The organism is Ferrimonas sp., assembly GCF_048263965.1.
Classification (GTDB): domain Bacteria; phylum Pseudomonadota; class Gammaproteobacteria; order Enterobacterales; family Shewanellaceae; genus Ferrimonas.
Window position 1 is genome coordinate 173,015 of record NZ_JBLXDO010000002.1, and the last position, 107,956, is coordinate 280,970.

Genomic DNA, 107,956 nt, shown 5'->3' on the forward strand with positions numbered 1-107,956 from the left:
CTGACTGCCGAGCAACTGGTTCAGTTTGGCTCCATGACCCAGGCAATGTCCGACGTACTCAATGCGGTGGTCATGGGCAAACTCAATGTGCTGGTCTCAGGAGGTACTGGTAGTGGTAAAACCACCCTGCTCAACATCCTTTCCGGTTACATCCCCTCAGATGAGCGCATCATCACCATCGAGGACTCGGCGGAACTGCAGTTGCAGCAGCCCCACATCGTCCGCCTGGAAACACGCCCCTCCAACCTGGAAGGACGAGGCGAAGTAACCCAGAGAGACCTGGTGAAAAACTCACTAAGGATGCGCCCGGATCGTATCGTCGTGGGTGAGGTGCGAGGCGCCGAAGCCATGGACATGCTCACCGCCATGAACACAGGTCACGAAGGCTCACTGACCACCCTGCACGCCAACTCGGCGCGGGACGCCCTCAGCCGTCTGGAGAACATGGTGTGCATGGCCGGCTTCGACGTACCGGTCAAGAACATCCGCACCCAGATCGCCTCCGCCATCGACCTGGTGGTCCAGCTTGAGCGGCAGGAGGACGGCAAGCGCCGGGTGGTCTCCATCACCGAAATCAACGGTATGGAAGGCGAAGTGATCACCATGTCGGAGATCTTCGGCTTCCAGCGCCAGGGCAGAAACGAAGAAGGACAGATCCTCGGCCAGTACCGAGCCAGCGGCGTGATACCCAATTTCCACGACCAACTGGCAAAGAAAGGGATTGTCCTGCCTTTCGAACTCTTTGGCGTCGACAACAACATGGACATTCTCTAGGAGACGGCCATGAGCATTGAACTAATCTTCCTCGGCTGCGTGTTTGCCGCCGTATTGCTGCTCTCCCAGGCTCTGTTTCTACCTGTGTATCGCCCCCAGCGGGGTGACACCCGGGTGATCAAGGAGCGATTGAAGCAGCTTGCCAAAGAGAAAGGGGACGATGAGGAAAATCTGTCTCTGCTCAGGCGCAACCGATTGCAGAAAACCTCTGCCCTGGGTAGACAACTGGAGAGCTTCTCCTTTATCCAGAACCTCTCCTTCAAGCTGGAACAATCCGGCTCCTCCTACCTCGGGCACCAGTACCTGATCATGGCCCTGTTCACCGCCATGGTGCTCAGTTCCATCTGCTGGATGTTCACCAACGACTGGCTGTTTTGCATCATCACCGCGGTACTGACCATCACCCTGTTCCACATGAAGCTCAACCGAGATTTCGACAAGCGAATGGAGGCCATCGAGACCCAGTTCCCAGAGGCCCTGGACATCCTTCGACGGGGCCTTCAGGCCGGTTACGCCTTCTCCGACTCCATCAAGCTTGTGTACGAAGAGATGGAGGGGCCGCTGGCCTTCGAATTCAGGCTGATGTTTGCAGACATCAACTACGGTAAGGACACCAAACGGGCTCTGCTGCGCTTCATCGAGCGGGTCCCGTCGGTCTCCGCCATGGCCTTCTCCTCGGCGGTACAGGTACAGAAGGAGACCGGTGGCAACCTGGCTGAGAACATGAAGAACCTTTCCCGCATCATCCGTCAGCGATTCACCTTCAAGCGCAAGGTCAAATCCATGTCGGCAGAGGGTCGCATGTCCGCCTGGGTGCTGGTGCTGATGCCCTTGGGGCTGTTTGCCTTCCTGTTCCTGACCTCACCCAGTTACGCCCGGGAGCTGACCGACAGCCCCGATGGCCACAGACTGATGATATATGGTGCCCTCGGCATGCTCCTTGGTACCTACTGGATTGGCCGGTTGATTCGCATCGAGGTGTAACCATGGACTATCTGTTAAGCCTGATTACCGAACTACTCAACGATCCCGCCCAGGCGTTGTACGTAGTCTACGCAATCGCCGCCGTAGCGGGAGTCACCCTGGCATTAGGCATAGGGCAAATTCTCAGCGGACTCTACTCACCCACGCGCAAGCGCCTGGCTCAACTGAAGATGCAAGAGGGGCCCCAGGTCAATGTGGGCCCGGATTTCGATGAGTCCCTGGAGCATGGTCTGTCCAGCAAGAAACGACAAGAGCTGATCGGCCGGTTCGCCTTCGGCAATGAGGAGACCCGTAAGCGCCTTATCCACTCTGGCTTCCACTCCAACAGTGCACTGGCCATCTTCAACGGCTGTCGCATCCTGCTGTTTGTGGGCGCGGCCATTGGCTCTCTCTATCTGCTCAAGGCATTTCCCGACACCTCCAATACCATCCTGTTTTACGGCATAGCCGTGATGATGGGGATAGCTTTTTTGCTGCCGTCCATGGCCCTGGACCATTTGGCCAATCGACGGATGCGCAAGCTCAAACAGGGATTTCCTGATGCATTGGATCTGCTGGTGGTATGTTGTGAGGCAGGACTGGGACTGCTGGCCGCCCTCAACCGGGTCGCCACCGAGATTCGACTGAGTCATTTCCAGCTATCCGAAGAGCTGCACCTGGTGTGCCAGAAATGTCGCGCCGGACTGCCCATGAACGTTGCCCTGCAGGAGTTTGCCGAGCGCACCGGCCTGGAAGACATTCAGGGGCTCAACGGCTCCATAACCCAGAGTATGCGCCTGGGTACAGGTATTGCTGAAACATTAAGGGTTTACTCAGAGGAGTATCGCGAGAAACGGATTCAGGCTGCGGAAGAGATGGCCGGAAAACTTGGGGTCAAGATGATGTTCCCCATGATCTTCTGTATCTGGCCCTCCTTCTTCATCGTGGCCATCGGTCCGGCGATGCTCAAGTTGGCTGAGGTTTGGGATGTGGCTTTCTAGACAAGGACGCACTATGAAAAGAAGAACACTGATACCCGTAATCACTCTGGTGCTCACCCTGAGCGGGTGTGCCACCGCGCCCAAGCAGACGGCGCCGCCTCAGGCCAATCCGGCAGAGCTGGTGGCCAAGGCCGAGAAAGCCGTCAGTCGAGGCCAGCTGGACAATGCCCTCTCCCACTACCTTCAGGCGCTGGAACAGAAACCCGGTGACCCCGACATCCTGATGGAGATTGGCGAAATCCAGACTCAGTTGGGTCACACCGAGTATGCCCTGAAAGCCTTCACCGACGTATTGGAGCAGCAACCGGACAACGTTGAGGCCCTGACCTCCCTGGGACTGCATAAGCTGAATATGGGAGAGAACATGCAGGCGCAGATCTATCTCAACAAGGCCGCAGACCTGGATCAACTCAGAATACTGACTCTGAGCGCACAGGTGGTGGTGGGTGAAAATTCCCCTTTGCAACCGCTGGATGCAAGCTCACCACTTCGCTGCTACAACGCCCTGGGCATCTTGAAGGATCTCGGCGGCGAGTATGCCGATGCGCGGGAGTATTATCGGCTGGTGCTCTCCCGGGCGCCCTCTGCCGCCAATGTCCTGACCAACATCGGCTACTCCTACTACCTGGACGGCAACCTTCGCCAGGCGGAGATCTACCTGAGACAGGCGGTCCAGAAACAGCCTGATTTCAAGCGCGCCTGGAACAACCTGGGACTGGTGTACGCCCGCATGAAGCACTACAAACGCGCCCTGGTGGCACTGAAGCAGGTGATGCCCGAAGCCGATGCCCTCAACGATCTCGGCTACTTCGCCATGCTGGAAGGACGCTATGGTGATGCCCAGGAGCTGTTCTGGAAGGCGATTGACGCCTCCCCCACCTACTTTGCCAAGGCGCAGGACAACCTGGAGAAGCTTCAGGAACTTCAGGGGAAAGCCACCGCCGGTGCCAACCATTACCGGCCGGTCAACCTGCTGCTGGAAGCCGAATACAAGGCGAAGATCAGCGCCGAACCTATCTCTTCCACCTCGAAAAAATAGCCCTATGCCCCCGGCAAACTGTCCGGGGGCTGACCCACATTCACTTTTCTTCAACAGGGTGGGATCTACCCCTTTACTCAGCCATAAGTAGCACTGATAATCAGGATGATTTTCACAATAAGGAAGGATATGGCTATGTGGTACATGATCTACTCCGAGGACGTTGAGAACAGCCTCCCACTGCGCAGAGAGGCTCGTCCAGCGCACCTGGCCCGACTGCAGCAACTGAAAGAGGAAGGCCGCCTGTTTGCTGCCGGTCCCCTGCCAGCCGTTGACGCGGAAGATCCAGGCGAAGCAGGTTTCACCGGTTCCCTGGTAATCGCCGACTTTGACTCCCTGGAAGCTGCTCAGGCCTGGGCCGACGCCGATCCCTACATCGATGCCGGTGTCTACGCCAAGTCCACCATCAAGCCTTACAAACTGGTACTGCCCTAAACAATCAACAAACGGAATCACCAATGAAGTTCGTGTCATTTAATATCAATGGCATTCGGGCTCGGCTACATCAACTGCAGGCGCTGATCGACACCCATCAACCTGATGTGATCGGTCTGCAGGAGATTAAGGTGGACGACCCCCAATTCCCCCTGGAACAGGTTCAGGAGATGGGGTATCACGTCGTCCACCACGGTCAGAAGGGTCACTATGGAGTGGCCCTTCTTACTCGCACCCCTCCCAGAGAGGTGCAGAAAGGCTGGACCACGGATGACGACGCCGCACAGAAACGGATGATCATGGCCACCGTTGATGGCCCCGACGGAGAATCGATACGGGTGCTCAACGGTTACTTCCCTCAGGGGGAAAATCGCAGCCATGAAACCAAGTTTCCAGCCAAGCAAAAGTTCTACTCCGACCTGATGGATCACCTTGGCCAACACCACACGCCAGATGATAACCTTGTGATTATGGGGGACATTAACATCAGTCCCACGGATCTGGATATCGGCATCGGCGAGGCCAATGCCAAGCGGTGGCTAAAGACCGGAAAGTGTTCCTTTCTTCCAGAAGAAAGAGAATGGTTAAGCAAATTAGTGGGTTGGGGATTAACGGACAGCTTCAGATATCTACATCCTGAAATTGACGACCGTTTCAGTTGGTTTGACTACCGTTCAAGGGGCTTCGATGATAACAGAGGGTTACGCATTGATGTGATCCTTACCAGCGAATCTTTGACGAAAAGGTTAACCCAATCGGACGTGGATTATGATCTGCGAGGCATTGAAAAGCCCTCCGACCACGCGCCCATCTGGACCACCATTAAGTGACAAACCGGCCTCCGGGTGAGATTTTCAAGGAAATATGCGGAATTTAGATTACATAATAACCGCACCTTATGACTCCGTAAGGCCGACAAGTTGACAGTAAAGGCGCGTATACGCGCCTTTACTTAGTTAGTAACTTGTTAAATTTCGTATTGAATCAAGTTTTAATAATGCTTGAACTTCAGCGAAGATGTATGTCAGATCAAATTTTCATTTTTTAAAACTGGCTATCGAACATATCTGCTGATATCAATACGCATGAAACACCCAATTAAACGCGTATTTATTATAAGAACAACGAAGGTTGTCAAAAGAGCATTGAGCAGAGGAAACACATAACAATGGCACAAGCTCAACTTACGAAACTGATGGACGCTGTAGAGATCTTCAGAGATGTGTACTCCGAGATTCCACCCCAGACCTGCTTGATGTTCATGCAGGTGTGTCAGGAAGAAGGGTGCTCTATCAAAGATCTGCAAGAACGTTTCGAAATGTCCCAGGCCAGCGCCAGTCGCAATGCGCGACTGCTGTCCGAGCGGGTACATTCCGGACGCCAGGGATTGGGACTAGTTGAACTCCGTATCGATGAGCAAGACTACCGCATCAAGCGAGCCTTCCTCACCGAGAAAGGAAGGGAGGTGAGAGATCGCTTGTCGGCGGTCGTCTAACTTCACCTCTTTTATAGCGATCAACTTGCCGGGCAACCTTTGTCACCTGGCCCTTCAATGCCACCCTGCGGGGTGGCATTTTAGTTTCGGTCACCTCAGGCGCCACTGGCAGCTTTCTAACGCACTCCTGAGTCAAACCCACCCTTTGCCCTCAAGTCACGCTTAATAGGCCAATACGCACGCTCTTAGCTGGAAAATGCTAAAGTAATAATCAGGTAGGGAAAACCCAACCTGCGCCGGGCCACACTAAGGGCTCTGCTCCAAGGTTTGTCCTGGCGACTCATGCCTCAAGAGACAAGGAGCGACGGATGAAAACCAGAACCATAGCGACCGTAACCGGTGCCGACCGCAGCGGACTGCTCAATTTACTGGCCAAGCTTACTCGCCAATTGGACGGCGTCTGGACTGCCAGCAAGGTGATCCACATGGGCGGCCAAACCGCCATCATGCTGGACATCACACTGCCCGACTCCAACATCAAGGAGCTGAAGGAACGTTTTGAAGCGGTCCACCGACTCCACTGCGTCTTCAACGATCCTCCGCAAGAAACTCCCCATGAGTACCTGCTGGCCCTGCATGTGGATGCCGACGACAGGGTGGGCCTGATCCGGGACATCACCGCCGCTGTGCACGAAATGGACATCGACATCACCAGCTTCAACAGCGTTCGCCTGGCCGCCGGAGGCCTGGGGCGCACCGTGTTTACCGCCTCCCTGGAACTGGCTGCCCCCAGCCAGATAGACGCCAAGGTTCTGGTCGACAAGATTGAAAGCCTGGAAGGCAACATCCGCGCCGAGGCAGAAGCCGCCTAACACAGTCAAATCCGCGACAAGCAGGCATAAAAAAACGCAGCCAATGGGCTGCGTTTTTTCGTGTGTCGTGCTGTTACAGCAGGGCAGGTACGCCAGGCAGCATACCAACAGCCAGCATAGCGGCAACACAGATGATGAAGGCGCCGGCAGGAATTACCATGCGGTCCATGAAGGACAGCTTCTTAGCGCGCTCTTTGTCACCGATCAGGCCGTTGTTGTCCAGCAGCATGGTCAGGGCCCAGGCGAATACAGGGTTAACCACGATGGAGGCAAAGATACAGATACCGGCGGACTGAGAGTCCTTGGTGTCTTTAACCATCTGCATGCCAGCTTCCAGCAGAGGCAGGAATACACCTACCAGCAGGGCGATGGACATAACAGGACGCCATACGGTGATGTCCATTGGGTAGCCGATGATGGCAACCACAATACACAGGACACCCAGCAGAATCGCACCAGCGGGGATAGGACGCTTGGCGATGGCCGCAGGGATCATGTAAGTACCCCAGGAGGAGGTGATGTTACCGCCACCGAAGCCAGTACCAACCATCTGACGGATGGAGCAGCAGGTCATGGTGTCATCAACGTCCATCAGTACCTTGTCGGTGCCCTTAGGATAGTTCAGCTCCTGGAAGATACGGTGACCCAGGAAGTCAGGAGACCACATGGCTACCGCCAGGATGGCGAAAGGCAGGGAGGCGATGAAGTGCTGCATGTTAGGCAGACCCAGTTGCCAGCCGGTCTCGGTGGAGCCCCACCAGTACCATGGGTTCAGGTTAGGCAGGCCAGGAGAAGTGACGAACTCCAGATCCAGGCCGGCGCCGAACAGGAAGGCAATCAGTACCGCGGCGATGGAGCACAGAGGAATCGCCAGCCAGCGCTTGCCCAGGCGGGCCAGCACGGAGTAAACAACGATGTTTACCGCCAGGATCATCAGAGCAACGTGGCTCAGGCTGTAGTCCAGGGCGTGCTTGGCCTGCAGACCCTCAGCCCAGGTGAACAGAGAACCGATCTGGCCCATGGAGCCCATGGCCCCCAGGTACACCAGCAGACCGCCGGCAACCCCTTCTCCGGTGAGGTTAACGAGTTTCGACCCCCCCTTGAAGTAACTAAGCAGCAGACCGAAAACACCCAGCAAGATAGCCAGTGCCAGAGGGTGAGCACCCGCCAGAGCAATGGCACCAATCAGAGGGATCATGGGGCCGTGGTTACCGGCCAGGTTCGCTCTGGGGTTCAGGAAACCGGAACCCAGAATACAGAACAGCAGTGCGGGGATCAGCATCTCCACGCGGACCACTTCAATGGCCCACTCGGCGCCCAGGTTTACGTGGTCCCACTTTTCAGTCAGGCCCGAACCCCAGGCGGCCATTACCGCAGAGTACATCACGGTAATACCGATGGTACCGGCGATGGCTGGTACCAGATCTTCCCACTCAAAACGGAAGTCACGACCCGGAAGGTTCAGACCCCAGCGACGTGGCTTCATGATTTGCAGCTCGTGGTCCAGATAGTCTGAACGGCTGTCAAATTCACTGCTAGGCTTGTGCAACTCGCTATAAGTCGAGTTTTCTACGTCCCGCATGCTTATCAACCTCGATTAAAAATCACCTTGGAGCTGTGGTGTAGGCCCGTCGGCCGCCCCCACATTGTTTTCGCCTTACCCCGATGCCAAGGAGCAAATTGGTAAGACCATTTTACTAAAAAGAAATCGGCTGAATTAAACTTCAGCCCCGAATCGATGTCAAACTACGAAACGTTAGCCCGATCACAAGAATAGTGACGCTGCTTCAGTTCGTTTTTTAACAAATCAGATAAGTGCTGGTTATAAAAGATAAAATTGGCTTATTGGCGCATTTTAGCTGCCGTGCTCAATTAATTGATCTTGAACAATATTGAGCGAGATTTCCCAATTCGGTGATATTGGAATAATCCTTAACAATCTGTTGACCAGTAATAACCATAGACCATGGTCCGGTAACATCATGAACCAGCTGATCCCAGATGTGAACTGAGCCCAAAAAAGCCGGCACTGATGCCGGCTTTCATTATTTAACAGAGCGTTGACCCTGGCGTCATTGCACCTATCGGGGCTCTAACCTTTGCTGGACAGCTTCAATCGCCCCACCACTCCCTGGGCCAGGACAAAGGCCAGCAGAGAGATCACCAATGCCGGCACTATGGCGTGCAGGGTCAGCAGCTTGATCTTCAAAAAGGTCAGCGGCAGATAGGTCGCCAGTCCCGCCACCATGGCCGCCAGCGCCGCCTCGCCCTTGGCCTGCTTCCAGAACAGCCCCAGCACCAGGGGCCAGAGGAACACCACCTGCAAGGCGCCAAAGGCCGCCATATTCAGCCAGATGATCATCTGCGGCGGGTCCAGGGCCATCAGGGTACAGGCCAGGGCCACCCCAAATGTGGTCAGCCTGGTCAGCCACTTCATCTGTGTCTGGGTCAGGCTGCGCCCCTGCATCGCCAGATCGCGAACCAGGGTAGAGGTGGTCTGCAGCAACATGGAGTCCACCGAGGACATCACCGCCGCCACCGGCGCCGCCAGCATCAGTCCTGCCATCCAGGCGGGGAACAGTTGCACCATCAGAGTGGGGATGATCTCGTCCGGGCTGCTTAGCTCAGGCACCAGGGGGCGCCCCAGGGCCCCGGCCAGGTGAGGCATCAGGGTCACCAGGGCGGTCACCAGGGTGCCCAGCACCATAGCCCGGGCGATCGCCTGTCCATCCCGGGCGGCCATCACCCGAATCACCGTGTGGGGCAGACCTATGGTGCCAAAGCACACCAGCACCCAGAAGGAGAACAGGAAGGGCCAGGAGATAAAACCATCGGGGCCATGGGGGGCGATCAACCCGGGATCAATCTGGGCCATCTGCTCGGTCAGGTTGGTCATGCCGCCCCCCTGCCCCAGCACACCGATGAGTAACGCGAACATCCCCACCAGCATCACCAGCCCCTGAATGGCGTCGGTGTAGCTGACCGCCCGAAACCCGCCCCACAGGGTGTAGATCACCACGGTAGAGACAAAGAGTAATAAGGAGGTGGTATAGGGGATCTCTGCCACCACACTGAGCAGACGCGCCCCGCTGGTGAACTGCACCACGATCATTCCCAGGAAGCCCGCCACCAGGCTGGCACCGGACAACCAGAGTAACCAGCGGTTCTGATACCGGTTTCTAAGTATATCCAGAATGGTTACCGCGCCCGTTTCACGGGCCAGGTGCCACAATCTGGGACCCAGGACACCTAAGGTCAATAAAGCCACTGGGACCTGGATCACGGCCAGGAGCACCCACCCTAGGCCAAACTTGTAGGCGGCACCAGGCCCTCCTATATAGGAACTGGCACTGGTATAGGTGGCCACCAGGGAGAGAGCGAGGATCCCGCCCCCCATGAACTGTCCCCCGAGGAAGTGGCTGCGGGAGAACTCCTGGCCCGTGTTGGCACGGCGCGCTGCCAGGCGCGAAACCAGCAGGGTCGCGGCCAGATAGGCCAAAATGGCAATCAATATGGGGTTCACGTCAGCGGCGCCTCAACAACATCATATAGGCCGCCAGCACCAGCCCGAAGGGGGCCATCAGGCAGGAGAACCAGAACCACAGCGGCAGGCCCCAGAACCGGCCTGCCCCTTCAAGAAGCAGGGGCCCGCTCAGCCAGAGCAGCACATAGGCCAGGGTCAATCCCAGGGCCTTGGCGGTCAGATGATCAGGTAATTGTTTATTTTTCAATGATCTGTCCTTGGGAGACCTATCCCTATACGCAGTTATACAGGGGATAATGCCTCATCAACAGGGGGGATTTCCATTTGCGGTGAAACTCGGGAAAACCTCGAAAAAGAAGGGGGTCACTCTACCCCTTTATGCCGCAATAATACAAAACTCCAAAGTGTTAACCAACCACAAACAGAACCGCCAAAACTGCGATTATTTGTCGAACATCACGAGATCCAGATCACAAAAAACCAGCGAAAAATCCCGATCAGGTTCGCGCGCGCTTTCCAGATTATGAGCACCTTCACAAAGCTGTTCACGATTAGCCCGAAAAGTTGGCAAGGGAGCTACGCTTTGGAACAATGGTAAAACCAATTGGCTGAATCGCTTTCAAGCGTCTGGGAAACAGGCGGTTTGAACTTCGTTACCAGGAGTGTGACGGACAGAGCAATCTGGCGATGGAGTGGCAGCGGCACAGTCTGCAACTACCTATACTTAGGGACAAGCTATATTGGGTACCACCCATACCTTTGTGCCCAAAGAGGGTGGTCAGTAAGCCAGAAGAGATTTGCATTTTTGCAACCGGTCCTGCCCCTGGATGACCAAGAGCAGAACCGTAAAATCGCTTCGTCATAGAAGGGACATCCCGACGTGCCGTCGATGACGAAACGTATCATCTTTACTATGTTAAAGGTTAAACACTATGACAGAGAAAACGACTCAGTTTGCAAAGGCTTGGGAAGGCTTTGCGGCAGGTGACTGGAAATCCGAAGTTAACGTTCGTGACTTCATCCAGAAGAACTACACCCCCTATGAAGGCGACGAGTCCTTTCTAGCCGGTGCTACCAAGGCCACCGACGACCTGTGGGCCAAGGTAATGGAAGGCATCCGCATCGAGAACTCCACTCACGCGCCTGTTGACTTCGACACCTCCAAGATCTCCACCATCACCTCTCACGACGCCGGTTACATCAACAAGGATCTGGAAAAGATCGTTGGTCTGCAAACCGAAGCTCCTCTGAAGCGTGCCATCATCCCTAACGGCGGTATCCGCATGGTTGAGGGTTCCTGCAAGGCCTACGGCCGTGAGCTGGATCCTATGACCAAGGAGATCTACACCGACTACCGTAAGACCCACAACGCTGGCGTTTTCGATGTTTACACCCCAGACATCCTGCGTTGCCGTAAGTCCGGTGTGATCACCGGTCTGCCAGATGCCTACGGCCGTGGCCGTATCATCGGTGACTACCGTCGTGTTGCCCTGTACGGTATCGACTTCCTGATGCAGGACAAGCTGAACCAGTTCCACAGCCTGCAGGACGACCTGGAGAACGGTAACGGTCTGGAAGACGTACTGCGTCTGCGCGAAGAGATCGCCGAACAGCACCGCTCCCTGGGCCAGATGAAAGAGATGGCTGCTAAGTACGGCTTCGACATCTCCAAGCCTGCTGAAACTGCTCAAGAAGCTATCCAGTGGACCTACTTCGCCTACCTGGCTGCCATTAAGTCTCAGAACGGCGCTGCCATGTCTCTGGGCCGTACCTCCACCTTCCTCGACATCTACGTTGAGCGTGACCTGAAGAACGGTGTTATCACCGAAGAGCAGGCCCAGGAGATGCTGGACCACTTCGTAATGAAGCTGCGTATGGTTCGCTTCCTGCGTACCCCTGAGTACGATCAGCTGTTCTCCGGCGACCCAATCTGGGCCACCGAGTCCATGGCTGGTATGAGCCAAGACGGCCGCACTCTGGTAACCAAGAGCTGCTTCCGCTTCCTGAACACCCTGTACACCATGGGTCCAAGCCCAGAGCCGAACATCACCGTTCTGTGGTCTGACAGCCTGCCAGAAGGCTTCAAGAAGTACTGTGCGAAAGTATCCATCGATACTTCCTCCATCCAGTACGAGAACGATGACCTGATGCGTAAGGACTTCGACTCCGACGATTACGCCATCGCTTGCTGTGTATCCCCACAGGTTCTGGGTAAGCACATGCAGTTCTTCGGCGCTCGTGCCAACCTGGCCAAGACCATGCTGTACGCCATCAACGGTGGTATGGATGAGCTGTCCAAGACTCAGATGGGTCCAAAGATGGAGCCTATCACTGACGAAGTTCTGGACTACGACACTGTTTACGCCAAGCTGGACACCTTCATGGACTGGCTGGCCAAGCAGTACGTCACCGCTCTGAACTGCATCCACTACATGCACGACAAGTACTCCTACGAGGCTTCTCTGCTGGCTCTGATGGATCGCGACGTTGAGCGCACCATGGCTTGCGGTATCGCTGGTCTGTCCATCACCGCTGACTCCCTGTCTGCTATTAAGTACGCCAAGGTGAAAGCAGTACGTGACGAAGACGGTATTGCTACCGACTTCGAGATCGAGGGTGACTATCCTAAGTTCGGTAACAACGACCCACGCGTAGACGAAATCGCCTGCGAGCTGGTTGAGAGCTTCATGCAGAAGATCCGCGCTCTGACCACTTACCGTAACTCCACTCCTACTCAGTCCATCCTGACCATTACCTCTAACGTGGTATACGGTAAGAAGACTGGTAACACCCCTGACGGTCGTCGTACTGGTCAGCCTTTCGCGCCTGGTGCTAACCCAATGCACGGCCGTGATGAGTCTGGTGCTGTTGCGTCCCTGACCTCCGTTGCCAAACTGCCCTTCGCCCACGCGAAAGATGGTATCTCCTATACCTTCTCCATCGTACCTGGCGCCCTGGGTAAGGACGAAGACGGTCGTCGTGCTAACCTGGCTGCCCTGATGGACGGCTACTTCAAGAACACTCAAGTTCGCGAAGGCGGTCAGCACCTGAACGTTAACGTGATGAACCGCGAGATGCTGCTGGATGCCGTTGAGAATCCAGAGAAGTATCCTCAGCTGACCATCCGCGTTTCCGGTTACGCCGTACGCTTCAACGCTCTGACCAAAGAGCAGCAGCAGGACGTAATCACCCGTACCTTCACCGAAACCATGTAAGGTGAACTAACCACGGGTTAAGATAGAGGCTCTGTCACTGACAGGGCCTCTTTTACTTTTTTTCAGCCAAAACCTGGCTGCACTTCGGAGAGACAATGAGCGTAGAAGGTCGTATTCATTCCTGGGAATCCTGTGGCACCGTAGACGGTCCAGGGATTCGCTTTATCGTGTTTATGCAGGGATGCCTGATGCGCTGCAAGTATTGCCACAACCGGGACACATGGGATCTGAATGACGGTAAGGTTGTTACCGTTGACGAGGTCATGGACCAGGTTGACTCCTACCGCTACTTCTTTGAAGCCAGCGGAGGCGGCGTAACCGCCAGTGGCGGTGAAGCCATATTGCAGCCCGAGTTCGTCGCCGAACTCTTCCGTCGCTGCAAAGAGCACGAAATCGACACCTGTCTGGACACCAACGGCATGGTGCGTCACTACACGCCCGCCATCGATGCCCTGCTGGACAACACGGATCTGGTGATGCTGGATCTGAAACAGATTAAGGATGATGTGCACCGCAACCTGGTGGGCGTCTCCAACAAGCGCCCCCTGCAGTTTGCCGAGTACCTCGCCAAGCGCAATCAGCGCACCTGGATCCGCTACGTAGTGGTTCCCGGCTACACCGACGACAACGAATCCGCCCAGGAGCTGGCGGAGTTCGTAGCGGCCAAGCTGCCCAACGTCGAACTGGTGGAACTGCTGCCCTACCACGAACTGGGCAAGCACAAATGGACCGCCCTCGGTGAAGAGTATGAGCTGGACGGCGTCAAGCCCCCCAGCGGCGAGACCATGGAGCGTATCAAGGGGATCTTCGAATCTCAGGGCCTCAAAGTTAAGTACTGAGCCCAACACGCAAAAAAGGGAGCCAAACGGCTCCCTTCTCTTTTTCCGGCTCCCAGATTACGACTAGGATTTTGTCGCCTGCTTGGCCGCCCACACCTTGCTGCCTACCATCAGCACCGCACAGCAGGCGATGGAGGCGATCAGCCACTGGAAGCTGTTGACGCTGGCCACCGAGGCCACCTGCCCCTTGAGCGCGCCACTGAGCAGTGCCGAGGTGATCTGCCCGCTGGCGCCCAGCCCCTGAGACAGGCTGTGAGAGTAGTGGTGGAAGGTGTCACTGGCCGGGTTGAAGTAACTGCCCAGCACCGAGGTGGCATTGGCCGCCTCCAGGGTCTTCAGCCTGGAGAACTCGGCGATGGAGAGCATCGACCCCAGGGTGCGGAACAGATAGAACCAGGCCACCCCCTGCAGCAGGTGCGCCCTCGGCAGGCTGCGCAGGATGTGAATCACCACGGTGACATTAAGAATGCCCACCGCCAGCCCCTTCAGCAGCATGGCGGGCCACAGGTCACTCAGGCCACTGTCGCCGCTGCTTGAGGTCATCAGCACACAGGCGATCACCATCATCAGCACTCCCAGGGGCACCACCTTGTCCGGCTGACCGCCGGGGAAGTAGGTCACCCTGACCGCCACCAGCGCCCCCAACAGCATGCCGCCGAAGCTTACCAGTTCCAGCTGTCCCAACTGGGCATGACTGTAGCCCAAAGTGCCGGTAACAAAGCCGGAGGTGAGCATGGTGGCGCCCATCACCGCAAAGCCGGCCACCGCCGCATTGACCATCCCCACCCGGGCCGAGGGCAATGCCAGCACCTGGGGCTCCAGCAAAGTTCCCCTGCCCCAGCCTCGCCGTATGGCCACCACAGCCAACGCCCCAAGAGGCAGCGTCAGCGCCGCCAGGTCGGTAATCTGCGGATCATCAAACCAGTTGTACCTCTCGCCTTTCAGCAGCAGCAACGTCACTGCGGTCAGGACTGCGCCAAGCAGCCCAGCCTGAACCCAGTTGAACCTGTGGCGCTCAGCCTGCTCCGGCCAGGGCCAGGGGCCAAACCGAACCCAGTAAAGCAGCGCCAGATAGGGGATAAGCTGCAGGGCAAAGGCCCAGTGCCACAGGCCCGCTTCCGCCAACTGCCCCATCAGCAAGGGGTAGAGCCCCAGGGGAGCCAGCACCACCACCAGAGACATCACCGCCTGTACCACGGAGATGGCGCTGAAATTCAGGCTGCCCAGCACCACCCGATGAGCCAGCAGCAGCATGGCACTGGCGCAGACCCCATGGAGAAACCAGGCGGGCCAGTGCCACTGGGTTGGCGCCAGCAGGGTCGCCAGGGTGGCCATCGCGCCCACCAGGGCTGCGCCGCGCAGCAGTTGACGACTGCCCCACTGGCGGGCCAGCCAGGCGCTCAGAGGCAGAGACAGGATCTGCCCCAGCATATAGAGCAGGTTCAGCCAACTGGCCTCATCCGCCGACAAGCCCAGGGCCGCGGCAATCTCGCCACTGCCGGCGGAATAGATGCCTGAGCTCAGCCCCTGAGGCAGCAGCAGCAGTATCGCCAGCAGCAGGGTGGGCAGCGGACGCACCGTCATCAGCCCTGCCCCCGGGTATCCACCTCAACCACCGCCGACAGGCCAGGTACCACCCGGCCCTTCAGCGCCTGGGGCAGCTCCAGCACGATCTTCACCGGCACCCGCTGCACCACCTTGACGAAGTTGCCGGTGGCATTGTCCGGCGGCAGCAGGCTGAACTGGGCGCCGGTGGCCGGCGACACGCTCTCGACCCGGCCATTGAGGGGCTGCTCAGGGAAGCTGTCCAGAACCACGGTCACCGGCTGGTCCGGCAGCATCTGGGTCAGCTGTCCCTCCTTGAAGTTGGCGTCGACCCAGAGGTTGTCCGTGGGCACGATAGAGAGCAATGGCGTACCAGGAGCCACCAGCTGACCGACCCGCACCCCACGGTTGCCCACCACACCGGAAACCGCGGCGCGAATCTGGGTGTCCTCCAGCGCCAGCTCCGCCAGGGTCAGGGCCGCCCTGGCCTGCTCCGCCTTGGCTTCCAGCTGCTTCAGGCCGCTGCGGGCCGAGGCCAGCCCCTGACGGGCCCCCTCCAACTTGAGTTCGGCGCTCTGCTCACTGAGCCGGGCCAGTTCCATTCGGGTCTTCTGGGCATCGTGCACCGACGCCGAGGTCAGGTTACGCCCCAGCAGCTCTGACTGACGCTGCCACTCCAGTTTCTGCAGCTCGGCGTCGGTGTGGGCCGACTCGATGCCGGTGGCCGCCTGGTCCACCGCATTTTGCTGGATCTGCACCTGCTGGCGGGCACTCTCTACCGCCGCCAGGGCTTCGGCCAGTGCGCCCTTGGCCTGATCACGACGCGCCAGGTAATCCCGGTTGTCCAGCTCGGCCAGCAAGGCGCCCTGCTCCACCCACTGGTTATCGTCCACATTCAGCCGGGTGACCACACCGCCCACCTCGGCGCTGATCTGGGTGATCTCGCCCTGCACATAGGCGTTGTCCGTCTTCTCCACGCCAGATTGAGGTGCCAGATAGAGATAGAACCCGGACAGTGCTGCCACCATGACTCCCGCCAAAATCGCTGGTTTTAACTTGCCGCTCATAGAAACACCCTTGCTCATTGCCGGTTCAGGAGATCAACGCTCACCCGCGCGAAGCCCTTTCGAGCCCTGTGGTGGCGTGATCTTCCTCAACACAAAAGATACTGTACTGTACAGTATCATAATGAGTCAGTATGATGTTTGGCAAGAGATCACCGCATAAAACTGTACTAAGGAGTACACATGCGCCCCTCAAGTCTTAAGAAACGTCAGAAGTATCTGGAGGTTGCTACCGAGCTGTTTTTGGAGCACGGCTTCGAGGGAACCGGTCTGGATCAGCTGATTGCCCAATGTGGCGGCTCCAAGCTCACCCTGTACAACTACTTTGGTGATAAGCGCGGCTTGTTGAAAGAGGTGGTCACCGGCGTTACCGAGACTCTGCATCAACATCTGGTGTTCGATGCCGACGACACCGCCTCCACCGAGATGCAGCTGCGAGAGTTTGCCAAGCGCTACGCCAACTTCATCTATCATCCCCGATTCATGAACCTGTTCCGCCTGGTGATGGAGCGCAGCGATCAGGACCCGGAACTGGCGGCCCACTTCCTGGAGCGGGGCCCCAAATACGCTCTGCAGGTACTGGAGCAGTTCCTGGCAGCCCGGGTCGACCGGGGGGAGCTGAAGCTGGACGATCCCCACATGGCCAGTGAACACCTGCTGGGTGCCCTGCGCAGCTCCCGCTACTTCGAAGCCCTGCTGACCCGCACGCCCCTGGCAGAGGAGGAGCTCAACCAGTACGCCGATCGTGCCGTCACCACCTTCCTTAAGGGAGCAGGCTAAACGGACCACGGAGGAAAGCGTTAGCTCAATGGGTTACCCTTAATTAAGGAATAAGGAGACGCGCCATTGATGACTGAACTGCCCACCCCCACCGAAGGACTGGCCTGGATAATCTGGATCTGGCTGATGATCCACTGCATTCGCCAGGGTGGACTGTGGCAGTCGATGCGCCAACACAGCTACCTGCTGCACCTGACCCTGGGCACCATAGTGGGACTGGCCGCCCTATGGCGATTGCGCGCCGGGATCTACGAAGGACTGGAGCTTCACTTCGTCGCCCTGACCGTCACCACCCTCATCTTTGGCTGGCGCAACGCCCTGCTGGTGGGCAGCGCCGCCATGCTGATACTGATGCTGTTTGGGGTCGAGCAATGGCAACAGGCCGGTGTCATCGCCCTGCTCGGCATCACCGCCCCGGTGCTGCTGAGTTTCGCCATCCTTACCCTGAGCCACAACACCCTGCCCCGCAACCTGTGGATCTACATCTTCGTCGACGGCTTCCTCAATGGCATCCTCTGCTTCATGGCCCGCACCCTGTTGCTGGCCCTGTGGTACAGCGGTGAGTATGACTGGACCGTCATCCGGGACAACTACCTGATCCTGATGCCGCTGTTCTTCTTCCCCGAGGCGATGCTCAACGGCTTCAGTACCACCCTGCTGGTGGTGCACAAGCCCCACTGGCTGGCCACCTGGCGCGAGGAGCAGTACCTGAAATAGCGGTCTCTGAGACCAGCCCCATCTGACGGACACAAAAAAGCCGCCCATCACAAGCGGCTTCCTAATGCAGCACCGGAGCTAGGCGGCAATCAACTCGGCCACCCTCAGGGTCTGCCCGGTCATGGTGCCGTTCAGCGCTGCCAGGTACACCTCGGCGGTCTGGTCGGCGCTAAAGGCGTCCTCATTACTCATCCCCATCATCGCCAGGGTCTCCTCCACGAAGCTGGGGCAGACCACATTCACCCGCAACTGAGGCAGCTCCAGGGCCACCGCCCGGGCGAAGCTTTCCAGGGCGCCATTGGCCATGGCCACACAGGCACTGCCGGGCACCGGGTTCTGGGAAACAAACCCCGACGTCAGGGTGATGGAACCACCGGGTCTCAGGTAGCGGCGGCCAAGACGCACCAGGTTCACCTGGCCCATCAGCTTGTTGTCCAGGGTCTGCTGGTAATCCGCCTGGGTCAGGTGCTCGAAGGGACCGAAGCTGGAGAGGCCGGCGGCACAGATGATCGCATCCAGATCGCCGGTATGTTCAAACAGGCTGTGCAGCGAGTCGAGGTCGCTGAGATCGCACTGAAGGTCGCCATGACTGAAGCCGGCGGTAATCAGGGTATGGCTGTGCTTCAGGCGGTCTGCCACGGCACTGCCGATGGTGCCGCTTGCTCCCACAATGAGAATTTTCATCGGAAATCCTGCTGTTTTTGCTGTTATTTTTGGTCGCCACTCGTCCTATAAACGCCCTGTGGCTTAGCAAAAGCATCCGTGATGGGAAGCATTCTCGCCCAAACCTTTCCCTAACACAATAGGGCCACACTTGTCATACCCCTAGGGATAATGTCGTTACTTACTGATAAATAAATCAAAAAAAACGGCCATGAGGCCGCCATTTTCGCTGAACATGATTTACAGGTAATCGGGCACATCCAGGGTCTCGCCGGACATCTTTCCCTCCAGGGCGGCGATGTAAGCCTTGGCGGTATCCTGGGCAGACACCCCTTGGCTGCTGTCCATGCCCATCATCTCCATGGTCTCCTTAACGAATGCCGGTGCCACGGCATTAACGCGAATCTTGGGCAGCTCCATCGCCGCCGCCTTGACGAAGCTCTCCAGGGCGCCATTGACCATGGAGATGGACGCAGTGCCGGGGAAGGGCTGGCGAGACAATACGCCGGAAGTCAGGCTGATGGAGCCACCGTCGTTCAGGTACTCGGCGCCGTAGCGCACCAGGTTCACCTGGCCCATCAGCTTGTTCTCCAGAGCCAGGGCGTAATCCGCATCGCTCTGCTCAGCCAGGGGACCAAATGCGGCCACACCGGCGGCGCTGATGATGGCGTCCACCTTGCCGACCTGGGCCAGCATCGCCTGGATGGACTCCAGACTCCCCAGGTCCACCTGCACATCGCCTCCCTTGTGGTTTGCGCTGATGACCTCATGCTTACCTTCCAGGTGAGCCGCAATGCCTTTACCAATGGTGCCGCTGGCACCGATCAACAAGATTTTCATAACTCTGCTCCTTCACTGTATCTCTGTGTTGGATTCAGCATAGGCCCTCGCTTAAAATAGAAAAATAACCTCAAAATGAAATCAATTTTCTCATGGAAAGAAAAATAGATCTGATCAAAGCGATGCGCACCTTCCTGGTGGTGGTGGACCAGATGAGCTTCTCCGGCGCCGCCCGTCAGCTCAACATCGTGGTCTCGGCGGTCAGCCGCCAGGTCTCCGACCTTGAGAAACACTTCGACTGCACCCTGCTCTACCGCACCACCCGCGCCATGCAGCTGACCCCTGAGGGCCGCTTCTACCAGGAGGAGTTCAAAGGGGTACTGGACCGGCTCGATGCCCTGGAGTCCACCACCCAGGCCCGCCGCCAGGTGATTGGCGGCCACCTGCGCATCACCAGCGCCTACAACATCGATCAGTTGGGGATTCAGAACCACATCGCCGACTTCCTCAAACAACACCCGAACGTGCGCCTCTCCTGGGTGATGGTCAACCGCTACGTCAACCTGATTGAGGAGGGGTTCGACCTGGCCCTGCGGGTGGGCCAGCTGCCGGACTCCAGCTTCATCGCCCGCGACTACCACACCATCGGGGTGCGTTTCGTCGCCAGCCCAGGCTATCTGGCCGAACACGGCACCCCCAGCCACCCCAAGGAGCTGGTGAATCACAAGATGCTCATCGACGGCTCCAACCGCCAACCGGGACGGGTGCGCTACTTAGACAATGGCAAAGAGCAGCAGCTGAGCGTTCAGGGACAGATAGAGGTCAATCAGGGACCGGTGCTGGGACAACTGGCCGCCGCTGGCCTGGGCATCGCCCAACTGCCGGACTTCATGGTGGAGGACGCCCTCCAGCGGGGCGAGCTGGTGTCCATCATGGAAAACTATTGCCTGCCCAGAATTCAGGTTTCTCTGGTGTACCCGGCCAGTAAGCTCACCGACCCCACCCTGCGCGCCTTCATTGACCACCTTCTGGCCGCGCAAGGGCACCCCTAGCTCTGGGAGAACTTAAGCCCGACAAGGGCACCGACGCTTCCCGGCGTATCGGTTTAATCAGCCTTATATTTCGGGAATAGTCCGGCAATTGGACGATTCCCAAGCCAACGCTGCTCTGACCAGGTAATGTTCGGGCTTTGCCAGCTTATATCCGTGTCAGGCAGGGACGTGCCGTAATCCGTTTTAAGCCCCATCTTAAGCTGCCGTTGACTTGGCTAAAATCCCGGCGCAACATACTGGAAAGCTATCAAAATTAATAATGCTTATTGCGCCAATCAATTGAATATAAAAACAAAATCAACAGACATTAGGCTCGTCATGCCAGGCTTGGACACAGCCGCGTCACAGGGCTCCTCATTGCGACTGCCGATGAAAACATGGTTCACTTCGCTCACATTTTCCAGGGTAGAACCATGTCTAAAATCAGTCATCAATCCAAGTGGTGGTTCAGCCACTGGAGCATCAAGACAAAAATATCATTACTTTTTGTTTTAATTGGTGTTTTGCCAACTGTACTCAACACCTCCATTTTCAATCTGCGCGCCAGCAGCGACGTCGAAGACAAGATATTTCGACAACTTGAATCCATAAACGAAATAAAACACGCACAAATAGATAACTTCTTCACCGAGCGCCGCGGTGACATCGAAGTTCTGGCGAACATTATCCCCTTTTTGGATGAGGCGGATTACGACGTATTCTTCCCCAAATACATTGAGCAGTATGGCTACTACGACCTGTTCCTGATCGACCGGGACGGTTTTGTTCATTACACCGTTGCCAAAGAGGCGGACTATCAAACCAACATCCTCAACGGCAGGTACGCCGGCTCCAACCTGGGCTCTCTGGTCTCACGAGTAATGGACAGTGGGCAGTACGGCATCGTGGATTATCGCCCCTATGCACCCAGCAACGACGAACCCGCCGCCTTTATCGCCCTGCCCGTGCAAAACGGCGACATGGTGGTTGCCCTGCAGATCTCCCAACAAGGTATCCAGCGCATCATGTCGGTACGCGATGGCATGGGCGAAACCGGTGAGAGCTACCTCGTCGGCAGTGACAAGCGCATGCGCTCCGATTCCTACCTGGATCCGGCCGGACGCTCCATCAAAGCAAGCTTTGCCGGTACCGTGGCCAAAAACGGCGTCGACACCAGCGCCGTGCAGCGCGCGTTGAATGGCGAAAGTGGCGTTGACCTTATCGTGGATTACAACGGGAATGAGGTGCTGTCCGCCTATGCGCCGGTCAGGATCGGCGACTTTACCTGGGTCATCCTCAGCGAAATAGACGCCAAAGAGGCCTTCGCCTCCATCGAGCAGACCACCTACATCTCGGTCATCCTCATTACCGTGTCGTCGCTGGTGATTGCGCTGATCGGGTTACTGATCTCCAGCAAACTGGCCGCGCCAATCATCGCCGCTTCCACGCTGGCCGAGAAGGTGGCCGAGGGCAAGCTAACCGACAACATCGAGGTTACTGCCCACGATGAGGTTGGCCAGTTGCAGCGAGCCCTGGTCAAGATGGTGGAGAACCTGCGTACCATGGTCAGCCAACTGACCGACATATCCATCCAGCAGGGCACCACCGCCGACGAGTTGGCGGCCGTCACCGAGCAAACCAGTGCAGCGGTAACCGAACAGCAGGCCCAGACCACCCAGGCGGTGACCGCCACCAACCAGATGAGCGCCACCATCCGCGAGATAGCCTCCACCACCTCAAACGCCTCCACCGTCTGTGAAGAGGTGCTGGCACAAGCCAAGGAGGGGGCAACCCACATCGAAACCACCTACGATGCCCTGGTGGACCTGGGACAAACCACCCAATCGACCGCAGACCAGATCAACAAGTTGCGCCAGGATTCGGACCAGGTGGTGAAAGTACTGGGGGTCATCAAGCAGATTGCCGAACAGACTAACCTGCTGGCCCTGAACGCCGCCATCGAAGCCGCCCGGGCAGGAGAACATGGACGGGGCTTTGCGGTGGTCGCCGACGAGGTGCGCCACCTGGCCCAGTCGACCCAGGCGTCCACCACCGAAATTGAGCAGATCATCGATGCCATCGTCCAGGGCACCAACGGCGCCGTATCGACCATGGAGACCAATGTGGAACAAACCGCCAGGGTCCAGGAGATCGCCAACCAGGCAAACCAGATCAACCAACTGGTGTCCCAGGAGGTCAGCGGCATCAACGACATGGTGATGCAGATTGCCGCAGCCACCGAGGAACAGACCTCCGCCATCGATGAGATCAGCCAGAGCATTGAGTTCATTAATACCGGGGTCACCGAAACGGAGAAGGCCACCCGCAACGTGGCAGATTCGAGTCACGAGCTGTCGCTGATGGCCCACTCGCTGACCACGGAAACCAAGAAGTTCACCTTGTAACTTTCATGTCTGGCCGCAGGCAAGCGCCCGCGGCCGGAACAACGCGTTCCCAACCAAGCGGAGACCAACGGAAGGACTCCGCTTTTTTTAACGTTTCACCGCCCAAAACAGACAGGTAGCCGAGCCCGACGCTACCACCAGTCCCCCGATGCCGCCCGCTTTACCGGCAAAAAATGGTCTCTCAACAGCCAGGCTACGGCGACACCTTCAGGGGATGACCAAAAAATCCTCAAACAAATCAAAAGGGTTTTCAACCGCCGCTAAACCCGGCTAGAATGCAGAGCGTACTCCCTATAGCTCAACAGGATAGAGCAGCCGCCTCCTAAGCGGCCGATCGAGGTTCGAGTCCTCGTGGGGAGGCCACCCCTACAAGCAATTGAAAAGTAAGACCTTATCCACTAAGGACACTTAGTCAAACTACCTCCTAAAAATCACAAAACCTGCCTCGGGTCTCGCTCTGGGTCTCGCTTTGCGGATTTGAGTTTGACCTAGTCTCTCGCATGGGCCACGTAGTTCAAATCACAGCGCCCGATCAATGTAGCGCGTCGGCCAAAATGAGAACTCGCGCCACCTAGATTGAGAAATCTAGAAGGCATCGTTGCCAGTCCTCGATCTTCCAAAAGAGTTCGCATTGCAAACCCCATCCAAGAGAATCGCGCCCCCTAAATAGTGAAACGCCCGCCCACCAAGGGCTCCAGCCTCACTCGACCAATATCCAGTAAGATCCATGAGACCAAATTTCTAAGAATCGTGTGCTCAAAAGGCCACTTCTTCTGCAAAACACTTACTTTGGTATCAGGTGCGTTATCTCACACGTGAAACAGCGCCAACAACAGCTTTTAGATTGCCGTAAAGACAAACCCTGACTGACTCATTTTTATCCACTTAACCATCGGTTTTGTCAGTCATTTTAAGGTCAATCGTATAACTGGAAGATGGCACTTTTCTCTCGATACCACCCTATAGGAGATAAGGCCGCATCAGGATGGCTCTTGTTCTTCATTAGCCAAGTAACTTTTCAATAGGAGTATCAAGATGGACACACTGACCCCCATGCTAATCACTTTAGTCTCAAGCGTATGCCGCATCATCGCGGAGAAACTGGGCAAGCGGGACACCAATCCCAACATCTATATCAACGGCCAAAAGGTGCACATTCATGTGCATTACCACTAGGACACTATCTGGCTGGGCTGGGCATCGCCCAGCCTATCTCGATTATGTAGGTGCTTACAGGCTGCTTCTCTTTGGATAACGTTCTATTAGGTAAAGGCTCCAAGATCAGAGTGGAGTGCACTTGTGGTGAGATTGAATGGGCAGGGCGCCCTTTGGATGCTTGGTACGATTAGCATTTGAAAGACTGACATAAAAAAACCCCGGCTCTCACACCGGGGTTTTCGCCTCTTTAACAAAGAGGCCTCGATCACCTAGTCAACGGCAGATCGAGCAAGCTCATACCTAGCTCGAGGTCACCTTATTGTACATATACTCTTTGTGCAACCCTTTTCGTTGGCATCTTTGACAATACTCAGCCCTTTCAACTGGCTAATCATGCTGCCACACCAAACAACTCGAAAATGCCGAAGGTCAACACCAGCTGTTTACTTTGTCAACTCATAGATTGACATTTATTCCAAATCTCATAGCCCCGCAAAAGCAAAGTCAGTAAACCACTGTTATTAAATGGCATTAGAAACGTAACCATCCCCAAAAAAACAGTTGAAAAATGTCTTGTGACAGATCTATTCTATGCTCCGAGCCAACAAGCTCCCCGAACGAAAAAACCGAAGGTTCTCTCACCCTTCATTCTTTTAACCACAGGCTTCGAGTTGTTCATACCTAGCTCAGCCTGACCAATAGTAAGGTACGACATCCATGATCGATGGTGTAACAGCCCTAAAACTGGGCTCTGGCTGCGTTTTCGTTTATGCCTTAATCAAGAGCTCAAACTTAAATGTAGGAAACATCACTATCAACATTGGAAAGTTCTCTGAAAAATCAAGGAAAGATTAACCCAAAGCCCGGGCACCAGCCCGGGCTTTTTTATGCTTCGACATCCTCCACAGCAGTGCTATTACTTAATCCCTCTTGGGCTTGCAGGTGCTGGTAAGCGGCTTGCCTTGGGGTTAGGTCCTGGTATGCGGGGTCGCTTAGGTTGAGTTGGAATACCCTGATGGTGCGGCCATCGCGGAGCAGGTCGATGGGGGGCAGTTTGTCCTTCACGGCTTGTTCGCTGGCGAAGATGCCTACCTGGTAGGCGCAGGTGTGCTGGCCGCCGGGGATCTCCTGCACCTGGTTCTCGTCGTCCAGGGTCTGGGTCAGGCTGGTAGTGTTATTGGTGTTGAGCTGGGTGATCACCAAGCAGGCGTTCTCCACGGTGATGCCGGAGGCCAGGGTGATGGTTGGGATGATTAAAGCCACGTTAAACGCTCCTTATTGCTCGGTGCTGATGATGCCCAGGATCTGATAATCGACACTGGAGTTTGCGTGATAGCGAGTGTGCGAACTCACCAGGATTCGATAATTGAAATCGCCGGTGCTGGTATTGGTATCGGTGTAGGTTGAAGAGGCCGAAACGTACTCGCTGACTATCCAGCGGCCCAGTTCGTCTTCGAAGTGGCGGCTTGGGGTCCAGCTGATGGTCTCGGTCTTCAGGGTGACCCAGCTGCCCGAACCAATCTTGCGCTGCAACTGATAGGTCAGTGATCTGCCGCTGGTACTGGGCGTGCCGCTGGTGGTGGAGTCCGCCGCATAGCGGAAGCTGACCACCACGTTCTTGCGACGGCCATTGGTGCCAAAGGGGCCCAGGGTGATGGGATAGGTGCCCGCCCCGTAGCTGTTCTTGTTGGTGGTCTCGGCGCCGTTCTTCAGTACACCGGCGGAGAGGCTGCCGCCGTGGTAGCTGTCGTTGTTTTGATCGTACCAGTAGCTGGCGTTGGACTTGCGCAGGTTGTTCCAGTCGGGCTCACCGCCGCTTAGCAACTTGGGGCCCCGCCATTCAATGAGGCCATCTGGCCCAAAGGGAGTCTCACGCTCCACCTTCATGGTATTGGGCCCAAGCAAGGTGTACTGCTGGGCTGCGATCACCGGCGATTCCAGCTTCTGCCCTGCCTTAATGTGCCGGCCTTCAATCGCATCGGCGGCGATGGCGTTGGCGGTCACCCCGCCAAAGGTGGCCATCTGAGCCATCAACTGATTGAACAAGGCACTGCTGCCCACCAGCTTGGTGATCAAGGCGTTGTCTACGGTCAGTTCATTAGCGGTGATGCCGCCGAACTGGGCGATGCGGGAGCGCAAAGTGTTGAACATGCCCTGGTCGGCGATCACCTGCTGAGCGGAGAGTTTGCCGCCACTGATGTCCCGTACCGATGGATGCAGCCAATAGTCTGTTGTGGTCACTCCGGCGTTGTAGTAATTAAGTGCTCGCAAGCAAACAAAATTCTGATCGGCTTTTAACCTGAAGTAATAGTGCACATTCTCACACTCAGGCACCGACTCCGGGTTCGCATTTGCACCCACAATAAAGGCTCGCATCTTCCTGATCTGGCCGTTGGAGATGTCGCCATACCAGAAATATGGATTGGAAGTGGTCGTTACCAGATACCGTGTAGATGGTGAGAATGTATCTACAACTTGAGAACTCCCTCCCTTAGTGTTTGCAGCATACAGTCCAAAGTATCGTGTTCCCGTTCCGCCACCACTGTGGCGATAAATAGAAAAACACACCTCGTAGATCGCGTTATGGTCTATTTCAAACCAATCAGAGGTGAGCTGTACGTTTCCAGATGTGGTGACCTTGCGGGCCTGCTGCGCTTTGCCCTCAACGGTGATGGTTTCCAGTGGGAAGCTACTATGACTGCCATCCCAGCCAGTCAGCTCACCGGTTTGGCTGAAGTTATTCACCAACTGGCGAGCACGCACATCTAGCTTCTCGGTCAAAATGGCTCCAGCCGCAATGCTGTTTGCCCCAAGCCCACCAAATAGCGCGAGTTGAGCCTGCAATTGATTAAACAAGCCAGAGTTGGCCATCAAGGAAGTAATAAGCCCAGTTTGGGCGCTAAAACTGCCTTGGGCGACGTCGCTCACCGCCCCGCTTTTGGCATTGTTGGCCTTAGTCTGTGCATCCTGCGCCGCAGAATTGATGGCCGCCTGTTTGGCGGCATCGGCCCGACTTTGGGCCCCGGCAGTCGTCTCCATACCAATAGCAATCAGATCGCCCTGTTCAGTCACCTCATGGATAGAGAGTTCATCAATGTCAGCAGTACCAGTGCCATTGCTGTAGTTGACGATGCCCATTATCCGTACATAGGCGGTACCAGGCCTGAAATTGTTGTGAGCGTCTCCCTCTCCGGAGATATAGCCCTCAAAGGTTCGCCAACCTTGGCTAGCGACAATGTTTATTCCTGAGGCAGCACAATATCTATGGGTGCCCGAGCCTCCAGTAATGCCATTAAGGTCCTTATCCATGGTGGCTACACCCGCATAGAGGTAGCGCGAACCAGTGCCGTTATCATATTGGCGGACTTTAAAGCGCACCTTGTATCGCTTACTAGTGTCTACCGGGAATACCGCGCTGGAATAGAACCAGGCAGTCCCCTTTGCCCTGACAACCTTGCCTCCGTGCTCTCCGAGCTGATGCAATGAATACTGGCTGTAATTACCAATCGGAGCAGTATTGGCGGTTGCACCATAGGCATTAGGCGTCAGGCTCTGCAGGCCGTTTTCCATAAAGAAGTCAGGCAAGGAGCGGCGATAGAGCGTCAATTGAGCGTCAGCATGGCTCTGGGCGCTGGCATTGGCCGCATTGGCCTTTGCCTGTGCATCGGCAGCGGCGGCGGTGATCGCCGCTTGCCGGGCTGCTTCCGCTTTGGCCTGGGCATCGGCAATAGCTCGGGCTTCCTCGGCGTTTACCTGGTTATCGGTGTGGGCCTTGGCTTTGGTTTCGGCCAGGTTGGCTTGGGCCAGGGCGTACTGCTCGGCGGCCAGCTTGGCCGCATCCGCCCTACCCTGAGCCCCTGCTGGGGTTTCCCCACCCAACCCTGCGGCGGTGACGCCGTTCTGGGTCAGCTTGGCCAGGTCCACCCACTGGTTGCCTAGGTTGGCGTTCGCCAGAGCGGCTTGCAGGGCCAGCAGATCGCCGCTGTTATCGGGCATGCGGCCCTGGGCCAGGTTGTCCAGTTGAGCCTGTTCCTCTGGGGTGAAGATGTCGCCCACCTCGGCGCGGATGCGGTTCCAGGTGTAGTCCTGGTAGTTCACCGAAGCGTGGGGGCTGCTCTGGTTGGCGGCGGTGCCCATCCAGGCCTTGGCCTTACCCAGCTCCTTGTCCAGAGTGAAGCCTGCCCCCTGGTCGTTGTCGGCCCAGGCAAACCAGGTGAAGCTCTTCAGGTCATCCAGATGTGGCCGTAGCAGGTCGGCCAGTTCGCTGCCATCGGTGGTGGTGGCGCTGAAGGGGAACCACAACGATTCCCCCAGCAGGTTCTCAAACTGGGCCCAGCCGAAGTAACTGGTGTTGGGGGCCAACCCAGCAAAGGTCAGCTCCAGGCCAGTGGCTTTATAGGTTGCAGAATCGAAGTTGTTGGCGGCGTTTAACCGCACATTAAAGGTGCCGCTGTACCCCAGCATGCCACTGGCCAAACGCGGGCGAATCACCAGAGAGGTCACTCCGGCCTCCACCTCTGCGGCCACCGGGGCGGCGGGCTTCGTCAGAGCAAAGGTGAAGCTGGCCGGCTCCGAGGCTTTACCCAGGTTGGAGATGCGCACCACCTTTACGGTGTAGCTGCCTGCCGTCAGCGGCGGGATCAGAAACTCCCCCTCACTGGCCGGGCCTGCCGCCATACGGCTCTCGCCAGCAAACACCACCACATCGTAGTGAACCGTCCAATCCCAGTCATGATCCCAAGTCAGTCGGCCCTGGGGCTGGTGGTCGGTGGGCGCATGGTAGGCCAGGCCAGTGGGCATCGGCACCACCACCGGGCTGGGAATGTCGTAATCGGGAGAGGGCGGCGGCAGGGGCTTATCCCGCCAGGTAAAGATGGACGGGTCGTAGCGCTCCAGTTCGGCGTGCACCTCCAGTTCCTCAGCACTGCCACTGGTGGTCACGGTCACCAACTGAAAGTAACGCTGGCCCCAGCCCCGGTCGGCATCGGTCACTTCAATCACATCGCCCCCTTCCAGGGCGGCGGCTCGTGGGGGCAGCTCCCAACTGCCGGTCTCCCTGGAGCGGCTGCGACGGCACAGCACCTCGGCCATCTGCAGCGCCTCATCGAAGTTATCGATGGCCGGACACTTGATGGTATCGGTCTGCTCCAGCCCCAGATCATCGGCCAGGTACTGGTCAAACTCCGGGTCATCCGGGGTTGGCCAGGTGGCGGTGTTGGTCACGTAGCCATTGGCGCCGTCGGTAAACTCAATGGTGATGCGGTTCTTGCGCTGGTCCCGCTCCGGGGTGGCGACCTGAGCACCCACCAGGTCGTTTTCATCCAGGCGCATTACAGACGGGCGATGGCGGTCAATGGCAAAGCCCAGCTTGCCGGCGCGCCAGCGCGGGCGGGCCCGGCAGCACCTGTAGAGCTCACGCAGGTTATCCAGCCGGCCCTGATGGGTGTCCAACACCAGGTTGCAACTCATCACCGGGCGCTCATTGCCATCACTGCCGGTCACCAGAGTGGTGTCTATCCAGTTGGCCTCCTCGATGTAGTCATCAAGAATGAGGCGCTCCAGGGGCAGGCCCCAACCGCCGTCCGCCTTGGCCATACGCAGGAAATGGAGCACGCACAGGGCCGGATTGGCCGACCATTGCCAGGTGGTGGGGTCATTGGCCTGCTGGGCGCTGTCCCTGGGGTCCCACACCAGCAAGCCATCGACGATGTACCTGCGCTGCGGCTCGCCGGAATAGGGGCCGTCCTTGTGATTGCGCAGCACCAGGCAGCGGCTGGCCATCCCCTCGAAAGTGTCACTGGCCAGAAAATCCGGAAAGTTGCCACTGCCGGGATGATTGACGCCGCTGGGGTAGTTCAGCAGCCAGGGGTAAGCGGTATGACTGCCCTGCCCCAGGCGCTGGTCCTGGTAGGCGATGTAGGGCCGACCATTGCCGGTGCGGCCATCGATGCCAAACCGGGCTTTGCCCTCGGCGCTGGCGATGTCCAACCCCATCAGTTCGGTGGCGTGAATGCCTTTAATCGGCCCCACGCAGATGGCATCCACCAGACACAGGTAACGCTTGTCCTGGCCGGTGATGTGGCGATAGACGGCGGTGGGCGTCACCGCCGCCCGGCCAAAGACGATGGGCAGCTTCTGGGCGCTGGCGTCCAGGTTGAGATCTATCTGCATTCCTGGGGTGCGTACCTTGTCGGCGAACAGGCCGCCGCCCTGGGCCAGGTCTTCATGACCCCACTCCCCCTTGGGCCGGTCGGCCACCAGGGCATGGCGCAGCCCGGTGTCACCGGGGAAGCGCGCCTGATGCTCCGACTGGGTCAGCTGCATGCCGCCAGGCTCTTCGAAGGTGGCCAGGTGGTTGGTCAGGTTCACCGTCAGGGTGTGGGACTCGCCGTCCTGCTCATCATCCAGGTTGTTGATGATCCCCGCCCAATAGGTGTCGTCCACCGCCGCCACCTGGTAGTGGTCATCCACCCAGGCGCGGTGCAGCGCCACCGGCCGGTTTCTGTGGTCTGCGGCCAGCAGGGCCAGCATCTGCAGATCCACCGCCGACAGCACCAGGTCAATGTCGTCCACCTGCAACTCGGCGCTGCTGTCCACACTGCCCGCCTCCAGCAGGTGGCCGCTGGGCAGATAGCTGTCACCGGCGTACTCCAGGGCCACCGGGGCATCGGTCAGGCACAGAGGGCCGCTAACCAGGGACAGCTTTACCAGCAGGTGGTTGGCAAAGCGCTCCTCCACGTTTTCCACCAAGCCATTGGGATAGACGTACTCGCGCATCAGACCACCTCCACCACGGCAAAGCTGATGGGGTTGTAGGGCTTGGTGATGTCACCCTCCGGCAAGCCGTCGAGCATCACGGTGAAGGGCACGGCGTCCAGGGTCACCAGCTCGCCGGCGCTCACCGCCACACGCAGTGGCGGGTCAATCTCTACGGTCACCTGGCCCTGGGCATTGGAAGACGCCGCCCCCATGCGATACACCTTGGTGTGGTTGCCCAGGCGCAGCGGGTCATTGGCGCACACCGCCTCAGCCAAGTCATTGGCAAAGCCGGACAGCAGCAGTTGGCTGGCCCCCTTGCCGGCATCGGCGGCCAGTTGAACACCGGATGGCGCCGGGCCGTTGGCGAAGGACTCAAAGGGCACCACCAGCTCGAACTCGCCAGCGCGGTGACGGTTCAAAAACCACAGGGCGGCGGCGCGCTTCTTAGGGTTCTGGGCGGTCACCTCTACGTCGCAGATGAAGTTGTGGGTCAGGCCCATACGCTTTAACCGCTTGCCCCCTTTGGCCAGCGAAGAGACCACCGGCGCCTCCAGGCCGGGAGTCAACGCCCTGATCCCCATCTCGGGAAAACGCTCCATTAAAAACTCCTTAATCCCTGTTTACGGCGGGCGCGGCGCTGGGCCCGGTCGAAGCTGCTGGCGTTGCGCCGGCTCCACTTGTCGAAGCTCTTGGCGTCCATGGCCATGACGGTGGTGTGTTGGCTGTTGTGGATGCTCTGGCCGCCCAGCAACTTGGCGGTCTCTTCGCGGCTGGTGATGGTGGCCGGGCCCATGACGGGCACGCCGTTATACAGCTCGGGGCCGAACTCAGACATGATCCCCCACTGCCCCGCCGGGATGTATCCGCCCTTGTCGAACGCACCGGCGAAAGCGGCGCTGGCCGCACCCACGGCGGCAGCGGTCAGGCCGGCACCAAAGCCCTCAAACACCGCCGCGGCGCCGGGAGCCAACGCCGGACCAATGATGGGAATGGCGGCGGTACTGGCCGCCGCGGCCAGGGCGCCCAGCTGAGTCTCTGCCGCCCCCCGGCCACCGACAGACGCGATGTAACCGGCGTTCTCGGCACTGCCCAGGGTCTTCTCCAGCACCCACTGGGCCAGGCGCTGGGTGGCCCACTCACCGAAGAAGGCCACCATGGAGCGGGCCATCCCCTCGAAGATGCTCTGCACCCCATCCCCCAGGCTCTTGCTGTCGATAAGGGCCGACTCGAAGGCGCGCCCCATCCCCTCGCTGAAGCGGGACACCTGATCTTCAAACAGATCGCCCACACCGCGCTGGGCCTCTTTAAGGGATTGCAGCAGCTGCCCCTGCCAGCCGGCCTGCTCCTGCATCAGTCGCTGCTTGTCTCGGGCATAGGATTCATCCAGCCGGCGCGACCAAGTGTCGAACTCTTCCTGAGTCACCCTGCCGTGGATGTAGAGGTTTTCCAGGGCGTCGGCCTGCTGCTGATACTGCTCTTTGCGCAGCTCCAGCTCGGTGCTGCTGGCCCGTTTCACCATGGCCAGCTGCTGGTCCAGGGCGGTGGCCACCCGGTTGGCGCTCTGGGCGCGAAGTTGAGCTTCGGCCAGGTCGGTGGCAATCAGCGCCTGGCGCAGCTCGGCCTGATAACGAATGGCGGCTTTGGCGCCCTCCTCGCCGGTTTTCCTCTCCTTCTCCTGTGCCTGGATGCTCTTCTCCGTGGTGGCGTTCCACACCCGCTTGCGCCGCTCCGCCTCCTCGATGGCCCCCTGCTGCAACTGCAGGGCAGCGGTTCCCTGGGCCAGGGCCTTGGCGGCCTTACGCTGGGCCGCCTCCAGTTTCTGGTAGGTCTTGGAACCCTTGTCGTAGTTGCCTATCACCAGCGCCTGGTTGTGCTGCTGAGCCTTGAGCTGATCTATCTGCTCCTGGTGGGTGGTGATCTGCTCCTTGGCGGTCTTGATCGCCTGCTCTTCCTGCTCCACCAGCACCGCCGCCTGCTCGCGGGTTAAAGTGGAAGCCTTGGCCAGCTCCTGCAGCTTGTCGGTGAGGGTTTCCACCTGGTCACTGGAGTCCATCAGCGACGGCACAAAGGCGGTAGCCAGGGCGGCGCCCACCGCCACCACACCACCGGCCAGAGCGCCGGCGGGGCCCAGAATGCCGAGCAACTGTGAGCCCTGCTGGCCGAACACCATCATGGCGTTGGTGCCCATCTGCAGCTGCACCGCCACATCCTGCACCTGGTAACCGAACTGCTGGGCCATGCCGCGCAGGTTGCCCATCATTCCCAGGTTGCTGCGGGCGGCCCCGGCGTGCTTCTTCTGGGCCTGGGTCAGCAGTTTCAGCTGCTCGGTGGCCTGTTGGTTGGCCTTGCCCAGCTTGTCGGTCACCACCCCGTTGGAGGCGATCACCATGCCGCCCTCCTGCAGCGACTGAACATAGGCGCGCACCGCCAGCTCCAGTTGGGCGTACTGGGCCTGGGCGCCGGTGGCAAAGCTGTCTACTGCAATAGACTGGGCCTTGACCCCCTTGGCTCCTTTGTCGCCCTCCTTGGCGTTGCGCCTGTTGGCCTGGGTAGCCGCCTCGGTGGCGGCGGTGAACTTGCCCACCGCCTGCTCCGACTGCTTGAGGGCCGGCAGCAGTTTGGCGTTGTCACCGGTGAGGATCAGCGCCAGCTTCAAGTCGCTCATTGGCTGGCCCTCCGTTGGTTGAAGTGGTGCATCGCCGCCTGGCTGAGGCGGCGCAGCTTGGCGAACAGCGCCGGCTCGATGGCGCGGGCCGAGAGCGCCGCCTCGGCCTGCACCTGAACCCAGTCCAGCCCCAGGCAACGGCCAAAGTCGCTAAAGCGCATCAGGTCGGCCACCTCCAGAAACCACAGCAGCGCCGGCCAGTTCTCTGGCAACACTAGGCAATCGCCGCCGGTGTTGGCCACGGCGCGGCTTATCTGGTCCGGGGTGGCTCCGAAGCGCTGCATATCCTCGCTTACTCCTCGGGGGTCTTTGCGAGAGCCGCCACACCAGTAACTTCCCGCTTCATCGAGTTTTTTAGGGCAGCCCCGCTGTAGGCGTCCTTAAAGGCAGCCAGGGCGCCAATGCAGAAAAACGGCTGATCCAGCACGGCGTTCAGGTTGTCCTGGGAGAACGGCAGGGGCTCGCCATCGGCGCCACCGATGTTGCCCCAGCCCTGGATCACCTTGGTCAGAAACTGGCGGTCATTGCCCAGACCCAGCAACTGGTCGTGCTCTTCGGCAGGAGGCAGGCGAAAGTCCAGGGTGATGTGGGTTTCCACCATCTGGCCGCCATCGGCGGGCACATCGATGGTGCAGGGCCAGCCCTTCACGGCTGGCTCGCTCATCAGTCGAAACATGGTCTCTCCTTAAAGGGGGTTTAACGGGTGGTTAAGGTGTCTTTGGCCATCACCCTCAGGGTGAGTTGGTAGCAGGTCTTACCGTCGCTCTCCTGGTAGGTGGGGCGCTCCAGCTGCAGCTCAGGGCAGCGGTGCTCTATCTGGTTGCCGGCGACGCCATGCACCAGCTCCGAGGCGATGCGGCTGTGGTTCTCGGCCAGGTCAAAGGGATCGAAGGTGGCAAGATCGGTGGCCCGCACCAGCAGGGTGAGGGTGGGCGCCCGGTCGGTGATCTCCACCTCCTCGCCGTTCACCAGATCCGAGTAGCCGTACTCGTTGGCCACGTCGTAGCTGTACTGCAGCAGGGTCAGCGGCACCCCGGCCAGGGTGAAGCTGGTGAAGGCGCTGCCCACCTTGAGCGGCGTCGTCCAGCCCTCGAAGTTGCCAGCCACCTGATTATCGTCCTGGGGCTTGGTGAACAGGCCCTTCAGCTCAAACTCCAGGTAGGGCAACTCGCCAGCGTTGGAGGTGAGTTTGTAGGTGCCCCGGGTGCCGGTGACTTGGTGCAACACCTTGTCCATGTAGAAATACACGGTAACGCTGGCCTCCGGCTGGTCGGTCAGCTCGAAGTCCACATGCTCGCTGCCAGGGGTGTTGTCCACGTTGGCCAGACGGCCACAGGCGGCGATGATGCCGGCCCACTTGGGCGGGGTGGCGGCAGCGCCGGAGCCGGCCAGCTCCACCTTGAGGGTAAGGCTGACGTGGGTGTTCACCAGGAACTGCTCACTGTGGCCCAGCTCGCCGCTGACAAAGGGGCGCTCCAGGGAGTCACCATCCATGGGGGTCAGGCCCACCTCGGCGCAGCGCACCGCATCGCCGGCCCCTGGGGTGGCATCCACCCCGTAACTGGCTTCGGCCTTGAGCACCACCAGCTTGTCTTTCCAGAGTCGTTTGTTAGCCATGGTCGGCCTCCAGATATTGGGAAGTGGTAAAGCGGTCCAGCCACCACAGCTGGCCATCGCTCATGCCGTAGAGATCGCCATTGCCCAGCAGCATGGGGTCGCACTGGGGCAGAGGCTGCCAGCCGAACAGCGCCTGGCGCACCCGTTGGCGCAGGGCCTGCAGGCTGTCCTCCTCCAGGCCGCGCAGCACCAGGACAATGCCCACCTGGTGGGTCACCTGCTGCAGCGGTTCGCCCACGGCGCGCTGGTTGCCGCCGGGACGGTCGGACAGGGGCACCACAAAGGCGGCGCGCCTGCCCCTTAGGGGGCGGCTGCGCACATTGGCCAGGCCCATGGCAGTGTCCACCTGGTTCAGCAGCGGTCGGTTTTTCTCGTCCTTAAGGGACTCCAGCCGGGCCTTGATGGCATCGAGCATCACAGAAACCCTCCGTTGCCCCGGCCAAAGACGCTGCCCGAGGATTGCACCTCGATGCTGGCCTCATCCCCTGCCGGCTCGCTGCCGTCAGCCAGCCCCAGGGCCACGTTGCCCTTGGCCAGGGCATCGAGCAGGCGCACCGCATCCAGATAGCGGTCGCGCACCTGATCGGTCACCCGGGTGTCGTAAAGCCGGTAACGGGCGATGTCGCAGCACACCCGCTCCAGTACCGTGGGCACCTGGGCCAGGGGCAGCTGATAGCGGGTCACCAGATAGAGGTCGATGTCGGCGCAGGCGTCCTCCAGGGCGCCCTGAAGCACCGGCTCCACAATGGCTCCGGCGCTGCCGTCGCGATCGGTCAACTGCTCAAGCTCATCGGCATCGAAGCGGGCCTGCATCTGGGCCACTGTGGCGTAGCGACTCATGGGTTAGCCCTCGCCCTGGGCCTGCTCTGCAGCGCCGGCTTGCGGCTGCTGAATCAACTGCTGGTAGACCTCCCAGGCGGCGTCACGCTGGGCTGCAGTCGGCTTAACCTTGATGGCCTTGCCCTGGTCGTCCTCGGTCTCGAAGGCCAGTTCGTCCACCTTGGGCTTTTTGCCCTCGGTCAGCTCGCCGCTGCGAGCCAACTGGTCGATGACCGCCACAAAGGGGCGCAGCAGCTCATCTTCCACCAGGGCGAGATTCAACCCCTCGGCACTGTCTAAGCCATCACCCAGGCGGTTCTCGACCACGGGCCCTTCAGGGTCAGCCTGGGCAATTGAGAGACGGTGATCGCCCTCAATGGCCGCCAGCTGCGCCTGGCTAAGCTGGGCCGCTTCCAGGTGGTTTTCGCCTTTTTGGAAGGCCAAGCCCGCACGGCGATAGCCAGAGTTCGCCAGACAAGTGACCAAAATCGTTTTAGCCATTTCATACGCTCTCCATGTTGGGGGCCGCGCCTGGGCCCGGCCCCATTGGGGTTACAGGTTCTCGGCCACCAGCAACTTGACCTTGCCCTTCAGCTCGTTGTTGACGGTGGTGCCGCCCTCGTCGATGAACTCGCGCTCCAGCAGCTTGGTGGCGGCCTGTTCCAGCTCGGTGGGCACCACCAGCAGGTTGGGGCGAATTTTCAGCTTCTTGCCGCCGTCGCGGGTGAAGGCCTTCATCGCCTCGTAGGCGTGCCAGAAGTTGGCGGCGGTAAGGTCGTCCTTCACCCCGAACGCCATCTGCCAGAAGCCGTAGCCAGCGTTGCTGCGCAGGTCGGCACCGAACTGGAACTCGTTGCGAGTCCACACCTCGGGGTCGGTGGGGTTGAACAGGGTGTTCAGGGCCAGGGCGCGGCGGCTCTGGTAGATAAAGGGCTTCAGGGGCCGGGTGGTGTCCAGCAGGAACCAGGGCTTGCCGGTGTAGGTGCCGTTCACCTTGATGTTGGAGACCGAGGCGTTGGCGCCGCTGCCATCGTGCTTGGCGTTCACCGGGTGGTCGGTGTCGAAGAAGTTCTGGCCGTCGTAGCACAGGCTGGCAAAGCCATCCTCAAGCAGGGCGAACACCAGCTCATCGGGGAACTCCGCGCCCTCCTGGGCCAGCATCTGCACCATGGGGGTGTAGATCCCCAGGTTGTCGTCCTCCACATCGTCGCGGTTCACGCCGATGGTGTTCTCCCAGGTCTTGTTGGTGATCTGATAGCCGTGCTCCTTGAGGGAGTTGATCACCCTGTCGCCAATCCACTCACGGAAGCCAGGCATAGAGCCAAGCCAGCCATAGGTGTTGCTCTTGGTGTTGCTGGGCACCACAGAGGCGATCTGCTTGTACTTGGGGTCAACGTTGACCAGGGCGTTCTGGAACTCCTTTCGCACCATGGTGCGCAGGGCGTTCAGGGTGGCGTTGTTGATGATGGCCATTACTGCTGCTCCTTCTTAGCTTGTGCAAACTCGTCGTGGCTCATGCCCCAGGCATCGGCCATCTGCTTCTCCTCGGCGCTCAGGGCCGCTTCGCCGCCCTTATCTTCCGGTGGCGTGACCGTGGTGGTTTGCTGGGTGGAGAGCGCCGGGATGGCCACCCGCTGCTCCAGTTGGGCGGTCAGCGCGGCCAGGCCATGCTGATTACCCAGATCGGTGTAGTAGCCGACTTCGGCCTGCAGAATGCGGCCCTCGCCCTGGGCCTTCTCCACGGCCTGTTTCACCGCTTCCTTGCCAGATTCGGCGGTCAGTGCCGCCAGTTGCTGAGACACGGCGTTATAGGCCGCAACCGGCACATACTGGGTCAGGTCAATTTCCTGGGCAGTCAGGGCGGCCTCGCCTTGCTGCTTGAGCTTGCTGATGGCCTCCTTGGCCTGGTTCACTTGCTCCTCGCTGGGCTCGGCATCGCCTTCTACAGTGATGCCAAGCAGCCCCAGCAGGGTTGTCAGGGCGTTTTTCATGGGTGACTCCTTTTCGGGTGAGGTGGTACTTGGAGTGGTGCTGGTAATTTCTGCCATCAGGCTGGCCAGGGGCTGCATGCCATCGACGCCGGGGCGGTTGGTGAGCGCGCCAGAGTGGATAGCCTGGGGGCGACCGGTAGCGGTGTCGTAGGCAAACACCAGGGAGAAGTAGCGGTATTCACCGGCGCTCAGGTGGGCGCGGGCTTTGTCGGTCCAGCGGGGCTTGATGTAGAGCCCCTGCCCTTGGCGGTACTGAATGTCGTCGATGCTGAAAAAGCCGGACGCGGGAGCAGGCTGGCCGTTCTTCTCTTTGTTGAGGGTCTGGTGCTCATAGTCGATCACCAAATCGCCCTGCTGGTGCTGGGTATGGGCTTTAAGCGCGGCAAAGGCTTCGGCGTCCATGCGCCACTTGCCAGAGTGCACATCACGGGGGCGGCCATCGACGGCGGAGAACTCGCCATCGGGCAGAGCCTGCACCCAGCCGTCGTCGGCGCTGATATCCAGCTCGGCAGACAGGGCAGTGACCGCCATAGACTCGGTGGTCAGGGCAGCCAGTTGCCAGCCCTGAGTCAGGGCGGCTTGGCTAAGGGCGAATGTGAGATTTGAGGTTTTCATGCCCCCGATAATGCGGGGGCGAAGGGATTAGCGGGTCAGGAAAGGTTTCAGGAAACCTCAAATAAGTATAAATAATTATTCAATAACTACGGCATGAGATACCAAGTTTTTTATCTTGTCCCAGTACCAATAATTCGCTTCAGCTCTTCTATGGTGGATATCCCATGCGATTTGCATGAATGAGTCATGACGATGAGCAAGATCTCGCTCTCCTTGTTCAAAGCTCTCTGAGTTCGATATTGCCTGAGCAGGCCCGATGATGAATGGTTGAATGCGATTCTGATTGTCATATTTGTACTGACAGAATGCCTTCATTGCATTCAGCAATATCACTTCACCATGCTTCGGAAAACTTGATGGTATACCAGATAGTATGGGCGGAACTGGATTCATCACTTGTCGCTGATTAAAACTCTCCACTCCGCGGTCATACTCAGCTAAGGCAACCATCAATCCAAGAATATGGATCACCTGTGGCTCGTTCTTAGACATCTCTACGACTTGTCTTAAGCAGGCTTTTGTTCGGGCAACCAGTTGATCTACATCCCTAAGACGATACGAAAAGGCGTCTGAAACAAGCTCAACAAGAGTATAAATATCTTCCTGACAGCTAACCTTAGGCCCAAAAACTATCTGGGGATTGTCCAACCCTGGAAATTCGGGTTTAGTACTGCGAAGGTAATCCTGAATGCTGGGTTCACTTAAAGTAACTCGTCTATCAAAGAAGCGTTTAAGGTAATCATCTCCATTAAAACCTTGTCCGTAGGTCCCTTTCACGCTATGTACTAGCTCCTCAGTGTTGGTCGCCACGATAAACACCACTCCAGGTACAGCGAAGAAGTGCTTAATCGTCTCCAATACCTCGATAGCATAGTCTGGGCGACAACGGTCTAGTTCATCAACTATGACATATATCGGCACATTTACTCCACTGAGACCATCTAAATAAGATGCCAAATACTCCAAATGATCTCGAACCTTATTTATCGCCTTTTTCTGCTCTTGATAATTTCCGCTTAAGCCATCAGCCAACTTGGCAGGTTCTATATCGACACAACCAAGAAACATGTCAGCCAACCTATTTCCAACAGCAGGTGTGCCGGTCGTTGCCACACTACCCGCCATGGCAACTCCCTTCACCGCAAGTTGAAATCCTTTGGCCCACCATTCTTTAATCTTTTCCAGGTCAGCTGGGCAATTTAATCGTTCAGTGCAATGACTAAGTTGGTTAATCAACTCAGAACCAATAACCAGTAAAGGATCTTTAGCAAAATCGGAAGTCCAAGCATCAATGAAGACAACAGGATGGTCTTCATTTCTCAGCTTAGTATACAAGCGACGCACAAACTCCGTCTTTCCGGTACCCCAGCCACCATTAAGGTTCAGGACAAAGCCGTCTTCTGCTTCACCATTAAGATAATTGACCAAAAAGCCGGCATAGCCTCCACGCTTCAAAGCGCAGTTGTCAAAATTTCTTGGCTTACCATCAACCATCTCCCAGTCGAAATACTGGGAGGCCTTGCCTACCTCTTGGCCCTGAGGGCTTTGCTGTTTTACTTCTACTGCTTCGGTCATACCTTTACCTTGAGTTATGAATCTACTTCTCGACAAGACGAGGCTACGGTCATCTCGGAAAAAACAGAGCAACTCGCCTGCGCCTGATGACACAATGATGCAGGCTACTTAAAACCTGTGACTCTATCTAAGGACCACTCAAGAAAAAGCCATACTTTTCGTTCATCAACCCACCGTACCAAAGAACTTCAAAAGGCTTGATCTAACATACTTAAAGTGACTTTCATTTCTTCCAGACTGACTATAAGTGTTTTTCTGATTCTCAATCCACATACTTGCATGACTTTCTCCAGGTTTAGTCAACCAATATAAAAACTGGCTACCAACCTCCCCTTCTTTACTTCCTCGGGCGCCATCAAACCTAAGCCTGCTTTCATACTCTTTCCAATCCAACATCCTTGTAAAAAAGAAGTCAGCAAATAAGTCAGGCTCAAATAAATACATGTACACGCTAACACAAACTACAACCGGCTCATCATCAACTAAGTGGGGCACCCTGAAAGAATGGAGGCCATGTCCATTAACGCACATCATTCCAAGCATCTTTTGAATGTCCCTTATCCCCCGCCCATTGTTCGTAATTAATTGAGAAATTGTATTCTTTATTATATTTAAATCTTGATGATCCAATTGCAAGTCGGACAAAGAATTAGCAAGGTGCTTAATCAGGTAGGCATCGATTGAGCTTCGATTAGTATTAGTACTATGATTTAACGGAATCGCTCTATCATAGAACTTTTGAAGGTAAGCTCTTGCATCAACACCTTCTCCATAACGCTTTTTTACAGAGTACTGTAGTTGTTTCATGTTTGAGACCAAAACTACGACTACATTATCCACGTGCTCACCGGTAAAAAGGTGCTTTACTCGCTCCAAAAGAGCTAAAGCGTAATCTGGCCGACACCTATCAAGTTCATCAATGACTATCATTAGCGGCTTTTCTGATGTCCCAACGTATCTCGCAAATGATGTTAAAGAACGTTGAAAGTCCTCATTAACACTTTTTTCTTCAATGAGTGCATCGAGTTGCCTTTCAACTAACTTACCAGCAAAGTCCCCTAATTCTTTATCAGCCCCACCCGCAGACAAGTACTCTTCGACCTCTCCTTCTTTAATCTCATCCCCGGTTACTATACCTGCCGTTACAGCTCTTACTGCCACTTTTGCGCTTACTACTGCTAAGCCCTGAGCAAATGTTTTCGTTTTTTTAGCAAGCTCTTTCCATTTCTCACTATTATCGTTCTTAGTTCCTTTTGCTTCACGAAACTCTGCTAATATCGCCGAGACCAGAGGCATGAATGGGTCAACAACATAGTCACTCTTGAGTGCATCAAAGTATACGACTGGGAATTTCTCCTTCTTTAACTCCCCTATCCATTGGCGCACAAAATATGACTTACCAATGCCCCACTCGCCGTCAATAGCTAAAGTCAAAGGTTTTTTCGACCAAACAACGAGCCTGGTAAGATTCGAACCAAGCTCTTTGCGAGAAAAGGTATCATTTTCTTTTGTAAACCCTTCTTCTAACCCCGGGAGTTCTTCATACCTAAAGTCGTGCATCCTTGTCTTCCTGTACCAAACAATACTTCCACATCCTATATCACCCTAGGAAAATAAGAAATTATATGTTTAAGGAACCTTTAAATCGCTGCCCCCACCCCAGGTAGCCAACCAAAAGACTCAGCCTACTAGGTATCTCCTAGATGCCATTAAAATCGCTCTCAGGGCTTCTGAGCGCTTTGCAGGTGATCTTGCAAAATCTGCAGGATCTCCTGCTCGTCTTCGTCGCTGGTACCCAGGAACGGGCGGGCAGGAATGTCTTTGCCAGGGATCATCGATTTGGGGCTGGTGGTGCCGCCGAAGTGCTGCATGGCCGCATAGGCCATGGCGGAGCCAAACAGCAATTCACCGTTGGCCACCTGGTAGCTAAGGGTGTCCCGCAAGATGTCGTTGAGGCGCAGCGGGGTGGTCTGGTGTTTGGGCTTCATCTTCTGGGTGGTGTCAGACAGCGGTGCCCAGGGTGTGCCATCAGGTGCAACCCCCTGGGCCCAGCGCTCCTGGTGACTTAACAGCAACAGCTCTCCGATGTCTTCCAGGGCCGGGGTTAGCTCCTCTCCCTTAGCGGCCAGCTGTTGCAACTGCGCCTGCAGTTGCTCCAACCCTTCTAGCTTAATCTCAATATGCGCGCCGGCCATGGCCTAGCCTCGATCGTGGAGTTGCTGCAGCAGCTCCATATCCGCCCCGGCGTACAGGGCTTCCCACAGCTCGCCGATTAGCGCCTTCTCCTGGCCCCTGGCTTGCTCTTCCAAAGTTTCCAACTGCCGCACTGTGTCTAGGGTGTAGGGTTGCTGCTGCATCAGCGCCTGGGCTTTCTCTAATGTCTTCATCACTTCTCCTTGTTCTGTCTTGAGTGTAGGGCGCTGCTAATGGCTTTGGCTATCGCTTTATCCATCCAGGCCGCCATAGCCGAGTCATGGCGGCGCATCCCCTCGGGGGCCAGCAGGTAGGCCGCAAAGGCTTCGGCGAACTGCTCCTGATGATTGGTCCAGCCGTAGCGGGTATTAAAGCGGGCGCTCCTGGGCGCGGCTTCACTATCGATGGCGTAATGCACCTGGTGCCCCAGTTCATGCAGCCAGGTGGCCAGGATGCCAGCGGCATCGCCGGCCTGGGCGCGCACATGGCTGCTGACGCTCCAGTGCAGGTATCGGTCACCACTGTTGTTGCGGCTGGGGTAGCGGTTGGGGCCGGTGTTGTTGACGCACTGCTCTATCACCTCGGCGGCAGCGGTTAACACCTTGTCTATCTCCACCTTATTTAGACGGTCGCCCGCCTTGGCTTTGACCACCACATGGTTGAAGCTCTTAGAGGTAAAGCCATTAACTTTGGTGGGTTTGCGGCAGGTAAACTGCCAGCCTACCCCGCCCAGGGGCTTATCCAGGTAACGGGCCACCTCTTCGGCCACGCCCCTGCTGGCCTTGCTGCGGGCGCTCATCTCCCCCTGCTTTAATATCAGCGTCTGGGTACCGGCGGCGCTGAGGAACTGCTGCAGGCGCTGCTGGCTCTCCTGGGGAAGGCCGGTAACCAGCGCATCCAGGCCGTTGGCGTTCACCCCTTTGACGGTGGAGAACAGCGACTCGACGATTTGGCGCCTGAGCAGGCGCTTCTCCAGGGGCAGCTTGCTGGCCAGTTGCTGCCTAAGCTTGACGTTCTCCTGGGCCAGACTGGTGGGCTGGTAGTCAAAGCCGGGGTCTATCCCCTTGGGCACCTGATGCACCTCGCCGGTGGCCCTGTCCACCCACTCATAGCTGCCGCCCTGGGGCGCAGGGCCCACCTTGAGGCCACGGGCCTTAAGCTGGCGCTCGGACAGACTGTACTTCTTGCACTTGCAGCCCCAGCCGTTCTGGGGACTGTGGGTTTTCCACCAGGGGTGGTCGACCGGCAGCACCAGATTATGCCATTTCAGGTGCCACTCCCTGGGGTGGAGGCTGTCGCCATGCTGATAAAGGGCATAGGGGCGGCGGGCCTTAGCCAGTTGGATCTGCTGCTCGCGCCCGGCGTTATAGGCCTGGCGCAGATTGGTCTCATACACCACCTGGGCACGCCACCCTGGGCTGCCGTTAAACGCCCAGCCATGGCGGGCTGCGATGTCGTTAAACTGGCGTTTAAAGGCGTGCAGCGAGGTGCCGCTGGCGATGGCGTCGTCCACCGCCTGGCGCAAATCGGACAGCAGATCGGTTTTCATGGCCCCGGCCACCATAAAGGCGCGGTTGTGGGCCTGCTGCCAGACATCGGCCCAGCGCTCGCTGGGGGTGTCGAGCTTGCCCCGAAAGAAGCTGACTGCCTTATCGAAAGGCAGGCCGCCGTATTGGGCCGGGCTAGTCATCACCCTGCCCCTCTGCTGACTGCTCTGACTCTTGGCCGCTCCCCTCCTGCGCTTCCTCCTCGACCTCTACCTGACCCAGCAGGAAGGCGGCGGCCATGGCCTGCTGCATCAGCGCCTGTAATTCACTTTGATCCAGCTGACTCTCCAGGGTGAGCAGTTGCTCACGCAGCTCCTCCAGACTGGTGGCCTGCATCACCATCTGCCGCACCGGCTCGGTGAGCGACTGCATCAACGGCGCAGCCTGGGCTTCGAGCTGGTTGGTAAAGCCGTCCAGGTTGTCGGCGCTCTGCTGCGCTTGCGTTTGTGTTTGGGGCTGAGGCTGGGCTTCCAGGGCGGCGAGGGGCACGGGCTTGGCTAGCTCTGGCAGTGGCTCGGTGCCAGGCTTGGCGGTGTCACCGGTGAGCACCGCTTCCCCTTCTTTGGCTTCGGGGATCTGCAGTTTGTCGTGGGCCCAGCTGACGGCGATGCGCATGCCGCTGCCCGCCAGCTTGGGCAGGGCTTCGGAGAAGGTGCCGATGTCCTCGGGGTCGGTGGTGTCGAACTCGAACCGGGGCAAGCGCCTGGGACTGTGGTAGCTGCGGCCATTGAGCATATACAGCGGCCCCACCACATCGCGGGTAAGCGTGGCGGCAAGCTGGGTAAGGTCGGCATCGCGGATTTCGGTGCGCACCTCGTTGTGGACGTTGCCCAGGGCGTTGGTGGAGCTTTTGCCGTCGGCCCCGCTGGTGAGGGTGGCCCCGAGGATGGCTTTGCTGAGCACCTTGTCCATGTAGGTGATCATCAGCTCGAAGGGCCCGGCCTGGCCGTCTGCGGCGTTGTGAAAGTCGATGGCCATCCCCTTGGGCATGATGCCGCCGGCGTTGTGGCCAATGCTCATTACCGCCCGCATCAAATCCCGCTTCTCCTGCTCGCTGGCGCCGCTGGGGTATTGCCCCAGACGCAGGGGCAGGCCGTAGATCTCCAGAAACTCTGCCAGGTCGCGGACGCTGTAGTTTTTAAAGATGAAAGGCCACACCAACTGGCGCACCAGGCCACCCCGCCCCAGATAGCCGGACTTGGCCTGGTGGGTGTGGGTTATCCAGCCCATGGGCCACAGCTCAGCCCCTTCGGCGCTGGCGTCGCGCAGGCGCAGCTGATTGCGGTTGTCCGGGTGGGTCTGAAACCAGGCCGGATCGCGGAACTGGGGCGGGTCGAGCAGTTGATGACGACCATCGGCCACCCACTGATGCTCCAGGCAGGCGAAGCCCTTAAGAATGGCGTCGCTCATGTCGCGAATGGCATCGGGCAGCCAGCCGCCATCTTCCAGCATTGCCTGGATCATGGCGGCGTCTTTCTTCTCCTGGGCGCTGGCATCCCTGGGCGGGGTAATTGTCCAGTCCACCGGCAGCAGCGCCAGCTTGCGCTTGCTCAGTTCGGCAAACAGATGGCCGTCTTTCTCTTCCAGATCTTCGGCCAGTTCGCACTGGGCGATAAGGTCGCCGCGCTCGGCGGCCTGCAATATCTCCGCCGCTCTGGCCGGGGTCAGCCCCAGGCTGGGATGGTCGGAGTAATGGCGCTGCAGGTGGCCCAGGCGCACATCGTCGGTTTGTTGCTTGTTGCGGTTACGCCCCAGCCGGGCGCGAATTTGCTCTGGAGTGGCCATTACCAACATCCTTTTTCATTGCTGGGCATGTCGTCCGGGCTGCTGGCGCCCAGGGGGCGCTTGCCGGGCAGGGATTCAAACTCGATGGGTGCGCCGTCCAGGGTGGAGGCGTACACCATGAGGCATTTACTGATGGCGGCGTCGCCATGGCGCTCTTTGCTCTGGCCGGTGCGCTCCTCGATGCGGGGTACACCCCGGCGGTTGATGGCGATGGCGCGCAGGTCGGCCAGGGTGTCGGCGTCTCTGGGGATGGTGATCAGCGCGTCTTCGAAATGGGCCTTGAAGCGGGGCATGTGCTCCCGGTACCAGGACTCGGTGAGCATGATGCACTCCACCAGTTCATAGCCGTATCGGTCGCGGGTCTCCTCCGCCAGCTGCTGGCCGTTGCCCCGAGCGTCCAGGGCCGCGCCGCGCAGCCTGGGCAGGCGATCCATCACATGCCAGAGGATCTGCTTCTGCTGACTAAAGGGGATGTTCTTCAGCTCGATTTGCAGCTTGTTGGTGAGGTGCAGGCTCTGGCTGATTTCGGCGACGTCGATAACGGTAAGGTCACCAGAGCGGGCGAAGTCTTCCCCCAGGCAGTGCCCCAGAGCCGGATTGAGAGCGCCCAGCACCGGCTGCAGGTGCTGCTGGCACCAGCTTAAGATCTCCGCCGCTCGCAGCCCTTCGGGCCAGCGGGCAAAGTCGTCGTTCTTGGCCAGGCGCAATATGGGGCCGCTGTCCTGGGCGCTGGCCATGCGGGCCTCGATGAGGGCGCGATTCAAATAAGCGCCGCCACCGGATTTGGGCTTGCAGTAATACTCCTCCAGGGCGTCCTCTTCCGAGGCGGTATCGCGCAGCAGATCCGCTTTCCATTGGTCTTCTGCCTGTTGGCTCCAGAGCATGCCCTTTATTTGGCAGATGCGTTTATACAGCCCTTCCCGGCAAGCGGTGTCGATGTCGACGGTGTGTACCTGGTAGCGCTTTTTTCCGGCCCGGCTGTCGGTGATGATTTCGTTAAACAGGTTTTCATCACCATTGTGGGTAGAGATAAGCCGCACCTTTGCGCCCCACATGGTGAGTGCCAGGGCGGCCTTTAATACTTCGGCCAGGCGTTCGTGAAACGCCGCTTCGTCGATGGTGACATTGCCCTGCATGCCGCGCAGGTTGCTGGGGTTGGAGGAGAGCGCCTGAATTTTAAAACCGGACTCGAAGTAGATAACGAAGGTGAGAATATCTTTGTCTTCGTCTTCGATGATCTCCTCTTCAATATCACCGGCGGCTTTATTAAACGCCTTGGCCCACATGGCGGCGGCGTCGATAAATTCCCGCGCCATCTCTTTATTGGAGCCCACATAGAAATGGTTGGTGCCATTGGCGGCGCGACTGGCGGCGGCGGTTAATACCGCATCGGCGGCTTCGGCCCAGGTCAGGCCGGTTCGGCGAGACTTCTCGGCAATTTTCAGCGGCGACTGGTCGGCGACCCAGCGCTTTTGATAAGGCAGCAATACCTCATCGGCATCGAACTGATTTATTTCGGCCAGCACCGCCTCGGCAACGGGATGAATAGTGGCGGCGTCCATCAGACTATCCCCAGGATCTCTTTCTTAATGGAGGCCACCGCGTCTTTGGTGAGGCCCGCTTGCCTGGCCACCTTCTCGGCGGCTTCGCTGGCTTCTTCGGCAAAGGCTTTGCGGATCTCTTTCTCCCGCTTGTGGCTGCTCATGGCGGCGGCTTCCAGGCGCTGGACGGCGAGCATGGCGTCTTTAATCAAGCCCACATCGGCCTCTTCTTCATTGCCGTTTAATAGCGCCTTAAACAGTTGAGTGCGGGCCATCTCCAGAATCAGTTTGGTGACTTCGCCGGTGGGTTTGTCCCCCAGCTCGGCCACCCACACCTGGGTAACCTCGCGCACTTCACGCAGCTCTTTGCCGATGGCCTCCACCTTGGTGGCGTAGCGGTTGATGCCAGCGCGGGAGAGCTGGGCCTCCTCGGGCAGGCCCGCCGTCTGAATAAGGGCATTGACCTCATCCAGCAGCTCGGCCTGGGTGATGGAGCCATCGCGCAGCCCGGCATCCAGACGCTTGCGGATGTCGTCGGGCAGCAGGTCGACCTTGGAGCGGCGGCCTCGGGTGGGCTTGTCCATATCACTCACCTGCCCTGGGGCGCTTTACGCCGCTGACCACGGCACGACCGGTGGAGACGTCCTGGCCGCGCTCGGTGAGCTGGGCTTTGCGGGTAGTGCCTATGGTGTGCAGGGTGACCAGGGACTGCTCTGCCAGCCAGTCGAGCTGGATGCGCAGGCCGTCGCGGCTGATGTCGAGCCCATAGGCGATAAGGCCATCCTGGAGGATGGACTCGTTAAGATCGAAGCCGGGTACTTCGGCTAGTAGGCGCAAGATCACCAAGCGTTGGTGCTCCTGCATGATGGTTTTAAGCGCCATTACTCTCCCCTTAATTCGTTTTCCAGTAGCAGGTCGGTTTTGTTTTCCAGCCGGTTGAGCTGCTCTTTGGTGCCTTCCATGGTGGCCGACAGCCCGGATAGGGTTCTGTCCAGGCGGCGAATGTCGTCGGCACTGGGCATGTGCTCCAGCCGGGTTTCGATGTGGCCCAGGCGCGTTTCCACCTGGCCGATGCGCTTGCCCTGGTTCTTGGCCAGTTGCTCCACCTGGTCGCGCAGCGCCTGGTGCTGCTCGACGGTGGCGAACTTGGATTTCAGCCAGAGCACGAAGCCGGCAAAGCTGAGCCCTCCCACCAGGGAGAGCAGCTTCCAGTTGCTGTTTATCCAGGTCAGCCAGTTATCCACGTTGCCCCCTGACTTCCCGCAGGCTTTGGCAGTGAATGCAGGTAGCCACGCCAGGCAGGGCCGCCAACCGCCGAGGGCTGATAGCCTCGCCGCAGTCGTTGCAATGGCCGGGCTGTTCGGCGGCTTCACCGGACTGCCGGCATGCCGCCAGAGCCTGGCTGCGCTGCTGCTGTTCCAGTTCGCTGGCTTTGTCCAACCAATCAGCCACGGCTGCCCTCCCTGGCCAGATCTTTCTCCTTGGAGCTGCGGCTGGTGCCCAGCCAGTAGCCCACCCCGGTGGCAAAGAAGCCGGCGATTTGGCCCGCCACGTACACCACCAGATCGCGGTTGGCATTTGGGATGGCCAGCTTGAAAAGGGCCCAGGTGACCGCCGACATCATGATGAACAGGCCCACGGTGAGCAGGGCCGGCATCCAGTGATCCCGGTGTTTGCTGCGGGCGTCCTGCACATCCTTGAGGCGGTTGGCTTCGCGCTGGGCGTCGATGCGGGCCAGCTCTACCTCCAGGCTGGTGTTGATGTTCTTAAGCTCCAGCAACTGCTCTGGCGGCAGCTGGCTGAGGGCCTGCTCCAGCTGCTGCTGGGGGTTGGGTTTGCCCGCCACCACTTCTGTGATGCCGGCGACCTTGTCGGCCACCTCGGCGGTGGAGCCGCCAAACAGGGCCCCAACGCCGCGAATGATGCTGGGGCCGGCTTTAAGCAAAGTGGTGCCGATGGCGGTCAGGGTTACCGGATCCATGTTGGGCTCCTTGTGGCTTGGGCCCGCGCTCGGGCGATGTGCAGTTGGGTGACGGCGTTCCAGCCGTGCTCGAAGCTCGATTGCCGGGTGGCGTGATGGCTGTGCAGCGGTGGCGTATCCGGCACTTGGCCTTGCAGCTCGGCGCTGAGGCGTGCCTGAAAGCCCTGGCGGGCGCACTCACGTAAGCGGCGGTTGCGAATGGTCACCTTGGTGGTGGCCTGGCGCTGCTGCCGGGTTGGCCTATTGGGCTGCGCTGTATGGGAGGCGTGCATCAGGCCACCTCCAGCCAGTGCTCTTCGCCCGCCAGCTCTTCAAACAGGGCGGTTTCTGCCTGCTTGGAGTGGATGACCGCCCACTGGTCGCGCAGCACACCGAACTTCAACCCAGGGGCAATGCAGCCTTCCAGGTGCTCCACCAGGTTGGCGGCATGGATAAGGATGTGGGTGCGCAGGCCCCGGAAGATACCAACCCCCAGGGAGGCGGATTCCAGAGCGTAGACCTTGCCGAACTTGGGGCTGTCGTGGGGCTTTAACCGATAGCGGCCCGCCGGAATGCAACTGACATTGGGCAGGTTGTTCTGCCAGGGGCGCTCCAGCATGACGCACACCTGGCTGCCATCACTGCGGTGCAGCGTGCCAAAGGTGCCGTGGTCAAAGTGGCGGCGTTTGAGGTGATAGGTAGCCATAGGGCCTCCGGTCAATCGGTGTAAACCGAGTGTGACCGGAAGCGGCTAGGGCTTGGGGGGGAAGGGTTTCAGGAATATTTTCAACCAACTAGACCAATTTTAACCACCCTAAACGGATGCTTAACACTCTAATCTATATGATAAATTGCTTGCCAAGCGACTTGATATCACGATAATGTCAACCAATAATTGATCTAGACAATGCTCAATCTTTATGTATATCAAAAAGGACTGTTCAGATGGCTAACTCTCGAGCTCCACTCAAGCCACTGTCGGCGTCCGAAAGAAACAGGATTGCCAGCAGTGCAGGAAGAAGATCCTTCGCACCCGAAGGTAGCTGCAATAGCGTAAAAAGTAGTTCAAACCGTTCCAGTCACGAAGCAAAGTTCGCAAAAGCAATGTCAGAAACATTGAAAAAGTATTAATATTCAGTATCATAAGGCCAGTTTCGAAACTGGCCTTTTTTATGTCTGATACCTCTCCTAAATTGAAGCGCTCATGGGTTTTTCAAAAGTTAGTCGCAAACAACACCGACTACGAAGGCCTGATTGCATACTCGCTGTACAAGGTCAGTAAAACCCAATTTGCAGAGAGTCTTAGGGCACAAAGCAAATCTGATGATGAAATAGATGAGCATTTGAGGCAGATGCATGAACAAGTCAGCCAAACTCCTGCTCAGCTAGCAAGTTATCGAAAGGATGCCCAGCACGTACTCCAAAACCTCACAGACAGCATTGAGAATGATGTTCGCAGTGCTCTATCACCCCAGCTAGAGAAAGCTCAACGAGAGCTGCAGGCTGAAAAACAGGCCGTTGAAAAGCGTATTAAAGCTGCCAAAAAGAAGGCTATTGATGACTTCAAGCGCCAGCTCAAGCTTGACCCAAACCTAAAGCCATCCCGCGCCGCAAGGTTTGGTGACTGGCTGCTTTCAGGAGCCGCAGGAGTGTTTGTTGCTGCGTTGGTTTCAGTCGCTGGTTACGGAATCATCTACTCAACGGTCTCGGATGAATTTAAAGTCCGAGTGCTTCGGGATTGGTTGCAGCAGGCCCAAACCGCCCTGAACAAAAATCAAGAAAATCCCCCCTCTTTACCTGTAGGCTCTCCCAAAAGGACAACTTTAGAAAGTCGGGGAACAGAAAACCTTGCTGATCAACAGCAGGCATCCTCTCCAACTCTGAAATGAGTATAAAGGAAAGAAGCTTCTATTCACTTCTTTCCTGACCATGGAGGAATTTGCGAATCCAAATCGTATTTTTTACTCCTCCTGCAACAACCCTTGCCAAGACAATCCAAAACAACGAAGAGATCAGCAGGCTTAAAGACCAGACTAGGCCGATGGGGTCGATCTCCTTTCGCATATATCCCACCTCCACCAAGCCGATGGTAAACAGCAGGTAGAAGGCTCCTATTGTTCCGCCGATGCCCACCAGAGTGCCCAGCAGGTTCAGAGCCCACACCGAGCGTTCTCCGGGGATGGGAGCGGGGTTATCCTTCTCTACAATCTGCTTCAGGTCGCAGCGGGGGCAGAGTTCATCGGCATTGAGTGGCCGTTGGCAGTTGGTGCAGTTCATAGGATCTCCTTATCGCAGTTGCACAGGCACTTCCAAAGCTACCACTACCAACAGATTCGGCCAATGGCGCCCACAAGCAGATTAGGTGTAACATACTGTTGTTAAATCATAAAGCTAGAGGTCAAGTGTACCAATGGACTGCAATGCTCCTACCCCAGAATCCCGCCAGCCCCAAAAGCCCTGGGAGCGCACTATCGGAATACTTCTCCTAACCATGGTTGTATGGGCGATCAGTCAGGGAGACTGGAGCAAGGTCATTTCCTTCAAGGAAGAGGATGTCAGGAGCTTTTTTGAGGTTTATGGCGCTTGGCTTTTCATTGCCGCCATATCGGTAATGATTACCTGGGAGCATCAATTCTTTCAGCCAAGATATGAACTAAAAAAGGCCAAGAAAGAACAAATAGGCCTGACAGAAAATGCCTGGTTTCGGCGGGCGCTGCTTTACCCAGTTTTGTGCGCGTTTACTCTAGGGGCTTGCATTTATGCATGCAACTTCGAAACTCTGTCTCCCCACAGCACAGAAGCTCAAGACGCAACCACATACCTGAACTTTCTCTGGGGATTCTTCAAGGCTCCTACCGCCATCTTGTCTCTGGCTGTTCCACTAGCAGCTTGGACTGTAGCGCATCATCGGACGAAGCTCACTATTGCATCATTAAAACGTCAAGAAGAGGCTCTCCAACACCAAAGAAGAGTGTTCGATGCACAAGAAAAAAAGCGAGTAGAAGATTCTTACATTAGTGTTCTAAACCACTTGATCAATGTCGTAAAGGCATCCCTAGACGAGAAAAACCCCTTACAAGAAAAATTCATATACAAAGCTCCGGTGCTCATACAGTCACTAATCAACCGCTCTTACTGGGAATGCTCCACTAACGATACAGCTCATCTCGAACCTTTACTTCAGCCTACCATGATAGATTGTTGCGAAACTTTCTGGGAGAGAACCCAAAAGCACTTGAAAGTAGAACTACTAAATTCGTTAGTTCACAAAAAACCATTCCATTGCCTTTCAGCCGAAGAAGTTAGTAACCTTCTAAATGCTCACAATGAGTTTTATGACGCTGCGATAGACCTCGCTGAACATGTAAGAGTGCCTTTCTTGTGTAGAAACATACCTTACAAGGCTGTACTAAGCTTCCCGTTGACTCTAAATACTGTGGTCACGACCATTCAGGATAGCTTGCTTCCTGAGCCAGAGTACGCAGATAAAAACACTGCCCTATACGACCTGTTTGGCCTGGCTATTCCGGCATACTTGGGGTTAAAGGATAGTGAACCAACGTTTGGTGAGGTAATGAAAGTGCTAGAAGAAAGAGCTGGAAAAAATAGCTTAAATTCATACATCAAAACAATTGCTTCTGCCGCCTCGCCATCTCAGCCTGCCGCTGATTCTGGACAATCTGAGCCACCCGCCGCTCAGTAAGCCCATACTGGGCGGCTAGCTGGGCAATGTTGTTGCCCTTGTAGGCCCGCCAGATGGCGATATGGGTAAGCGCCTTCTTCAGGTGGGTGCCGGTGGGGATATAGAGATCTCGCCCGCCCATGTAGGTGCCCAGGGCGGTCACCAGGGCTTCGGCCAATCGCTCAGCATTCGCAATCTTGCGCTCTTCCAGGGTGACCCGAAACAGCTCGGAGAGCGACTGCAGGATGGAGGGCCAGCGTCGGCGCAGGTCTTCCCGTTCGGTTTCCGTTAACCCTTCAAGCGCTTCCAGGGTGGCCTCCAGCTCATCGGCAGTGGAGGCAATCAAATCCAGTTGTTTTTCGCTCACAGCGCCCCCTCGTACTGTTTCACTATGACATCGTAACGGGCCAGGCCGGTGCTGCGCTCGTTGGTGTAGACCGCCTCCCCGCGCTGCTGGATGCGTTCGATAAGCACCCTGCGGTGCCAGGATTTGAGCATCTCCAGTATCTGCATCGCTTGGTGGTGGCGCAGCCAGCCCACGTGGTCCACCTTTGGGCCATTGCCGCGCTCGGTAATGCGGCGCACGTAGGCATCCAGGGCGGTTTCCGAGCCGTCTTGCACCACGCCATGTTTGGCCATGGCGATCCACAAGGCCCGCACCTTATCCACCTGGGGGCTGCGGCTATGGCCGGTCTTTGGGCTAAGGCGCTTGCCCTGCCCTTTGCTGCTGCGACTGCGCGGCTTAAAGCCCAGGCCCTTGAATACCTCCAGCGCCTGTTCCAACTCCGGAAGCGTCATCTGGCTGCAGCTGCTTTTGCCGGTGGCCTGCATCAGGTTGGCGCGATAGTCGTGTTCATCCATGGCCAGCTCGCGCTTGGCGACGTGTATCAGGCGAACGAGTTGTTTTTTCCTGTCCATCTGGTGCGAATTCCCTAAGTGTTGGCTGCTCATCAGTACCGGGCCACCACGCCCGGCAGACCATGGGGGCACGGCCCCCGGGTTTCGCATGAGTTAGTGCCACAGCCTGTCTGCGGCGTTGTTGCAGAAGGCTTTGCGAGTGCGGGCGTAGTCGCCTTCTACATGGCAGGGATGACGGTCGGCCACCTGCTGCCACTTTTCGGCGGCCTGCTGGTAGAGGCCCTGCTGCTCCAGTTGCACTGCTGCCTGGGCATAGGCGCGCACCAGGGCGCGCTCGATGCTCTCTTTAGAGGGGGTGAAGGTCATGGGCTCTCCTTAGGCGCTGGCCAGGTCCAGGGGCAGTTGGCTGTAGCTGCCATTGGGCCGGCGTTGATAGAAGCGCAGGTAGGTGGCGGTGCCCACCACCTGGATGGCATCGCTGATGGCTTCCATGGCCTGCTTCCAGTGGTCATCGTTAATCTCCAGCTGGCGCAGGGAGAGCACCTGGTTGACGTTGATTTGACCCTGCTTGTCTACCTTGAAGGCCTGGTTCACCAGCACCTTGATGTTGTCGTTGGAGCCCTCGCTCCAGCGGTGGATGCAGTCGTCGATGATCCCCTTGGCCACCTGGATGCGTTCGTCGAACACCCGGTGGTCGGCCTTGGCCATGATCACCCGGTACTGGCCGTCGAAACTGGTGAGGGTAACGTTGCCTTTGGTGCCGCCATATTTGACGTCGTACTCGGCGGCGGAAAGGTCGACGAAGGCGAGGATCTCCTCGAAGGCGTTCTGCTTGAACTGGGCCATGGTGCTGCGAATGGTGCCGGCCCGCTTGATGAGGTCGACCACCAGCTCATCGCGCAGCTTGTCCACCGCTTTGATGTTGGCTTCGGGCACCAGGTCGCCTCTGGCGTTCTTGCGGTAACCTGCTGGCAGGTTAGTGTTGGGTTGCATTGTGGTCATCACAGACTCCTTGTTGATGCAGTTCGGTGGCAAGGTCGAGCACTTTGGGCAGTTTGTCCTGGGCCAGCTTGGTGGCGCTGCGCAGCAGCGGCGCCAGGGCCGAGGGCAGCATGTGGGCCAGCTGGTAGCTGAGCAGGTATTCCAGCGCCTGCTCCGGGGTGGCGGTGGCAGGCAGCGCCGGGGCGCTGACCTCCAACTGGGTTTTCCCGCCCTGGTGGCGGATTCTCAGGATGATTTGCTGGCTCATGGGCACTCCTTCCAGCGCACCAGGCAGCTGGCAAAGCGAGTGGTCTTGTACTCGATGCGGCCCTTGGGGCTGTTCTCGATGATGGCGGTTTGGGTGCCGGGCAAAGGCCGGCAGGGCCGCTCGATTTCGATAAGGGGCAAGGCGCGCCCCAGGTTCACATTGCGCACAAAGCAGCCTTTGGTTTTCAGCCGTTGAACTGCCGTTAAACAGGTTTTAAGGCGCTGTTCCACCGCCTGGTTTCCCTGAATCATTTGCTCTCCTTGGTCAGTAATCGGTTGTACTTCACCGCCAGGGCGATGAACTCGCCCTTGAGCAGTTGGTATTTGTCGGTGCCCTGCTCTGCCGCTTGCCGTTCCATCTGATGGATTAGGGCATTGGCGTCGCAGCGCTCTCCTGGTCTTCGGGTGGTGAGAGTGGGCTTGTCGTCTATCACCTGGATGTTCAGGGGCGAGCCCATGCGCTCCTCAAGGTGCGAGTGAGGGCAGCCACTGCGACAGGCGCGGTAGAGTTTGATCCGCTGCGGGTTGGTGGCGGCGAAGGGGCGGCACTGGTGTTGCTCGCAGATGTCCTGGGTGATCTCCCCCAGCACCGGGCAGTGAACGCTGATTTTCATCAGCAGCCCTTCCACCTTGCGGGCGATGCGGTCCACATCGCCGGGGTATTTTTCTGCGAGTACCAGGGAGACGGTGGCCGGGCTGACGCCCAACAACTTGGCCACCTTGGCCTGGCTTGAGCGGCCCACCTCTTTTCGAAGGGCTTCTAGCCACAGTTTCATGAGCTGCTTCCTTGGTCAGTAAAGGGGTAAAGCTTGCACTCGTTGTCGTCCCACAGGCCGATGCCCTGGCGCTGGATGGGTGGCCGGGGCCCGGTGTAACGCACCAGGCGAAACAGGTGCGCTTCCCGGTTGCCGTTGTCCTGGCGGCGCAGGTAGCCGGACTGCTCCAGGGCGCGCAGGTAGCGGGCGGCGCTGTTGCGGTGGACGTCGGTCAGGGCGGAAAGCTCCGGGATGGTGATGTGGCGCTTTACCCGGATGGCGTTCCACATTTTCTGGCGCTGACGCTTGGGACTGCGGCTGATGTTGACCTTTTGCCCCTTGCGAGAGCCGGGGCCGAAGGCCATATCATCGGGCGCTACTACGGTGAAGCGCTTGGTAAAGCCGTCGCGGATGCATTCGACCCGGTTCGCCTTCTGCAGGCTGTAGGTGAAGCAGCGCACGGTGTTGATTTCGACGCCTGTTTCCTTGGCTATTTCTGGGTTGGTGAAGCTCGGCTTGGTGAGCATGGCTTCCCAGGCCCGCTGGCGCGGGCTCTTTTGTTTTGCTGTCACTGTCTATTCCCTCAAACGTGTTGCTGTGGCCGGAGAGCCCTACCGCTGCCAGTGCTCCATATCGATGAAATCAAGGCCGGAGACGATGGCTTGTTTTTCTATCTCCTCCAGCATGGCGGCGGCGTTTCGCAGGTTGCCGCCGGTGTCGCGGATGACTTTGCGCAACAGGGTGTCGCCCACTTTGATGCCCTCTTCGAAGAGGGTTTCGACGATGATCTGCAGGTCTTCGAGGTCGGCTGGCTGGAACTCGTAACGCTGGCGAATGCGGCTGTCGAGCTGGGGGATGGTGGCGATCTTCTTGGCGATCTTGTTCATGCCGATGAGCATGATGGTGCAGTCGGTCAGGTCCTGGATGTCGCGAATGGTCTCCAGGATGTCTGGCTGGCCCATGTAGTAGTCGGCCTCGTCGATAAACAGCACCCTGGGGTTCTGAGACAGGGCATCCACGGCCTTGTCGAGACGGGCCCGCTTGGCTCGGGGGATGTCGCGCTCGCCCAGCTCTTTAAGCAGCTGGTCGAGAAAGGTGGAGGTGGTCTCCAGCCGCACGGCACGGATGTAGATGCCGTTGGGGATGGAGTTGAGCAGCCGAATGGTGGCGGTGGTCTTGCCCACCCCTGGAGGGCCGTCGAGCAGGCCGAACCCCGGCAAGGCGCTGGAGCGGTTAAGCAGGGTTAACAGGGTGGAGTTGGCCATATCCACGTTCTTGGTGTACGCACAGAGATCTTTCATTGGAACTCCTTCTCTTACTGATTCACTTTGCTGAGGTTGGGGGTGCCGACCATGCGCTCGATGACTTGCATGAGGTCGGGGTTCTTGTTTCGGAATTTGGCGAGCTTGGCTTTCTCCTCTTCCAGCAGTTCCCGGCGCTGGGCCTGGCGCAGCAGGTATTTGGCTTCGTCCTCTTCGCTGCGAAAGGCGCTGGCTTTGGTGCCGCTCTGTTTGAGGGCGCTTTCGGCACGCAACTGCTGCTGACGACGCTCGGCAAAGGCGGCGCGCTCTTCGTCGCTCATGGCGGGACGTTTGTTGAGTTCGACGCCTGCGGCGGTTTGGGCGCCGGTTAAGGCGCTGCTGCTATGTGGCTGCTGGCTTTTCGGAAATGCGGTGATGCCCTGGTTACGCAGCTTGGCGGCTTGAACGATCTGCTGGGCCATTTCGCCAGGGTTGACGGCTTTGCCGGCTTGGCGCAGCTCTTTGCGTTTCTCGGTGAGGGTGGCGCGCTGCATGGCTTTGGCCTGGGCGGTGAGTTCGCTGAGGCTGAGGCCACTGTCGGCCAGCTGTGGGCACTCGGCCACACAGAGGAAGGCCATGCTGGTGCGTTCGAACACCATGACCCGCCCGACTTCGTCTGGGTCGTGGCTGACGAAAACGGTTTCGCCAATCATGGGGGCCAGCTCCGGTGCCAGGTAGCTGAGGCCTTCGACGACGATGCCAGCGTCTTTGTTGATGGTGCGTTCACCCGCCGGGCGGCCACTTTGGGCAGCCACCGGGGTGAGCAGTAAGTCCAGGCTGCGGGGGTTGCCGATGGTCTGCAAAGGCAGGGTGCAGCTTTGCCAGCGCTGCATGGGGCTCATGCCCAGGGAGCGATGACGGTTATGCAGGTAGAGGTTCTCTATCCAGTCATCGATAACCAACTGCAGCTCTTTGCTGGAGAGGCTGACTTCGATCTGCTCGCTGCTGCCCTTGGCCATGATGCGCTCGGCGAAGGAACGACGGGAGCGGATCTCCTGACGCTTGGCGACGTTGTGGCCGCCGTAACCCGGCAGCAGGGTGCTGATGCCGTGGGCCCAGGTGCGGAAGAAGCGCTCGATGAAGGGCTTTTCATCCCCATGAAAGGGCTTGGTCAGGCACTGCTGTACGCCGACGTTCAGCAAGATGGATTCGATGCGGCGAGAAACGTAGTCCTTACCGTTGTCGGTAACCACGGTCTCTGGTACGCCCAGGGTCAGCAGTGCTTTGCGCAGCAACTGACTGACGGTGGCGGCGCTGGAGGTGGGGACCACCACCACCAGGGGGCGGCGGCTGTAGACGTCGATCATGCCGACGATGGAGTAACGGCCATCGGTCAGCAATACGTCCGATGGGGTGGAGTCCAGCTCCCATACCTGGTTTACCCGGATTACGTCTTCGCCCATGCGACCCCAGGCCACCTGGCGTTTGTTCTTGAAGTCGTCCGGGGCGCGCAGCTGGTGCATCAGCAATGGATTCGCCTGGGCAAAGGCGGTAAGCCAACGGCGACAGGCACTCTCTGAGGGCAGATCCCACTCCAGGCCTTCAACCTGGCTTTTGGACGCGATGAGCTGGAACAGCAGCCTGGGGGTGATGTCGGGCTGGTGGTAGAGCACGCCTTTGCAGTAGCTGAGCATGTCAGGCTGGCGCTCAATCTTAGAGGCGCCCTCCTCCCTTTGATAACGCCCCGCCAGAGCGGCACTGCCATGCGCTTCAAACAGTGAATTCCAGCGGTAGAGGGTGGCGCGGTTTATAGTGCGCACCTGCTGATAGACCTCTTCCCTCAGGGAGAGGGAGCGCTGGTTGAAGGCGTCGATGAAGCGGTTGACCCCTTCCATCTTGCGCTTGGCCTGGGCATAGGGCCCGACGAACGCCCGGAAGGCGGCAACGATGGCGGTTTTGGCACAGGCGCGGTCTGCCCCCCGCTCAGAAAGCTGCATCATGGCCGCCGCGCTGGCTTCGCGCTGCTGCTGTCGCTGCTCGAAGCTTTGCTGATCGTCGCTCTGCTTTTGGGTAGCCACAGCTTTGCCCGAGATAAATGCCGCATCGGTGGTGGCCAGCTCTGCCGCCTGCTGATGCGCCACCTGCACCTGAGCTTCGGGAGGCAGGCAGTCGGAGCGGTACTCCTTGCCCTTTCCTTGCTGACGGCGACGTACCTGATCCGGCGCTGCCAGACGGTTGAGCTTGTCGCGAGTGCGTCGTTCAGAGCCGGGCATGCCAGGTAGGCCACAAGCTTGGGCTGGCGTTAACCAGGTGCTACTCATGAGTGCCTCCAAACAGGTCAAAGCCCAGGGTTTGAGAGAGGTCACTGATGATCGATTTGGACAGCTTGCGCTTAGGCTTACGGTTGTTTTCAGGGGCAAACAACTGGATGCAATGAAGCACGGTTCTAGGGTTGTAACCATGCTGCATTGCCCATGCGCGGCAGGTGAATCCCTTAGCCCTGAGCGCGCCCTGGATGTGATTGGCGGTTTCTATCCTCATACCTAATCCCGTGGTAATATCAATCAGTTATCTGTCGCATTTGGCAACTTACCGAATGCGACATATTTACAGCATTGATCGAGATATATGTCGAGTCAAGAGCTATTTGCTGCGTCCGCAACATATTTGCAGCAAGGCAAGGAATCGAATCCGGTTTATACTCAATGAATCAAGCGGTTACCTTCAAAAGGGACAAGCTAATGAAAAATGGGACAAAACGTCCGAATCCTGAAGAGCAAAAAGGACGGTTCCCTGCGCGATTGGAGAGTTTGTTAGAGGGGCAGAGCCTGCGCTCTTTTTCTCGCAAGGTCGGGATAAGCGATACCACCATCGCTAAGTACCTGTCTGGAGACACAGACCCAACCCTGGGTAAGCTCGAAATGATTGCAGACGCTTGTGGGGTAAGCCTTGCCTGGCTGGTGACGGGACAAGAAGAGAAGGCTGCAGAGGTCTTATCCTCTGAGTTCGATGAAGAGTATGCGCTGATTGACGGCTTCCATGCTTCCGTATCGACCGGCCACGGCACCTCCTGGGACAATGAGCCGGTACGCCGCAAGCTGGCGTTTCGCAAGAAGTGGCTGAGCTACCGTAAGCTGCAACCCGAATCCCTGAAAGTGGTTTTCGCCAAAGGCGACTCCATGGAGCCGACCATCCACAGCGGCGACAGCATCCTGGTGGACGTTTCCATCCAAACCCTGTCCGATGGCAGCATTTTCGTCCTGAGCCTGGGCGGTGACCTCTACGCCAAGCGGCTCTCCAGGCGCTTCGATGGCGGCATCGAGATCATCAGCGACAACAAGGAATACGATAAGCAGATCGTGCCTGCAGATGAGCTTGAGCAGCTCGACATCATCGGCAAGGTGGTGTGGATAGGAAAGGACGTCGACTGATTACAGCGTCCCTTACCAAAGGGACGTTTTCTCACTCCTGCCGACGCGGACGGCAGTTCTCATTACTGGTGACGTCGCCCTCGCGGCGTCCCTTTAAGTTCTCATTCCAGCCGCAGCCAGCCCGAGATCGTTAAATCCTCCATAAAGCCCGTTTTAACGGGGCCTCTCAGCAGATCTCACCCGATCTCATTAGATCCCGGATTTCTCATACCCACTGACGTCCTACAATCAAGACACGTATCGCAGCCTAACGTCGGCTCCGCCAACAAGCACAACTCTTACACCGTCTCATAATCACTTAGTCGTGGGCTCAAACCTCTCCGGTGCCACCATATACAGAAAGCGCAGCAAATTAGTAACCGCTTTGCCTTTATTTTTTGTGCCGCGCATGTGCCGCCTTTGGCATCAATAGAACGGCCAAGTTGAGAGCATCTGATCGGACTATACATCCATCGCTTTCTTGCCAATCTGTGTACTGCTTCCAAAGACGAGGCTAGCTTACAATCAGTTCTTCTCTCCAAGCTTGTCCCACACTAGGACACCTAACCTAGCTCTGCTTACGCTTAGCGAACACGGTGTAACACGTCGATTATGTCAAATGTCTAGGTCTGCCCTCCCACCGGCCAAAGGAGAGATGAACTCCCCAAAACGTGCTCATCCCTGCAATATCAGGGCTTTGCCGTTGATCCTATTGACCAATCTTCGTGTATGGTCCATAGTCATCTCACTATTCTCAATTATCTGGTTTTTTGAGATCAACATGATTAAGCATCCCCCAAAATTCGATCCAAACTGGCCTCACGCGGTCAAAGGAAGTGAGCATGAAAGCCTCTACTGGAAGCTTTTTTCTCAGGTTGATAGTAAGGGACGTTACCTCCATTGGGATGAATATCGTCATAGATTCGATGCGAAGTTGAAGCCAACCATTGCTTGGTCTGTGGTGAAAAGTGCGCGCCAGCCTAGCAGGCAATTCCTGTACGAGTTACCAAACTCAACAGACAAGCGCTTCTTGTCTATAAATACTATTCCTTCAATTAATAGACGGTGTTCGTTTGTTGATAGATGGTGCTCTGGCCCTGCTTTTAACGCGATGATCAACTCAATGGACGCGCTTCAATATCTTATCGAGGATTTGGACGAAGAAGAGTCTATTGCTTCGAGCCAGCTTGAAGGGGCAGCAACCACAAGAAAAGTAGCAAAGGAAATGCTACAAACAAAGAGAGAACCAAGAAGCAAGGACGAAAAAATGATCCTTGGTAATTTCAAGATGATGAATTTCGTATGGGAGATGCGGAATGAAGATTTAAATTTAAATTTGATTAAACAATTACATGCGATCGGCACGGAAGACATCGATGACGAGCACTACTTCCCAGGTGAATTTAGAAAGTCGAACGACGTTGTTGTAACAGATTATGACGACAACATACTACATCAACCGCCAGATACAAAAGAGTTGAATTTTAGACTTAAGCTCATTTGTAACTTTGCCAATAAAAAGCATCAAGAGCTAGATACCAACGAATACCTTCATCCTATGGTAAAAGCTATCGTGCTCCATTTCTGCATAGGATATGAGCACCCGTTTCATGATGGAAATGGCCGTGTAGCTAGGGCGCTTTACTATTGGTATCTGTTCAAATGTGGTTACAAATCATTCAGGTATATATCTATCTCTGCTCTGTTAAAGCAGGCTGATACAAAATATGGCAAGTCATATCTATATACCGAGTCTGATGACCATGATTTAACATACTTTATCGATTACCAATGTCAGGTCATCGAAAGGGCTGTAAACAACTTTGTTTCCTTCGTACAGCGTTCAATTACTGAGAGACATCAGTTTGATCAGTGGATGTATGAGAGCAGACTAATGTCTGTATTAAATACACGTCAAAGTTTGATTGTCTCAATGATTGCTTCAGGTAGACAGACTGTATTCGTTGTTAAAGAGCTCCAAGAAAGATTCTCTGTATCAAACAACACGACGAGAAATGACTTGGAGCAGCTTGCTGACTTAGGATTTCTAATTCGTCAAAGGCAGGGTAGAAGTGTTATCTACAGAGGTGAGCCCGGTTATAGTAAAATCAGGAAGATATGGGACAAAGTGAAGTCTGATTAACCTCATTGTCTGCGCAGATACCCAGCGAGGGTTCTGCGCAGACAAGTAACTTTTACCAATCACACATCTTATTCAGCAATGACCCCATAGCTTCTTCAAAAAAAGTTTCTTATTTCCTCCATAAGAAAATCTAGCCAGGGGGGCGGTACTTAGGCTAAGGGCCCTAGGGATTTGACCCGCCCCCGGGGTATTAAGAACGACAGCCGCCAAACCTCAAACCACCACCAGGCGCACGGCGGGCCTAAGCCTTACCCATGCCACCCTAATAACTTTGCGAAGCGATGGGGCCCCACTGAATGCTTCTGGTCAGAGCTGGCGACTCAGCAGAAAGTAGTGTAAAGCAACATCCAACTAACCAACATTCAGGCCTTTCATTGACCTGTTCTTTTCAGATGTGCGCTAGGTCCCCCCCCTCTAAACCCTCATAAGCCCCTTTTTCACCCTTTAGAGGGTTTAGAGGGGGGCTTACCCCCGCGTATTTGTTTATTTTCACAAGGAAAGAGACTACAGAACAAAATCAATTAAGTGATATATATCCACACCTCACTGGTTGCGAGGTCTTATGCGCAGGTTGCTCAGGTCCCGAGCCCAGGTGAATTCTGGGATCTTGGTTACCAGTGGTGGATCACTAGCAACCCAATAATTTCTCAATCTGCGCGATGCCGCGCCCCCACGACAAGGGGGAGGGGGTCGGAAGGACCCGCGACACACCCACTCAATGTCTGCCAACCACTAAGAAAGGAACCACAGAAAGATCTAACCATTGCCGGGCACCTTGCGAATTCCTTTCTTTTTGCTCCGTCCCCTTTCTCACGATGTGCCTCCAGCCCATACCAGCTCTGACATTTAACAAATACCGCCAGCAAATCGAGAAAGGAGAAAGGACCAACTTTTCCCTACCTAAATGTCGGAATCCCCGAGGCACCAGACCCCATCTTGCGGCCTCGCGCCGGAAGGACCCAGGCGGAATCAAGGGAGGTGATATAGGAAATGCCAACCTAGCGGCGCCGACAGCAGCCTGACAGGTTGATGTTTCTCAAGGATGAGGGAGGCGAGGAGGCAGGAACTGCGAACCCGAGGGGCGAAGCCTAACGATGAAACAACAACCACACCTGTGATGGCCTGGTATGTCGCCCTTTACCGCGCCGCCGCGCACCCACGAGGCTAACCAAACGAAGGGACCCGCCCTGTACAACCTTATGGTTCCTTACTTACTGCCAAGGGTTTCACAACCAGTCAAAAACCATAAGCCTTTAGCCTTTAACCTTTAGCCTTAGCTACTGTCTCAGGATTCGCTGTGTAGACCAATTGCCCGAGCTCATATTCCATGACGTTTCCCAAAGTTAGCCACAGGCCACCCATATCGAACAGATCAATCTCTCCAGGGTGACTACTGACGAACTCCAGCGCCTTGCCTTTCCCCAGCAACACAAAACGATCTGATACCTCCACAGGTTTGTCTAAGGCTACCGCCAGGCTAGAACATGAAGCATAAGGGCTTAAGACCTGTTCTGCGCTATCCCACACCTTCCCGGTTACACCTGCGTGGCCGGATAGTGCCCCTGCTGCGCCAACCGATGCCGCCGCCAACAACGACAGGCCAGCAATCCACTTGACTCCTCTCATCCCCTATCCCTTTATAGTCCAATACCTTGAGGTCTTTGAGAGTACAAAACTCCAGCTATCGATGCCGGAGCTTTTTCTAGATATACGCTAGGCCCCCTCTCTAAACCCTCTAAAGTCCCTTTTTCGACCTTTAGAGGGTTTTGAGGGGTGCTTACCCCCGCGTATTTGATTTTTTCAATCGGTGTCCGCTTGCCTCCTAGCATCCAGGAGGACCGAGCGATTAACCATGGCTCCTCCCGGATCTTGAAATGGTCATTGATAAAGATCTAACCAGGGGTGGGCGATGCTGGAGTCAGGCGCCCTAGAGATTCGAGCCGCCGCCCCGGGTAATGGCAGTGAGACTCCCTCTACGCGCAATTGCCTCACAGCTAGCATTGGGTTAGGTTCTAGAGGCTTAAGTATGATGAATCCTTATAAGGTCAAAATGACAAGAATTAACTTATCAATGAAGGCAGCTGGATATGAACAAAGCTGACTTGGAGGCGCTTACAGACACGCGAGTCGAAGATGCCCGAATACTTCTTCAACATGGAAGGTACCCGGGAGCCTACTATCTAGCAGGTTACGCCGTTGAATGCGCGCTAAAGGCTTGTATAGCTAAGCAAGTGAACCAATTCGACTTTCCAGACAAACAGCTGGCACAGAGATGTCACACTCATAAGCTCTCGGACCTACTAGGAACCGCAGGCCTGAAACAACGGCTAACTGAGCAAGAGCATGCCAACCCCGAGTTTGAGCTTAACTGGGCAGTAGTGAAAGACTGGGCAGAGACCTCAAGATACGAAGCAACTATTGGTGAAAGAAAAGCATCGGATCTATATGATGCCGTCACCGCAGCAGATTCAGGAATTTTGGAATGGCTGAAACAGTACTGGTAAGCACTTCACTATCAGATAATATGGTGAAAGCCGGAGCCCAGCTCATACGGCGCCTAGATGAATCGAACGCACAAGTATCGAGTTCATTCTGGTTCTATCTCTCTGAAGAAAGAGCTTGGAAGCTAATCATTGCCTCCCAACTGGTAGACGATGAGGGGCCACGCTCCTTCTACAAGAGAATTGTGGACGCTAACAAACTAGCGATTGATGATGAGAAGACCATTTCTCTGAACGATATCGGTGTTTATGGCCCGACCAACAATATCGTTCAACTCTTGAGGTTTGCTATTCATACCGGCGATGGGATTTCTGACGTCAGATTTTCTAGAAACACCATCAATGGGCTGTTCATTGAAGATGCCCATATCTATAGATCTACTTAGGGACATTCTTATTCAAGTCGGCACGGCCAGAACACCCCATTCAGCCATGATCTGATCGACAGTCATGTGCTTTTCACTGGCAGTCTTGATGGCATGCGCCTCTTTGGACAGAAAGGTGAAGGTGCCACCGAACTCGGAACCTCCTTTGCTCAGTGGCACTATGTGATCCACAGCGTAGCCGGGCACATAGCAGCCGTTGCGCTTCAGCTCATACTGGCATAGCCCCTTGGCATTGGCTTTAACCTGGGCCCGAATCTGGCGCCACTGGGGCGTGTTGTAGATACGCCAGCCGCCCATGCGCGGGTTTCCTTATCATGGAATGACCGCCAGTTACTGGCCTTGGCCGGGGCACATACTTCACAGTACCCATGGCGTTCTCTGGACTTTCCTCGACAGCCTTGTGTACGGCAGGCCCTAGGGGTGCATGGTGGCATTGTTGCTTCTCCTTCTCAGGCTTGTATCAGCCCGATTTTTCCAGATATGCGCTAGGCACCACCCCCTCTAAACCCTCAAAAGCCCCTTTTTCGACCTTTAGAGGGTTTTGAGGGGTGGTAACCCTATGCGTTTCTGAGATTTCTGTTCCAGCGATAGAGGGTGGATGGTCGGCCACCCTGGCGGCTCAAACTCTCCACCAGGTAACCATGCTCCACCAGCTCACAGAGAGAGGCTTTAGCCGCTTCCGTCTTGCTGAGCCCGGCCCAGCCCTTCTGTTTCACGTCCTTCACCCTGAACGGTTCTGGTAGCTTGTCACGGCGATCCAATATCAACTTAGCTCCCGCCACTTCCGGTGCCCGAGCCTCGGAGTAGATGCGGGCCGCGTGTGTCTCCAGATACTCCACCCAACGCACCGCCAGCCGGGCCGACTCTCCGGTTACTCTCTCTCCTGGCCCATGGGTCACTAAGTTGATGATCAGTGCCAGGGCTGGCATCAGTGATCCGTACTTCACTAAGTGACTTTCCATGGCCGGATGAATATCCGGAGACGCGCACCGACTAGATAGCTCCCTGTGCCACTGGTTAAACACCGCCTGGCCATCGTCATCAAAGCGGATCCCCACCTGTTCCCCGTATTCATCAAGAGTAGGAGGCGGCAGATCCGCGGCTCTACGAAAGGCGTGAATAGCTTCATCCTTGGCGGCTTTACTCGGTGGCCGGTCCTCTCCTTCCGATACCCGGGCATCGGGGTACACCGCCAGCTGTAGCCGTTGAACAAATCCATCATCCCCGGCGCCCTGGCTAACCGCATTGGCAATGTATGGGGCAAACTTCGCAGGTTGGATACCACCGATCACCGACAATGTAGCTGACTCAATAACGGTGGTTCCCCGTCCGATTCGGTCATAAGTGAAAGAGCTGTTCCCGTTATAGGCCTCCAAGTAGAAAGCCCGGTCCCCCTGACGGTCCTCTCTCTCCATGCTAACCAACCATCCGGTTAACTCGTCCCGCTCCAGTAGTAGGCCATTAGGGTTTTCGTTCATCAATTCCCCCAGCTTCTCTACGGTCGCATCATTCACCAGATAACGCCGGGGCTTAGGAACGGCAACGGCCTGAGCCTTGATAGTCCGCAACTTGCGCTCAGCCTCCTCGATGGCGCCATGGTCATCACCAGCCGCGGCTTTATCGAGTGCCTTCTCTGCGGCCTTGGCCAGCGCTTCATACTTGCGGCGCTCAACCTCGTAAGCGATCCGCTCCTCCTCCCACTGCTTGGCCGCCTCCGCCGCTATTGCTTTGAGTGGCCGCAATGCTTCAGCCATGGCTGGGCTTTTCTTTGTCGAGGGGCGCCCAATCAATGCCCCCCACAGGTTAGGAGTGACCGCCCAGCTATCCAAGCGCTTAGGCTTAATGGTTGCTTGATTGCCGATCACCGACCCTAGAGCCACCATCACCGCAACACCAATGAAGTCAGGAGGACACCCGATACGCTCAGCGGCGTCTCTCACGTAGTCCGCCAGCCCGCCAGGCATCATCTGATAATCGAACGGCATCACCGGGGGTAATTCGGTGGCCAGGGGGGTGATCTCTGGCTCACCGCTGCTAGATGCCTTCTGTATGGCGTCTATCTCAGTTAGTGCCTCAGACGCTGCCAGCTCATCACCACGGCCCTTAGCCTCCGAGAACTGGCGCAATGCCTTTTGAGTCCTGCGGAACTCGGATTTGCGTTTAACCAAACTCACATAGTGGGGGCAATTCGCCGTAGAAGGCGTGTTCCGCTGAATGTCTGAAAGGTAGGCCACGCCGCCACTCGCCTCTATCTGGCCATCCCGCTTTAGTTGATCTTCAACGGTCACCAGATCCGGCGCCGCTCCCCGGCCAGCAACCGCCAGCATTGCCCGGGCTATCGCTTGGTGTCCCGCGTCCTCAAAGTCAGCAGCATTCAAGGAAGCCAGGCAGCCGATCTGGCCGGTGACCAGAACACTACCCAGGACGCTTTGCTCTGCCGCTTGGCTCATACCCTGCCCCCTCTTTGCTTGATCAGGTGTGCGAGGTTATCGCCGGCATCACCGACACCCTGGGACAGCTCCCCAAGGATCCGCATTAATGACCCCACATTTAGGCAAAGCGCAGGAGGTAACCCTTCAGGGGCGTCCCCCATTCCCGCATGCTCTACCAGCTCGCCGAGCGTCTGAATACTCAGGGCGATATTTTCCCGGGCATCACAGGCCGTTTCATAGGCCCGCTCCAGCTCTGGCCTGGTCATTGGGTGCCCGGCATTGGATAAGCCCATAGGGAAGGTGTCGATCAGGTCGCGCAGATAGGTCTTAGTCATGGTGCCCCCCTTTCAGTTCGGAGGTGGCCGCCAGCTGGCGGACCTGCTGAGCACGACAACGGAGAGAGGAGATCACCCCTTTGGTGTATGCCGCTTTGCGGGGGTAGCGCCCCAGCCAAACTAGGCCGGCCTCTGTACGAGTGTAGAAATCTCGGGTGAGCCTGGCTGGCTTGCCAACAAAGACACCTGGTACGGCGTTCAATGGTGTAACATTAGGCTTAGACATTGCTGATACTCCAATATCAGTGATTGTTAGGCCCCTGGTTGGTGTTGGCGCACCTCCGGGGGCTGCTTGTTTTCGGTTGCCACAAAGGATATTGTGTACCACAACCTCGGTCACATCATTCATATTGTGGTACACAATGTCAAGCAAGAAAGATCCCAACGAATACACACAGTTCAAAATGCGCTTATCTGATTCTGAGAAGGCAAAGTTGATGGAGGCTGCCCGAGCGGACGGCTTTACCCGAGCAGGAAAACCGGCTTTGGCTACCTGGCTAAAATCCCTGGCACAGCAGCGCATCGATACCCTGAAGGCAGAGGGGAAGCTACCCAGCGAATAGGCTATGCTCCCCAGAATAGTCATCCTCCATTGGAGGCCCATCCTCAAATTGAGGCCCGGCCCCCACTGGGAGATGGGGAAGAATCTACCAATAGCTGTCATGCTGCCGCCCCCTTGCCCATACGAGCGATATATCGAGCCACTTGGCGCTGACTAAGGGGCTGATCATTCCTCCTGCGTCTCAGCAGGTTCACCAGCTTTACCAGGTCGCGACAGGCTTTGGCGTCCGCCAGCCAGTAACGGCTGAAGTTGGCTTTGAACCCCCTAGGGCTGATGTACGGATCACTACGGCTCACAATGACGATACTGTGACGGTTCCGCAATGCGGAGATATCGCTGTTCAGGCAACTGGTCCAGTAACCGCCAGCGGCCTCTATTCGTTCCACGTCCTGACGACTGCCTACCTGGTGATCCAGTGTGTGAACCCCCTCCGGGCCTCGCTCGAGGAGCACCATTGCCAGCAACTCTAACTTTGTGGGATGATGATTTTGCGTAGAGATTACGGGGCCGTCCTTCGGGGCGGCTTCGTTATATTCGGTCATCGCCCCCCCCTATACCGCACGAGACGCAGTAGCTGATTCCATCCAAGCTTGTAGCTCTGAAAGACGCCAGGCGTTAGTTCGTTCCCCCAGTTTTACCCGTTTAGGGAAACGGCCCTCCCGTTCTAGCTCCCAGCGTCGCTGACGGCTTAGTGCGGTAATGGCCTTACATTCGGGTTCAAGGATGAAGCGATCTGAGCTAGATTCCGCCAGCTTAGACACTGCCAAGTGTTTGGGATGCGGTGAGGATTTGTGATTAATGGGTGCTGTAGTCACCATGCTCTCCTGTTCGTTGTTTAACGTCTGGAGAGCAATGTATGGGTAAGTAGATGAGAGGTCTCTGCTGATCGAGAAAGGGACTTCAGGACCCAATTAGGCACTTTTCAAGAAGCCCCCAGTTTCAAAATTTCCAAACAGGTAAAAAACAGATTCAATCCTCTTTTGAGCGATACCTTCCTATGGGTCGAGCCGCTAACTCTGGCTGGGTTGCCAAAAAGCCCCTAAGTTGTATGACAAAGTTAGGGTCAATAGCACGAAGAAACCACTTGCCACCTTTGTCCTTACTGATCCAGTTACTATCCTTGGTCCAATCATCACCGAACAGAATCCTGGCCATTACAGAGCGATTTATCTTCACGCCCTCTATCAAGGCCCATGTTTCTAAATCCAGCCAGGGGATCAATTTATAGTCCAGAATTTTTCTAATCGTTGACTCCCCAACCCTTGCCATTGGCTTATCCGGCTCAGGGGCGTTCATTTTCTTCCTCCAATGAGGAAGCAACGTAGCTATAGCTCCAATAATCTGTTCATCAGTGTTATCTGTTAACTGAATTTCCGCTAGAACGTTGTGTGGGTACGCCTTTACATCCTCTGAAGCAGACACATGATCATGAATACTGTTTGAAAGCTCACCATCGCAGATCTTATCGAATATCGGCTTCTCAGATAGCTTAGGAATGTCTTCTCGCTGTATCGCATGTTCCGTATAGCCAGCTAGAAGCCCGAAAGTCAGGGGCTCAACAACGTCATACATAACCCCCAATCTGTTCTCATGTTCATCAGCGCTCGTGATTCCTCGGGCTTCCCCTACCGCCCACCTCACGCCTCTTGGCTCAATAGGCTTACTCGACTTAATACGTTCAAGCGCAACATCTCTAGGAACCAAGCCCTCGGAGCACCATAAAAATATTTGTGCACGTTCGTAGAGCACGTTAACCACATCAAGTCCTGACAGGTCCTTAATATCGTCATAATTGCCAAGACGAAACCAAGAAAGTATCTCTTCCGGCGTCCTAACTAATCTCTTACTCATTGCGCTACCCCTAACGCGCCCCTAAATAGAACAGCCGGCCAAACAGCGGGGCTTGCTGCCGTTCCCCTGGGGTAGCTACTCCGCCAGGGTAGGCCGACCAGATACGGTTAACCAGTCTGGTGTTTTGCCAGGGAGATTATGTTTCGGTTATCAGTGTGTGGGTCGTACGCGGGATCAGTCCGCCAGCGTTCCAGCGCCTCAGCCCAAACAGAAATGGCATGTCGCTTCTCTGGTAGATACTCGGCCCGGTCATAGTGCTTGGAGCTGGTATCGCTTCCTACGTGACTTTGCACTAGGTCACGGACGTGTTTAGAGATCCCCAGGTCACCAAGGCGGCTTTTCCAAGTTCGGCGTAGATCACGAGCGGTAAAGCGCTCCCACTCCTCCAGTTTACGCCCTTCAGCCTTGGCGGCCGTGGCCTCCTTGGCATTGGCCCTCTTGATGTACTTGCGAATGGCGATAGAAACATCACCGTTGGTCTTATGCTTGGCGGGATTGGTGTCCTGGCTGAACACCCACTGACTGTGACCGGTGATCTTCCTATGCTGCTTCAGCGCAGTGGCCAACTGAGGAGCAATCGGGATCAAGTGACTACTGCCGACCTTTGAGCGTTCGGGAGCCATTGACCAAAGCCCAGCCTTAAAATCCAAATCAGCCCATTGAACCCGTAGCGCTTCATCAACCCGCTGGCCGGCATAGAGCATGATCAGAATGTAGGCCCTGGACCATGGGTTGAAGAATTCAGGGTTATCCAAGTCATGTAGGAGCCGGTGAAGCTCGGCGCCGGAAAGGTTGCGATCCAGCACCCGCTCAGCCGCGGTTTGCTTTGGTACTGCCGCCACTGGATTAAGGGCAAGGCCAAACAACTGCCCTCGACGGTTATGCTTCGGATCATTGTCGTGGTGTAAGCCGTATTGGAAAGCGGCATGTAGCATCGCCCGGACTCGGTTAGAGTGGGTTTCAGCCCCTCGGTCAATCATACGACCTACCATTTCCACAATGTGAGCCGTGGTGACCTCCTTGGCTTTGGTCTCCAGGGGCAATACGCCGCCAGCCTCTTTACGCAGATCACGAAGCACCTTGGCATAGGTTCGCTTGCCATTGGCCTTCATGTTGTCGGTGTAAGCAATGAACAGTTGCTCCAATGTGCCGCACCGCTTTTCCTCGAGGCGCCTTTCCTCTTCGTCGGCCTGAATAGCCTGTAGGTGATCACGAGGACTGATACCCTGGTCCCACAGTTCCCCATACTCTCGGGCCTTGTCGAAGGCATCCGCCAGCGACGTCCCCGGATCTGTTGGCTTCACTTTGACGTTCCCGATCTTCAGCGCATTGCGGGCCCCGTTGTGCCACCAGGAGAAATAGAAGCTCTTAGCCCCACTGGGCTGAATCCTGACAGACAGGCACCCTTTACCCTTTCGGGCATTGACGTCATCCAGCCAGTAGCGGGAGGCTTTTGGTCCGGCGTTCTTGATAGCGCTGGCGGTAAGTCGAACTTTAGGCATTGGGCTCGCTCCGGTGATCGGGTCTCGCTAGAAACGGGTCTCGCTTCGGGTCTCGCTTTGAAAGCGTCGGGTCTCGCTCTGGGTCTCGTTTCGAGACTTGACGATAGCGAACAAAAACGCCCCGTTAGCCAATGATATTACAGGATTTATCATTAACAAACTGAAACGAAAGCGAACAGCAAAAAACGGTAATTTTTCCGACTCCTAAGCGGCCGATCGAGGTTCGAGTCCTCGTGGGGAGGCCACTTCAGTAGAGAGGAAATGCCGCTGGATTACGGCCTTCGCAACAAAGGCCGTCCAGGGATAATAGGAGTGTTGCTTGGGCACCCACCACCGGTCTGAGAGTTAAACGACGAAAGCTAATTCGGGAAGCCTTCAGACCGGCAAAGACTACAGCTCCGTCTCCCCCATCATTGCTTCCTCCTCCAGCAGTTCGTCCATAGCAGTGTCCACAGCAAAGTGGCGCGTCTGCCAGCGCCCGAGAATCCACGCTTCCAACGCTTGGCGGCGATGATTGAGAGACTCCAGAGTCCAGTCGTCGTAAGTAGCCAACTTGCGCTCCTGCTTGATGCAGGAGTCGCTGTAACTGGGGCTGACGCCGGGGGCGCCCTTCTTTCGCTGAAAATCGAAGTTGGAGTAGCTGGCGTTGTCCTTGGTCAGCACCAGGTTGCCCAGATCGTGCAGATAGGTGGCGCGCTCCTCGTCACTCCACACCTTAAGCCAATGGGAGTCTTCCGCCGGGTTTTGGGGCAGGATGTGTTCGATGGTGGAGTCTTTGGCCAGCTCCTGCCAGGTGATTTTCGGCTTGCTGCCCTTGCCCTCTTTGTCCATCAGGTGGTGCTCGTATTCAAACAGGGTGTATTTGAGCAGCCTGCGCCAGTGGTACCACTTGCCCGGCTCCTTCAATTGCACCGCAAAGGCGCTGTCACTGGCGTAATAGCGAATCAAGTCATGAACCTTGGCGACTGTGGCCTCCAAATTCGGCTGACTTTGATTAAACAGCTCGTGGCCCCAACGATACAGAGTGGAGCTGCCCGAATTGCTGCGCTTGCCCTCGAACAGAAACACCCGATAGGCGTAGCACTCCAGCGCCTGCAGCAATTCGATGTACTGGGCTTCGGTCACCTCGCCGGCCTGCCAGCGGCTTCGGGCCGCCACCAACAGCGGCAAGAAGTTGGCGATGTTGCCTGTGTTGTTGATTCGCTCCAGCCAGGCCAGTTCGGCGGCGGAGTCAGTGTTGTCCGCCGTGGGGCTGATGACAACCTGGTAGTGGCGGGCTACCTCAGGTAATCCCTTCACGAACTTCAGCATAAAGGCACGGGTTTCCGCCTTGGTTTTAGTGCCCTTTCCAGGCTGTCCATCGACAGCGAAATCTCTCAGCGGAATGTATTGAGGTTGCTTGAAGCCGTCATAACCCTTCCAGTTTTTCGGCAGATGATGGCAATAAAGAGTCCACGCTAGGCGCAGACATTGAGACTCGCTGCCACCTGAGTCGCCCACAAAGCCGTAGGTGTCACGCCAGGCCAGGTTCACCCGGCTGGTCAGTTCCTCACGCTCCTCGGGCGCACCGTTACGGGCAGTCCAGTGCATCAGGTAGTTCTTCAGCAGCTCCAGCACCGACAGCTCTTTGCCCCGGGAATTCATCAGCTCGAAGGTCATGCCAATCTCGCACTCCTCCTCGATGGTGTAGGAGGTAAACACTAACTTACCGGTGATCGCCTCAAACAGCTGGATCAGGTAATCCACGCCCTTGGCATCGTCAGCCAGAAGCTCAGCGACGTGTGCCTGAAAGTAGGCGGTAGCTTCGCACAGACGGCGCTGATGTGGGGTGGAGGGTAGCTTGAGTGGTCGCCCTTCTGACAGAAGCCGATGGAACAGCTCGGCGGTGTCATTATTCAGGGTGAGCTTGCAGCGCAAACCGTCGTAAAGAAAGTCGGCGATATCCCGCTCATACTCGGTCCGCCCCTTGGCTATCAGGGCATTGATGATCACCGACAGATACAAGCAGGTCGTCGTCAGGCGCTGCTGACCATCCACCACATCGACCACCTTGGCCGGTCGGCGCCCATAGGTGGCGGTAGGGTAACTGGCCTGATAGGTCACCACGGTGCCGGTGTAGTGGTAGTGAACATTGTCGTCGGTGACCAAGGCATCCAGATCCTCAACGAAATCCCGCCACTGCTTCTTCTCCCAGGCGTAACCCCGCTGATAGTCGGGAATGTGGAACAGGGTGCTGGAGAAAAGGTCGGTAAGCGATTGCTTGTTCATTGAGTGGTTCCTGACTCATCAAGGGTGTGCCAAAGACCGCCTCTGACATCACAACAAAGCCTTATACCATGGTGACTTATGCTTTGAGTAGTGAACCGGTCACGGCAGGGGAATGGAGCTGGACGACAGGTCAGACAGAAAAACCCCGCCACCAGCCCGGAGGCCGATGACGGGGAGGTCGATTACTGGTTGGGCATCAGTGGGGCGATGACCCGGGGCAGGACGCCCTGAAGCTTGGAGATGGCCACGCCGTAGTTGGTGATGGGCACGCCGCGCCGCTGACACTCGCGCACCCGGCGCAGCATCTCGGTGCGGTTGAACATGCAGGCGCCGCAGTGGATCACCAGGGCGTACTCCTCCAGGTTGTCCGGAAAGTCGTGGCCCGAGACCACATCAAACTGCAGGCTCTTGCCGGTGTATTTACCAATCCAGTTGGGCAGCTTCACCCGGCCGATGTCATCCTCCTGCACATTGTGGCTGCAGGCCTCGGCGATCAGCACCTTGTCGCCCTCCTCCAGGCTGTCGAAGCGCTCGGCACCCGCCACCATGGGCGGCAGGTCACCCTTGAAACGGGCAAACAGGCTGGAGAAGGTGGTCAGGGGAATGGACTTAGGCACCACCTGGTCGACGAACTTGATCACCTGGGCGTCGGTGATCACCAGCTTGGGCGGTATGGTGAAGCGCTTGAGCGCGTCGGCCAGCTCGGTCTCCTTGACCACCATGGCCATGGCGCTTCGGTCCAGGGCTTCGCGCAATACCTGCACCTGGGGCAGGATGAGGCGCCCCTTGGGGGCGGCGGTGTCGATGGGCGCCACACACAGCACCACGTCGCCACTGCGGTAGAGATCCCCGGCCAGCACAGGCTCCGCCTTGAGCTCCTCCGGTGCCAGCTCAAACAGCCGCTGCTTCAGGGCCGAGATGTTGCTGCCGGTGGCGGCGGAGACGCAGATGTGCGCCAGGCTGCGTTCCAGACAGAAGGCCAGGTCGTCCCGGGACGGCACCCGACTGTCCCCCTTGTTGAACACCACCAGAAACGGCAGCTCCAGGGACTGCATCTGCTCAATCAGCGCCAGCTCATACTCCCCCAGACCCTGCTCATCGGCGATCAGCATCGCCATGTCGGCGCGGCACAGCACCTTGTGGGTCGCCCCCACCCGCAGGGCGCCCAGGTCGCCCTCATCGTCGATGCCGGCGGTGTCGAAGATGGTCACCGGCCCCAGGGGCAGCAGTTCATAGGGCTTGGCCACCGCGTCTGTGGTGGTGCCCTTGGTCTCGGAGACGATGGAGATCTGCTGGCCGGTCATGGCGTTGAGCAGGGAGGATTTACCCACGTTGCGGCGGCCCACCAGGGCAATCTGGTAGCGCATGCCCCGGGGCGTGGCCTGAGCCGCAGCGTCGGCGGCGTTTTGCATTCCGGTACACATATCAATGACTCCTGGAATCACCACGGGCGCTGGAAGGCTCCAGGCCGTGCTGTCTTATCTGGTTACGCACGACCTCAAGCCGCTCGCGCAGAAACGCCTTGGCGGCATTCTTACCGGGGTAGATGTCGTACTTGGAAAACACATGCTGTGGGGTGAACGACGGCATCACCACGTTGCAGCCCCGCAACAGGGCCAGGGCGCGGCCGCCGGGCTCCAGCACCTCCAGGGAACTGGTGGCCGGAATGTTGGCGCCGGGATTCATCAGCCGCAGTATGGCGCTGACCCTGTGGCTTTTGAGCACACAGCCGTTGCCGGAGAGGGCCATGGGAGTCTGGGGGTGGGCCACGAAGGGGCCGCAGGCGATCATGTCCAGCTTGAGGCGGGTCAATTCGATGATGTCCTGGGCCAGGGTCTCGTCGGTCATCCCCGGCAGATCGGTGATGATGCCGCAGCCGGTCTGATAGCCCAGGGCCTGAATCCCCTTAAGCCTGTCCAGACGCTCATCGAAGTTGGCCTTGGGGCGGGACTCGGCAAACAGCCTGCGGTTGAAGGTTTCCATCTTCAGCAGGTAGCGGTCGGCCCCCGCCTCTCGCCAGGCTCTGAGCTCCTCCAGGCTGCGATCCCCCAGGGACAGGGTGATCGCCAGCTTGTGTTTGGCCTTGATCTGAGCAATCAGCTGGGTGATGTCATCACAGTGGAACTTGCTGTCGTCACCGGATTGCAGCACCAGGGTGCCCATGCCGAAGCTGGCCACCTGCTCGGCCGCCTCAAGAATCTGATTGTGGCTGAGACGATAACGCACCACCTCCCGGTTGCCTCTGCGCAGGCCGCAGTAGTGGCAGTCGTTACGGCAGTGGTTGGAGAACTCGACGATGCCGCGCATAAACACCTGATCGCCAAAGGCGAGCTCTGTGGCCAGCCTGGCGCGGCTGAACAGCCAGTCGTCGTCGCTGCCGCCGAGCAGCTCCAGCACCTGTTGCCGGTTAAGCGGCATCTGGTCGGCCAGGGGCGGACTCATGAACGGCACTCCCCGGCCCTGGGGCTCACCTTGGCGGCGGCGATGCACTCCTGAACATAGCGGCCCAGGGCGATGGCCCAGGGGTCACTCTGCCGGGGCACCTGGCCCAGGTTGAACCACTGAATCAGGTCGCCCGGCGCCAGGCCCAGGGCGCAGGCGTCCAGTTGCAGCCACAGGCCCAGGGCGGCGGGCTCGGGGCTGTGGGCATAGTGGCCGACAAACAGGGTGTCCCCGACCAGCAGCTGAGGCTGCAGCGGCAGGGCGCTGGTGAGCACTAACTTCACCTGATTGGGGAACGCCTCAGACAAATCGTTGCACCACTGGCGCGAGGCGGCGTACACCCGGGAGATCTGCCCCGGGGTCATCCCCTGGCGCAGCACCTGGGAGAACTCCTGACGCCAGCACTTGGGCGGCAACACCGACAGTATGGTCAGGCGCTTGAGGCTGCCGTCAGCCAGGCGGCGACGCAGCATCGCCTCCACCGGCGAGCCGGCGAAGTTGTCGTAGATGGCGGCGTGCAGCACCACCTCGCTGGCCTCCTCCAGGGCCGCCAGCAGGGCGCCTCTGTCCAGGCCGGGACTGGGGCGCACGCCCCGTTGCGAAACGCTCATCACAGGTAGATGTCCCGTTCGCCGCCGTCGGTCTTGGCCAGGCAGGTGCGCACGTTACGCTCCCGGGCCGGACTCATGCTGGCCAGCTCCGACTCGATCAGGGCGTTGCCCGCTTCGCGGGTACGGTCGCTGGCGTAGTCGTTGAGGTACTCGCGGAAGGTGATCAGGGCATTGGGCTGGCAGAACTTGCCGATGAACTGCTGTTTGGCCAGGCCAATAAAGTGGTCGCCGGTGCGCCCCTTGCGGTAGCAGCCGGTGCAGAAGGAGGGCACAGACTTAGAATCGGTCACCAGCTCATAGATGATCTCGTCCATGGGGCGATGGTCCCCCAGGGAGAACTGCTCGGCGTCATGCTGCCGTTCCAGGGCTTTCTGGTAGCCGCCGGGGGCGGTGCTGGAGCCGGCGCTGATCTGGGAGACGCCCAGTTCCAGCAGCTCCTTGCGCATTTCGGCGCTCTCCCGGGTGCTCATGATAAGACCGGTGTAGGGCACCGCCAGGCGGGTGATGGCGACGATGCGCTTGAAGCAGTCGTCATTCACTTCATAGGGGGGGCGCTCACTGAGCTCGGAGCCGTGGGCGGGCTCGATGCGCGGGAAGGAGATGGTGTGAGGGCCGACGCCGCAGTTTTGCTCCAGCTCCTGCACATGGGCCAGCATCGCCAGCAGCTCGAATCTGTGGTCGTAGAGGCCAAACAGCACGCCGATGCCCACGTCGTCGATGCCCGCTTCCATGGCGCGGTGCATGGCGTAGAGCCGGTAGTTGAACCCCTTCTTCTTGCCCTTGAGGTGGACCTTCTCGTAGGTGGCCTTGTGGTAGGTCTCCTGGAAGCACTGGTAGGTGCCGATGGCCGCACTCTTCAGCACGCGGAAGTCTTCCACGCTCATGGGGGCGCAGTTGACGTTGATGCGGCGAATCTCGCCGCCGTCGCCATGTTTAACGTCGTACATGGTCTTGATGCTGTCGACAATGGCATTGACGCTGTTGCGCGGGTGCTCGCCGTAGACCGCCAGAATTCGCTTGTGGCCCATATCCTGGAGGATCTCCACCTCCCGGCGCAGCTCGTCGGTGCTCAGGGTCTTACGCTTGAGCTGATGGTTGTCCGCATTGAAGCCACAGTAGCTGCAGCTGTTGGCGCAGTGGTTGGAAACGTACAGCGGGGCAAACAGCACGATGCGGTTGCCGTAGATGGTGTCCTTGATCTCCCTGGCCACCGCAAACAGTTCCTCATCCAGTTCCGGGTGGGTGTTCTGCAGCAGAACCGCGGTCTCCTCCAGGGTCAGCCCTTGGCATTGGCGGGCCTTCTCCAGCACCGCCCTCACCTGCTCGATGCTGGGGTTGGCGCACTGGTCGATGATGGCCCACAGGCCATCGTCGTAGATGAAACTGGTTTGAGGATCGTAGACAGGCTGCTTCAGTGGATGGTGATGTGTGCTCATGTCGGGTCCAAGTCGGGTTTTCAGACGTTAAAAGCAGCCCCCTTGCGAGGGCTGCTTGTGTTTGAGTTAAGGGGTAAGCAAGGGCTTACTTGCGGGCCAGTTCGTCACCGCTGGTGGCCACCGGGGCGATCTCCTGCTCCACCCACAGTGGGGTGTACTCCGCCGCGTCGTGATAGGGCACGTTGCCGTGGATCATCATCGCCTTGAAGTCGTCGAAGCGGTACACCGCCAGGAACAGGTGAACCGGCAGGAAGGCTGTCAGCAGCAGGCCGCTGGCCAGGTGAGCCATGCCCAGCAGCCACACCAGGTCGCGAGGGGCGGCGTGGGGGATCAGCCACAGCACCAGGCCGGAGAGGATCAGTGCGGTACCGCCAACCAGCACACAGGCACCGAACAGCTTCTGGCCGGAGTTGTACTTGTTCATCGGTGGCACGGGCACCTTCTTGCCAAACAGGAACTTCTGCGGGTAACCGCCCAGAACCATAAACCACTTCACGTCGCGCTCAGACAGGCTGAACACCCGGGCCACGAACAGCACCACCCGGTCGAACGCCATCACGGTGAAGGCTACGGCATCCAGGGTCATCACCACACCGGCGATGATGTGGATGTTGTAGGTCAGCTGCATGCCCTGGTCGGTCAGCGGCTTGAAGAACAACAGCAGGCCGGTGGCCGCCAGAGGCAGGAAGCTCATCAGCAGGATGTAGTGAAACACCCGCACGTTCAGGGGGTGCTTGAGGATGGGCCTCATGTCATGTTGGTCATGATGCATTGTCGTCTCTCCCTTAGCTCAGCTTGGTGCGGTCAACGAAGTGGGTGTGCAGCAGCTCGTGGGAGATGTGCCCCAGAGGCTCGCCGCCGAAGTCGCTGTAGTACTTCTCGATGGCCGGGTTGCGGTGGCTGACGCGCACCTTGGCGATGGCGTCGTCCTGGTACAGGCCGGCGCTGCGGGCCTTGATGTAGTCGTTGCGACGAGCCAGCTTGTTGGCAAACCAGCCCACGGGGATGGCCATGGCGGCAACGAAGGCGGCGCCCACGGCCATGAACTTGCGACGAGACAGGAAGAAGCTGTCTTCGGCGAACAGATGGGTCTTCTTGGTCATGAGAGTCTCCTTATCCGATGTTGCCAATCCAGGATGAACCGCTGCCCTGTACGGGCTGACCGCCGCCGTTTACACAGCCGCCGGCGCAGTTCATCACCTCGATGAAGTGGTAGGGAGAGGTGCCCGCCGCCACGTCACGCAGAATGGGTTCGATGTTGTTGCCCATGTCATGAACCACCGCCACTTTCACGGTGACCTCCTGGCCCAACTGTTTGTCGAACAGGGTGACATCGGCTTCCTTAACGCCTTCGAGGCCACGCACTGGCTCCAGGTCCAGCTTGGCCATCTCGGTGTCGGTCAGCACCTTGTGGGCGGTACGCAGGGCCGCTTCCATTACGCCACCTGTGGTGCCGAAGATGGTGCCGGCGCCGGTGTACTGGGCAAACAGGCTGTCGCCTTCGTAGGCCGGGGTGGTGGCCAGATCGATCTTCAGCAGTTTGAGCAGCTGAGCCATCTCGCGGGTGGTCAGCACCGCGTCCACATCCGGGTACTCGGCGGCGTGAGAGCCATGCTCATGGTTGTAGTGCCAGGCGGAGTTGAACTCGGGACGGGAGGCCTCCACCTTCTTGGCGGTGCAGGGCATCACGGCGATGGTGAAAATCTTCTCCGGCTGCATGTCGTACACCTTGGCGCCGTAGGTCTTGGCCACGGTACCGGCCATCTGCTGAGGCGACTTGGCGGTGGACAGATGAGGCAGCAGCGACGGGAAGTTGCCTTCCAGGTAGCGCACCCAGGCGGGGCAGCAGGAGGTGAACTGAGGCAGGGCGCCGGCGTGCTCCTCGCCCTTGACGGTGGCGTGCAGGCGGTGGATGAACTCACTGCCCTCCTCCATGATGGTGAGGTCGGCGGCGAAGTTACAGTCGAAGATCTTAAAGCCCGCCTTGTTCATGGCGCCGTACAGCTTGCCGGTCACCAGCTCGCCGGTGCCCAGGCCAAACTCTTCGCCGATGGCAACGCGAACCGCAGGCGCGATGATGCCCACCACAGTGGTGTCTTTGTCCGCCAGCTTGCGGATCACCGTGTCCAGCGCGCTGTGGGTCTCTTTGATGGCACCGAAGGGGCAGTTGATCATGCACTGGCCGCAGCTCAGGCAACGATCCTTATCGATGGAGTGGGCAGCGCCGGAGGCACCAACAATGGCCTGAGTGGGACAGAACTTCTTGCAGGCGTCACAGCCTTTGCACTTGGAAGCGTCGATCTCAATCAGCCCCTGGATTTCACCGGCTTGATAGGTGGTAGCAGTCATAGGGAGTTGCGTTCCTTGTTAACGGCTATCGACAACAGAGTTAATCGCTCTGGTTTTGCTGTTTTCGATTACCGTGAGACATAGTTCTTAAAAAGCGGCGGGGAATATAGAGAAAAGCGCACACAGGAAATTTGCTTTAAATCAAGTTCAGAAATAAAGGCGACACAGATCTCACAACTTTTATTAAAAGTTATGACCTAAAGCACCTATTGCAGGGAGTGAAATTTCAAATGTCACGATCAGCCAATTGCACCCAGCGCAATGAACTGACATCGATTATGACTCGGCCACATTGACTTGATCGAAAATATTTAAATGCTCACCAATAAGTTAACAAAACAAACTCTATTTCCGGTTTGAAGCGCAGGAAATATAAGATGCTTTTATTCTGCAGCATTCATTTATTAACCATCACCATTACTGAACCGTTATCGGTCCATTTCAGCGCCTTATAGCTCTATCCCAGCGATCAGGAGATGGCCGCAAAGCCCTGTCAAATCTGCACCCCATCAAGGTCGGCGCTCACCAGCACCAGGTTGCGCTCCTTATCAACCCGCTTTTAATTCACTCAGAAACACAAGGGAGAAACTGAGTGGTCCAGAACCAAGGGTTCCGCTTTTTCAGGCCATTTACAATCAGAAAGAATAATTTATGAACAGCTGATTGTTTTTCATTGCCGATGCCTTCAACTGTTCAGGCGGACTTTAATTAACACACTCTGAAAACAACAAATCAATAGTTTATGTTTATGAATTGCGTAAAAAACAGACCGTGATCACCATTTGGTCTAACCAATTATCCAATTAGAGTGGTGACTTTCAATAGCAACAAAATAATAAGGGGCAGTCTATTTGCCCCTTAATGTCTGCTTGTTCACCGTGCGGGTTTATTTAAACTCAAACTTACCCTGCATGATGGCCCAGTGACCGGGGAAACTGCAGAAGAAGGAGTAATCGCCACCCGCGGTCAGCTTTTCGGTGCTGAAACTCAAGATGACGGACTCACCACCACCAATCACCTTGGAGGCTGCATACACCCGCTCGTCACCAGGCTTCACATAGTTGTTGTCGAAACCGGCCGCCATGCCATCGGTGCCCACTGCTTGCACATTGACGGTGTCGGTGATCACCAGGTTATGGCCCATGGCCTGGGCAGGAAGGGTACCGGTGTGGGTCAGGGTGATGCTCACCTCCTTGCAACTGGCGGGCACACTCAGCAGCTTGCTGTCGTACTGCATCATGTCATTGGCCTCCAGGCTGAGTTCGCACTCAGAGGCGTTGGTGCCAAAGCTGATACCCAGCATCAATGCGACAGCAGCCAGAATTCGATTTGTCATAGTGATTCTCCGTGTCATTAAAAGGTGCTTTGTTGTTTTTGCTATTGAAAAGAGATACGTGTCCGGCGCTCTCTTGGATGAGTCCCGCCCTCAGGCGGGACCCGGCTTACAGGCCGCCGCGCGTCAGCTTGGTGGGGTCGAGCAGCTGAGTCAGCTCCTCGACGGACAGGTCGGTGTGCTCTGCGGCCACCTCGATGATGGGGCGCCCCTCCTTGTAGGCCAGCTTGGCGATCTCTGCGGCCTTGAGATAACCGATGATGGGGTTTAGGGCGGTCACCAGGATGGGGTTTCTGGCCAGCGCCTCCTTGAGCTTGGCTTCATTGACCTTGAAGCTGGCGATGGCCTTGTCCGCCAGCAACCAGCTGACGCTGGCCAGCAAGCCGATGCTCTCCAGCAGGTTGTGGGCAATCATCGGCAACATCACATTGAGCTCGAAGTTGCCGGACTGACCGCCGACGGTGATGGCGGTGTCGTTGCCCATCACCTGGGCGGCCACCATCGCCGCGGCTTCCGGCACCACGGGGTTGACCTTACCCGGCATGATGGAGGAACCGGGCTGAAGCGCCTCCAGCTCAATCTCTCCCAGACCCGCCAGCGGGCCTGAGTTCATCCAGCGCAGATCGTTGGCCACCTTCATGATGGATACTGCGGTGGCCTTCAGCTGGCCGGAAAGCGCCACCGCCCCGTCCTGTGAACCGATGTGGCTGAAGAAGTTGTCCGCCGGACGAAACGCCATGCCGGTGTCATCATTGAGCGCCTGGCAGAAACGGGCGGCGAATTCGGGGTGGGCGTTGATGCCGGTGCCCACGGCGGTGCCCCCCTGAGCCAGGGCCTGCATGGCAGACAACGCCAGTTCCAGTCGCTCGATGTTCTGCTCCAGCTGACTGGCCCAGCTGAAGAGGCTTTGCCCCAGACTCACCGGCATGGCGTCCATCAGGTGGGTGCGGCCGGTCTTGATAAAGCCCTCGACCTTGACCGCCTTGGTGCGGATCTCTTCGACCAGATGACGCAGCGCCGGCAGCAGGGTGTCACTCACCTCGATGCTGGCGCTGATGTGGATGGTGGAGGGGATGATGTCGTTGCTGCTCTGGCCACAGTTGATGTGATCATTGGGGCTGACCGACTCCCCCAGGATACGACTGGCCAGGGTAGCCAGCACCTCGTTGGCATTCATGTTGGAGCTGGTGCCCGAGCCGGTCTGGAAGATGTCCACCGGGAAGTGACTCATCAACGCCGAGTCGCGCTGCAACTCATTGCTGGCCTGAACGATGGCGTCGGCCACCGGCACCGGAAGCTGCCCCAGCTGGCCATTGGCCCGGGCGGCGGCGGTCTTGGCCTTGAGCAGCGCCCGAATAAAGGACTCGGGCATACTCCTGCCGCTGATGGGGAAGTTGTTCACCGCTCGCTGTGTCTGGGCTCCATAGAGCGCCTCTTTCGGCACCTGGAGTTCTCCCATGCTGTCTTTTTCGATGCGCATAGACGCCATGTGATCTCCTTATGTGGTGTCACACTAGTTCTGATAAACGTAGAAGGTTGGCTGGAAAAAGCGGGTAGTAATGGTCAATTCCCGCTGCAGAGCCTGGACATGCAGCTGTTCCCGTTCGCTGCTGGCCAACCGCTTTAGCTGAAACAGTGGCCGGTAGATCTGATTCAGGCAGGCCTCTCGCCAGTGGCTGGGCAGCAGTCACAGCGCCCGCAAGCCTCTTTCAGATGACGGCAGGGCGCCTGCTCCAGCCAACACTCGATGAGACCATGGTTATCAGGCTCGGTGGCCCGGCGAATCTGTCTGGCTAGTGCATCCATAGACGCAGGCCTCCTCCATTTCGGCAGTTGCAAACCGTTTGATTCATTCAATTAACCAAATGATAACGATTCTCAATCTCATATTGCAACTATTGTTGTGAGTGCGCTCAAGTCACGCATCAACCCGACAGGTCACTCATTTGCAACCATACTTAGGGCAACAAACACCACTTTTGTACAAGGAGGCCAAGATGCTTGAGCAATCGAGATGTGGATTATTGGTGGTGGATATTCAGGGGTCGCTGGCCCGCCAGGTGGTGGACAGCGACAAGGTGATCGCCAACGCCAGATTGATGATTCAGGCGGCGGAGATCCTGGAGATGCCGGTGATCACCCTGGAGCAGTATCCCAAAGGGTTGGGCCCCACGGTGGATGAGTTGCAGCAGCAGCTGTTTGAAGAGCCCAAACGCAAAACCAGCTTCAACGGCATTCAACATGAAATGATCGAGCAAACATTGCTGGATACCGACCGCCGTCAATGGCTGGTGTGCGGCATCGAGTCCCACATCTGTGTCTATCAGACCACCATGGGACTGCTGGATGCAGGGTTCGAAGCGGAAGTGGTCGTCGACGCCATCTCCTCGCGCCACCCTGTGGATACCCAGGTGGCCATCGACAAATGCCGAAGCCTGGGCGCGGGTATCACCACCGTGGAGATGTGCCTCTATGAACTGATGGCCACCTCGCTGAATGAGCACTTCAAGGAGATCCTGCCCCTGATCAAGGCGCATACCGACTGATCCCTCCCTCGGAGTGCCGTCTGTCTGTTAAGGTAGAGGCAGTATGGAAACGGGGGCTGTGCAATGAAGCAAATGTTGCTCTATCTGGGGCTGGGATATCTGCTGCTCTGCCTGGGGCTGTTCCTGCTGCAGCGCAGGATGCAGTACTTCCCGACTCCGCCTCTGCCAATCAAAGGGGCGCATGCGGTCAGCTTTCAGCATCAGGAGATCACCCTTCGTGGCTGGCTGGCCAATCCGGACCGGGAGAATGCCCTGCTCTACTTTGGCGGCAATGGCGAGCAGATTGAGCAGAACCTGACGCAGTTTCGTCTCTGGTTTCCCCACCACAGTGTCTACCTGATTCCCTATCGGGGCTATGGCAACAGCGAGGGAACCCCTACCGAATCGGGGATTGTCAGCGATGCCCTGTACCTGTTTGATCAATTGAACCAAACCCACCCTAAGGTCACCGTTGTCGGCCGAAGCCTGGGCGCCAGCGTCGCCGTGCAGGTGGCGGCAAACCGGCCGGTGGACAGGGTCGTTCTGGTCACCCCCTTTGACAGTGCCCTGGCGGTTGCCCGGGATCTCTACTGGATGTTTCCCCTGTCTCTGCTGATGAAAGACCCCTACCGCTCAGACCTGCTGGCCTCCAGGATTGACGCCCCAAGCTATGTGGTGATCGCCGCCGAGGATGAGGTGATTCCAATGAAACGAACCCAGGCACTGATGGAGGCCCTCACCCCCAGCCTGCAATGGAGCCGGGAGATCGAGGGCGCTGGCCACAATACCCTGTCGATGTTTTCCGAATATGGCCACGCCCTGAAACAGGCGGTTAACGGCGATATTTAGAGGCTATTCATCATCCCGCAGTGACAAGGAGGGCTGGCTTCGCCTGTCGACCTCCAGATGAAACAGGTCGGGACGGTGGTAGTGACCGCTGACATCCAGTGCCTTGCGGGAGTCGGCCGCGGCCTGAATGTCGATGTCGGCGTAGAGAATGCCCTTTTCACGATGCAGTGGCCCGGCATGAGCCCCGCCGAACGGCTTGACGATGACGGCGTCGCCACTGTTGATCCACTCATCATCCTTAAACAGCCGGTCACGCTCGGGAAACTCCTGTGGAACATCTCGGCCCTCAATGGCCGTGGCAGTGCTCATCACCCAGCATCCGCCCTCTCTGGCAATGTGATTCATCGAGGCGTGCCAGGTTTCGCCACAATCCCAGGTAGGGGCCAGGTAGATGTCCATTCCCTGGGCATAGAGGGCGAAGCGCGCCAGGGGCATGTAGCTCTCCCAGCAGATCAGGCAGCCAATCCGCCCCACGGCCGTCTGCACCACCTTAAGACCACTGGCATCGCCGCAGCCCCACACCATCCGCTCTGGGTTGGTGGGCATCAATTTGCGGTGACGATTCACTAGGGTGCCGTCGGCATCAATAATGACGACGGTGTTGAACAGGGTTGAACCACTGAATTCTGCATCCAGTTCATTCATTCCCATCACCACCACCATGTTGTTCTTGGCGGCGGCCTTGCGTATTGGGTCCAGATCACCGGCGCCAATATCAACGGCGTTTTGCCTCAGCTGACTGTGGATACGGTTTCCCAGCGCCATATCTCCACCGGGGCGCAGGCGCCATATCCAGGTCGGATAGCCGGGCAGGTAGGCCTCAGGAAACAGCAGCAGGCGGGTCCCGGATGCTGCCGCTTCCTCAATAGTTTCTACGGCACGCTCGATGGAGGTTTGAAGGTCCAATAACGCTGGAGGCTTTTGTGAAATTCCGACACGAACACTCATGGCCACCTCTGCCAGGAGACAAAGAAGCCTTAACCCTAGTTCAAAGTGATGGGAGTACCAATTAATCCAGATTTCAATGTTTCATATGCAGAGTTTGCGCTGGGTCAGAAAACTGTGAAGAAGAAATAACTCGATTCTATCGAGCCATTGATAGGATCACAGGCAAATCAATGAACGGTGTACAAACTCCGGACAGCAGCAGTAGGATGGTGTGGATGTTAAGCCACGGGAAGTAATGATGATCTATCATCTAGCGGCAAACGCCGTGCTGGTGATTCACATGACGTTTATCCTGTTCGCCCTGTTTGGCGCCCTGTTGGGGCTATGGCAGCGCTGGATACTCTGGCTGCACCTTCCTGCCGCCATCTGGGCCATAGTCGTCGGGTTCATGGGATGGATCTGTCCCCTGACCCCACTGGAGAACTTCCTACGCTCTGCCGCCGGAGACCAAGGCTACAGTGGTGGCTTCATCGAACACTACCTGCTGCCCATTATCTACCCTCAGGGCGTCACTCTGGATCTACAGATGATGTTTGGCTTCATTGCCCTAACCATCAATGTGGTGATCTATTATTTTGTAATACGAAAGCTCTACTTTTCCCGCTAGGAAAATTTGATGAACAAGGTTAAATACCAATCTGAGTTATGGTTCCAATAAGCCACTGAAAGATTGAATTCTCTGCCGAATATAAGCTTCAAACTAAAATTTGTCGTTTCATATTCAGCAAGTCGAACACAATCAATAACTTAACAAAATTATTAACCCATCACCCTTATTTATAAATATTAGCTTTGTTCATTTTGCATTCAATTATTGACTTTCATCAAAGCCCCCTCACCAAGATGTTATAGAGTTGTATCCCCCCCCTGTGGTTTCACGCATATTTAGTGCAAAGGAGTTGCCATGGAAAAGCCCGTGAAATGCATCTGTTTTTATCGCCCGGATAAATTGCATTCGCCCCTGCCTGCTTTGTGTAAGGGGCTTGAATGTCAGGTGGTGGAGCTGACCCGAGAACAGGAGCTCACCGTTTACGGTCAGTGCAGTGATCCCATCCTGTTTTTAGTGGCCGCCCAATTGCTGCCTAAGATCAACGGCAGCCTGCCCGGTTGGTTAGAGGATCTGCTCAGTCATCATCTGGTCGCCATCTATGACGCCAGTGAACTTCACTACAACCCCATCAACCTTATCCATCACGGTTTGCGCGGCGTCCTGTATCACGGAAGCAAACTGGAGCAATCCCTTACCGGCATCCAGACCATGCTTCAGGGTAACCTGTGGTTTAAGCGCATCCACATGGAGCAGGCCCTGAGTGAGCTGATAAAGGAGCACCAGCAGCACCAAAGCCCGTCCGATGGTCGCAGCATGGATAAACTGACCGAGCGGGAAATTGGGATTGTTCGCCTGGTGGCGCTGGGCTCCAGCAACAAAGAGATCGCCCGCCAGCTGTTCATCAGTGAATACACAGTAAAAGCCCATCTGGCCTCCGTCTTTCGTAAGACCGAAACTCACACCCGTGCAGAGCTGGTTGGAAAACTGGCCTCGACTCAACAATAAAAAGCCCCCGCCCGAAAGCGGGGGCAAACCTCAGGGAACAAGCCTATCAGAATTGACTGATGGAGATGACGTTGCCTGTGCCCTGTTGCGCGAAGTTAGCAACATTGTCATTGGAGGTCTGACGGAAGGTGATGACGTTACCTTCACCATGCTGACTGGTGGTCAGTTGGTTACGGCCCCACTTCTGCTCACCAGAGAGGCGGTTACCAGTTCCTTTCTGCTCAACATTGAGGTAGTTACCATAGAACACTGAGTTGGTCTCAATATCGATCCGGTTCCCTTCTCCACGCTGGTCAAACTCAGCCAACAGATTCGCGGATGTAGAAAGAAGATTGATGGTGTTCATGCCGCCCTTCTGGAACAGATCTACATCTGTGCCCCTGCCTTTACCATTCAGATCGAGAGTCGCTTGGTTCTGTTCACCCTTCTGCATTGTGCGAATATCAGCTTGCTCGACATCAGTAACATCGACGTTCAGGCGCTGACCTTCCCCTCTCTGGCGAGTCACCATCTTCAGACTTTCACCTTCACCATGCACCCACAACTTGGCATAGTGGCCGTCACCGCGCTGATCGCTTTTAATCTTGCTGCTCTGAATTCCATCCACATCCAGATCCAGGTTATGACTCTGACCAAACTGCTCAGCCACCAACCTGGAGCGTTCGGCGTTGGTGATGTCCGCGGTCAACCGGTGTTCGTCGCCTTGCTGCGTGGTCGATACGTCAGCTTTCTTGAAGGTTGGACCATGAAGATTGAAGGTTGCCCTGTTTTCATGTCCCTTCTGCAGGCTGTCTATATCGCTCTTTTCTACGCCATTAACGGAGAAGGTCAGCCGGTTTTCATGGCCGCGTTGTTCTGAATTGACACTGGATTTTAAAGCATTAGTCACATCAGCATTGAGCCAGTTCCCATTACCAAATTGCGCGGCGTTCACCTCAGCACGCTTAAAGTCAGGTCCATAGAGGTTCAGTTTGGCACCGTTGTTATGACCATGCTGTTCGGCACTGATGTCACTCTGCTTAACCTTGGTTACATCGGCGACGAGTCTATTATTCTGACCATGTTGCGCCGCTTCGACAGATGAGGATTTTGCCAAAGAAATATTTGCCTTGAGGACGTTGTCCTGACCATGCTGGTTCAAGCCCACTTTGGCATCCATCGCATGGCCGTTTCCGGTCAAATTCAAGACACTGGCGTTTCGCTGACCATGCTGATCCATTTGGACATCACTGCTTTCAACATCCACCAGGTGGGCAGACATGCGGTTATCACGACCTTTCTGCTTAGCCTCTACCAAAGTATTGTTGGTTTGTTCACCCAGGTAAGTAAAGCTATCACCTGAACCATATTGCTTAACCTTGTACTCATTAAAATTGGAGGCAAAAGTCGTCATGCTAACCCTATGGCCGGTCGCATCAGGGCCAATGCCTGAGGTCTGCTTGGCGCGCACGGTCTCGGAGTTCCCATCCATCTCCAACTTGATCAGGTGACCTGCCCCCTCAACACTTCTTTGCCTCAGAACCATATCAAAATCACTGCCAGTGACCGCTTCGTTACCGAGGTTAAAGCGAATGCGGTTATCAAATCCCTTTTGATCCATTTTAATTTGGTGTCCATCCGCTTTCTCTACGAAATCGGCCTGAACAATGGAGTTATTCACCCCATTTTGAGAATACTGCAGGTCGTTATTTATGCTCTGCACGTCTGCAGCCTTAATGACGTTGTAATCACCTTTCTGCGAGAAGTTCGCGCTATTGTCGCCCCAACTCCGATATTCGGCGCTGTTCTGAATACCGTGCTGGTCAACTGTCACTTCATCAGTGGCATTGGCGCAAAAACCTACACCCAACAGGGCCAAGGTAATGATTGATAGGTTGAATCCACGTTTCATCATCTACTCCTTCACCACTTCAGTAGTGGTTGATTGTTACCGTGCGAAAACTGCCGGTTTGATTAATTTGCCGTGAGAGTGGGTCACCGCCTCGGGAGAAGTCATTGACCACCGCCCGGTTGTAATGCCCCACCTGATGTATGCCGATGGCACTGTTGTCCGTCGCCTGATGGGTGATCGCCAGATTTCCCAGCCCTTCCTGGGCAATGCTGGCCTGGTTGTGGTTGCCCTCCTGGGCCATCAGGGCGACGTTGCTGCTGCCCTGTTGGCTGACGGTGGCTTTCTGCATCCACCCTTGTTGGGTGAGCACCACCAGGTTGGCTAGACCGCCGCCCTGAAACAGCTGTGCTTCGTTGGCGATCCCCTGTTGGCGGACAACGGCGACATTTCCTATGGTCTGATCCATCAGCTGGGCCACGGTGGGCTGCTCGATCAATCTCTGCAGTGGCAGAGACAACTCCAGCGCCTGGGCCGGTAGCCATACCATCAGAATCAATATGAGTAAGTGCTTCATGCCGTTCCCCTGTTATCACAGGCAAGTTCATCTTATGGGGGAAGGCCGGGAGGAAGGAATCACCCATACAGGCATAATTCAAAAATGCTTTTCACCTGATTTTTAAAGGTTTTTTGTCAGTCCGGGCAGGCTAGAACGTTAAGGCTAATCGACGCGATAGGACTAGTCCCACCATGGAAACAAAGGGATTAAAAACAAATCCCATCCCCTTGAGACAACGAGTTTCTGGCAATAAAAAAAACGGCCACCGAAGTGGCCGTCGTGCGGTATCGGGGACACTATCCCGCACTCCAATAACCTTTTGCTATGCCCTTCTCCACAATGGCGATCACCGCCGCCTCCATCGCTTGGCGCACACACAGCTGCACCGGCTCGTTGGTGCTGTATCCACCTTCCGCTTCCGCCAGTCGGTTCAGGCTGACATAACGGAAGAATCCCGCCCGCAGCTCCTGGGAGAAGATCTGCTTAGTAGAGGAGACCGAGATCAGCACCTTCCCCGTCATCACATCCACGGCACGAAGATAGAGGGTGACCTGATCCTTGCGATACATCTCTGAGGCGCCAATGCCGTAATATTCCATGCCGATGCCGCCGGTTTCGATGTCGGTGTCATAGGCGGTGATGCCCCCTTCAAACAACAGCCTGGCGTCGGCCAGAGTGCCCATGGCATCGGCCTGATCACCCAGACGCTGACGAATGATCTTGCGCTCGGTCAACAAGTTCTGCAGCCCCTCCCGCTCCACGGGGTCAAACCAGGTACTTTCGAGCAGAGTCTGAACCAACATGGAGGTGGCACCCTGGGTGACCGCCGTGGAGAAGGAGCTGACATTGGCCTGAGGCTTATACTGGCCGGTCTGGTCCCGAAACGCGTACACTGCCACTGGAATGGGATACTGAGGCGCCGGGTCCTGCTGCATTTGAAGCATCGCTTCGCTCACCGGGTCGATGCGGGCAGGTTCAACGAAAAGCTCAGGCTTACCCATGGCCGCGCAGCCGCTGAGCATCAGCAAACCGGCCAGAATCAGGATACGTTTCATCAGTAGCTCAACTTAGGCAGAACGATCTCGGTGATCTCGCCGGTAGCCAGGTCGGTAATCAACACATGGATGTTGTTGGGGTCATCATCCCGCACATCGATGACATACTCACCGGTATTGTAGGTCCCGGCGGTAAAGTCACCTCGAGTGATGTCACTGGTGAGGCTGTAGAGCAGATTGCGTTCCAGAGCATCCTGAAACTGCTCAACGAAGCTGGCCTCCTCGTAGGGCTTGGTGTGGTCGTTCTGCGACTGAGCTTTACCGAGCAGAAACGAGCCATTGAGGGGGTTTCCGCCGAAGCTGGGGTTAACCGGCTGATAAGTTAACTGGGTCGCCGCCGTCGGCAAGCTGATCGCCAGCAGCAAGATTGCTTTTCTCATGGTGCCTCCCATGACAAGCCCTACCAGGGCTCATCCTTCTGTCCCAGAATGATGTTGGCCTTGACCCGCGCCACGTGATCTATGGTGGTGCGCATGGCGTCATCGGCCCGCTCCTTGATGTTGTTGTAGCGGCGACCGAAATAGGTGATGTAGACCTGTTCCTGGTTGACGGTGATCCACAACTTGGTGCCCGCCTGGGGATAGACCGTTTCATGTACGGTGACGGTAAACCCCTGGGTGCCAGGCAGATCGCGCCAATATCCGGCGTAGTAATAGAGAAAGTCCCGGCCAAAGCGGGTGACGGTGCGATCAATCAGCAGTCCGTCCAGCTCTATCTCGGCAGCCATCGCCGAAACAGGTACAAGCCACAACAACAGGCCGAGAATCAGAGTTCTTCTTCGCATCACTTCCTCCAACTCAGCCCAATCTGCACCGAGGATAACGCCGGCCCACATGACGGCGGCATCCCCCGTTTGGGCGTAATCCAGCCCTGTCGTGGCAAAAGGACTAGTCCATGACACACCCTGCTTCTTTGGGTACTCTGTGGAGTTATCTCTCGAAAAAATCAGGATGTTTTCATGAAGTCGGCGCTCATAGCGTCCCTGATGCTCAGCGCATCTGTGGCCGCCAACCCAGTCAGTCAGATCCCCGGCCTCGGCGGTGCCTACCACGCTTCCCAGGTGCTGAAAGAGGAGATCCTGAGCGCCGGCACCCTGGCGGTGACCGCCTCCCGGGATGCCGCCCTGTTTACCATAGGCGGCACCACGTTGGATGCCTACATCCTGACTCTGCCGCTGGACGGTGCCACCAAGACCCGGGTGATCAAGCGCCTGGCCAACCCCATGTACGCCATCCAACTGGGACACTTCCTCTACATGTTCAAGGAGCGTTATGGCGGCTATGACGGCGAAGACCAGTTCAAGCAACATCTGCTGAAGCACTACTCCACGGCTCAGCTGAGCCAGTACCAGCACTCTCTGTTTACCCTGGAAACCCCGGGGGCTGATAATGACAAGACCGAAGCCAAGCCGCTGATTGACGACCAGTTCATCGCCACCTTGGTGTCCATGTACGACGCCCTGTTCAACAACGACGAGTGGGTATTGGGGCGTCACCTTCCGGACCACTACCGCTACCTGGGTGAATCCGACGCCGACCAGGCGCTTATCGCCCGTATTCAGCCTCTGGTGATTGGCCTGCTGGAACGGGTCGAGGCGGGCATGGAGCCCGGAGAGTTCAAAAACGCCGTCAGGGAGGTCATCGCCGACAATGCGCCGGAGCAGGCGGGTAAGCTGAACAACAAGGCGGAGGCGATCACCATCACCCTGATCGACTTCGTTCGCTACAACGTGCTGAAGAGCTACCGCCAGTTTGTCTGGGAGGAGAGCCGGGCTGAGGCTCAGGCCAACTGGATGACTAAGCAGCTTGACCAGAACCCCAAGGCGTTGGTGGACTACCTGACCAGCCGAGACCAACGCCGGTTTGCGGTACAGGTGACCGTGGACGGCCTGCAGCAGGGACTGATGGCCGCCCTGGTCGCCCCCGAGCACTCCCCCTTCCTGAGTCAGGCCCTGGCCCAACACCACAACCGGGAAAACCTGAAGCCAAAAGGCGAGAGAGCCGCCAGGCCGGAGCATCAGCAGCAGCTCACCTACCTGACCCAGCTGGTTGAGGCGCCACAACAGGATGAGCACTACCTGCCCTTTTTCAGGACCCTCTATGCCCAGCCTCAGGGGATCGTTCAGCACGGAGTGTCCACCACACCCACCATCAGCGTACGCAACCTGCCCATCATCAAAACCGGCGCCGATGTCGCCGGCAACGGTGGCACCGGCATCCCCAATTTCCACTTCGTCGACCGACTCCAGGACCGGGCCTACTACTTCTACGGCAACGACGCCCTGCAGTTGGAGCGGCTGTTTGAGCAGCACGGCGCCAAAACCATGTTTGACCGGCTGGATCACCTGAAAACCATGAGTTGCAACGCTCAGTATGACTGGAACAGTCAGGTGGGCTATGACGCCCTGGTCAATCTGGGCCTGGGTGAAGTGGTGCGGGACTTTGGTGAGCGCCGCTGTGCCAGAGAACTGGCCCGTCGCGCCAAGGTGCACCCGCAGCTGCAATCGGCCCGAACCGAACTGCTGAGCCTGATTGCCGACTACCAGGCCACCAGCTGGCTGCTGCCCCTGAGCAAAGCCTCTCAGAAACGTCACCTGGAACAGAAAATTGAGCAACTGGCGCAACTGTCCGAACAGGGGATGCCGGATTACCTGCTGATCTACAACCCCTGGCCGGATCATTTTGCCCACTTCAAGGGACCCTTCAGTGACGAGATCATCGCCCCCACCGGAGAGCTGAACCGCCTGGATTACTGGCTAGGCGAGTACGACGGTTACTACCGTCAGGCCGGCATCAGCCAGCGTACTCTGTGGGGGATGGCAGGGGACCACGGCCTGACCCCAATCTACTGGGCGGTCAATCCCCAGGAGCAGGCGCTTGAACCGCTGCAACAAAAGCTGGGTTATCCACTGAAGATCAGGAAGATCTCCTCAGATGAGGGGGAAGGTCCGAAGATCACCAACGCCCACCACTTTCCCAGCAGTCAGGATCTGGACCTGGTTATCGCCTCCACCGCTGGCGGCAACTTTATGCTGGACCTGTTTAACTCTCACAGCGGCTGGCAGACCCAGCCCCTGTATCGGGAGCTGACCCAGTGGCAACCCAGTCAGGCGCCCGAGGGCAGCAGAGTGGATCTCATTGCTGAACTGACCACCCGGCTCGCCTCCAGTCTGGACTATCTGGCGGTGAGGGAGACCCCCTGCACCACCGAGATGTGCACCCTGAGGCTGGTGGCCCAGCGGGATGGGCAGCGTCGGGATGAACTGATTCAACGTCATGGGGACAGGTTGCACTATCGCAGTGCCGACGCCAGAACCGCACCGGTGCTGCTTCAGTTGAATGAATCCAACCCCTGGGAAGCGCCCCTGGATCCGGCGCACCAGCAGGAGAAAGCCCGATTGTTGACCGCCTGTCTGGATGCCCCGCTCACTGAACCTGAACAATGGTGCACCAGCACTCAGTGGCAGCAGTTGACCCGGCTGACCCCAAGGCCGGACTCGGTGAACCAACTGGCTCACCTCTACGATGAGGACAGAGCCGGTACCATCAACCTGTTCCCCGCCGAAGGGGTGGGCTACAACACCCTGGTGCCCGGACGTCATGCCGGTGAACACTACCTGGAGAAGGATGCCTTCCTGGGGTTCTGGGGAGCCCCCATCGAAGCTGAAGCCCGGGTACCGACTGCCATCAATGGCTCACTGGCCCCCACCCTGTATGAGTACCTGACCGGAGAGCCGGTCATCCCGGGTGTGGACGGCTGGGGCTTCCCCTCTCTGTGGCCCCAGTTAAAGGGGCGCTGAACTCAAACCGGCGTCTGAACTCTGAGGTGACCTTACTTTCCCTCTCTAGAGGCAGGCGCCGCTCATTGCCCTGATGGGGAGTAGCGGCATTGATGGGGCGGCTCTCGCCAACAGCATGGGCAGAGGCTCACCGGCCAGGTCGACACCGAGCCGTGCTCCCCGACATCCCCCTGACAAACCGAAATTTACCCCTGCGATGCGTCCCTTCATCCCTGACTTTCATAAAACACCAGCAAAATTAACATCTCAACAACACCCAGGGACCAGTCATTCCACTCTGCAAACCGCCAATATGCAGGCAGATCATCTAGGTTTGCGTTCCAACTCGCGTACCAGCTCCCAATTCTTGAGCTGCGGACCCGGATATTATTGTCTTTTGCCAGACCCGTTGGTACTCTGTCGGCCCCTCTCGGCAGGGCCTGACGGGGGTTCACGGCGGCATTTGGCCGTGATTTCGGATTTGAGAGTTGGAGAGTCACAGATGATTAAGGTTAGGCAAACGGTTCCACTGAAAGTGGGCAGGTCACAGGTGGAAGCGGAGCTCAGCTCATTTCACGGCCTGGAATCAGGCAAGGAGCATGTCGCCATGCGCTTCGCCGGAACCGGTCCCGCCAGCGGCGCCCCCCTGGTACGGATGCACTCCGAGTGCCTGACCGGAGACGTTTTCCACTCCTCCCGCTGCGACTGTGGCGAACAGCTCAATGAAGCCATTGAGCGCCTGCACGTGTCCGGCGGTGTGTTGCTGTACCTGCGCCAGGAAGGCCGCGGCATCGGCTTGTACAACAAGCTGGATGCTTATGCCCTGCAGGACACCGGTCTGAACACCTACGAAGCCAACGTTAAACTGGGTTTCGGTGAAGACCAGCGTGACTTTGCCGAGGCTGCAGGCATGCTCAAGGCGATGGGCATCGACCGCATCCGCCTGATCACCAACAACCCCCGCAAAGTTAAGCAGCTGACCGACTATGGCATCGAAGTGGAATCCATGGTCAACACCTCGGTGCACATGAAGCCAGGTAACGAGTCCTACCTGAAGGCGAAGAAGTGCCACGGTAACCACCACCTGGCCATCGACTGAGTTTCTTGCAGGCTGGCGCCGGCCTCAAATGAGCTCCGGCGCCCAATGAAACCATCGGCAATACTGCGCCGAAGCGTATTCCTGCCCGTCATTTGACTCCTTCCTCACCTCCGCCATTGTTCTGCGTCATCTTTTTCCCAAATGGGGCAAAATTTCCCTGTTCCCGTCACAAGGTTTTGGATAGAATCGCCGCCCAATAAATTTTCATAAGTGTTTTCAGCGACGCTCTTCGCTGTCTTATCGAGGTTATTGGATCATGAGTAACAAGTTCATCATTACCTGGGACAACATGCAGATGTACTCCCGCCAGCTGGCCGAGCGCCTGCTACCCGCTGACCAGTGGAAGGGGATCATCGCCGTCAGCCGAGGTGGACTTGTACCCTCCGCCATTCTTGCCCGTGAACTGGGCATCCGCCACGTCGATACCGTGTGCATCTCCAGCTATGACCACAACCACCAAAGGGATCTGACCATCCTGAAAAAGGCCCCGGGTGATGGCGAAGGCTTCATCGTCATTGATGATCTGGTGGACACCGGTGGCACCGCCGAAGTGATTCGCGAACTCTACCCCAAAGCCAAGTTTGTCACCGTATGCGCCAAGCCCGCAGGTAAGCACCTGGTCGACGACTATGTGGTGGACATTCCTCAGGACACCTGGATTGAACAGCCTTGGGATATGGCGGTCACCTTCGTAGAGCCTCTGTCCAAGTAACAAGGCCAGCGATGCTAAGGCGGGGGGACAAACTCCCGCCTTAACCCTCTCTTCTTATTTGTCTTTTTCTTCCTGCCAACGCCCACAACAGTCAGATCATCCAGTTCTACGATATATCCAATCTATTTATTCCATCATTATTCGTTGGTGTAACGATTTTCCCTTAACTACCTTTTCTTGATATGGCCGCGCCCTTTGCGCGTCCGGCGTCCCTATCTCAACCATGAGGATCAGCAGATGTCACTGAAAGGATCAAAAACCGAACAGAACCTGAAAGACGCCTTCGCCGGCGAGTCCCAAGCCAACCGTCGCTACCTCTACTTCGCCGCCAAGGCCGACGTGGAAGGCTACAACGACGTGGCAGCGGTGTTCCGTTCCACCGCCGAAGGGGAAACCGGCCACGCCCATGGACACCTGGAGTATCTTGAGGAGGTGGGCGACCCCGCCACCGGGCTGCCCATCGGCGGGACATCAGACAACCTCAAGGCCGCCATCGCCGGTGAAACCCATGAGTACACCGACATGTATCCGGGCATGGCGAAGACCGCCCGGGATGAGGGATTTGATGAGGTCGCCGACTGGTTCGAGACCCTGGCAAAGGCGGAACGCAGCCACGCCAACCGATTCCAGAAAGCCCTGGATAACCTGGACGACTGACAGGGAGCGGCACCATGGCCCATCGGGAAGGAAGTCTGGAAGCTCCCACGCGCCACCCTCTGGAGTGGCGCAAGCCGGAGTTTTACGACAGAGACGCCCTCAACCAGGAATTGGAGAGGGTGTTCGACGTCTGTCACGGCTGCAGGCGCTGTGTCAGCCTGTGCCACTCCTTCCCTACCCTGTTTGATCTGGTGGATGAGTCGGACACCATGGAGGTGGATGGTGTCGACAAGGCCGATTACGCCCAGGTGGTGGATCACTGCTACCTGTGCGATCTCTGCTACCTGACCAAGTGCCCCTATGTGCCCCCCCATGAGTGGAACATCGATTTCCCCCACCTGATGCTCAGAGCCAAGGCGGTCAAGTTTCACGAAAGCGGCGCCCGCTTCAGGGACAAACTGCTCACCAGTACCACCACCGTCGGCCGGCTCGCGTCTTTGCCCGGGGTGGATTCCATAGTTAATGCCCTCAACAACACCGCAAGCTTTCGCAACCAGTTGGAATCCGCTCTGGGAGTTCACCATCAGGCCCCGTTGCCCAAATACCACAGCAAAACCATTCGCCACAGAACCCGTCCGCTGCAGGAGGTACTGGAGCCTGTGCCAGCCGGAGAAACCACCGGCAAGGTGGCCCTGTTCTCCACCTGTTACGGCAACTTCAACGCCCCTCATCTGGGTGAGGATCTCTACAAGGTGTTTCAGCACAATGGCATCCACATCGAACTGGTGCCGGGCAACCTCTGCTGTGGCATGCCCAAGCTGGAACTGGGGGATCTGGAGTCGGTTCAGGCCCTGATGGAGAAGAGCCTGCCCGTGCTGACTGAGATGGTGGACGAGGGGTTCGACATCATCGCACCTGTCCCCTCCTGCGTGCTGATGTTCAAACAGGAACTTCCGTTGATGTTCCCGGAAAATCACTCCCTGGCACGGGTACAACGCGCCTTTTTCGACCCATTTGAGTATCTGGCCATGCGCCACAAGGCTGGGCTGCTCGACACCGATTTCCCCAGACCCCTGGGCAAGGTTGCCTATCAGGTGGCCTGCCACCAGCGGGTGCAGCGCATCGGCATGAAAACCAGGGAGGTGCTCAGCCTGATCCCGGGCAGTGAGGTAACCGCCATCGAGCGATGCTCAGGTCACGACGGCACCTACGCGGTCAAGGAAGAAACCCATGCCAACGCGGTGAAAATAGCCCGGCCAGTGGTACGAAAGCTGGACCAGTTGCAGGGGGACCACCTGGTGAGCGACTGCCCCATGGCCGCCACCCATCTGGCCAGCCTGGCCGAGGGTGAGGCGCAGCCCACCCACCCCATCACCCTGCTGCGGCAGGCCTACGGACTATAGGAGTGCCCATGAGCAAGCTGACCCGACACCAGCTTTGGTCCCTGGAGGAGTACGCCGAGCAGCGCCCGGCCTTTCGCCACCAGGTGATGGAACACAAGAGATTCAGGCAACTGATGCTCGGAGAGCACCTGAGGCTGACCTTCGAAGATGAGATGACCATTCGCTACCAGGTTCAGGAGATGCTGCGCATCGAACGCATCTTTGAGGGGCCAGCCATTCAGGAGGAGCTGGACGCCTATAACCCCCTGATTCCCGATGGCACCAACCTCAAGGCCACCATGATGCTGGAGTACCCCAATGCCAGCGAACGGCGGGAGCGTCTGGCACAGCTGGCCGGCATTGAGCACAAGATCTGGCTGCAGGTGGGGGACGACTGGTGCTGCTATGCCATTGCCGATGAAGACCTGGATCGCAGCGACGAACACAAAACCTCCAGTGTCCACTTCCTGCGCTTTGAGCTGACACCGGAAGCCATTTTGGACCTGAAGCAGGGCGCCGCCCTGGTCATTGGGGTCGATCACCCCCAGATGGATACCGGCCCCATTCCTGTGCCGGACGCAGTGCGGGATGCCCTGGCCGAGGATCTCTCCATTACCTACGCCAGCTGATCCCGGCTGACCAGCCACTGCCTCACCATCAGCGTTGCCAGGTGGTGAGGCTCGAGCGCCAGGGCCCGGTGGGGATGACGCACTGAGGTCAGAGCCAGCCTGAGTGACGGGGTCACCTCCTCCCAGGACAGATCCCTCTCAGTTGGCCAGATGGCCCACAGGCTCTGGGGCTGCTGAGTCAGTTCCAGCTCCCTCTCCTCACCTCCACTGAGTGCCATCAGGGTCTGCCAGATCGCCTCAATGGGATAGGCACTGGCCACCAGAGTCAACCCGGGGTTCAACTGCCAGGGCACCGGACCACCATGCTCCAGCCAAAGGGCGCACTCCTCGGCGGTCACCGGCTTCTGACGATGGGCATAGTAAGCCTTGTGCACTCCCCACTCCCAGCGCATCAGGGCGTTCAGGAAGGGAAAATCCCGCCACAGGCCACTGGCCCTGGACTGAGCCTGCAACCAGGAAAGCAGCGTCGCTCCCGCCCAGTCCAGGGAGTCCTCGGGCTGCCACTGGGCGGCAAACTCGCGGACCACGGCCAGAAACAGCGACTCGCCCAACAGCTGCTCTGTGGCCGGGTAGCTTTTACGAATGGCTGAGATGGCTGCACCGACACGGTTCTGGCGGTACACCGCCAGGGCATCCTCCAGAGGTGACAAGGTCACCTTAAAACCGCCGCTGCCATGGTGCTGGTAGAAGTTGAGCGGATCCCTTACCCCTTTCATCAGGCTACCCTCCCTTGCATCATGGTGGCCGCCCGCGCCGCCTCCTCCAGCAGAACCGGCAACTCAGGAATGGCGTTGTCCCACTCAATCACCATGGGCCTGGGTCCCATGCGCACCAACACCTGTTCCAGCAGTTGCCACACTTCGGACGACACCCGGCTACCATGGGTATCCACCAACAGGCGATTTCTCTGCTCAAAGCCGGCGAGGTGGCAGTAGTGCACCGCCTCCAGCGGGAAGCTCTCCAGCAAAGTGAGCGGGTCCTGATCCAGATTCCGGGCAGTCACATAGAGGTTATTGACGTCCAGCAGCACACCGGCACCGGTGCGGCGATGCATCTCGCTGAGCATCTCACCCTCATCCAGGCTGTCGTCCCTGTAGGCGAGATAGCGGGAGATGTTCTCCACCGCCATCGGCAGGCCGGTAACCTGCTGAACCCGCTCTACCTGCTGGCACAGCCGATCGAGGGTATCAATGGAGTAGCTGACCGGAAGCAGGTCATGAACATGACCATCGGGCAAACGGCACACCGCCAGGTGGTCGGAGACACCAATGGCGCCCAACTCATCCGCCATGATCTTCAGCCTCTGCAGATAGCCCTCATCCGGTCCGGATGAGGCCAGAGAAAGGCCGACGCAGTGCAGAATCACCGGATAACGCTCGGCAACCTGGCGTAGCAGGTGGTAGTGGGGGCCACGCAGGGCCATGAAGTTGTCCGCCAGGATCTCAACGAAAGGCAGCGGCTCGCGCCGCTGCAGCAGTTGTGCCATATGCCCTTCGCGCAAGCTGATGCCCGCGTCAGTGGGGGCCAGGCCAGGGATCATGACTTCTTCATTCCCTTGGCAGGCTTCACCTTAGCGACCTTGCCGCCCAGCTTCTTACAGGTTCCCTGGGGCACGTAGACCCACTCATTGGGGCTGTTGTCTGACTTTGCCTGGCCTGCACAACCATGACTGCCGTCGAGGGCACCGCAGTCATTCATCCCTTTCTTGGCTACCCCGGCACACTTTTCCCAGGCTTCGGGCTGATCAGGAACGGCGTTGGCCTGGCCAGACGCCAACAGGAATCCAGCAGACACCATGCCGGCCAGGGTTGCTTTCAGAGTGTTGTGCTTTTCCATTGCCTATCTCCAGTTGCTCACGAAGTGTTCAACTAGAAGATAGGTGTTTGAGCGGATCTATTTCCCCGCACTTCATATCATTAAAGTGCAGGGATATACCAAAAAAGAATATGGTTCAGGCGGCTTCGCGCATCTGATTCAGCCACTGGCCCAGCTCATCCCGGCTTGGAATGCGCTTGTCGGAGTGGCCCATCAGTTGGGTCAGGGCATAGCAGTACTGATGGTACACACCCAGGTCACAACATTCGGTATCGCCATCGTCGATGTTGATCAGGCTGCCACGCACAAAGCTGCGCACCAGGGTGCCACGGTCATAGCCCTCCACTGGACCGATGGCGTCCATCACCCTCTGGTTCCAGTCGTTGTAATCGGCAAAGGCCTTGTTAAAGGCGGCGCTGTAGAACTCTCCAGCCTGCTCCAGGATCTCGGTATTAGGCATTATCCGGGAGATCACGAAGCGGTCATTGCACAGCACTTCGCGCATGCGCCAGCAGTGATGGTAGAGAAAGAGCTGAAGAGGATTCGGGTGCACCTTCTGATCCTCCTGGGCCTGGGCCAGAAAGTCACGGAACTCTGCGGTGGCCACGGCCACCACCAGGTCCGCCTCAGAGGGGAAGTGGTTGTACACCGTACCCTTGGAGATCTGGCTGGCCTTGACCAGATGAGAACGGCAAAGACCGAAGGTCTTATGCCCCTTAAGACAGCGTTGTGCCACGGTTACCAGGTAGTTTGCCCTTTGTTCCCAGCTGCTCATCACAGACTCCAAAATCTCTGTTGTGTTAATTCACACTCTCAAGGTATCAACCTTTGGGGCAACCGAATATTGAGTAATACTTGGGGCACCATTAGCGGAGTGAATACCCCATGCTCAAAGTCGAACTTTTGGAAAGTTTCATCGCCGTAGCCGAGTGCGGCAACATGTCCAAGGCGGCCGAAAAGGTGTGCCGGACCCAGTCGGCGCTGAGCTTGCAGATTAAGAAGCTCGAAGAGAGTGTTGGCCAGGTTCTGCTGGACAGAGATAACCGTGGCGTCACCCTCACCGAAGCCGGTGAAAAGCTGCTGAACTACGCCTATAAGATGGTGCAGCTCAATATGCAGGCGCTGGACGATCTCAAGGAGGAGACCAAGCAGATCATCCGCCTCGGTGTGCCCACAGATTACGTGAAGTGGTATCTGGAGTCCGGCCTGATTGAGTTCATTCGCGAGTTCACCAACCTGCAGCTGGTGATCGACACCGATGTATCCGGAAACCTGTTCAAGCGCCTAGGTAATGGCGAGTTCGATGCCATCATCGCCACCCACTGGCACCCCCAGGCTCACGGCGAGCTGCTGTTTGAGCGCCGTTTCGTCTGGGCTGCCTCCAAGACCGGCAACTCCCACCAGCGCAGCACCATTCCCATGGCCCTGTATCCGGAGAACTGCCCTATTCGCGCTCAGGTGTTTGCCAACCACAACATCTCCATGCGCCCCATCAATGTGCTGCTCTCCACCCCTTCACCCCAGGCGCTGTGCATGGCGGTTGAGGACGATCTCTGCATTGCCCCCATTGCCGAGTTCCGGGTGAGCGACAAGATGCAGGTGCTGGACGCCGAGGAACATAAGCTGCCCAAGCTGCCGATGTTCAACGAGTCCTTCTACGTGAATCCTTCGGCAGAATCCAAGGCACTGGAGCAGCTGCGTGGTCTGCTGAAGGCCAACCTCAGCAAGATGGTGATTCAGCACTAAATTCAATATCAAGAAAGGGCCGGTGGAGACACCGGCCTTTTTTGTTGGATTGCATTTACTCAGCGAGCCGTTGCCAGGAGACTCTCATAGGCCTTTGGGACAGAGAATTTCGACACAAACCACTGCTCCTGCTCCACCAATGAGGGGCGCACCTCCTCATCCAATCCCAACATGTCACTCAGGCCGCTAATCAAGGTTCGGTAGTACGCCTGATACCTGAAGGCCTCATTTTCCCCTCCAAGGCAGTGGCCATTCACCATCGCTTTATAGAGTCGGTACACTCCTGCAGACTTGGGGGACACCACTTGTTTAAGGAGGTTAAGCAGGTAATCGTCATAGGTGGATTGCACCCTCAGGTAACGCCTCGAACACTCTAGGCCAACCGAGAAGACTAACTTCTCACTGGGTACCAGTTTCACCAATGGGAAGCGCTCCATCACGTTGGTTTCATATACTAACCAGCAGGCGTGAAACAGCAAAACTTTCGCCGGTTGCCGGTGTAACCCAAAGGCATATTCCAGATGTTTAAAGTAGGAGTACAACTCCGCTTCAGCAATAGCCAGCCTTAGTTCACTGTCGGAACTGAACAACCTCTGGACCTGAAGTTCACTGAAGCTTTCCTCGCCCTCCAGCGCCTGGCGATTCAGGGTGTACTCCGCCTGACCCCGAATCAGTTCACGCGCCAGATTGCACAGCGCCCGCCTTTCTCTTACTCCGGAAAACATAGCCCCCCTCAGGCAAAAACAGCCAAAGACAATCCGCAAAAAGCGGAATATTTACGCTAACAACCATAGCGAAGGAATCATTTCCAAAAAAAAGCCGGAACCACGTTTTAGCTGATTGAGCACCTGTAAAAGACATAGAAAAAAGCCCCCACAACTGTGGGGGCCGCCTAAGAAAAATGACACGATGCCTCATAGTCAATTAGCAGGGAGACGATGATGAAACCTTGGCCTCGTGTCCGTTTCCGAGACGCGCAGGAGCACCCCGAAAACCCTTAAAAACTTTATTCAAACGACAATCATGGCCAGCTTACCTAAGGAATCGGTTCCAAAAAAAAGTGGGGGCCACGTTTTGGCTCATTGAGCACCAACAAACAACAAAAAAGCCCCCACAATTGTGGGGGCCACCTAAGCAAGAAGACACGATGCCTTACAGTCAGTAAGCAAAGAGACGATGATGAAACCATGGCCTCGTGTCTGTTTCCGGGGCGGTTCAAAGCCGCCCCGGAAAACTCTTAGAAATAGTATCCAAAGTTGATGTTGATGCGGTTATCCCAGCCGCTGTCGGTCTGAGCCAGACCCACGTGATCGTTTACGCCGGCGGCGTACATGTTTTCGCCGGCAATAAAGTCGATGTAGGTGTAGGTGGCACCGGCGGAGATCGCCATACCGGTGACGTTCATCAGGCTGTCATCGTAGCTGGCGTCATCGGTGTCCGGCGTCAGCATGCCGAAGTCGTTGTAGACGGTGATGCTGCCCCAGGAGGTGGGGAAGCTCTTAGCCAGGTTTACGGAGTAGATCTGAGCCTTGGAAGCCACTTCGTACTGCCAGGCATAGGCGGAAACCGCAATCTTGTTGGCGTCTACCGGGCTGTCGGCGTCGTACTCATACTGCATCGCCTGCAGTTGCAGCTTCCAGTCACCGAACTTGGCGTCCATGTGCACGGCTACCGCGTAACGATCGCCATTGTTGCCGGTCTTGCTGTTGTAGATCTGCCCCCACTCCAGAGAGCCACCCAGGGTTGCGCTGCCACCGTCATAGTCCATGACGTACACCTGACGCAGGTTTACCTGGTTAGTCTCTTCGTTGTTGTACTCGGTGCCGTTTACCGTGCCCTTGTAAAGATCGGTGGAGTAACGCTCGTTGCGGGAGGCGCTGTACTCGGCGTTTTTGAACAGACCGATATCAGTCTTCCACTGGCCGCCGCTGTAGTGGAAAGTGGCGCCCATGTCGTAGTCATCTTCAAAGCCCAGGTAGTAAGGCAGGCCGAACCAGAAGCTGTTGGAGATGTAACCCGGGTTACCGAAAGGCACGTTGGTCAGACCGAAGCGGCCCTGCCACTGGTCATTGAAGTCGTAGTAGGCGTAGGCATAACGCAGGCTTTCCCAGCCGTCGAAGAAACGGTACTCGGACGCCAGGCCGATGCCTTTGATCTCACCTTTGAACTTCAGAGCCAGCATGTCGAACTTGAAGTCGCCCATCTTGTCTTCAGAGGCGTCGCTGTAGCTCTTGTACTGGTAGTTGGCGCGAACGGTGCCGCCCACATCAATACCATCTTCCGCCATTGCCGCAGCGGAGCTGCCCGCCATCATGGCCGCAACGGCCATAGTCAACGCAGTATTATATGTCATCGTTTCCTGTCCTATTTAATATCAGCAGGACACAGTTACCCCTACCCTCTGCGGGGCATGTAAGTCATCTGGTCCGGAGTTTGGCCACCAAAGCGGCCGAGATATGGGCCGGTCTGGCGACGGCCCTTTTTTATCAGCTGGTTATCAGTACTTGGTCTTGGTCAGATCGCAGCGGAACTTCTCACCACGCATGGCTGGCGTGTTGGGACGTTCGGAGGACTCACACAGACGGGTCGTACCATAGTCATTACGCTTGTCGTGGGCGTTGGAGCGAGCCCAGACGGTAACGATCGCCTTCTCTTCAGGCTTGGCGTGACAGTTGGCACCGTTGTAGTTAAAGGCATGGATGGTGTTCTGGTGGAAATAAGCCAGGTCATCATGCTTGGGCGAGGTGTTGGCCCAGAACCAGGGTTCATTAGGCATGCCGGCATCAAACTCCACCTCACGGATGGTCTCGTTCTCGCTGATGGTTTTCACCAGGGGGCTGTCCTCACGCACGGCGAAGTTCTGGAACTCGTCGGCACAGGCTGGCTCACGCATGGTGTAGTAGATCTCGGAGATCGCGTGGTTATGGTAGGGGTAGAAGGAGTCGATACGCTGGGTCACCATGCCCACTTCGGCGCCGACTTTTTCATTGTTGATCTCATCGATGCGCAGCAGGCCCCAGTGACCGAACACTTCGGCGTAGGCGTAGTTGCCACGGGTCTTGGTGAAGTTACGCTTGTTGCGCTCGCTGTCTTCAGCGTACATGGGGAACCAGCCCACGGAAGCCCACAGATTTGGCAGGGCGTTGGCGCTGATGTCGAACGGGAAGGCATCAGGCAGTTTGATGTCGTCACCGGTCACCATCTTGGAGAAGTTCTTGGTGAACTCGCGACCGTACTCCTTCACCTCTTTGTTGGTGACCTTCTTGTCAAAAAACTCCTGGAAGGTGGTGCGCTTCAGCCACTTGGCCACGGGAGAGTTTTTCTCCAGCTCACCACCCGGGCTGTAGATCCAGTTAACGTCCTCACGGGCGCCGAAACAGGCTTTGGCCTTTTCCGGATTGTTGATCACCGCGTAGATGTGCTTAACCATCAGTTTCATGTCACGACGGTCCATGATGCACATGTACTGTGGACCTTCCAGATCATGGGTATTGGTCTGGAACATGCTGCGGTCAGAGTTGCGGCAGTTTCCGTCACTGGTGCTCAGTGCAACGGCGTAACCTTCAAGATATTTGAGGGTTTCGTCCCACAACATGTCGACGTATTTCTGATCTTTCTTGGAATAAGTGGCGGTTTCGCCGATACATTTGAACTCAGCGTTCAAAATTTCGTCTTTATCCAAGAAATCGGGAATGTTTGCGGCCATGGCAGAGTTGGCAACCAACAACCCGGCAATCAAAGCAGAGTTCTTCATCATTTATGTCCAGAGATGAGTTTATTGTTTTAAAATTAAGCGGGCAGATCCAAGGCGAAATGAATATTTCATCAAATCTGGTTCTGCCCGCTTATTAGGCTTTATTATTTTTTTAATTAAACAGTTATATTACTGCTTGTGCTTGGTGAACTTGAAGGTGTGGCAGTCGTTACACAGAGGCTGCTTGGCTTCGTGCTCACCGTGACACACGGTGCAAGGCACCTCTTTGCCGTAGTGCAGGTTGTTGTGTGGGTTCTGCCACAGCTCCTCACCCTTACGAGCGGTCTTCTTCGCCAGCTTGTCCACCTTGTGGCACTTCAGGCAGGCGTCATCTGCAGGACGAACGGAGGGAGCGTCAGTGCCGTGACAGACCTTACAGTTGTCCTTTTTGTAGAACTTCTGGTGGTAGCTACGACCGTCCATCATACCTTGGTCGGTCAGAGAGGCATCAGCCTTGATCTCAGCAGCAACGTGAGTGCTTGCCAGCAGAGCAGCAACAGCGGCCAGGGTCAT

The 107,956-nt window shown here is 57.1% G+C and carries 111 protein-coding genes, 1 tRNA gene, 1 other RNA gene and 1 pseudogene (1 of these 114 only partly in view); 34 read left to right on the top strand and 80 right to left on the bottom strand.

Translation table 11 applies throughout. The features are described 5' to 3' along the window. The 8 genes from ACN0RV_RS03600 to ACN0RV_RS03635 form a co-directional block, all read left to right on the top strand. Positions 1-774 carry the 3' portion of a CpaF family protein gene (locus tag ACN0RV_RS03600; RefSeq protein WP_417345657.1) on the top strand. It extends 552 nt beyond the left edge of the window, so only the last 774 of its 1,326 coding nucleotides appear in the window; the start codon falls outside the window, past its left edge; the stop codon is at positions 772-774. A 9-nt stretch (positions 775-783) separates the two neighbouring features. Continuing rightward, positions 784-1,758 carry a type II secretion system F family protein gene (locus ACN0RV_RS03605; RefSeq protein WP_417345658.1) on the top strand — a complete coding sequence of 325 codons (975 nt, stop codon included), beginning with the start codon at positions 784-786 and terminating at the stop codon, positions 1,756-1,758. 2 nt (positions 1,759-1,760) lie between these two features. Beyond that, entirely contained in the window at positions 1,761-2,738 is a 978-nt protein-coding gene (locus tag ACN0RV_RS03610) for a type II secretion system F family protein (RefSeq protein ID WP_417345659.1), read from the top strand. A 13-nt stretch (positions 2,739-2,751) separates the two neighbouring features. Further along, on the top strand, positions 2,752-3,777 hold the full coding sequence (locus ACN0RV_RS03615) for a tetratricopeptide repeat protein (protein WP_417345661.1): 1,026 nt from the start codon (positions 2,752-2,754) through the stop codon (positions 3,775-3,777). 135 nt (positions 3,778-3,912) lie between these two features. Next, on the top strand, positions 3,913-4,212 hold the full coding sequence (locus tag ACN0RV_RS03620; RefSeq protein ID WP_417345663.1) for a YciI family protein: 300 nt from the start codon (positions 3,913-3,915) through the stop codon (positions 4,210-4,212). Between the two features lie 23 nt (positions 4,213-4,235). Then, positions 4,236-5,042, top strand: coding sequence for an exodeoxyribonuclease III (gene xthA / locus ACN0RV_RS03625; RefSeq protein WP_417345664.1), 807 nt, complete (start codon positions 4,236-4,238; stop codon positions 5,040-5,042). A gap of 338 nt (positions 5,043-5,380) precedes the next feature. Continuing rightward, positions 5,381-5,707 (top strand): hypothetical protein, encoded by a 327-nt coding sequence (locus tag ACN0RV_RS03630; RefSeq protein ID WP_035385461.1) that lies wholly within the window; start codon positions 5,381-5,383, stop codon positions 5,705-5,707. Positions 5,708-6,015: 308 nt separating this feature from the next. Then, on the top strand, positions 6,016-6,519 hold the full coding sequence (locus ACN0RV_RS03635) for a glycine cleavage system protein R (protein ID WP_417345666.1): 504 nt from the start codon (positions 6,016-6,018) through the stop codon (positions 6,517-6,519). Positions 6,520-6,592: 73 nt separating this feature from the next. Here the strand turns inward: ACN0RV_RS03635 and ACN0RV_RS03640 are convergent, their stop codons facing one another. From ACN0RV_RS03640 to ACN0RV_RS03650, 3 genes are all read right to left on the bottom strand, one after another. Further along, on the bottom strand, positions 6,593-8,101 hold the full coding sequence (locus ACN0RV_RS03640; RefSeq protein WP_028110278.1) for a DUF3360 family protein: 1,509 nt from the start codon (positions 8,099-8,101) through the stop codon (positions 6,593-6,595). 510 nt (positions 8,102-8,611) lie between these two features. After that, positions 8,612-10,042, bottom strand: a complete 1,431-nt coding sequence (gene panF / locus ACN0RV_RS03645; protein ID WP_417345668.1) for a sodium/pantothenate symporter — start codon at positions 10,040-10,042, stop codon at positions 8,612-8,614. Position 10,043: 1 nt separating this feature from the next. Beyond that, a complete protein-coding gene (locus tag ACN0RV_RS03650; RefSeq protein ID WP_417345669.1) occupies positions 10,044-10,250 on the bottom strand; it encodes a hypothetical protein in 207 nt (68 codons plus the stop codon). 685 nt (positions 10,251-10,935) lie between these two features. On the opposite strand from ACN0RV_RS03650, the gene pflB reads away from it, so the two are divergent. Both pflB and pflA read left to right on the top strand, forming a co-directional pair. Continuing rightward, positions 10,936-13,218 carry a formate C-acetyltransferase gene (pflB, locus tag ACN0RV_RS03655; RefSeq protein ID WP_417345671.1) on the top strand — a complete coding sequence of 761 codons (2,283 nt, stop codon included), beginning with the start codon at positions 10,936-10,938 and terminating at the stop codon, positions 13,216-13,218. Positions 13,219-13,313: 95 nt separating this feature from the next. After that, positions 13,314-14,057 carry a pyruvate formate lyase 1-activating protein gene (gene pflA, locus ACN0RV_RS03660; RefSeq protein WP_417345673.1) on the top strand — a complete coding sequence of 248 codons (744 nt, stop codon included), beginning with the start codon at positions 13,314-13,316 and terminating at the stop codon, positions 14,055-14,057. Between the two features lie 63 nt (positions 14,058-14,120). On the opposite strand, the gene ACN0RV_RS03665 is transcribed toward pflA, so the two are convergent. Together ACN0RV_RS03665 and ACN0RV_RS03670 are read right to left on the bottom strand one after the other, a co-directional pair. Then, positions 14,121-15,641 carry an MFS transporter gene (locus ACN0RV_RS03665; RefSeq protein WP_417345675.1) on the bottom strand — a complete coding sequence of 507 codons (1,521 nt, stop codon included), beginning with the start codon at positions 15,639-15,641 and terminating at the stop codon, positions 14,121-14,123. Then, positions 15,641-16,630 (bottom strand): HlyD family secretion protein, encoded by a 990-nt coding sequence (locus ACN0RV_RS03670; protein WP_417345851.1) that lies wholly within the window; start codon positions 16,628-16,630, stop codon positions 15,641-15,643. Before ACN0RV_RS03670 ends, ACN0RV_RS03665 begins: the two co-directional genes overlap by 1 nt. 219 nt (positions 16,631-16,849) lie before the next feature. On the opposite strand from ACN0RV_RS03670, the gene ACN0RV_RS03675 reads away from it, so the two are divergent. Then, positions 16,850-17,446 (top strand): TetR/AcrR family transcriptional regulator, encoded by a 597-nt coding sequence (locus tag ACN0RV_RS03675; protein ID WP_417345677.1) that lies wholly within the window; start codon positions 16,850-16,852, stop codon positions 17,444-17,446. 69 nt (positions 17,447-17,515) lie between these two features. After that, complete coding sequence (locus ACN0RV_RS03680; protein WP_417345679.1) at positions 17,516-18,163, top strand: hypothetical protein; 648 nt, start codon at positions 17,516-17,518, stop codon at positions 18,161-18,163. 78 nt (positions 18,164-18,241) lie between these two features. Here ACN0RV_RS03680 and ACN0RV_RS03685 read toward each other — a convergent pair whose 3' ends face one another. Both ACN0RV_RS03685 and ACN0RV_RS03690 read right to left on the bottom strand, forming a co-directional pair. After that, a complete protein-coding gene (locus ACN0RV_RS03685) occupies positions 18,242-18,847 on the bottom strand; it encodes a short chain dehydrogenase (RefSeq protein WP_417345681.1) in 606 nt (201 codons plus the stop codon). A 219-nt stretch (positions 18,848-19,066) separates the two neighbouring features. Continuing rightward, complete coding sequence (locus tag ACN0RV_RS03690; RefSeq protein ID WP_417345683.1) at positions 19,067-19,666, bottom strand: short chain dehydrogenase; 600 nt, start codon at positions 19,664-19,666, stop codon at positions 19,067-19,069. 92 nt (positions 19,667-19,758) lie between these two features. On the opposite strand from ACN0RV_RS03690, the gene ACN0RV_RS03695 reads away from it, so the two are divergent. From ACN0RV_RS03695 to ACN0RV_RS03710, 4 genes are all read left to right on the top strand, one after another. After that, positions 19,759-20,658, top strand: coding sequence for a LysR family transcriptional regulator (locus tag ACN0RV_RS03695; RefSeq protein ID WP_417345685.1), 900 nt, complete (start codon positions 19,759-19,761; stop codon positions 20,656-20,658). Between the two features lie 503 nt (positions 20,659-21,161). Further along, positions 21,162-23,042, top strand: a complete 1,881-nt coding sequence (locus tag ACN0RV_RS03700) for a methyl-accepting chemotaxis protein (protein ID WP_417345687.1) — start codon at positions 21,162-21,164, stop codon at positions 23,040-23,042. A 287-nt stretch (positions 23,043-23,329) separates the two neighbouring features. Continuing rightward, positions 23,330-23,405: transfer RNA gene (locus ACN0RV_RS03705), tRNA-Arg, on the top strand. 672 nt (positions 23,406-24,077) lie between these two features. After that, positions 24,078-24,218, top strand: coding sequence for a hypothetical protein (locus tag ACN0RV_RS03710; protein ID WP_417345689.1), 141 nt, complete (start codon positions 24,078-24,080; stop codon positions 24,216-24,218). An 867-nt stretch (positions 24,219-25,085) separates the two neighbouring features. On the opposite strand, the gene ACN0RV_RS03715 is transcribed toward ACN0RV_RS03710, so the two are convergent. The 25 genes from ACN0RV_RS03715 to ACN0RV_RS03835 all read right to left on the bottom strand — a co-directional run bounded on the left by ACN0RV_RS03715 (position 25,086) and on the right by ACN0RV_RS03835 (position 49,973). Continuing rightward, positions 25,086-25,463: a hypothetical protein gene (locus tag ACN0RV_RS03715; protein WP_417345691.1), complete on the bottom strand. Its 378-nt coding sequence runs from the start codon at positions 25,461-25,463 to the stop codon at positions 25,086-25,088. Between the two features lie 12 nt (positions 25,464-25,475). Then, complete coding sequence (locus tag ACN0RV_RS03720; RefSeq protein WP_417345692.1) at positions 25,476-30,977, bottom strand: phage tail protein; 5,502 nt, start codon at positions 30,975-30,977, stop codon at positions 25,476-25,478. Beyond that, the gene (locus ACN0RV_RS03725) at positions 30,977-31,558 is read right to left on the bottom strand and encodes a hypothetical protein (RefSeq protein WP_417345694.1); all 582 of its coding nucleotides are present in this window, start codon (positions 31,556-31,558) and stop codon (positions 30,977-30,979) included. The genes ACN0RV_RS03720 and ACN0RV_RS03725 overlap by 1 nt, the downstream gene beginning before the upstream one ends. Then, positions 31,558-33,624 carry a hypothetical protein gene (locus tag ACN0RV_RS03730; RefSeq protein WP_417345696.1) on the bottom strand — a complete coding sequence of 689 codons (2,067 nt, stop codon included), beginning with the start codon at positions 33,622-33,624 and terminating at the stop codon, positions 31,558-31,560. Before ACN0RV_RS03730 ends, ACN0RV_RS03725 begins: the two co-directional genes overlap by 1 nt. Then, on the bottom strand, positions 33,621-33,908 hold the full coding sequence (locus ACN0RV_RS03735) for a hypothetical protein (RefSeq protein WP_417345698.1): 288 nt from the start codon (positions 33,906-33,908) through the stop codon (positions 33,621-33,623). The genes ACN0RV_RS03730 and ACN0RV_RS03735 overlap by 4 nt, the downstream gene beginning before the upstream one ends. 8 nt (positions 33,909-33,916) lie before the next feature. Then, positions 33,917-34,300 carry a hypothetical protein gene (locus ACN0RV_RS03740; RefSeq protein WP_417345699.1) on the bottom strand — a complete coding sequence of 128 codons (384 nt, stop codon included), beginning with the start codon at positions 34,298-34,300 and terminating at the stop codon, positions 33,917-33,919. A 20-nt stretch (positions 34,301-34,320) separates the two neighbouring features. Next, positions 34,321-35,241, bottom strand: a complete 921-nt coding sequence (locus ACN0RV_RS03745; RefSeq protein WP_417345700.1) for a phage tail tube protein — start codon at positions 35,239-35,241, stop codon at positions 34,321-34,323. Beyond that, the gene (locus ACN0RV_RS03750) at positions 35,234-35,659 is read right to left on the bottom strand and encodes a hypothetical protein (protein ID WP_417345702.1); all 426 of its coding nucleotides are present in this window, start codon (positions 35,657-35,659) and stop codon (positions 35,234-35,236) included. Before ACN0RV_RS03750 ends, ACN0RV_RS03745 begins: the two co-directional genes overlap by 8 nt. Beyond that, on the bottom strand, positions 35,656-36,081 hold the full coding sequence (locus ACN0RV_RS03755; protein ID WP_417345704.1) for a gp436 family protein: 426 nt from the start codon (positions 36,079-36,081) through the stop codon (positions 35,656-35,658). Before ACN0RV_RS03755 ends, ACN0RV_RS03750 begins: the two co-directional genes overlap by 4 nt. Positions 36,082-36,084: 3 nt before the next feature. Continuing rightward, positions 36,085-36,561 carry an HI1506-related protein gene (locus ACN0RV_RS03760; RefSeq protein ID WP_417345705.1) on the bottom strand — a complete coding sequence of 159 codons (477 nt, stop codon included), beginning with the start codon at positions 36,559-36,561 and terminating at the stop codon, positions 36,085-36,087. Positions 36,562-36,612: 51 nt separating this feature from the next. Continuing rightward, positions 36,613-37,533, bottom strand: a complete 921-nt coding sequence (locus ACN0RV_RS03765; protein ID WP_417345707.1) for a Mu-like prophage major head subunit gpT family protein — start codon at positions 37,531-37,533, stop codon at positions 36,613-36,615. Then, positions 37,533-38,666, bottom strand: a complete 1,134-nt coding sequence (locus ACN0RV_RS03770) for a phage protease (RefSeq protein ID WP_417345709.1) — start codon at positions 38,664-38,666, stop codon at positions 37,533-37,535. Before ACN0RV_RS03770 ends, ACN0RV_RS03765 begins: the two co-directional genes overlap by 1 nt. A 75-nt stretch (positions 38,667-38,741) precedes the next feature. Further along, positions 38,742-40,241 carry a KAP family P-loop NTPase fold protein gene (locus ACN0RV_RS03775; RefSeq protein ID WP_417345711.1) on the bottom strand — a complete coding sequence of 500 codons (1,500 nt, stop codon included), beginning with the start codon at positions 40,239-40,241 and terminating at the stop codon, positions 38,742-38,744. Between the two features lie 165 nt (positions 40,242-40,406). Further along, positions 40,407-41,801, bottom strand: coding sequence for a KAP family P-loop NTPase fold protein (locus ACN0RV_RS03780; RefSeq protein ID WP_417345712.1), 1,395 nt, complete (start codon positions 41,799-41,801; stop codon positions 40,407-40,409). Positions 41,802-41,962: 161 nt separating this feature from the next. After that, the gene (locus ACN0RV_RS03785) at positions 41,963-42,436 is read right to left on the bottom strand and encodes a phage virion morphogenesis protein (protein ID WP_417345714.1); all 474 of its coding nucleotides are present in this window, start codon (positions 42,434-42,436) and stop codon (positions 41,963-41,965) included. A 3-nt stretch (positions 42,437-42,439) separates the two neighbouring features. Beyond that, entirely contained in the window at positions 42,440-42,628 is a 189-nt protein-coding gene (locus ACN0RV_RS03790; RefSeq protein WP_417345715.1) for a hypothetical protein, read from the bottom strand. Next, positions 42,628-44,124 carry a phage minor head protein gene (locus tag ACN0RV_RS03795; RefSeq protein WP_417345717.1) on the bottom strand — a complete coding sequence of 499 codons (1,497 nt, stop codon included), beginning with the start codon at positions 44,122-44,124 and terminating at the stop codon, positions 42,628-42,630. The genes ACN0RV_RS03790 and ACN0RV_RS03795 overlap by 1 nt, the downstream gene beginning before the upstream one ends. Then, a complete protein-coding gene (locus ACN0RV_RS03800) occupies positions 44,117-45,766 on the bottom strand; it encodes a DUF935 domain-containing protein (protein WP_417345718.1) in 1,650 nt (549 codons plus the stop codon). Before ACN0RV_RS03800 ends, ACN0RV_RS03795 begins: the two co-directional genes overlap by 8 nt. Continuing rightward, complete coding sequence (locus ACN0RV_RS03805; RefSeq protein ID WP_417345720.1) at positions 45,766-47,328, bottom strand: terminase large subunit domain-containing protein; 1,563 nt, start codon at positions 47,326-47,328, stop codon at positions 45,766-45,768. Before ACN0RV_RS03805 ends, ACN0RV_RS03800 begins: the two co-directional genes overlap by 1 nt. After that, positions 47,328-47,891: a DUF3486 family protein gene (locus ACN0RV_RS03810; RefSeq protein WP_417345721.1), complete on the bottom strand. Its 564-nt coding sequence runs from the start codon at positions 47,889-47,891 to the stop codon at positions 47,328-47,330. The genes ACN0RV_RS03805 and ACN0RV_RS03810 overlap by 1 nt, the downstream gene beginning before the upstream one ends. 1 nt (position 47,892) lies before the next feature. Then, a complete protein-coding gene (locus ACN0RV_RS03815; protein ID WP_417345723.1) occupies positions 47,893-48,189 on the bottom strand; it encodes an ArsR family transcriptional regulator in 297 nt (98 codons plus the stop codon). Next, positions 48,189-48,551: a DUF2730 family protein gene (locus tag ACN0RV_RS03820; RefSeq protein ID WP_417345725.1), complete on the bottom strand. Its 363-nt coding sequence runs from the start codon at positions 48,549-48,551 to the stop codon at positions 48,189-48,191. The genes ACN0RV_RS03815 and ACN0RV_RS03820 overlap by 1 nt, the downstream gene beginning before the upstream one ends. After that, entirely contained in the window at positions 48,544-48,759 is a 216-nt protein-coding gene (locus ACN0RV_RS03825; RefSeq protein WP_417345727.1) for a TraR/DksA C4-type zinc finger protein, read from the bottom strand. Before ACN0RV_RS03825 ends, ACN0RV_RS03820 begins: the two co-directional genes overlap by 8 nt. Further along, on the bottom strand, positions 48,752-49,288 hold the full coding sequence (locus ACN0RV_RS03830) for a hypothetical protein (RefSeq protein ID WP_417345729.1): 537 nt from the start codon (positions 49,286-49,288) through the stop codon (positions 48,752-48,754). Before ACN0RV_RS03830 ends, ACN0RV_RS03825 begins: the two co-directional genes overlap by 8 nt. A gap of 271 nt (positions 49,289-49,559) precedes the next feature. Continuing rightward, entirely contained in the window at positions 49,560-49,973 is a 414-nt protein-coding gene (locus tag ACN0RV_RS03835; RefSeq protein WP_417345730.1) for a DUF5675 family protein, read from the bottom strand. A 466-nt stretch (positions 49,974-50,439) separates the two neighbouring features. On the opposite strand from ACN0RV_RS03835, the gene ACN0RV_RS03840 reads away from it, so the two are divergent. After that, positions 50,440-51,156, top strand: coding sequence for a hypothetical protein (locus ACN0RV_RS03840; protein ID WP_417345732.1), 717 nt, complete (start codon positions 50,440-50,442; stop codon positions 51,154-51,156). A 19-nt stretch (positions 51,157-51,175) separates the two neighbouring features. Here ACN0RV_RS03840 and ACN0RV_RS03845 read toward each other — a convergent pair whose 3' ends face one another. Further along, a complete protein-coding gene (locus ACN0RV_RS03845; protein ID WP_417345734.1) occupies positions 51,176-51,544 on the bottom strand; it encodes a hypothetical protein in 369 nt (122 codons plus the stop codon). A gap of 133 nt (positions 51,545-51,677) precedes the next feature. On the opposite strand from ACN0RV_RS03845, the gene ACN0RV_RS03850 reads away from it, so the two are divergent. Continuing rightward, entirely contained in the window at positions 51,678-52,970 is a 1,293-nt protein-coding gene (locus tag ACN0RV_RS03850; protein WP_417345736.1) for a hypothetical protein, read from the top strand. Here the strand turns inward: ACN0RV_RS03850 and ACN0RV_RS03855 are convergent. The 12 genes from ACN0RV_RS03855 to ACN0RV_RS03910 form a co-directional block, all read right to left on the bottom strand. After that, positions 52,891-53,316 (bottom strand): Mor transcription activator family protein, encoded by a 426-nt coding sequence (locus ACN0RV_RS03855; protein WP_417345738.1) that lies wholly within the window; start codon positions 53,314-53,316, stop codon positions 52,891-52,893. The genes ACN0RV_RS03850 and ACN0RV_RS03855 overlap by 80 nt on opposite strands. Beyond that, positions 53,313-53,867, bottom strand: a complete 555-nt coding sequence (locus tag ACN0RV_RS03860) for a gp16 family protein (protein ID WP_417345740.1) — start codon at positions 53,865-53,867, stop codon at positions 53,313-53,315. Before ACN0RV_RS03860 ends, ACN0RV_RS03855 begins: the two co-directional genes overlap by 4 nt. Positions 53,868-53,886: 19 nt before the next feature. Continuing rightward, positions 53,887-53,957, bottom strand: an RNA gene (locus tag ACN0RV_RS03865) — hammerhead ribozyme type II. A gap of 3 nt (positions 53,958-53,960) precedes the next feature. Further along, entirely contained in the window at positions 53,961-54,173 is a 213-nt protein-coding gene (locus ACN0RV_RS03870) for an ANR family transcriptional regulator (protein ID WP_417345742.1), read from the bottom strand. A gap of 9 nt (positions 54,174-54,182) precedes the next feature. Next, complete coding sequence (locus ACN0RV_RS03875; RefSeq protein ID WP_417345744.1) at positions 54,183-54,809, bottom strand: DUF3164 family protein; 627 nt, start codon at positions 54,807-54,809, stop codon at positions 54,183-54,185. Beyond that, positions 54,784-55,056: a hypothetical protein gene (locus ACN0RV_RS03880; RefSeq protein WP_417345746.1), complete on the bottom strand. Its 273-nt coding sequence runs from the start codon at positions 55,054-55,056 to the stop codon at positions 54,784-54,786. Before ACN0RV_RS03880 ends, ACN0RV_RS03875 begins: the two co-directional genes overlap by 26 nt. After that, positions 55,053-55,307 (bottom strand): hypothetical protein, encoded by a 255-nt coding sequence (locus ACN0RV_RS03885; protein ID WP_417345748.1) that lies wholly within the window; start codon positions 55,305-55,307, stop codon positions 55,053-55,055. The genes ACN0RV_RS03880 and ACN0RV_RS03885 overlap by 4 nt, the downstream gene beginning before the upstream one ends. Then, a complete protein-coding gene (locus ACN0RV_RS03890) occupies positions 55,304-55,831 on the bottom strand; it encodes a hypothetical protein (RefSeq protein WP_417345750.1) in 528 nt (175 codons plus the stop codon). The genes ACN0RV_RS03885 and ACN0RV_RS03890 overlap by 4 nt, the downstream gene beginning before the upstream one ends. After that, positions 55,828-56,382, bottom strand: coding sequence for a helix-turn-helix domain-containing protein (locus tag ACN0RV_RS03895; RefSeq protein ID WP_417345752.1), 555 nt, complete (start codon positions 56,380-56,382; stop codon positions 55,828-55,830). The genes ACN0RV_RS03890 and ACN0RV_RS03895 overlap by 4 nt, the downstream gene beginning before the upstream one ends. Before the next feature lie 39 nt (positions 56,383-56,421). After that, positions 56,422-57,111: an AAA family ATPase gene (locus ACN0RV_RS03900; RefSeq protein ID WP_417345754.1), complete on the bottom strand. Its 690-nt coding sequence runs from the start codon at positions 57,109-57,111 to the stop codon at positions 56,422-56,424. Positions 57,112-57,125: 14 nt separating this feature from the next. Then, positions 57,126-59,372 (bottom strand): DDE-type integrase/transposase/recombinase, encoded by a 2,247-nt coding sequence (locus tag ACN0RV_RS03905; RefSeq protein WP_417345755.1) that lies wholly within the window; start codon positions 59,370-59,372, stop codon positions 57,126-57,128. Further along, the gene (locus tag ACN0RV_RS03910) at positions 59,365-59,592 is read right to left on the bottom strand and encodes a hypothetical protein (protein WP_417345757.1); all 228 of its coding nucleotides are present in this window, start codon (positions 59,590-59,592) and stop codon (positions 59,365-59,367) included. The genes ACN0RV_RS03905 and ACN0RV_RS03910 overlap by 8 nt, the downstream gene beginning before the upstream one ends. 200 nt (positions 59,593-59,792) lie before the next feature. On the opposite strand from ACN0RV_RS03910, the gene ACN0RV_RS03915 reads away from it, so the two are divergent. Both ACN0RV_RS03915 and ACN0RV_RS03920 read left to right on the top strand, forming a co-directional pair. Then, positions 59,793-60,482 carry an XRE family transcriptional regulator gene (locus ACN0RV_RS03915; protein WP_417345759.1) on the top strand — a complete coding sequence of 230 codons (690 nt, stop codon included), beginning with the start codon at positions 59,793-59,795 and terminating at the stop codon, positions 60,480-60,482. A 760-nt stretch (positions 60,483-61,242) separates the two neighbouring features. Further along, positions 61,243-62,604, top strand: coding sequence for a Fic family protein (locus ACN0RV_RS03920; RefSeq protein ID WP_417345761.1), 1,362 nt, complete (start codon positions 61,243-61,245; stop codon positions 62,602-62,604). A gap of 1,260 nt (positions 62,605-63,864) precedes the next feature. Here ACN0RV_RS03920 and ACN0RV_RS03925 read toward each other — a convergent pair. Then, entirely contained in the window at positions 63,865-64,230 is a 366-nt protein-coding gene (locus tag ACN0RV_RS03925; protein WP_417345762.1) for a hypothetical protein, read from the bottom strand. Positions 64,231-64,691: 461 nt separating this feature from the next. Here ACN0RV_RS03925 and ACN0RV_RS03930 point away from each other — a divergent pair, with 461 nt between their 5' ends. Further along, positions 64,692-65,108: a HEPN domain-containing protein gene (locus ACN0RV_RS03930; RefSeq protein WP_417345764.1), complete on the top strand. Its 417-nt coding sequence runs from the start codon at positions 64,692-64,694 to the stop codon at positions 65,106-65,108. Next, positions 65,087-65,491 carry a hypothetical protein gene (locus ACN0RV_RS03935; RefSeq protein WP_417345766.1) on the top strand — a complete coding sequence of 135 codons (405 nt, stop codon included), beginning with the start codon at positions 65,087-65,089 and terminating at the stop codon, positions 65,489-65,491. The genes ACN0RV_RS03930 and ACN0RV_RS03935 overlap by 22 nt, the downstream gene beginning before the upstream one ends. A 12-nt stretch (positions 65,492-65,503) precedes the next feature. Here the strand turns inward: ACN0RV_RS03935 and ACN0RV_RS03940 are convergent, their stop codons facing one another. The 5 genes and pseudogenes from ACN0RV_RS03940 to ACN0RV_RS03960 form a co-directional block, all read right to left on the bottom strand. Continuing rightward, entirely contained in the window at positions 65,504-65,788 is a 285-nt protein-coding gene (locus ACN0RV_RS03940; protein ID WP_417345767.1) for an HNH endonuclease, read from the bottom strand. A gap of 260 nt (positions 65,789-66,048) precedes the next feature. After that, the gene (locus tag ACN0RV_RS03945) at positions 66,049-67,617 is read right to left on the bottom strand and encodes a YfjI family protein (protein WP_417345853.1); all 1,569 of its coding nucleotides are present in this window, start codon (positions 67,615-67,617) and stop codon (positions 66,049-66,051) included. Between the two features lie 45 nt (positions 67,618-67,662). Continuing rightward, a pseudogene (locus ACN0RV_RS03950) lies at positions 67,663-67,941 on the bottom strand (DnaB-like helicase N-terminal domain-containing protein); the annotation flags it as partial. Further along, positions 67,938-68,258, bottom strand: coding sequence for a hypothetical protein (locus ACN0RV_RS03955; RefSeq protein WP_417345768.1), 321 nt, complete (start codon positions 68,256-68,258; stop codon positions 67,938-67,940). The pseudogene ACN0RV_RS03950 and the gene ACN0RV_RS03955, both read right to left, overlap by 4 nt. Beyond that, on the bottom strand, positions 68,251-68,484 hold the full coding sequence (locus tag ACN0RV_RS03960; protein WP_417345770.1) for a hypothetical protein: 234 nt from the start codon (positions 68,482-68,484) through the stop codon (positions 68,251-68,253). Before ACN0RV_RS03960 ends, ACN0RV_RS03955 begins: the two co-directional genes overlap by 8 nt. Positions 68,485-68,695: 211 nt before the next feature. Between ACN0RV_RS03960 and ACN0RV_RS03965 the strand changes: the two genes are divergently transcribed. Then, positions 68,696-68,821: a hypothetical protein gene (locus ACN0RV_RS03965; RefSeq protein WP_417345772.1), complete on the top strand. Its 126-nt coding sequence runs from the start codon at positions 68,696-68,698 to the stop codon at positions 68,819-68,821. Between the two features lie 97 nt (positions 68,822-68,918). Here the strand turns inward: ACN0RV_RS03965 and ACN0RV_RS03970 are convergent, their stop codons facing one another. From ACN0RV_RS03970 to ACN0RV_RS04040, 15 genes are all read right to left on the bottom strand, one after another. Beyond that, positions 68,919-69,275 carry a hypothetical protein gene (locus tag ACN0RV_RS03970; protein ID WP_417345773.1) on the bottom strand — a complete coding sequence of 119 codons (357 nt, stop codon included), beginning with the start codon at positions 69,273-69,275 and terminating at the stop codon, positions 68,919-68,921. Positions 69,276-69,371: 96 nt separating this feature from the next. Beyond that, on the bottom strand, positions 69,372-69,638 hold the full coding sequence (locus ACN0RV_RS03975; RefSeq protein WP_417345775.1) for a helix-turn-helix transcriptional regulator: 267 nt from the start codon (positions 69,636-69,638) through the stop codon (positions 69,372-69,374). 151 nt (positions 69,639-69,789) lie between these two features. Next, complete coding sequence (locus tag ACN0RV_RS03980; protein WP_417345777.1) at positions 69,790-70,671, bottom strand: DUF6387 family protein; 882 nt, start codon at positions 70,669-70,671, stop codon at positions 69,790-69,792. Between the two features lie 107 nt (positions 70,672-70,778). Next, a complete protein-coding gene (locus ACN0RV_RS03985; RefSeq protein ID WP_417345779.1) occupies positions 70,779-72,173 on the bottom strand; it encodes a tyrosine-type recombinase/integrase in 1,395 nt (464 codons plus the stop codon). A 390-nt stretch (positions 72,174-72,563) separates the two neighbouring features. Further along, positions 72,564-74,441: a DUF262 domain-containing protein gene (locus tag ACN0RV_RS03990; RefSeq protein ID WP_417345781.1), complete on the bottom strand. Its 1,878-nt coding sequence runs from the start codon at positions 74,439-74,441 to the stop codon at positions 72,564-72,566. 182 nt (positions 74,442-74,623) lie between these two features. Then, positions 74,624-75,865 carry a [FeFe] hydrogenase H-cluster maturation GTPase HydF gene (gene hydF, locus ACN0RV_RS03995; RefSeq protein ID WP_417345783.1) on the bottom strand — a complete coding sequence of 414 codons (1,242 nt, stop codon included), beginning with the start codon at positions 75,863-75,865 and terminating at the stop codon, positions 74,624-74,626. 1 nt (position 75,866) lies between these two features. After that, the gene (gene hydE, locus ACN0RV_RS04000) at positions 75,867-76,883 is read right to left on the bottom strand and encodes a [FeFe] hydrogenase H-cluster radical SAM maturase HydE (RefSeq protein ID WP_417345785.1); all 1,017 of its coding nucleotides are present in this window, start codon (positions 76,881-76,883) and stop codon (positions 75,867-75,869) included. Further along, positions 76,880-77,494, bottom strand: a complete 615-nt coding sequence (locus tag ACN0RV_RS04005; protein ID WP_417345787.1) for a hypothetical protein — start codon at positions 77,492-77,494, stop codon at positions 76,880-76,882. The genes hydE and ACN0RV_RS04005 overlap by 4 nt, the downstream gene beginning before the upstream one ends. Continuing rightward, positions 77,494-78,930, bottom strand: coding sequence for a [FeFe] hydrogenase H-cluster radical SAM maturase HydG (gene hydG / locus ACN0RV_RS04010; RefSeq protein WP_417345789.1), 1,437 nt, complete (start codon positions 78,928-78,930; stop codon positions 77,494-77,496). The genes ACN0RV_RS04005 and hydG overlap by 1 nt, the downstream gene beginning before the upstream one ends. 85 nt (positions 78,931-79,015) lie before the next feature. Beyond that, complete coding sequence (locus tag ACN0RV_RS04015; protein ID WP_417345791.1) at positions 79,016-79,702, bottom strand: cytochrome b/b6 domain-containing protein; 687 nt, start codon at positions 79,700-79,702, stop codon at positions 79,016-79,018. Positions 79,703-79,715: 13 nt separating this feature from the next. Further along, a complete protein-coding gene (hydB, locus tag ACN0RV_RS04020) occupies positions 79,716-80,033 on the bottom strand; it encodes an iron hydrogenase small subunit HydB (protein WP_028109439.1) in 318 nt (105 codons plus the stop codon). Between the two features lie 10 nt (positions 80,034-80,043). Beyond that, positions 80,044-81,279 carry an iron hydrogenase large subunit HydA gene (gene hydA, locus ACN0RV_RS04025; RefSeq protein WP_417345793.1) on the bottom strand — a complete coding sequence of 412 codons (1,236 nt, stop codon included), beginning with the start codon at positions 81,277-81,279 and terminating at the stop codon, positions 80,044-80,046. 886 nt (positions 81,280-82,165) lie between these two features. Beyond that, entirely contained in the window at positions 82,166-82,633 is a 468-nt protein-coding gene (azu, locus tag ACN0RV_RS04030) for an azurin (protein ID WP_417345795.1), read from the bottom strand. An 88-nt stretch (positions 82,634-82,721) separates the two neighbouring features. Then, positions 82,722-84,101 (bottom strand): class II fumarate hydratase, encoded by a 1,380-nt coding sequence (locus ACN0RV_RS04035; protein WP_417345797.1) that lies wholly within the window; start codon positions 84,099-84,101, stop codon positions 82,722-82,724. 164 nt (positions 84,102-84,265) lie between these two features. Then, a complete protein-coding gene (locus ACN0RV_RS04040; protein ID WP_417345799.1) occupies positions 84,266-84,418 on the bottom strand; it encodes a hypothetical protein in 153 nt (50 codons plus the stop codon). 191 nt (positions 84,419-84,609) lie between these two features. Here ACN0RV_RS04040 and ACN0RV_RS04045 point away from each other — a divergent pair, with 191 nt between their 5' ends. Both ACN0RV_RS04045 and ACN0RV_RS04050 read left to right on the top strand, forming a co-directional pair. Beyond that, positions 84,610-85,158, top strand: a complete 549-nt coding sequence (locus tag ACN0RV_RS04045) for an isochorismatase family protein (RefSeq protein ID WP_417345801.1) — start codon at positions 84,610-84,612, stop codon at positions 85,156-85,158. A 63-nt stretch (positions 85,159-85,221) separates the two neighbouring features. Next, complete coding sequence (locus tag ACN0RV_RS04050; protein ID WP_417345803.1) at positions 85,222-85,986, top strand: alpha/beta hydrolase; 765 nt, start codon at positions 85,222-85,224, stop codon at positions 85,984-85,986. 3 nt (positions 85,987-85,989) lie between these two features. On the opposite strand, the gene ACN0RV_RS04055 is transcribed toward ACN0RV_RS04050, so the two are convergent. After that, the gene (locus ACN0RV_RS04055; protein ID WP_417345805.1) at positions 85,990-86,934 is read right to left on the bottom strand and encodes a carbon-nitrogen hydrolase family protein; all 945 of its coding nucleotides are present in this window, start codon (positions 86,932-86,934) and stop codon (positions 85,990-85,992) included. A 238-nt stretch (positions 86,935-87,172) separates the two neighbouring features. Here ACN0RV_RS04055 and ACN0RV_RS04060 point away from each other — a divergent pair, with 238 nt between their 5' ends. Together ACN0RV_RS04060 and ACN0RV_RS04065 are read left to right on the top strand one after the other, a co-directional pair. Next, on the top strand, positions 87,173-87,541 hold the full coding sequence (locus tag ACN0RV_RS04060) for a DUF2784 domain-containing protein (RefSeq protein WP_417345807.1): 369 nt from the start codon (positions 87,173-87,175) through the stop codon (positions 87,539-87,541). 297 nt (positions 87,542-87,838) lie between these two features. After that, positions 87,839-88,489, top strand: coding sequence for a helix-turn-helix domain-containing protein (locus tag ACN0RV_RS04065; protein WP_417345809.1), 651 nt, complete (start codon positions 87,839-87,841; stop codon positions 88,487-88,489). Between the two features lie 46 nt (positions 88,490-88,535). On the opposite strand, the gene ACN0RV_RS04070 is transcribed toward ACN0RV_RS04065, so the two are convergent. From ACN0RV_RS04070 to ACN0RV_RS04090, 5 genes are all read right to left on the bottom strand, one after another. Then, positions 88,536-90,380 carry a hypothetical protein gene (locus tag ACN0RV_RS04070; protein ID WP_417345811.1) on the bottom strand — a complete coding sequence of 615 codons (1,845 nt, stop codon included), beginning with the start codon at positions 90,378-90,380 and terminating at the stop codon, positions 88,536-88,538. A gap of 19 nt (positions 90,381-90,399) precedes the next feature. Continuing rightward, the gene (locus ACN0RV_RS04075) at positions 90,400-90,894 is read right to left on the bottom strand and encodes a hypothetical protein (protein WP_417345813.1); all 495 of its coding nucleotides are present in this window, start codon (positions 90,892-90,894) and stop codon (positions 90,400-90,402) included. A gap of 278 nt (positions 90,895-91,172) precedes the next feature. Next, positions 91,173-91,931 carry a CsgG/HfaB family protein gene (locus tag ACN0RV_RS04080; RefSeq protein ID WP_417345815.1) on the bottom strand — a complete coding sequence of 253 codons (759 nt, stop codon included), beginning with the start codon at positions 91,929-91,931 and terminating at the stop codon, positions 91,173-91,175. Beyond that, entirely contained in the window at positions 91,931-92,311 is a 381-nt protein-coding gene (locus tag ACN0RV_RS04085) for a curli assembly protein CsgF (protein ID WP_417345817.1), read from the bottom strand. The genes ACN0RV_RS04080 and ACN0RV_RS04085 overlap by 1 nt, the downstream gene beginning before the upstream one ends. A gap of 20 nt (positions 92,312-92,331) precedes the next feature. Next, positions 92,332-92,715 carry a curli production assembly/transport protein CsgE gene (locus ACN0RV_RS04090; RefSeq protein WP_417345819.1) on the bottom strand — a complete coding sequence of 128 codons (384 nt, stop codon included), beginning with the start codon at positions 92,713-92,715 and terminating at the stop codon, positions 92,332-92,334. Positions 92,716-92,889: 174 nt separating this feature from the next. On the opposite strand from ACN0RV_RS04090, the gene ACN0RV_RS04095 reads away from it, so the two are divergent. The 6 genes from ACN0RV_RS04095 (at position 92,890) to ACN0RV_RS04120 (ending at position 100,128) form a co-directional block, all read left to right on the top strand. Then, complete coding sequence (locus ACN0RV_RS04095) at positions 92,890-95,730, top strand: alkaline phosphatase family protein (protein ID WP_417345821.1); 2,841 nt, start codon at positions 92,890-92,892, stop codon at positions 95,728-95,730. A 481-nt stretch (positions 95,731-96,211) separates the two neighbouring features. Then, entirely contained in the window at positions 96,212-96,808 is a 597-nt protein-coding gene (locus tag ACN0RV_RS04100; protein WP_417345823.1) for a GTP cyclohydrolase II, read from the top strand. Between the two features lie 256 nt (positions 96,809-97,064). After that, positions 97,065-97,520, top strand: coding sequence for a xanthine phosphoribosyltransferase (gene gpt, locus ACN0RV_RS04105; protein WP_286339970.1), 456 nt, complete (start codon positions 97,065-97,067; stop codon positions 97,518-97,520). A 237-nt stretch (positions 97,521-97,757) separates the two neighbouring features. Beyond that, entirely contained in the window at positions 97,758-98,177 is a 420-nt protein-coding gene (locus ACN0RV_RS04110; RefSeq protein WP_028109453.1) for a rubrerythrin family protein, read from the top strand. Positions 98,178-98,191: 14 nt separating this feature from the next. Further along, on the top strand, positions 98,192-99,520 hold the full coding sequence (locus ACN0RV_RS04115; protein WP_417345825.1) for a heterodisulfide reductase-related iron-sulfur binding cluster: 1,329 nt from the start codon (positions 98,192-98,194) through the stop codon (positions 99,518-99,520). 8 nt (positions 99,521-99,528) lie between these two features. Next, positions 99,529-100,128 (top strand): DUF3501 family protein, encoded by a 600-nt coding sequence (locus ACN0RV_RS04120; protein WP_417345827.1) that lies wholly within the window; start codon positions 99,529-99,531, stop codon positions 100,126-100,128. Here the strand turns inward: ACN0RV_RS04120 and ACN0RV_RS04125 are convergent. The 4 genes from ACN0RV_RS04125 to ACN0RV_RS04140 form a co-directional block, all read right to left on the bottom strand. Next, positions 100,116-100,844 carry a putative DNA-binding domain-containing protein gene (locus tag ACN0RV_RS04125; protein ID WP_417345829.1) on the bottom strand — a complete coding sequence of 243 codons (729 nt, stop codon included), beginning with the start codon at positions 100,842-100,844 and terminating at the stop codon, positions 100,116-100,118. The two genes, ACN0RV_RS04120 and ACN0RV_RS04125, sit on opposite strands and share 13 nt — an antisense overlap. Then, complete coding sequence (locus ACN0RV_RS04130) at positions 100,844-101,668, bottom strand: DUF692 domain-containing protein (protein WP_417345830.1); 825 nt, start codon at positions 101,666-101,668, stop codon at positions 100,844-100,846. Before ACN0RV_RS04130 ends, ACN0RV_RS04125 begins: the two co-directional genes overlap by 1 nt. Further along, positions 101,665-101,964, bottom strand: a complete 300-nt coding sequence (locus ACN0RV_RS04135) for a DUF2282 domain-containing protein (RefSeq protein WP_028109457.1) — start codon at positions 101,962-101,964, stop codon at positions 101,665-101,667. Before ACN0RV_RS04135 ends, ACN0RV_RS04130 begins: the two co-directional genes overlap by 4 nt. 115 nt (positions 101,965-102,079) lie before the next feature. After that, entirely contained in the window at positions 102,080-102,718 is a 639-nt protein-coding gene (locus ACN0RV_RS04140; RefSeq protein WP_417345832.1) for a TetR/AcrR family transcriptional regulator, read from the bottom strand. A 110-nt stretch (positions 102,719-102,828) separates the two neighbouring features. Between ACN0RV_RS04140 and ACN0RV_RS04145 the strand changes: the two genes are divergently transcribed. Beyond that, positions 102,829-103,689, top strand: coding sequence for a LysR family transcriptional regulator (locus ACN0RV_RS04145; RefSeq protein ID WP_417345834.1), 861 nt, complete (start codon positions 102,829-102,831; stop codon positions 103,687-103,689). A 59-nt stretch (positions 103,690-103,748) separates the two neighbouring features. On the opposite strand, the gene ACN0RV_RS04150 is transcribed toward ACN0RV_RS04145, so the two are convergent. From ACN0RV_RS04150 to ACN0RV_RS04165, 4 genes are all read right to left on the bottom strand, one after another. After that, complete coding sequence (locus ACN0RV_RS04150; RefSeq protein WP_417345835.1) at positions 103,749-104,414, bottom strand: hypothetical protein; 666 nt, start codon at positions 104,412-104,414, stop codon at positions 103,749-103,751. Positions 104,415-104,926: 512 nt separating this feature from the next. After that, positions 104,927-106,042 carry a hypothetical protein gene (locus tag ACN0RV_RS04155; protein ID WP_417345837.1) on the bottom strand — a complete coding sequence of 372 codons (1,116 nt, stop codon included), beginning with the start codon at positions 106,040-106,042 and terminating at the stop codon, positions 104,927-104,929. 144 nt (positions 106,043-106,186) lie between these two features. Then, positions 106,187-107,443, bottom strand: coding sequence for a hypothetical protein (locus ACN0RV_RS04160; protein WP_417345839.1), 1,257 nt, complete (start codon positions 107,441-107,443; stop codon positions 106,187-106,189). A 129-nt stretch (positions 107,444-107,572) separates the two neighbouring features. After that, positions 107,573-107,956, bottom strand: coding sequence for a cytochrome c3 family protein (locus ACN0RV_RS04165; protein WP_417345841.1), 384 nt, complete (start codon positions 107,954-107,956; stop codon positions 107,573-107,575).

Bases quoted from the DNA above. Each gene is read 5' to 3' on its own strand.
- ACN0RV_RS04120 (WP_417345827.1), top strand. From the start codon at position 99,529: ATGAGCAAGCTGACCCGACACCAGCTTTGGTCCCTGGAGGAGTACGCC.
- ACN0RV_RS03910 (WP_417345757.1), bottom strand. From the start codon at position 59,592: ATGAGGATAGAAACCGCCAATCACATCCAGGGCGCGCTCAGGGCTAAG.
- ACN0RV_RS04125 (WP_417345829.1), bottom strand. From the start codon at position 100,844: ATGAAAGGGGTAAGGGATCCGCTCAACTTCTACCAGCACCATGGCAGC.
- ACN0RV_RS03675 (WP_417345677.1), top strand. From the start codon at position 16,850: ATGCGCCCCTCAAGTCTTAAGAAACGTCAGAAGTATCTGGAGGTTGCT.
- ACN0RV_RS04015 (WP_417345791.1), bottom strand. From the start codon at position 79,702: ATGCATCATGACCAACATGACATGAGGCCCATCCTCAAGCACCCCCTG.
- ACN0RV_RS03635 (WP_417345666.1), top strand. From the start codon at position 6,016: ATGAAAACCAGAACCATAGCGACCGTAACCGGTGCCGACCGCAGCGGA.
- ACN0RV_RS03870 (WP_417345742.1), bottom strand. From the start codon at position 54,173: ATGACCTTCACCCCCTCTAAAGAGAGCATCGAGCGCGCCCTGGTGCGC.
- ACN0RV_RS04160 (WP_417345839.1), bottom strand. From the start codon at position 107,443: ATGAAGAACTCTGCTTTGATTGCCGGGTTGTTGGTTGCCAACTCTGCC.
- ACN0RV_RS03935 (WP_417345766.1), top strand. From the start codon at position 65,087: ATGGCTGAAACAGTACTGGTAAGCACTTCACTATCAGATAATATGGTG.
- ACN0RV_RS04165 (WP_417345841.1), bottom strand. From the start codon at position 107,956: ATGACCCTGGCCGCTGTTGCTGCTCTGCTGGCAAGCACTCACGTTGCT.
- ACN0RV_RS03875 (WP_417345744.1), bottom strand. From the start codon at position 54,809: ATGACCACAATGCAACCCAACACTAACCTGCCAGCAGGTTACCGCAAG.
- pflB (WP_417345671.1), top strand. From the start codon at position 10,936: ATGACAGAGAAAACGACTCAGTTTGCAAAGGCTTGGGAAGGCTTTGCG.
- hydB (WP_028109439.1), bottom strand. From the start codon at position 80,033: ATGACCAAGAAGACCCATCTGTTCGCCGAAGACAGCTTCTTCCTGTCT.
- ACN0RV_RS03730 (WP_417345696.1), bottom strand. From the start codon at position 33,624: ATGAGCGACTTGAAGCTGGCGCTGATCCTCACCGGTGACAACGCCAAA.
- azu (WP_417345795.1), bottom strand. From the start codon at position 82,633: ATGACACGGAGAATCACTATGACAAATCGAATTCTGGCTGCTGTCGCA.
- ACN0RV_RS03690 (WP_417345683.1), bottom strand. From the start codon at position 19,666: ATGAAAATCTTGTTGATCGGTGCCAGCGGCACCATTGGTAAAGGCATT.
- ACN0RV_RS03605 (WP_417345658.1), top strand. From the start codon at position 784: ATGAGCATTGAACTAATCTTCCTCGGCTGCGTGTTTGCCGCCGTATTG.
- ACN0RV_RS03685 (WP_417345681.1), bottom strand. From the start codon at position 18,847: ATGAAAATTCTCATTGTGGGAGCAAGCGGCACCATCGGCAGTGCCGTG.
- ACN0RV_RS04095 (WP_417345821.1), top strand. From the start codon at position 92,890: ATGAAGTCGGCGCTCATAGCGTCCCTGATGCTCAGCGCATCTGTGGCC.
- ACN0RV_RS03695 (WP_417345685.1), top strand. From the start codon at position 19,759: ATGGAAAGAAAAATAGATCTGATCAAAGCGATGCGCACCTTCCTGGTG.
- ACN0RV_RS04035 (WP_417345797.1), bottom strand. From the start codon at position 84,101: ATGGCGTCTATGCGCATCGAAAAAGACAGCATGGGAGAACTCCAGGTG.
- ACN0RV_RS04040 (WP_417345799.1), bottom strand. From the start codon at position 84,418: ATGGATGCACTAGCCAGACAGATTCGCCGGGCCACCGAGCCTGATAAC.
- pflA (WP_417345673.1), top strand. From the start codon at position 13,314: ATGAGCGTAGAAGGTCGTATTCATTCCTGGGAATCCTGTGGCACCGTA.
- ACN0RV_RS03845 (WP_417345734.1), bottom strand. From the start codon at position 51,544: ATGAACTGCACCAACTGCCAACGGCCACTCAATGCCGATGAACTCTGC.
- ACN0RV_RS04070 (WP_417345811.1), bottom strand. From the start codon at position 90,380: ATGAAACGTGGATTCAACCTATCAATCATTACCTTGGCCCTGTTGGGT.
- ACN0RV_RS03610 (WP_417345659.1), top strand. From the start codon at position 1,761: ATGGACTATCTGTTAAGCCTGATTACCGAACTACTCAACGATCCCGCC.
- ACN0RV_RS03785 (WP_417345714.1), bottom strand. From the start codon at position 42,436: ATGGCCGGCGCGCATATTGAGATTAAGCTAGAAGGGTTGGAGCAACTG.
- ACN0RV_RS03840 (WP_417345732.1), top strand. From the start codon at position 50,440: ATGTCTGATACCTCTCCTAAATTGAAGCGCTCATGGGTTTTTCAAAAG.
- ACN0RV_RS03930 (WP_417345764.1), top strand. From the start codon at position 64,692: ATGAACAAAGCTGACTTGGAGGCGCTTACAGACACGCGAGTCGAAGAT.
- ACN0RV_RS03780 (WP_417345712.1), bottom strand. From the start codon at position 41,801: ATGCACGACTTTAGGTATGAAGAACTCCCGGGGTTAGAAGAAGGGTTT.
- ACN0RV_RS04135 (WP_028109457.1), bottom strand. From the start codon at position 101,964: ATGGAAAAGCACAACACTCTGAAAGCAACCCTGGCCGGCATGGTGTCT.
- ACN0RV_RS04050 (WP_417345803.1), top strand. From the start codon at position 85,222: ATGAAGCAAATGTTGCTCTATCTGGGGCTGGGATATCTGCTGCTCTGC.
- ACN0RV_RS03620 (WP_417345663.1), top strand. From the start codon at position 3,913: ATGTGGTACATGATCTACTCCGAGGACGTTGAGAACAGCCTCCCACTG.
- ACN0RV_RS03670 (WP_417345851.1), bottom strand. From the start codon at position 16,630: ATGGTGGCAGCACTGTCCGGGTTCTATCTCTATCTGGCACCTCAATCT.
- ACN0RV_RS03680 (WP_417345679.1), top strand. From the start codon at position 17,516: ATGACTGAACTGCCCACCCCCACCGAAGGACTGGCCTGGATAATCTGG.
- hydE (WP_417345785.1), bottom strand. From the start codon at position 76,883: ATGAGTCCGCCCCTGGCCGACCAGATGCCGCTTAACCGGCAACAGGTG.
- ACN0RV_RS03985 (WP_417345779.1), bottom strand. From the start codon at position 72,173: ATGCCTAAAGTTCGACTTACCGCCAGCGCTATCAAGAACGCCGGACCA.
- ACN0RV_RS03965 (WP_417345772.1), top strand. From the start codon at position 68,696: ATGGAGGCTGCCCGAGCGGACGGCTTTACCCGAGCAGGAAAACCGGCT.
- ACN0RV_RS03920 (WP_417345761.1), top strand. From the start codon at position 61,243: ATGATTAAGCATCCCCCAAAATTCGATCCAAACTGGCCTCACGCGGTC.
- ACN0RV_RS03915 (WP_417345759.1), top strand. From the start codon at position 59,793: ATGAAAAATGGGACAAAACGTCCGAATCCTGAAGAGCAAAAAGGACGG.
- ACN0RV_RS03860 (WP_417345740.1), bottom strand. From the start codon at position 53,867: ATGGACAGGAAAAAACAACTCGTTCGCCTGATACACGTCGCCAAGCGC.
- xthA (WP_417345664.1), top strand. From the start codon at position 4,236: ATGAAGTTCGTGTCATTTAATATCAATGGCATTCGGGCTCGGCTACAT.
- ACN0RV_RS03790 (WP_417345715.1), bottom strand. From the start codon at position 42,628: ATGAAGACATTAGAGAAAGCCCAGGCGCTGATGCAGCAGCAACCCTAC.
- ACN0RV_RS03850 (WP_417345736.1), top strand. From the start codon at position 51,678: ATGGACTGCAATGCTCCTACCCCAGAATCCCGCCAGCCCCAAAAGCCC.
- ACN0RV_RS03900 (WP_417345754.1), bottom strand. From the start codon at position 57,111: ATGAAAGATCTCTGTGCGTACACCAAGAACGTGGATATGGCCAACTCC.
- ACN0RV_RS03810 (WP_417345721.1), bottom strand. From the start codon at position 47,891: ATGGACAAGCCCACCCGAGGCCGCCGCTCCAAGGTCGACCTGCTGCCC.
- ACN0RV_RS04100 (WP_417345823.1), top strand. From the start codon at position 96,212: ATGATTAAGGTTAGGCAAACGGTTCCACTGAAAGTGGGCAGGTCACAG.
- hydG (WP_417345789.1), bottom strand. From the start codon at position 78,930: ATGAGCACACATCACCATCCACTGAAGCAGCCTGTCTACGATCCTCAA.
- ACN0RV_RS03640 (WP_028110278.1), bottom strand. From the start codon at position 8,101: ATGCGGGACGTAGAAAACTCGACTTATAGCGAGTTGCACAAGCCTAGC.
- ACN0RV_RS03765 (WP_417345707.1), bottom strand. From the start codon at position 37,533: ATGGCCATCATCAACAACGCCACCCTGAACGCCCTGCGCACCATGGTG.
- ACN0RV_RS03990 (WP_417345781.1), bottom strand. From the start codon at position 74,441: ATGAACAAGCAATCGCTTACCGACCTTTTCTCCAGCACCCTGTTCCAC.
- ACN0RV_RS04075 (WP_417345813.1), bottom strand. From the start codon at position 90,894: ATGAAGCACTTACTCATATTGATTCTGATGGTATGGCTACCGGCCCAG.
- ACN0RV_RS03830 (WP_417345729.1), bottom strand. From the start codon at position 49,288: ATGGATCCGGTAACCCTGACCGCCATCGGCACCACTTTGCTTAAAGCC.
- ACN0RV_RS03770 (WP_417345709.1), bottom strand. From the start codon at position 38,666: ATGAAAACCTCAAATCTCACATTCGCCCTTAGCCAAGCCGCCCTGACT.
- ACN0RV_RS03795 (WP_417345717.1), bottom strand. From the start codon at position 44,124: ATGACTAGCCCGGCCCAATACGGCGGCCTGCCTTTCGATAAGGCAGTC.
- ACN0RV_RS04140 (WP_417345832.1), bottom strand. From the start codon at position 102,718: ATGAGCAGCTGGGAACAAAGGGCAAACTACCTGGTAACCGTGGCACAA.
- ACN0RV_RS04090 (WP_417345819.1), bottom strand. From the start codon at position 92,715: ATGCGAAGAAGAACTCTGATTCTCGGCCTGTTGTTGTGGCTTGTACCT.
- ACN0RV_RS04005 (WP_417345787.1), bottom strand. From the start codon at position 77,494: ATGAGCGTTTCGCAACGGGGCGTGCGCCCCAGTCCCGGCCTGGACAGA.
- ACN0RV_RS03725 (WP_417345694.1), bottom strand. From the start codon at position 31,558: ATGGAGCGTTTTCCCGAGATGGGGATCAGGGCGTTGACTCCCGGCCTG.
- ACN0RV_RS03815 (WP_417345723.1), bottom strand. From the start codon at position 48,189: ATGGCGCTTAAAACCATCATGCAGGAGCACCAACGCTTGGTGATCTTG.
- ACN0RV_RS03665 (WP_417345675.1), bottom strand. From the start codon at position 15,641: ATGACGGTGCGTCCGCTGCCCACCCTGCTGCTGGCGATACTGCTGCTG.
- ACN0RV_RS03905 (WP_417345755.1), bottom strand. From the start codon at position 59,372: ATGAGTAGCACCTGGTTAACGCCAGCCCAAGCTTGTGGCCTACCTGGC.
- ACN0RV_RS04060 (WP_417345807.1), top strand. From the start codon at position 87,173: ATGATCTATCATCTAGCGGCAAACGCCGTGCTGGTGATTCACATGACG.
- ACN0RV_RS03800 (WP_417345718.1), bottom strand. From the start codon at position 45,766: ATGGCCACTCCAGAGCAAATTCGCGCCCGGCTGGGGCGTAACCGCAAC.
- ACN0RV_RS03970 (WP_417345773.1), bottom strand. From the start codon at position 69,275: ATGGTGCTCCTCGAGCGAGGCCCGGAGGGGGTTCACACACTGGATCAC.
- ACN0RV_RS03940 (WP_417345767.1), bottom strand. From the start codon at position 65,788: ATGGGCGGCTGGCGTATCTACAACACGCCCCAGTGGCGCCAGATTCGG.
- ACN0RV_RS03760 (WP_417345705.1), bottom strand. From the start codon at position 36,561: ATGGCTAAAACGATTTTGGTCACTTGTCTGGCGAACTCTGGCTATCGC.
- ACN0RV_RS04155 (WP_417345837.1), bottom strand. From the start codon at position 106,042: ATGACATATAATACTGCGTTGACTATGGCCGTTGCGGCCATGATGGCG.
- ACN0RV_RS03925 (WP_417345762.1), bottom strand. From the start codon at position 64,230: ATGAGAGGAGTCAAGTGGATTGCTGGCCTGTCGTTGTTGGCGGCGGCA.
- ACN0RV_RS03630 (WP_035385461.1), top strand. From the start codon at position 5,381: ATGGCACAAGCTCAACTTACGAAACTGATGGACGCTGTAGAGATCTTC.
- ACN0RV_RS04130 (WP_417345830.1), bottom strand. From the start codon at position 101,668: ATGATCCCTGGCCTGGCCCCCACTGACGCGGGCATCAGCTTGCGCGAA.
- ACN0RV_RS03960 (WP_417345770.1), bottom strand. From the start codon at position 68,484: ATGTCTAAGCCTAATGTTACACCATTGAACGCCGTACCAGGTGTCTTT.
- ACN0RV_RS03755 (WP_417345704.1), bottom strand. From the start codon at position 36,081: ATGAGTCGCTACGCCACAGTGGCCCAGATGCAGGCCCGCTTCGATGCC.
- ACN0RV_RS04080 (WP_417345815.1), bottom strand. From the start codon at position 91,931: ATGAAACGTATCCTGATTCTGGCCGGTTTGCTGATGCTCAGCGGCTGC.
- ACN0RV_RS04150 (WP_417345835.1), bottom strand. From the start codon at position 104,414: ATGTTTTCCGGAGTAAGAGAAAGGCGGGCGCTGTGCAATCTGGCGCGT.
- ACN0RV_RS04110 (WP_028109453.1), top strand. From the start codon at position 97,758: ATGTCACTGAAAGGATCAAAAACCGAACAGAACCTGAAAGACGCCTTC.
- ACN0RV_RS03710 (WP_417345689.1), top strand. From the start codon at position 24,078: ATGGACACACTGACCCCCATGCTAATCACTTTAGTCTCAAGCGTATGC.
- gpt (WP_286339970.1), top strand. From the start codon at position 97,065: ATGAGTAACAAGTTCATCATTACCTGGGACAACATGCAGATGTACTCC.
- hydA (WP_417345793.1), bottom strand. From the start codon at position 81,279: ATGACTGCTACCACCTATCAAGCCGGTGAAATCCAGGGGCTGATTGAG.
- ACN0RV_RS04145 (WP_417345834.1), top strand. From the start codon at position 102,829: ATGCTCAAAGTCGAACTTTTGGAAAGTTTCATCGCCGTAGCCGAGTGC.
- ACN0RV_RS03745 (WP_417345700.1), bottom strand. From the start codon at position 35,241: ATGGCTAACAAACGACTCTGGAAAGACAAGCTGGTGGTGCTCAAGGCC.
- hydF (WP_417345783.1), bottom strand. From the start codon at position 75,865: ATGTGTACCGGAATGCAAAACGCCGCCGACGCTGCGGCTCAGGCCACG.
- ACN0RV_RS03740 (WP_417345699.1), bottom strand. From the start codon at position 34,300: ATGTTTCGACTGATGAGCGAGCCAGCCGTGAAGGGCTGGCCCTGCACC.
- ACN0RV_RS03955 (WP_417345768.1), bottom strand. From the start codon at position 68,258: ATGACTAAGACCTATCTGCGCGACCTGATCGACACCTTCCCTATGGGC.
- ACN0RV_RS03615 (WP_417345661.1), top strand. From the start codon at position 2,752: ATGAAAAGAAGAACACTGATACCCGTAATCACTCTGGTGCTCACCCTG.
- ACN0RV_RS03980 (WP_417345777.1), bottom strand. From the start codon at position 70,671: ATGAGTAAGAGATTAGTTAGGACGCCGGAAGAGATACTTTCTTGGTTT.
- ACN0RV_RS03880 (WP_417345746.1), bottom strand. From the start codon at position 55,056: ATGAGCCAGCAAATCATCCTGAGAATCCGCCACCAGGGCGGGAAAACC.
- ACN0RV_RS03720 (WP_417345692.1), bottom strand. From the start codon at position 30,977: ATGCGCGAGTACGTCTATCCCAATGGCTTGGTGGAAAACGTGGAGGAG.
- ACN0RV_RS04115 (WP_417345825.1), top strand. From the start codon at position 98,192: ATGGCCCATCGGGAAGGAAGTCTGGAAGCTCCCACGCGCCACCCTCTG.
- ACN0RV_RS03775 (WP_417345711.1), bottom strand. From the start codon at position 40,241: ATGACCGAAGCAGTAGAAGTAAAACAGCAAAGCCCTCAGGGCCAAGAG.
- ACN0RV_RS03885 (WP_417345748.1), bottom strand. From the start codon at position 55,307: ATGATTCAGGGAAACCAGGCGGTGGAACAGCGCCTTAAAACCTGTTTA.
- ACN0RV_RS03805 (WP_417345720.1), bottom strand. From the start codon at position 47,328: ATGGACGCCGCCACTATTCATCCCGTTGCCGAGGCGGTGCTGGCCGAA.
- ACN0RV_RS04055 (WP_417345805.1), bottom strand. From the start codon at position 86,934: ATGAGTGTTCGTGTCGGAATTTCACAAAAGCCTCCAGCGTTATTGGAC.
- ACN0RV_RS03890 (WP_417345750.1), bottom strand. From the start codon at position 55,831: ATGAAACTGTGGCTAGAAGCCCTTCGAAAAGAGGTGGGCCGCTCAAGC.
- ACN0RV_RS04065 (WP_417345809.1), top strand. From the start codon at position 87,839: ATGGAAAAGCCCGTGAAATGCATCTGTTTTTATCGCCCGGATAAATTG.
- ACN0RV_RS03975 (WP_417345775.1), bottom strand. From the start codon at position 69,638: ATGGTGACTACAGCACCCATTAATCACAAATCCTCACCGCATCCCAAA.
- ACN0RV_RS04045 (WP_417345801.1), top strand. From the start codon at position 84,610: ATGCTTGAGCAATCGAGATGTGGATTATTGGTGGTGGATATTCAGGGG.
- ACN0RV_RS03835 (WP_417345730.1), bottom strand. From the start codon at position 49,973: ATGGCTACCTATCACCTCAAACGCCGCCACTTTGACCACGGCACCTTT.
- ACN0RV_RS03735 (WP_417345698.1), bottom strand. From the start codon at position 33,908: ATGCAGCGCTTCGGAGCCACCCCGGACCAGATAAGCCGCGCCGTGGCC.
- ACN0RV_RS04085 (WP_417345817.1), bottom strand. From the start codon at position 92,311: ATGAGAAAAGCAATCTTGCTGCTGGCGATCAGCTTGCCGACGGCGGCG.